The sequence below is a fragment of the Lysobacterales bacterium genome, from assembly GCA_014946745.1.
In the GTDB taxonomy this organism is placed as follows: Bacteria; Pseudomonadota; Gammaproteobacteria; order Xanthomonadales; family Xanthomonadaceae; genus Aquimonas.
On the sequence record JADCRD010000001.1, the window covers coordinates 1,145,955 to 1,261,297 of the forward strand.

Here is a 115,343-nt window from a genome sequence, read left to right on the forward strand (position 1 = left end):
TCCCGCGGGAGTGAGTCCGGATTCGCGACGTCTGATGAACTCCAGGACGGAGGTGTTCGGCCCTTCCCTGGCAGCGCGTCGAAAAACTCTCTTCCGGGGAGTTTTCAAATCTGCGGTCCTGCGCAGGTCCGTACCGCCTCATGACACATCAATCGCTTACGCGCTTGCTTCGTCATCCCGGCCATCCTTGGCCGGGCTGGCAGGCTGGTTTTCGACCGCCTGCTAGACCTCGATCACCGGCGGCGGCGACGGCGGCTCTGCGGCGTTGCTCTCGCTCCCCGCCGGGCGCGCGAACACATCTTTCCAGGCGAGGTAGAGCACGCAGGCGATCAGCGGCGTGAACAGGCTGCCGACGATCAGCGCGCCCAGGTAGAAGGGCAGCCAGCTCAGCAGCAGGGCGAGCGCGGCGCGGGCGAAGAACAGGGTCGCCACCGTCAGCAGGAAGGCGCCCAAGTTGGCGGCTGCTGCCTGGGCACTTTCGCGCATGGCCGGAAACGGGTCGACGCCATCGAACATCACCCGCGGCAGGGCGAAGAACAACAGGGCGGCCGTGGCGATGCCGAGCGGAACCAGCAGCAGCATCAGCATGAACAGGCCGCCGCTGCCGAACAGCGTGACCGGGTCGACCGTACTCGGGTCAACGGCCTTGCCGCCCTCGGCCATCAGCGCGGCCGCACCGGAACTCAGCAGCACCATCACCCCGAGCACGGCCGCCATGATGACGAAGGCCACGCTGGGCAGGCAGAGCGCAATCAGTGGGCCGGCCTTGCCGGGCTGCTTGAAGCCCTCCATCAGCTGGTCGAAATCGGCCTGACCGCCCTCGTTCTGGGTGCGCGCGGCGCTGGCGATGCCGGCGTAAAAGACCGGGCCGACGATCAGCAGGGCCATGGCGCCGAGCAGCGGCACCACCGCGATCGCCGTGATTGCCAGGCCCATCAGCAGAAAGGGCGCTGGATTGGCCAGCAGCAGCTGCACGGCGCCGCGGATCCATTCCACGGCCTGTGCGGGTTCGACGCGCTTGAAGTGCATTCCTTGACTCCGGAGAACTAATGAGGGGCCGATCGAGGCTCAGGCGTGACGCTGGCGCGCATGCCGCACGAAGCGCCGCAGCACTTCACGCGCTCTGGGGGCGGGGCGGACGTCGCGGGCCAGGCCATGTGGGCAGCAGCCCTCGCGGCGCAGGTCCTCGCCGCGGGCGCGGATATAGCCACGCATCATCTGCGCGCTGAACTCGGGATGGAACTGCACGCCCCAGGTCTGCGCGCCGACGCGAAAAGCCTGGCAGTCGTCGCGATCGGACTGCGCCAGCACGACGGCGTCTTTCGGCGGCGCCAGCACGGTCTGCAGGTGGGTCGTGTGCGCCGGCAGCTCGGTGGGCAGGCCACCGAACAGCGGATCGCGCGTCGCTTCGGGCTTCAGCCGCACCGCGACGGTGCCCATCTCGCGACCGCGCGGGTTGTAGCCGACCTCGCCGCCAAAGGCATGCGCCAGCAGCTGGTGCCCGTAGCAGATGCCGAACAGCGGTAGGCCGCGGGCTTCGGCCTCGCGCAGCCACTCGGCGCTGCGCTCGCTCCAGGGCAGACGCTCGGTGACCATCGCCGCCGAGCCGGTGACGAAGACGCCGGCATAGCGCTTCGGATCGGGCAGGTCGGCGCCGTCGAGCACCGCGCAGACGGCGGTCTCCCGCGCGCCCAAGCCCGCGGCCACGCGGATCCAGTGGGTGAAGGGGCCGAGCCGGCGCAGCGAAGGCACCGGGCGACCGGTTTCAAGAATCAGAAAGGGCAGGTGGCTCATGTTTCCGGGGGTAGAACGGTCTGGGCTTCTTCGATGGTGGTGAGGCCCGCGGCGACGTGCGCGGCGGCGGCGCAGCGCAGCGGGCTCATGCCGGACTGCATGGCGGCGTGGGTGAAGTCGCCCAGGTCCATGCCGGGCTTGATCCGCCCCAGCAGCTCAGGCGAGAGCAGCAGCATTTCGTACAGGCCGATGCGGCCCAGATAGCCGGTGTTGCGGCATTCGAGGCAGCCCACCGGCGCGCAGCCCATCGCCGGCTGCGGCAGCGCGTGCTTGCCGACCAGGCCGCGCCAGGCGGCACCGTCGATCGGCGCCTCGCGCTTGCAGTGCGGGCACAGGGTGCGCACCAGCCGCTGCGCGAGCACGCCGTTCAAGGTCGACTGGATCAGGTAGTGCGGCACGCCGAGATCGAGCAGGCGGGTGATCGCCGAACAGGCGTCGTTGGTGTGCAGGGTCGACAGCACCAGATGGCCGGTCAGCGAGGCCTGCACCGCCATCTGCGCGGTTTCGAGGTCGCGGATCTCACCGATCATGATGATGTCGGGGTCCTGCCGCAGCAGGGTGCGGACGCCCGAGGCGAAGTCGAGATCGATGGCCTGGTGCACCTGCATCTGGTTGAACTCGGGCGCGATCATTTCGATCGGGTCCTCGACCGTGCAGACGTTGACGTCCGACGTGGCCAGCCGCTTCAGCGTCGAGTACAGCGTGGTGGTCTTGCCCGAGCCGGTGGGGCCGGTCACCAGCACGATGCCGTGCGGGCGCGTGGTGAGGTCGCTCCAGGCGGTGGCTTCGTCGGCCGAAAAGCCGAGCGCCTCCACAGGTTTAAGCGCAGTGTCGGGGTCGAAGATGCGCATCACGCACTTCTCGCCGAACGCAGTCGGCATGGTCGACAGGCGCATTTCGACCTCGCGCCCACCCGGTGAGCGGGTTTTGATTCGGCCGTCCTGCGGGCGCCGCTTCTCGGCCACGTCCATGCGGCCCAGCACCTTGATGCGGCTGACCACCGCGATCATCACCGGGGTCGGCAGCTCGAACACCTTGTGCAGCACGCCGTCGATGCGGAAGCGCACGCGCGACAGCTCGCGGCGCGGTTCGAGATGGATGTCGGAGGCGCGCTGCTCGTAGGCGTACTGCAGCAGCCAGTCGACGATGTGGACGATGTGGCGGTCGTCGGCGCCGACCTCGCCGCTGGCGCCCAGTTCGACCAGCTGTTCGAAGCTGGGCAGGCCCGCCTGGGGTTGCTCGTCGTTGGCATTCTTGGCCTTGCGCACCGAGCGGGTGACGCCGAAGAACTCCATCGTGTAGCGATGGATATCCAGCGGATTGGACACCCGCAGCTCGATCTCGCGGCGCAGGATGTGGCGGATGTCCTCCAGCCAGCGAGTGTCGCGCGGCTCGCTGGTGGCGATGATCACCCGCTCGGGCGACACCTCGACCGGCAGAATCCGGAAGCGCTGCGCGTAGGCGTGCGAAAACAGGCTGGTCACCGCCGGCACGTCGACCTTGGTGGGGTCGATGCGCAGGTAGGGCACGTGGCTGGCCTCGGCCAGCCAGGTGGTGAGGCGCTCCAGGCTCAGCTCGGTGCCGACCTTTTCGTGGCTGGCCAGCTTCAGGTTGGACAACAGCACCAGCGGATGCACTTCAATCTGCGGCTTGCCCGACTTCGCTGCGCCGCGGGCGCGCAGTGCTTCTTTGGCTTCGATCAGGCCGTCGTCCTGCAGCAGGGGCAGAACGACATCCAGCGAGAGGCGGCCGCTCGGCAGACGCGGGCTGTCGGAGCGCGTTGAAGCGGGGCGGCGGACGTGGCTCATGCGGGCTTGGCTTCCTCGCCAGCGGCCGGAGGGCCGCGAAAATCTGCCCGCTATACTAGCGCGCTTGCCCATGCCGCCCCGGTGAACCATGACGGCCAACGCCGCGAATCTGCTCACATTCCAGGAACTGATCCTGCGCCTCAACGCCTATTGGGCCCAGCAGGGCTGCGTGCTGATCCAGCCGCTGGATCTTGAAGTGGGCGCCGGCACCTTTCATCCGGCCACCTTCCTGCGTGCGCTCGGCCCCGAGCCCTGGAACGCGGCCTATGTGCAGCCCTCGCGCCGCCCCACCGATGGCCGCTACGGCGAGAACCCGAACCGCCTGCAGCATTACTACCAGTACCAGGTGGTGATGAAGCCCAACCCCGACAACATCGTCGAGCTCTACTTCGACTCGCTGAAGGCACTCGGCGTCGACCCGCTGGTGCACGACCTGCGTCTGGTCGAGGACAACTGGGAATCGCCCACCCTGGGCGCCTGGGGCCTGGGCTGGGAGGTCTGGCTGAACGGCATGGAAGTCACCCAGTTCACCTACTTCCAGCAGGCCGGCGGCCTCGAGTGCCGCCCCGTGACCGGCGAGATCACCTACGGGCTTGAGCGCCTGTGCATGTACCTGCAGAACTGCGACAACGTCTACGACCTGATCTGGACCTATGGGCCCGACGGCACGCCGGTGACCTATGGCGACGTTTTCCTGCAGAACGAGCGCGAGCAGAGCGCGTACAACTTCGAGCACGCCAACGTCGAGGAACTCTTCCACCGCTTCGACGCCTGCGAGGCCGAGGCGCTGAAGCTGGTCGAGCTGGGCCTGCCGCTGCCCGCCTATGACCAGGTCTGCAAGGCCAGCCACAGCTTCAACCTGCTGGACGCCCGCCGCGCGATCAGCGTCACCGAGCGCCAGCGCTACATCCTGCGCGTGCGCAATCTGTCCAAGGCGGTGGCCGAGAGCTACCACGCCCAGCGCGAGAAGCTGGGCTTCCCGGTGCTGAAGGATGCAGCCGAGCGCGCGAAGCTCGGGCTCGCGCCCCTGAACACCGACGGCAAGGAGGCCGCGTGATGAGCACTGCATCGCTGTTGATCGAACTCGGCACCGAAGAGCTGCCGGTCAAGGCCCTGCCCGAACTCGCCGCGGCCTTTGCCGACGGCGTGGTCGCAGGCCTCGCCAAGCGCGGCGTGACCCATGGCGCAGCGCGCCGCCTGTACAGCGCGCGTCGCCTCGCGGTGCTGATCGAAGACGTCGCCAGCGAGCAGCCCGAGCAGCGCTCGGAAGTGCTCGGCCCCTACCTCAACATCGGCCTCGATGCCGAAGGCAACCCCACGCCGGCGCTGAAGGGCTTCGCGCAGAAGAACGGCGTCGAATGGAGTGCGCTGGAACGCACCACCGACAGCAAGGGCGAGCGCTTCGTCGCCCGCTCGGTCAAGCCGGGCGCGCGCACGGCCGACCTGTTGAACGATGTGCTGGCCGAAACGCTGAAGGCGATGCCGATCCCCAAGCCGATGCGCTGGGGTGCACACGAGTACGGCTTCGCGCGGCCGGCGCACTGGCTGATCGTGCTGCTCGGCGGCGACATCGTCGAAGCCTCGACGCTGGGGCTCACCTCCGACCGCATGAGCCGCGGCCACCGCTTCCACCACGCCAAGCCGGTCTGGATCGCCAAGCCCGAGGACTACATCGACAGCCTGCGCGCGGCCAAGGTGCTGGTCGATGCCGACGAGCGCCGCGCGCGCATCCGCGCGCTGGTGAACGAGGCGGCACAGGCCGTCGGTGGCGTGGCGCGCATCGACGCCGGCATCCTCGAAGAGGTGCAGTGCCTGAACGAGTGGCCGCAGCCGATCACCTGCAGCTTCGAGCGCGAGTTCCTGCGCGTGCCGCAGGAGGCGCTGATCGCCACCATGGAAGCCAACCAGAAGTTCTTCCCGGTGCTGGACGCCGAAGACCGGCTCACCGAGCACTTCATCGGCATCGCCAATATCGAATCGAAAGATCCGCGCGAGGTCCGCAAGGGCTACGAGCGCGTGATCCGCCCGCGGTTTGCGGATGCCAAGTTCTTCTTCGACGAGGATCTGAAGCAGGGCCTGGCCTCGATGAACGAGGGCCTTCGATCCGTGACCTACCAGCAGAAGCTGGGCAGCTATGCCGACAAGGTCGCGCGCATCGCCGCACTCGCACGCTCGCTGGCCCCGGCCTTCGGCGTCGACGCCGAGCTGGCCGCGCGCGCCGCCGGCTACTGCAAAGCGGATCTGCAGTCACGCATGGTCGGCGAGTTCCCCGAGCTGCAGGGCATCGCAGGCCGCTACTACGCGGCCGCTGCCGGTGAGCCTGTGGAACTGGCGGCCGCGCTGGACGAGGTCTACATGCCGCGCTTCGCCGGCGACGCGATCGCGCAGTCGAAGCTGGGCCAGCTGCTGGCCGTGGCCGAGCGGCTGGACACGCTGGCGGGTGGGTTTGCGGCCGGGCTGAAGCCGACCGGCAACAAGGATCCGTTTGCGCTGCGACGCAATGCGCTGGGCTTGGCGCGGACGTTGATTGAGGGTGGAGTGAACCTCAATGTGGACGACGCGATCGAAGCCAGTCTGGCCGAGGTCGGAGAGCACATCGCTCTGCAGCTGCGCCGCGCCGCGGCTTTGAAGGCGCTGCCAGAGGGTGCGCCGTCGTCCGAGCGCGAGGCCGCGCTGGCTGCGGCGGGCGCGGATTCCGCCGTGTCGCGCGTTATGCCCAAAGCGGACGACATTGCCGAACTCCGCGACTTCATCTTCGACCGCCTCCGCGGCTACTACGCCGACCAGGGCGTGCCGGCCCAGCAGTTCGAAGCCGTGCTGGAGTTGAAGCCCGCCTCGCTGACCGATTTCGACGCGCGGCTCAAGGCCATCGCCGAATTCGCCAAGCTGCCCGAAGCCGCCGCGCTGGCTGCGGCCAACAAGCGCATCCGCAACATTCTGCGCAAGAGCGAGGACGCGTTGCCCGAACAGATCAACCCGGACCTGTTCGAAGGCGATGCCGAAAGCGGCCTGCACGGCGCCATCGAAGCCGCCATCGCCGCCACCGACCCGCTGCTGGCGAACCGCGACTACGTCGGCGTGCTGATGCGCCTCGCCCAGCTGCGGCCTACGGTCGACGGCTTCTTCGAGGCGGTGATGGTGATGGCCGACGACCCCAAGGTCCGCGGCAACCGCCTCGCCCTGCTCAAGCGCCTCTCCGACCGCTTCCTCGCCGTCGCCGACGTCTCCCAGTTGGCGGCGGGGTAGTGCGCGACCCCATAGGGTGGGTCTCGACCCACCGGAGCTCGACGCTCGCCTCAGTCAAGGCGCTGGGCGCTCTTGAGCCCTTCGCCTCCCGGGAGCGGCTCGAAGGCGCACATTGGCTGCCGGTTGCAGCCGATGTCCCCGGGGGCCCAAGCGAAGCCCGTTTCAAGCCCCTCTCCCCTCGGGAGAGGGGTTGGGGTGAGGGCCGGGCGAAGCGCAGGCTCCGAGCTTTGCCAAGCAATGCGACTCGGTTCTCGCCTCAGCTTTTGCGGGCAGGAGCCCGCGCCTTCCCCGGGGCCCCTGGGGAGCGGCAGGAGGCGGTCGATCCGCCCGAAGGGTTGGCCGCAGGGATGCGGCCAAGGTTTTCGACAGGCCATGGATGGCCTGTCCGAAAACCCCGATCGCCTCACGCGAACCCGGAGCGCTGGGATGCGCGTAGGGCGCGGACGAGGGGTGGCCTTCTCTTTGGTTACTTTCTCTTGGCCACTCAAGAGAAAGTGCCTCGGGCAGCCCGCAGGGCTGACCGAAAGCTCTTGCTCTTGGCTTTGAGCGATAGGCTATCGAAATGCCCAGCAGCCAAAGAGCCGAGTAGGCATTCTTGGCAACACTCGGAGCGTGCGCTTCGCCCGGCCCTCACCCCAACCCCTCTCCCATTGGGAGAGGGGCTAGAAGCGCCACCCGACGCGCGTGCCCGGCGCAAAGCCCCATGACCGACCGCCTCCACGACACCCTCAAATCGGTCTTCGGCCACAGTCAGTTCCGTGGCCCGCAGCAGGCCATCGTCGAGCATCTGGTCGCCGGCAACGACTGTCTGGTGCTGATGCCCACCGGCGGCGGAAAGTCGCTGTGCTATCAGCTGCCGGCGCTGTTGCGTGATGGAGTCGGCGTGGTGATCTCGCCGCTGATCGCGCTGATGCAGGATCAGGTCGAAGCTCTGCGCCAGCTTGGCGTGCGCGCGGCCTTTCTGAATTCCAGCCTGGACTCCGAAACCGCCGCCGGCGTCGAGATGGACCTGCTGAACGGCGATCTCGATCTGCTCTACGTCGCCCCCGAGCGCCTGCTCACGGGGCGCTTCTTGAGTTTGCTGTCGCGCGTCAAGGTCGGCCTGTTCGCCATCGACGAGGCGCACTGCGTCTCGCAGTGGGGCCACGATTTCCGCCCCGAGTACCGCGAGCTCAACCTGCTGCACGAGCGCTGGCCGGACGTGCCGCGGATCGCGCTGACCGCGACCGCCGACCCGCCGACCCAGCGCGAGATTGTCGAGCGCCTCGGGCTGACGGAAGCGAAGCAGTTCGTCACCAGCTTCGACCGCGCCAACATCCGCTATCGCATCGCCTACAAGCAGAACGCCAAGCGTCAGCTCAGCGATTTCCTCGATCGCCATCGCGGCGAGACCGGCATCGTCTACGCGATGACCCGCAAGCGCGTAGAGGAAACCGCCGAGGCCCTGCAGCAGCTCGGTCATTCGGCCTTGCCCTATCACGCGGGCATCGACGCATCGATTCGTGCGACGAACCTGCGCCGCTTCCTGCGCGAGGACGGCATCGTGATGGTGGCGACGATCGCCTTCGGCATGGGCATCGACAAACCCGACGTGCGCTTCGTCGCGCACATCGATCTGCCGCGCTCGATGGAGGGCTACTACCAGGAAACCGGTCGCGCCGGCCGCGACGGTGCGCCGGCCGAGGCCTGGCTGCTCTATGGCCTGGGTGACGTGGTCAACCAAGCGCAGATGATCGAGCGCTCGGAGTCGTCGGATGAGCGCAAGCGCGTGGAGCGCCGCAAGCTCGATCAGCTGCTGGGCTTCTGCGAATCGGTGCGCTGCCGGCGGCAGGTGCTGCTGGAGGGCTTCGGCGAGGTCTATCCAAAGCCCTGCGGCAACTGCGACAACTGCCTGGAGCCGGCCGACACCTGGGACGGCACGGTGGCGGTGCAGAAGGCGCTGTCCTGCATCTACCGCACTGGCCAGCGCTTCGGCGTGGTGCATCTGATCGACGTGCTGCGCGGCGCCGACCACGAGCGCATCCGCCAGCATGGCCACGACAAACTCACGGTCTACGGCCTGGGACGCGAGCTGGACGAGTCGACCTGGCGCAGCGTCTATCGGCAGATCCTCGCCGGTGGGCTCGCGGTGATCGATATCGATGGCTATGGCGCCCTGCGCCTGACCGAAGCGAGCCGCGCTGTGCTCAGAGGCGAGCAGCCGGTGCGTCTGCGTCGCGACCCTGAAGTCATCAAGGGCAAGCGCGGGCCGAAGCCGGGTACCGCGCGGCGCAGCGCGGTGGAGTTCGCCGACCCCGACACCGAGGCGCGCTTCCTGGCGCTGCGTGAGCTGCGCTCGCGGCTGGCGCGCGAGCAGAACGTGCCGGCCTATGTGATCTTCCACGACAGCACGCTGGCGGCGATTGCCGAGGCCGATCCGCAGGACCTCGACGAACTCGGCGAGATTGCCGGCCTGGGCGCGCGCAAGCTGGAGCGCTACGGCGAGGCGGTGCTCGACGCGTTGGGGGAGCTGTAGGCGGGCACCTTGTCGCGAGATCGATCCCCCTCTCCCCAACCCCTCTCCCTCCAGGGGAGAGGGGCTTTAGGCTGATGCGGCGGATGCCGACGCCGACGCCGACGCCGACGCCGAGCCTCAGTCTGTCAAGACTTGCGACAGTTCCCATCCCCGATCCCGATCCCGATCCCGATCCCGATCCCGAATCCCGAATCCCGAATCCCGAATCCCGAATCCCGAATCCCGAATCCCGAATCCCGAATCCCGAATCCCGAATCCCCAATCCCCAATCCCCAATCCCCAATCCCATCCCAATCCCCAATCCCCAATCCCCGCTCCAAATGCCCACACTCCACTTTCGATTCGCCGACGAGTCCGACGCCTCCGCCATCGCCGATCTGGTCGAGAGCGGCTATCGCGGCGAGCGTAGTCGCGCCGGCTGGACCACCGAGGCCGACCTGCTGGACGGCCAGCGCATCGATGTCGCGGGCGTGCTGGCGGTGATCCGCGATCCGGCCAGCCGCGTGCTGCTGGCCGAGCGCGACTCGGAGGTCGGCGCAGAGCTGGTCGGCTGTGCGCAGCTCGAACGCAAGCCGGGCTACGTCTACTTCGGCATGTTCTCGGTGCGGCCGGGCCTGCAGAACGGCGGCCTCGGCCGAGCGGTGCTGGCCGAGGCCGAGCGCATCGCGCGCGAGGCCTGGGCACTGCGCGAGGTGCGGATGAGCGTGATCACACAGCGCGGCGAGCTGATCGCGTGGTACGAGCGCCGCGGCTACACGCGCACCGGTGAGTACCTGCCGTTTCCCTACGGCGACGAGCGCTTCGGCAAGCCGAGGCGCGAGGATCTTCGCTTCGAGGTGCTGCGCAAGCGATTGGTCCCGTCGATGGCGTCGGACGCGCCGTGAACAGGGAGTGGCGCCTGCGCGCCGGCTGAGGACGGGCGAAGGCTGAGGACAGGCGAAGGCCGCCGGATCATCCGCGCTGTTCCTCGCTGCGGGGCTGCAGAGGCAAGGCGAGGCGCGTTCGACTATTCCCAGAGTTTGATCTGGCCGGTCAGCAGGCCCTGGTAGCGCTCGGCGGACAGCGCTTCGGCAATGCCTTCGCCGGCGGTGCTGCTGTCGTGCTCGGGGCGATCGGCGATGGGGCGGCCCATGCGATCCAGCAGCAGGCGCACCCGCGGCTTGCCGGGCACCTCGCCGCGGCGATAGACGAGACCGATTTCGCCCTTCTCCAGCCGCACCAGGGCCCCGGGCGGAAACACCCCGATCTCGCGGATCATGCTGGCGGCGAGGCCCTCGTCCACCAGTTTGCCGCGCTCGAGAAAAATGGCGCGCATCGCTTCGGTGGCCGAGACCGCACCGCGGTAAGCGCGCGGGCGGATCAGGGCGCAGTAGATGTCGACCAGGGCGATGATGCGAGCGCCGCGGCTGATGGCGTCCCCCTGCAGGCCCAGCGGGTAGCCAGACCCGTCCATGCGCTCGTGATGCTGGGCGACCGCATCGATCCAGATGGGGTCGTCCACGCCCAGCGCGCGCAGGCTCTGCACGGCGCAGACCGGGTGATCCTGGATGGCCCGGCGCTGTTCATCCGTCAGTTCGGCGCGCTGCTCGTTGAAGACATCGGCGAGCCTGGAGAGCGTGCAGTCGAAGGTAAGGGCCGCGCCGATCAATGAGTTGCGCTCGGCCTCAGCGAGATCCAGCTTGCGCGCCAGCAGGTCGGTGAGGATGGCCGCATGCACCGGCCGCGAGGCCGGGCCGTCCTCGCGGCTGCTGAGCTGCATCACGGCCAGCGCGCAGTCGGGGTCCTGGCCGACGTAGCGCACCAGGCGCGTGCCCAGTTCGTTGAGTTGATCGCCCAAAGCGGGGCCCAGCTCTTCGTCCGGCCGCCCGAGGCTGCGGACGATGCTCGCCAGCTCTTCGCGGACCCGCGCCAGACCCGCCACCGGCTTCTCGGGCCAGGGCGTGGGCGCGCTGCTCTTGCGGATGGCGACCGGCGTGGATTCGATCGGGCGGGCGGCGGCGGCGCCGGCGGCCCGAGTCAATCCCGAGTCATCCATCACGTAGCCGCGAGCGATCAGGGCCGAGCGCGAAGTCTCGGAGCCCACCACGTGGCCCGCTTCCAGCAGCAGCTTGCCGCCGCGGTCGTACACGCGAGCCTGCAGAACCTGACCGACGCTGATCTCGTACTCGCTGAGCGGCCGCATTGGATCTCCGAAGCCGAAGTGTCCCGATCGCAGAAGCAAGTTCTGGGCCGCGAGCCGTGCTAGCGCCCTCCGTTCGTCGCCGGCAGCGCCCTCTCAGCCCGCGCCGAGATCGGGACCTGTGGCGTGCAGAGGCGTTCGCCTGCGACCGGCGATCCACTCTACCCTGATGCTCCGCGATCGCCCCGGAGGCCGACATGAAGAACCCTGGCAGGGTCCTGAGCACCGCCCTGCGCGCGCGAATGTTCCAGCAGCTGGCGACCCTGGAACGCGCCGGCGTGGCGCCGCTGCAGGCCTTCGAATCGCTGGATCTGGGCGCTGGCGCCGCCGCGCGCCTGCACAGCGCACGGGGTTTCCTGAAGCAGGGGCAGAGCCTTTCGAAGGCCGGCCGGCTGGCGGGTTTGTTCACGCCCATGGAGGCCGCCGTGGTGGCGGCGACCAGCGCAGGCGGCAGCCCGGCGCGGGCCTTTCAGCGCCTCGGCGAGCAGGCGGGGCTGCACGCGCAGCAGGCCAAGACCCTGCGGGCACGGCTGCTGTTGCCTGGCTTCGTGGCCTTGGCGGCGCTGCTGATCCTGCCGCTGCCGTCGGTGGTGGCCGGCAGCGTGAGCGTGGCGGCCTACCTGCTGCGGGTGATCCTGAGCCTTGCGGGGGCTGCTGCGGTGTTCGCGCTGGGGCGCGAGCTGCTTCGACGGCAGGCGGTCGCCGAAGATTGGAGCGGACGTGAGGCGGCCGAGTCGGTCGCACTGGGCGTTCCGGTGATGGGACCGCTGCTGGCCCGCGTGCAGGTGCAGCGCTTCATCGAGCACCTCGCGCTTCTGCTCGACTGCGGCCTGCCGGCGGTGGACGCCGTGCAGCACGCCGCCTCGACCCTGCGCGTGCAGCGCATCCGCAGCGATTTCGAGGCCTCGCTGCCGGCACTGCAGAGCGGGCAGAGCCTGCAGGCCGTGGCGGGCGGCTGGCGCTTCGCGGTCGACCCGCTGCTGCCCGGACTGATCGCCAGCGGCGAGGGCAGCGGACGCTTGCCTGAGCTGCTTGATCGCTACGCCCAGGCCGAAGCGATCGCACTGGAGTCACGCATCGACATGCTGGCGACCTGGCTGCCGCGCGCGGTCTACGTGCTGTTGGCGATCGTCCTGGCCTGGCAGCTGATCGGCGGCTTTGCGGCGCTTCTGCGCCGGGATCTGGGGTGACCGAAGCGAACTGATCAAGCCCATCCTGTTGGCGGCGGCCTCTGCACGCGATCTCAGTCGCCGATCCGGGCCAGCAGCATCGCGGCCAGCACCGCCAGCACGAGCAGCGGCACCAGCCAACGCACGGCCCACAGCCACAGCCTGTACGCGGCATCGCCCAGCTGGGGAAGCTCCTCGCGGCTGCTGCGTCCGGGCAGCACCCAGCCGGCGTAGACACAGATCAACAGGCCGCCGATCGGCAGCATCAAATCCGAAGCGACGAAGTTGATGACGCCCATCAGATCGAGCTCGCCCACACGGACGGCGCTCCACACGTTCATGCCCAGCAGGCTGACGAAGCCGAGCGCCCAGACCAGTACGCCCACCGCGATCGCCGCGCGGCGGCGACCGAGCCGGGTGCGCTCCACCAGAAAGGCCGTGGGCGATTCCAGCAGCGAGATCGATGAGGTCCAAGCAGCGAGCAGAAGCAGGACGAAGAAGGCGATGCCATACAGCGCGCCTCCCCACATGTCGGCAAAGGCCAGCGGCAGGGTGGTGAAAATCAGACCTGGGCCGCCGCCGGCGGGATCCAGCGCGAAGTTGAACAGCACCGGGAAAATGGCGAGCCCCGCCAGGATGGCCACGGCGGTGTCGGTGAGCGCGATCGAGACCGAGGCGCGCGGGATCGACACATCGCGAGGCAGGTAGGCGCCGTAGGCCATCATCCCGCAGACGCCGAGGCTCAGCGAGAAGAAGGCCTGGCCCAAGGCTGCCAGCAGGACCGAACCGTCGATCTTGGAAAAGTCGGGCGTGAACAGGAACGCCAGCGCGCGGCCGAAGTGCCCGGTGCTGATGCCATAGCCCACCAGGCCCAGCAGCAGCACGAACAGCGCGGGCATCATCCAGCGCACGGCGCGTTCGAGCCCTTTCTCCACGCCGAGCGCGACCACGGCGATGGTCAGCAGCATGAACACGCTGTGCCACAGCAGCAGGGTCAGGGGATCGGCGAGCAGCGCCTCGAAGCTCGCTTTGGGGTCGGTGATGCCGGCGCCGCCGAACAGCTGTCCGAGGTAGACCGACGCGTAGTGCAGCGTCCAACCTGCCACCACGCTGTAGAAGCTCAGCACCAGCAGGGCGGCGACCAGACCGAGCACGCCAATGCCGGCCCAGCCGCGCGCGTGGCCCTCGCGTGGAGCGAGCGTCAGCAGGCTGTTGATCGGGCTCATGCGGCCGCGTCTTCCGACTAGCACTTCCGCGATCAGCAGCGGCACGCCCATGGCGAAAATGCAGCCCAGGTAGAGCAGCACGAAGGCGCCGCCGCCGTTGTCCGACGCAAGGTAGGGAAACCGCCAGATGTTGCCGAGGCCCACAGCGGAACCGGAGGCAGCCAGCACGAAGGCCAGCCGTGAGGACCACATGCCGTGGATGGAGCGCGTTTCGCTCATGGGGAGATCAAGCCTTGGCAAGGCTGAGGCGGGTGATCTTGTAGCCGGCATAGGCCAGGATGGCCGCCAGCACCGGGCTGATCAGGTTGAAGAACACGTAGGGCAGGTAGTCCAAGGTGCTGACGCCGAGCGTGGCCGCCATGTAGGCGCCGCACGTGTTCCAGGGCACCAGCGGCGAGGTCAGCGTGCCGCCGTCTTCCAGCGCTCGCGAAAGGTTCTCGGGCGCGAGCCCGCGCTTTTCGTACTCGGGCTTGAACAGGCGACCCGGCAGCACGATCGCCATGTACTGGTCGGCAGCGATGAGGTTGCAGCCAAGCGCGGTCGCGATCGTCGCGGTGATCAGGCTGCCGGTACTGCGGGCCATCGAGAGGACGCCTCGCACCAGTCGCTCCAGCAGGCCGACCGCTTCCATCACCGCGCCGAAGGCCATGGCGCAGAGAATCAGCCACACCGTGTTGAGCATGCTCGACATGCCGCCGCGGCTGATCAGCTCGTTGACCGCTTCGTTGCCGGTGTCAGCGCTGTAGCCGGTGGCGAGTGCTTTCCAGACGCCGGACAGCAGGGCCCAGGGGCGAGCGAGCGTGTCCGAGCCCGCCAGCGCGACTACGCGGTCGGGCTGGAACAGCACGGCGAAGACCGCGCCCAGCAGGGCGCCGATCAGGATGGTCGGATACGCCGGGAAGCGCTTCACCGCCAGCGCAAACACCACCAGCAGCGGGATCAGCAGGTGCAGGCCCAGATTGAAGTGGCTGCCCATGAGGCCCGCGAGGTCGCCGAAGTCGGCGCCACCGGAACTCGCGCTGGCGCCGAAGCCGATCACGCTGAAACCGATCATGGCCAGTGCGAAGGCCGGGATCGTCGTCCACGCCATGTGCCGCACGTGAGCAAACAGCTCGCCGCCGGCCGCCGCGGGCGCCAGGTTGGTGGTGTCGGACAGCGGCGACAGCTTGTCACCGAAGTAGGAGCCCGAGATCACCGCGCCGGCGGTGATCGCCGGCGACATGTCGAGACCGGAGGCCACGCCCATAAGCGCCACGCCGAGCGTACCGGCCACGGTCCACGAGCTGCCGATGGCCATCGAGACCACAGCGCAGATCAGGCAGGCGGCCGGATAGAAGAAGCTCGGGTCCATCAGCTGCAGGCCGTAGACGATCAGTGCAGGCACCGTGCCCGAGAGGATCCAGGTGCCGATCAGCGCACCGACCGCGAGCAGTATCAGCAGCGCCGGTGTGGCCAGTGCGATGCCGCGGGTAATCGCCGCTTGGATGTCATCCCAACGGAGGCCGTTGTAGATGCCGATCAGGCCGGCGATCGCACCGGCCAGCAGCAGGGTGATCTGATTCGCGCCGTAGGAGGAATCCGCGCCGTAGAGAGAGACTCCGCTGGCAAGGCCCGCGATCAGAAAGACCAAGGGCAGCAGCGCCTGCAGCAGGCTCGGATCGCGCCGCGGCGCGCTGGCGGTGTCGGACATTCTCATCCCCGTTGTGGTGTTGAATCGGCGGCGTCGCGAAGCATCACGCTGCGGGCGCCCTCTGGGTTCGCATGAGTCTTGCTTCGCCCTATCGAACCCGCCAACCCCACCCCCGTGAGGCGGCGGAGTGTAGCAGCGGGGCGCTGGGCGGCCGGGATTCGGGATTGGGGATTGGGGATTCGGGATTCGGGATTCGCAAGAGCGCGTTGTCGCGACCTGTACAGCTTCGCGGGAACCCAAGTCGAAGCTTCGGATTGAGCCCCTCTCCCACTGGGAGAGGGGTTGGGGAGAGGGTCCGGTCGGAGCGTGGGACTCAACTGCGCAGGAGCGGCAACGTCGCCCTGCCCGCGAACATGCATGGTGAGGACACCCAGCCCTCTCCCCAACCCCTCTCCCAGTGGGAGAGGGGCTCAACAGCAGGTCGCTCGGGTCCGGTCCTTCCGCGAAGTTTTGCGCTTTAGCGGTCTTTCGAACCTTGCAGCCCCAATCTCCAATCCCCAATCCCCAATCCCCAATCCCCAATCCCCAATCCCCAATCCCTAAGGAACCTCTGAACTAAGCCGCCACGCCGCTATCGATCGATTCGAAGCTGTTTTGGATCCCGCGTCGCTGCCTTGATCGTTTGAAGCTGATCGGGTTGCACCCGTCGAACCCCCGATTTCTTGCGACTCGGGGCGAAATCCCCGAGCCGCAGGCGGACTCATCCTGCCGCCGCCAATCGGCGGCGCGCCAGACTCAGGTTCGCCAGCGCAAACAGCACCTGCAGCTGGGTAGCGTTCTTGGCCAGGCCACGGTACCGCACCTTGGTGAATCCGAACTGGCACTTCACCACCCGGAACGGGTGTTCGACGCGCGCCCGCATCTGCGCCTTCAGCTTTTCAAGCTTCTGCGTCGCATCCTTGAGCGCGCCCTCGACCATGCGCTTGAGCGTGCCGCGCTTGGCGGCGACGTGCAGCATGGCCTTGCCCTCCACGTACTTCTCGGCGCCGGTGTAACCGGCGTCGGCATGCACGGTTTTCTCCTCGCCCGTCAGCAGCGCTCCGATCTGGGTGACGTCTGCAGTGTTGGCGGGCGTTGCCACCACCACCCGCACCAGGCCGGACTCGGAGTCCACGCCGATGTGGGCCTTCATGCCGAAGAACCACTGCTTGCCCTTCTTCGTCTGGTGCATCTCCGGATCACGCGTGCCGCTGCTGTTCTTGGTCGAACTCGGCGCGTGGATGATCGTGGCGTCCACGAGCGTGCCGGCGCGCATCTGCATGCCGCGCGCGGCCAGATGCGCGTTCACCGTCTGCAGGATCTTCGGCGCCAGCGCATGCTTCTCAAGAAAGCGCCGGAACTTCAGGATGGTGGTCTCGTCCGGGATCGGATCGACGTTGAGTTGGAGTCCGGCAAAGCGCCTCATCGACTCGATCTCGTACAGCGCATCCTCCATCGCGGGATCGCTCAGCGCGTACCACTGCTGCAGGAAGTGAATTCGCAGCATGGCCTCCGGCGACATCGGCGGCCGGCCTGCCTTGCCACTCTTCGGGTAGTGTTCGGCGATCAGCGCCAGCAGCGGCTGCCACGGCACCACCTGCTCCATCTCGGACAGGAATCGCTCACGCCGCGTCTGCTTCTTCTTCGCGGTGTAGGCAAGGGAGTCAAAGGTCGTCTGCTTCATCGGACGAACAATCTGTGGCGATGCGGAATGGTAGCTGGCTACGGCGGTAAATCAGAGCTTCCCTAATCCCGCTTCTCCTCCCCCCGATACCTCTCAAACCACCCCAGCGTATTCAACACCTGCGCCAGCATCTGGCTGGGCCGCGCGTTGATGCCGTGGCCTGCACCCGGAATGCGCAGCATGGCCGCCGGCACGCCGCGCAGCTTGAGCGCCTGGTAGTACTGTTCGGTCTCGGAGATCGGCGTGCGGTAGTCGTCCTCGCCGGTGACCAGCATCGTTGGCGTCTTGACGTTGCCGACCAGCGACAGCGGCGAGCGCTTCCAGTAGTGCATCGGGTCTTCCCACGGCATCGACGGGAACCAGTACTGCGAGAACAGCGGATAGAAGTCCGCGGTGAGCACGAAGCTCGCCCAGTTGATCACCGGCTTGGCGACCACCGCGGCGCGGAAGCGGTCGGTCTTGCCGATGATCCAGGCGGTGAGCACGCCGCCACCCGAGCCGCCGGTGACGTAGAGCTGATTCGGATCGACGTAGCCGCGGGCGATCACGGCGTCCACCGCGCTGATCAGATCGTCGTAGTCCTGGCTCGGGTAGTTGTGGTGGATGTGGTCGGCGAACGCTTGGCCGTAGCTCGTGCTGCCGCGCGGGTTGGAGTACAGCACCACGTAACCGGCGCTGGCATAGAGCTGGATCTCCGGCGCGAAGCGCGGCCCGTAGTTGGCGTAGGGGCCGCCGTGGATCTCCAGCAGCAGCGGGTACTTCTTCGAGGGGTCGAAGCCCGGCGGCAGAGCGACCCAGCTCTGGATGTCGAGGCCGTCGTGGCTGGATTTCGTCCAGATCTCCTCGATCTGCGCCAGCTCGCGCTGCGGCAGCAGGTCGGCGTTGAGTTCTGTCAGGGTGCGCGCGCGACTGCGCTCGATCAGGCCGACCTCGGCGGGCGCGAGCGCCGTGCCCAGCGTGTAGGCGATGCGCTCACCGGCCGCCGAGAAACTGCCGCCCGGATAGGGTCGGCCCATGGCCGTGCCGCCAAGGTCGCGCGCCAGCACTTCCATGCGCTCGCTGCGCGGGTCGATGCGGGCGATGTAGGTTTCGCCCTGGCGGTCGTAGCTGAAGACGATGCGGTCACGGCCATCCCAACTCGGGTCGCTGATTGCGTGGTCGAGATCGGCCGCCAGTCGACGACTCTCGCCGCTGCTGAGCTCCAGCAGGTAGAGCCCCGTCTGCGTATAGCCGCGGCGCTTGTCGTCAAAGCCGACGTAGGCGATGTGGCGCCCGTCCGGCGACAGCGCCGGCTGCATGTCCGGGCCCTTGCGTGCGGTCAGCGCCGTGGCCGCGCCGGTGGCGAGATCGACGCGGTAGAGCTCGCTTTCCATCGGGTCGAGCGCTGCGTTTTCGGCGTAGTTGGCCGAGACCAGCAGCGTCTCGCCGTCAAGCCAGCGCGGCGTGCCGCGGTGGTTGACCTTGCCTTCCGTGACCTGGCGCGGCGTTCCGCCCTCGGCCGGCAGCACAAAGACGTGGGTGTAGGCCGGCTCGGTGTAGCCGCGACCGTCGGCGCGGTAGCCGATGTCCTCGATCAGCTTGGCGGCCGGCGCCCAGCTCGCGCCTTCGGGCTTGGGCGGCAGCTTGGCGAGCGGCTGGGTCGGCGCGGGCACCGCCATGGTGAAGGCCAGCCAGCGGCCGTCCGGTGACCATGACAGGCCCGAGGGCCCGCGCTCCAGCTGGCTGATCTCCGAAGTTGCGCCGGTGTCCATCCAGCGCACCCAGATCTGCGACTTGCCCTCGCGCGCGCTGACCCAGGCGATGCGATCACCGTTCGGCGACCAGATCGCCGCACCGTCACCGCTGCGGCCGGTGGTGAGAGGGCGGTGGGTGTTGCGCTCCAGATCGAGCAGCCAGAGGTGGCTGCGGCGGCGGTCGTTCTGCTTGTCGAAGTGATTGCGCAGGTAGACCACCTGGCGCGCATCCGGCGACAGCTCGGGCTCGCTGGCCCATTCGAGGTCGAACACATCCGGCGGCAGGAAGGGCGGACGCTCCTTGGCGCAGGCGGGCAGGGCGAGCGCAAGCCCGACGACGCCGCCGACGATCGCGGCGGCGCTGCGGGCGAGCAGGACGACCAGCGGATGGCTGGGCGCGGGCGTGCAGGGCAAGGGGGCGTTGGACATCACAGACTCCGCTACGGCAGCGCTTAGCGTAGGCAGCCGCGCCCCGCGCCGAACGTGCGGATAGTCCTGTCGGCCGGCGCCGGGGCTTCCGCTATTCTCCGGCCGCACGCGGATTGGCAGGCCCGCGGCCACGTGGCCAGTCGCGTTCCGCTTTAGCCGGCGGCACCCCGGCAACGCGCGTGCAGTGATTCCACTGTCCTCATCGCGGAGCAGCATCATGCAGCAGGCCCATGGCATCCACACGCTGGACACCGGTTTCCACCGCCCGAACTTCGATGCGGCGTATCTGCTCGTCGAGAAGGGGCGCGGCGCGTTCGTGGACTGCGGCCTCAATGCTTCGGTGCCGGCGCTGTTGAAGGGCGTGGCCGCCGCCGGGCTCACGCCCGCGGATGTCGACTGGTTGATCCTCACCCACGTGCACCTCGACCACGCCGGCGGCGCCGGCGCGCTGATGCAGGCCCTGCCCAAGGCCAGACTGGTGGTGCATCCGCGCGGCGCCCGCCACATGATCGACCCCAGCCAGCTGATCGCCGGCGCCAGTGCGGTCTATGGCGAAGAAGAAGTGGCCCGCACCTACGGGCGAATCCTCCCGGTCGATGCCACGCGTGTGGTGGAAGCGGAGGACGGCCACCGCATCGATCTTGCCGGCCGCGAGCTGCTGTGTCTGGATGCGCCCGGCCATGCGCGCCACCACATCGTGATCTGGGACGCGAGGAGCCGCAGCTTCTTCACCGGCGACACCTTCGGCCTCAGCTACCGCGAGCTGGACAGCGCGGCCGGGGCCTTCATCCTCCCTACTACTACCCCGGTGCAGTTCGAGCCGGAGGCGCTGAAAGCCTCGATCGCGCGCATGCTCGACTTCGATCCCGCGGGCATGTACCTCACCCACTACGGTCGGGTCGCGCCGCCGGCCGCGCTGGCGCAGGCCTTGTTCGAGCAGATCGATGCGATGGTGGCGATCGCGCGGGCGCATGCCCGACTGGCGGGCGAGGCGCGGCACGCAGCGATGTGCGCCGATCTGGCTGAGCTCTATGCGGCCCGCGCCGCCGCCCACGGCTGTCGACAAAGCCGTGCCGAGGTCATCGATCTGCTCGGCATGGACATCGAGCTGAACGCCCAGGGCCTGGGCGTCTGGATGGATCGCGAGGCGCGCGCATGAGCGGCGTGCTGTATCTGGCTTCGAAGTCACCGCGCCGGCGCGAGCTGCTGGGCCAACTCGGCATCGCCCACGTGGTGCTGGAGATCGAGATTCCGGAAGAAAGGGCACCCGGCGAGCCGGCGCTCGACTACGTGCAGCGCGTTGCCCGCGAGAAAGCCGAAGCCGGCTGGAACCGAGTGGGTCACCAGGCCTTCGCGCGCGTGCTCGCGGCCGATACCGAGGTGATTCTCGACGATGAGGTGTTCGGCAAGCCGCGCGATGCGCTCGACGCCGCCGCCATGCTGCGTCGCCTGTCCGGCCGCCGGCACCAGGCCGTGTCCGCGATCTGCCTCGCCGATGCGCAGGGCAGCCGCGAGGCCCTGTGCATCACCGAAGTCGAGTTCGACACGCTCGACGAGGCGCGAATCGCCGCCTACATCGACAGCGGCGAATGCTTCGGCAAGGCCGGCGCCTACGCCATCCAGGGCCGCGCCGCAGCCTTCATCCGCCGCATCGACGGCAGCTACAGCGGGGTGATGGGGCTGCCGCTGTACGAGTTGGCCAGGATGGTTTGAGAGCGGGGATTGGGGATTGGGGATTGGGGATTCGAAGCTCGCACGAGCCAAGGGCAACGTGATCAACGAGTTCGCGCCGCTCCGGCTGGGCGCCGGACAGCCCCAGACCTCAGGCTCCGCGTCGCAGGCTTTGAATCCCCAATCCCCAATCCCCAATCCCCAATCCCTATTCCCGGCTCAAATCCACCCACACCAGCCGGTGATCGCTCGCCGTCACCCAGTCACTGCCCGGTGCGCCGCGCTTCGGCCAGAACACGCCCGCGTCCAGCACCTTGAAGCCTTTCGAGGGCAGCACGTAGTCAACGCGCATGGTCCCGCGTCTGGGGCTGAACTGCGCGGTCTCGGTGTTGGGGTCGCCCTGCTGGGCCAGCTCGGCGCCGTTGCCGGGTTGGAAGGTGAGCGAGGCCTCCAGGCTGCCCTCGCTGCGTGGCGCGGGCTCCGACTGAACGCGCGGGTGTTCGAGCAGGCCTTGGATGGCGCCCGGCAGGCTGTCGCCTTCGACCGGGTCCGCGTTGAGATCGCCTGCGATCACGAACTGTGCATCCGCCGCCAGCGGTCCGCGCCGGCCCTGGTCATCGACCATCCAGTCGGCGCCATCGAGGTAGTCGCGCCACAGCTTCAGCTCGTCGTGATTGCGCACCTTGTTGCGGCTTTCGGGGCCATCGAAGGCGGGCGGGGTGGGGTGGGCGGCGAGCAGGTGCAGGCGGCCCAGCGGCGTATCGATGGGCAGGTCCCAGTGCGACTTCGAGGACAGGCGCAATTGCGCCCAGATGTCGGCCGGATACCACGGTTCCTTGGCATCGGGCAACTGCGGCTGCAGAGCGCCCGGTAGATCCGCCCAGCGCAGCTTCTGGAAGGTGCGCGCTGCTTCCAGGTCGATCGGAAAGCGCGACAGCACGAGCATGCCGTACTGCCCCGGATGACGGCCGAAGCCCCAGGCATCGCCGGGGTCGCCAAGCTGGCCGTTCTGGTCGAGGTCAAGACCGCTCGGCTCGCCGGTGTTGACCGGCGCGTGGAATGCGTAGGGATAGTCCAGAGGTTCAAGCCCGAACTGACCGACAGCGAGGTAGCGCTCGCGGAACAGCCGCGCTGCCTCGCCCGCCTCGTCGCGGTCGAGTTCGTTGAGCAGCAGGATGTCCGGCCGCACCGACTGGATCACCGCGGCCAGCTGGCGCGCCTGTGCGTCCTCCCCGCGCAGGCGTTCAAGCACGGCGCCGGGCTGGTCCTCCGTGAGGGCGAGGTTGTAGGTGGCGACGCGAATCTTCACGGCAGGGCGCTCTTCGGCCGCGGGGGCCACGGCGGTGGCGGCGAGGCCGAGCAGCAGGGCGCCGGTTCTGAGCAGGGCGTGCATGCGGGTGTCCGCCGATGGAGGACGCGCAGGATAGCCGAGTCGCTTCCGCGTCGAAGCTGTCCTCACGGCCGCGTGCTAGCATTCGGCCGCCACGCGGGAGAGACCTGCCGGCCTTCGGGTCGGTCGGCGCCGAAGGAGCAACCGCCCCGGAAACTCTCAGGCAAAAGGACCGGGTGGCCCGGCTGACGCGTCTGCGACTGCAGGCACGCGCCGTGCGCAGCACGCATCTGGAGAGAGACCCGGCGCCTTCTGCATTGCGCCTCGGGTCCGCCGACGGGATAACGCTCTCAGGCGAACAGACAGATGGGGCGCCCACGCCGGACGGGTTGTCGTCCGGTTGCCGAGCGCCGCCCCGTGTCCAGAATCCGCACACCCATCACGCTCGATTGCTCGCGCCCAGCGCGCGGCGGCGTTTGCGTGTCCGTGTGCCTGCGACGCGCGACGCCGCTGATCGATTGCCCCTCGCCCCAGGTGCCCGCGCCATGAGCTCTACCTCCCATCTGCGTCAGCCCCACGTCGCCCGCGAATTCGCCGATCGCCACATCGGCCCCTCGCCCCAGGAAATCCGCGAAATGCTGCAGGCGGTCGGCTGCGACAGCCTGGAGCAGCTGATGGCCGAGACCCTGCCGGCTTCGATCCGCCAGCAGCAGCCCCTGCGCGGCATGGAGCCGGCGATGTCCGAGGTCGAGGCGCTGGCCCGCCTGCGGCAGATCGCTGGCCGCAACCAGGTGTTCACCTCGCTGATCGGGCAGGGCTACCACGGCACGCTGACCCCGCCGGTCATCCTGCGCAATATTCTTGAGAACCCCGCCTGGTACACGGCCTACACGCCCTACCAGCCCGAGATCAGCCAGGGCCGGCTGGAAGCCCTGCTGAACTTCCAGACCCTGATCACCGAGCTGACCGGGCTCGACGTCGCCAACGCCTCACTGCTGGACGAAGCCACCGCCGCCGCCGAGGCCATGGCCGTGGCCCAGCGCGTGTCGAAGTCGAAGTCCAAGGCGTTCTTCGTGGACGCGAACTGCCACCCGCAGAGCATCGCGGTGATGCGCACCCGCGCCGAGCCGCTGGGCTGGCAGCTGATCGTCGGCAACCCCGAAACCGACCTCGACGCCAGCGCGGTCTTCGGTGCGATCCTGCAGTACCCCGACACCTACGGCGCCCTGCGCGACCCGCGCGCGGTGATCGCGAAGCTGCACGCCGCCGGCGCCATCGCCGTGATGGCGGCCGACCCGCTGGCGCTGACCCTACTGACGCCGCCGGGCGAGCTTGGTGCCGATATCGCCATCGGCAGCACCCAGCGCTTCGGCGTGCCGATGGGCTACGGCGGTCCGCACGCCGCCTATATGGCGGTGCGCGACGCGATCAAGCGTTCGATCCCGGGGCGTCTGATCGGCGTGTCTGTCGACTCGCGCGGCGCGCCGGCCTATCGCCTGGCCCTGCAGACCCGCGAGCAGCACATCCGTCGCGACAAGGCGACCTCGAACATCTGCACCGCCCAAGTGCTGCTGGCGGTGGTGGCGTCCATGTATGCCGTCTACCACGGCCCGGAAGGCCTGCAGCGCATCGCGCACCAGGTGCACCGCCGCACCGCGACCCTGGCCGAGGGCCTGCGTCGTCTGGGCTTCAAGCCCGAGCAGGAGGCCTTCTTCGATGCGATCTCGGTCGACGTCGGCAGCCAGCGCGCGGCCGTCGTCGAGCACGCGCTGGCCGCACAGATCAACCTGCGCCTGATCGGCAACACCCGGCTCGGCATCGCGCTGGACGAGACCACCACGCCGGAGACTGTTGAGAAGGTCTGGACCGTGTTTGGCCGCAGCCTGAACTATGCCGCCATCGAAGAGAACGCGGCCTCCGCGATTCCCGACGCCCTGCAGCGCCGCGGTGCGTGCCTGAAGCACCCGGTGTTCAGCAAGTACCGCTCGGAGACCGAGATCCTGCGCTACATGCGCAAGCTTTCCGACCGCGATCTGGCGCTGGACCGCGCCATGATTCCGCTCGGCAGCTGCACCATGAAGCTCAACGCCACCGCCGAGATGATTCCGGTCACCTGGCCCGAGTTCGGCGCCCTGCACCCGTTCGCGCCGGCCGAGCAGGCGCACGGCTACCGCGAGCTGTTCGAAGATCTGAAGCGCTGGCTGGTCGAGATCACCGGCTACGACGCCATCAGCCTGCAGCCGAACTCCGGCGCCCAGGGCGAATACGCCGGCCTGCTGGCGATCCGCGGCTACCACCTGTCGCGCGGCGACACGCACCGTACCGTCTGCCTGATTCCCTCGTCCGCGCACGGCACCAACCCGGCCTCGGCGCAGATGGTCGGCATGGACGTGGTGGTGGTCGAGTGCGATCGCGAGGGCAATGTCGACGTCGACGATTTGCGCGCCAAGGCCGAGAAGCACAGCGCCAATCTGGCCGCGCTGATGGTCACGTATCCGTCCACCCACGGCGTGTTCGAAGAGCGCATCCGCGAGATCTGCGAAATTGTTCATGCGCATGGCGGCCAGGTCTATCTGGACGGCGCCAACATGAATGCGCAGGTCGGGCTGTCGCGTCCGGGTGACTACGGCGCCGACGTCAGCCATCTCAATCTGCACAAGACCTTCTGCATCCCGCACGGCGGCGGCGGCCCGGGCATGGGGCCGATCGGCGTCAAGGCGCATCTGATTCCCTTCCTGCCGGGGCATCCGGAGCTCGATGGCGGCAAGGCGCCCGTGGGGCCGGTCTCGGCCGCGCCGTTTGGTTCCTCCTCGATCCTGCCGATCAGCTACGCCTACATCCTGATGATGGGCGGCGAGGGCCTGAAGAAAGCCACCGAGGTCGCAATCCTCTCGGCCAACTACATCGCCGATCGCCTGCAGCCGCATTTCCCGACCCTGTACCGCAACCACAACGGCCGCGTCGCGCACGAGTGCATCATCGATCCGCGTCCGCTCAAGGACCTCTGCGGCGTCAGCGTCGACGACATCGCCAAGCGCCTGATCGACTACGGCTTCCACGCGCCGACCATGAGCTTCCCGGTGGCTGGCACGCTGATGATCGAGCCGACCGAGTCCGAGGCGAAGGCCGAGATCGATCGCTTCTGCGAGGCCATGATCGCCATCCGCCGCGAGATCGCCGAGGTCGAGGCGGGTCGTTTCGCCATTGAACAGAGCCCGCTGCGCCACGCGCCGCATACCGTGCACGACCTGGTCGACGCCGACTGGAACCGCGCCTACAGCCGCGAGGAAGCCGTGTTCCCGGCCGGGGTCGCCCGCACCGACAAATACTGGTGCCCGGTCGGCCGCGTCGACAACGTCTACGGCGACCGCAACCTGATGTGCACCTGCCCGAGCCCGGAGGAGTATCGGGACGAGGCGGCTTGAGGCACTGAGCAACCCGCGCCCCCGGTCGAAGGGGCGCGGATACAGACCGCGTTGGATTCGGAGCACCGACGGGGCCTTGGTACAGGCCGAACGTCGGCGTTCTACCTGTCGACCACTGGCGTTTCCTGCGGTGCGGCGCTTGCTTGGAGGTGTACCTCCGGTTCCCGGCACCGCCCCCGGGCAGACTGTCGTGACCGCGGAGGCGCAGCGGAACTCGCAATGGCCCCTTGATCGCGGACCCGGCTGCCGACGCTCGTACGGGGTCGATGCCGGCGCTGCTGCGCGGTGCGGTCTTGCGCCAGCGATCAGCGAGAATCGGGTGTAGTCCACTCGCCGCAGGGCAGGGCGCGCGCCGCTCGAAACGCAGGGATCACGTGCCCGTGTCGGCTGTTTGGATTTCCTTTACTGCTCAGGCGCTCCGTCGTGGAGTCTCGATGCATGCGTCGATCCACCGGATTCTTCCTCCTCGTCGGCGGGCTCTTCGCGATGCTCGGGGCCGGCGCGTGCTGGGGTGACGTTGTCCGGGTGCAGGTGCTCGATGCCTCGGGACAGCCGCTGCCCGAGGCGGTGGTCAGCGTGGCTGGCCTTGGCGCAAGTGCGCCCCCGGCGGACGTCACCCTGGATCAGCGCAAGCTGCGTTTCGAGCTGAGGGTGCTTGCCGTTGGTCGCGAGGGCAACGTGCGCTTTCTCAACGGTGACCGCGTCAATCATCACGTCTATTCGTTTTCGCCGGTGCAGCGCTTCGACCTTCGTGCGAAGCGCGGCGAGGACGGTCATTCGATCCGTTTCGATACGGCGGGCACGGTGGTGGTCGGCTGCAACATTCACGACTGGATGCTGGGCTTCATCCGAGTGGTCGACAGTGAGCACTTCGCCGTCACGGACGCCAACGGTGAGGCGACGCTTGACGTGCCCACGCCGTGGCCCGAGGCCGTGCTGATGACGTCCCGACCGTTCAAGCCGGAACTCTGGCTAGAGTCGCCGGACTATCGCTGAGGCATCGACCGTCTCGCGCCTCGGCTGTTCCTGCTTTCGGTGGGTCGCTGGAGAGGGTGATTGGATTTCCGGCTCTTCGCGGGCCGTTGCGCGCAGCTTGCCGGGATACTACGCCAGCCTGCGCCAGCACTAAACCACCGCGCCGCGGACGGCGCGGATGCTGGACTTCGACGGGCTGAACGCAGTGATCGGCACCCCGAGCTGCTGGCGCAAGGGCGGCGGCACGAAGGTTCCTAGGTGAACACCACCGACATCGATCCCAGCGGGTGGACGGTGTCCCAGTGCCCAGTGGCCAAGTTGATGGCCCGGACCGGGCGGCGCCGGATTCTTTCCAGCGACATGAAGGATTGGAGTTGCTTGGACGACTGGCCCAGGTAGCAGATCAGGCTGGAGCCGGTCGGCGGCTGCGGAGCGCCGTTCTGATAGTAGGTCAGCACCATGTAGGTGTCGAAGTTCGCCGGGAACATCATCGGCAGGGTGTAGGTCTGGTTCGGGTCGGAGATGGTCAACACGTCCGTGTTCAGCCCGTCGGTTTTGCCGTTCGGCCCTGGTACCGTGAACTGGAACTGCGCGCCGATCGGCATGTTCGTGCACTTCACCCCGACCTGAGCGATGCCGGGACTGGGCGGGCCGGCGATGGGAAACTTTTTCTGCCAGGTCGGCAGCGTTCTCTGAACCGCCTGCGTGTTGCGCCAACCGAACCAGTCGTTCGTGAGGATGAAGGTGACCAGGTCGTTGAAGCTCTGGAAGTTGCCGGGGTCGGGTTGCCAGGGCGGCGAATCCTGCGGGTTTTCCGCCATCGAGATCAGGCAGTAGTGGTTGCCGTCAGTCAGCACGGGCGGCGACCACAGAAAGGGCTGCTTCGTCGTCATCAGCTGCCCCGCAGTGGCGTTGTTGTAGATGATATTGGTCGAGTCCTGGTAGTTCTGCCCCACGGTGCCCACGGTGATCTTGTCCGTCATCCACTGGTTCGGCCACAGCACGATGTTGCTGACCGCGTAAGCCAACCAGAAGCGTGGATCGACATCCGGCGGCGGGTTGAACGATGAGGCGTTGTTCAGGCCGCGCAAGTACACGTAGTTCACCTGCCCCTGGCTGACCGCGTTGCCGAAGTCCTTGGCGTACCCCAGGTCGGTGATTAGCGTGGTGGGGTCGAGCAGCGCCGGCCTGTTCTGCGCGTCCACCGACAGCACGATGTCGGGGCAGGCGGAGAACGTGCCGCCGTTGTGGCCGGGTGTGTCGCCCGGCTGGTGCCGGATGAAGACGCCCTTTTGCTGCGGGCCCGTCGCCAGCGCCCTGAACAGCCGGGTCGCGCGGGCGGCCCTCGGCATCGGCCGCACCTGCCCGGCGACCGTGAGCCGGCCGGAGCCGGTGGCGACGAACAGGCGCGACTGGTCGCCCGACACCGCGATGCCCATGGGCAGCGACAGGCTGGTCGGCCAGGTGATGGTCTGCAGGAAGCGCAGCGACAAGGTGTCGATCACCCGCACGGAGCCATTGGTCTGGTCGGTGGCGAACAGCCGCGTGCCGTCGGGCGAGATCGCCATCGACTGGATCGACACGGTCGACACGGGTTCGGTCAGCGGGAAGGCCTGGATTGCCTTCGCCGCGGTGTCGATGACGTAGAAGACCGTGTTGGCGCCTTGCTGCACCGCGAGATAGGCCTTGCGCCCGTCGCCGGCCATGACGAAGCCCTGAGCGATCTGCCCGGGCGCCGCCAGCGGCGACGGATTGACCGACACATTGCCGGCTCCGTCGCGGGTGGCGACCCAAACCTGCCCGTTGGTGCTGTCGTACACGTACGCGGCCGACCCGTCGGGCGCGGCCACCAGCGGGACGCTCAAGGCGTTGAAGCTGGCGGTGTACAGCGGCACGTCGGCCGTCACCTGCCAGCTGCCGCCCGCCTGCGCCTGGATGACCACGAGGCTGTAGGCGTTGTCACCGTCGCGGCTGACGGTGAAAACCGTCTGGCCGTCGGCCGAACTGGCCAGCCCCAGGGGCTGGCGCATCGCCACGCCGCCCTTGGGCGGCATGGCCACCGGGTCGCCCAGCTGCAGGCCCACGCAGTCCAGCGGGTAGCAGCCGCTCTGTCCCAGAATCGACAGGAACCCGGTGTTGAAGCTGGGCAGGGTCGGCACCGTGAGGCCGATGATCTTGCGGTCCTTGAAGACCGGCGTGACGGTTTGCGACTGCACGCCATACACCTGCAGGCCCACGGCCGGCTGGATGTGCGAATGCGAAACCGACGCATCCGCCCATGCGAAGACCCGCTGCAAGTCGGGGCTGGCCACGGCGTTGCTGATCAGGCCGTTGCAGTTGGCGCTCGCCGGCTGGCCCAGGTAAGTCTGCAAGGAGACCACGCTCAGGCTTGGGCCGCCGACCAGAGCGATCATGCCGTCCGGGCTGATGCTGATATCGGTCGAGCCTGCCGCGACCGTGACGGGCGCGCCGATCAAGGCGCGCTTGGCCAGGCTGATCATGGCGATCCGGCCGTTGGCCGTGTCCAGCGCGAAGGCGTAGGTGCCCGACGGGTCCAGCGCGACAGCCGTCGGCTTTCCGCCTACGTTCACCACCGCCTGGTTGGCGACCGTCGGCATGGTCGCATCGAGGATGCGCACGGTGCCGTCGCCGCAGCCCACCACGAGGCTGTTGGCGTCGGGGGTGACCGCGAGGCCCGCCGCGCCGGGCAGGTTGGCGATCGTCTGGATGGCCTGGTAGCTGCCGTCGATCGCGCGCCCGAACTGCGACACCGTGCCGTCGGCGGTGTTGCTCACGAAAACCTGCGCGCCCGAGGGCAGCGCGGCGACCCCGCTCGTGCCGGTCCCGGCCGCCACACGCGTCACCGTTCCCGCCACCGTGTCGATCGCTGCCAGCCATCCGGGGCTGGCGCCATTCGCCACAGCGGCATACAGCATGCCGCCGGGCGCCATGGCCAGCTGGCCCGGTGTACCGCCCACCGCGAAGCTGGTGCCTGCCTCGAACGACCAGGGCGGTGTGTCGGTGGTGGTGGTGACGGCCACGGCGACCACCGCCCCGCCCGCAGCGTCCGCGGCATAGAAGGCGCTGCCGTCGGGCGCGAACGCGATGGACTTGGGCTGGCCGCCCACCGTGACGCTGGCGATTTCCTGGTAGCTGGCCGTGCTGCGGATGGACACGCGGCCGCCCGCCATGCCGGCGGCGACATAGCTGGCGCCCGGCGCGGCGACCGGCCCGGCCATGGCCTGGCCGACCGCGGCGACCTTCTGCTGCAGCTGGAAGGCGGGCACGTAGCATTTCCAGCGCTGCAGCGGATCGAGCTGGCCCGTGATCGACAGCGTGTACATCTGCGGCTCGGTGATGTTCGCGTCGGTCGAGGCCAGGGCGCTGAAGTTCTGCCCGATCACCCCCGTCTCGCTGCTCTCTAGCTGCAGGGCCGTGCCGGCGCCCGCGTTGAGCGCCCAGCTCAGGTTCACCGTGGCGCTGCCGCTGCTAAAGTCGTCGGCGGCGATAGCGCCCGGCGTGGCGGTGAGCCGGTTGAGCACCGGCACCACCATGGCCTTGGTGCTGGCGATCGCGCTGTTGTTGCGCGCCGGACCGCCGGCACCATAGGCAGTGAGCGAGAAGGTGGTGGTCCTGTCGATGGTCGTGGGAAAGCTGGTCAGGCCCGTCACGTTGTGGTTGCCGGGCTGCAATTCCAGGCTGGTGGCGTCGGCCGTTGTCCAGTTCAGCGTCACGGCCGCGCTGCCGCCGGTCAGCTCGCTGAGCGGGGGCGTGACGTGGAAGTCGATGATCTGCACGTGGGGCTGCTTCTGCAGCGTGAACGAGAAGGTGCCGTCCTTGTAGCCCGGCACGCCGGAATAGCTCAAGAGAACCAGCGTCGGCCCCGGCCGCAGGCTGCTCACCAGCGGCGAGAAGTCGAAAGCCACCGGCTGGCCGCCCGCCGAAGGGATGGCCTGGCCTTCGGGCAGCGTGAAGTTCCAGCTGCGGCCGGCGGTGCCCGCGACGTTGCTGATGGACCATTGCGTGCCCTGGGGCTGGGGGATGGAGATGGCGCTGCCCTGCTCGGGCGTCATCAACGCGCCGTAGCCGACCGCGTCGGCCGCGTACACCACCGACAGGTTGAACACGGTCTGCGCCCCGGCGTTGACCGTCGGCTGGCCATCCTTCGGTGCAAGGATCAGCTGTAGCTGATTCGCGACCGGCGGGTAGCTGGGCGTGCTCAGGTTCACGGTGTCCGGTGAAATCCGGAACTCCAGCACGTCGTGCAGGTCCTGCTTGCCGCTGGCCGGGTAGGCGAGCGCCACGCTCGTCGAATACATTGCCGCGTACGGTCCCGTGGCGATGCCCGGCACGTGGAAGATGTCGAGGTTGATCGCCACCGTCGGCGTGCCGGGGCTGTCCGGCAGGACGAAGCCCGTGAGCGCGAACGAGACCGTCTGGCCGGCCGCCACCTCAACGGTGGAGACAGGCGTGATCGCGACCATGTTGTCCTGCGCATAGGCCGCGGAGGTCCAGCCCTCGGCGGTCAGAAGCAGGGCCTGCAGGGTGGCGGCGTCCAGCTGCAGCGCGGTGAGGTCCAGGTAGATCAGTGTTTGCGCCGACGCGCCCGCGCTCTCGTAAGGCACCAGCGTTCCCGGCGTCAGGGTGGTGGCCGCACCGAACGTGACCGACAGCGTGGCCTGGTTGTCGGCGGGGTCGCTGCTGATGTAGAGCGTGTTGGACGCCCCGGGATTGCCGAGCTCGAAGCTTGTCGGGACGTTGAGTGCGGCGATCATGAGGTTCTCCTGGTGACGACCTGGTGTTGCGGCTGGTTGATCGTGATGGACGTGCGGGCGACTCCATCGTTGACGCCCTGCACGGCGTAGTAGTCGATGGCTATGTGCGCCTGGCTGGCGCTGGCAGAGGCCTTGACCCCCGTCAAGGCGACCGTGATCGTCGATGCCTGCGTGGCCTCTGCGCCCCCGCCATCGCGCAGCGCTGCCAACGTGACCGGCTGCGCGCAGGTCACCGCCACATAGGAGCCGTAGATCGGGTCGGCATAGGGAGTGAAGGTCCAGCCGGGGGCCGCGAAGGCGATCGCCGGCCAGTCGGCGTCATCCACGAGTTGCCCGAGGTGGATGTAGAAGATTGACCCCAGGGGGCTGTGCGATTCGGCCACCGGCCCGCCCGGCTGGAAGGTGATGGCCGTGGGCGCCCGGTTGACGATGGACAGCTGCAGGCCCTGCACCGCGCCGCCCTGCGCGATGGGCTGCCCGCCGGCCGTGGCCAGCGCGACGGTCAGCACCGAGGGGTTGAAGCGAAGCCAGCCTTCCGTCAGCGATTGAGGTGTGTAGCTCCAGACGGCAGTGGCCACCGGCGCGGCGATTTCCGGCAGGGTGACCCATGCGCGGCCATCGCCCTGCACCCGCTGTTCTAGGTAGGCGACTTCCAGGCCCGGCTCGCTGGGCAACGGCAGTGCCAGCCCACCCGCAGCCCGCAGCAAGGGCATCACGGCGAACGAGAATTCGAGAATGCCGATGGCCGCGCTGGCCTGGTCGGCCGGGATCACCAGCTCCTGCGTCGGCAGGATGCCGGTGACCGCGTGGACCGGGGCTCGCGGGTCCACGAGCATGAGCACGTCCTGCTCTTCATGCGGGCTGTGGCCGGCCTGGTCCGGCAGGCGCGGCGTGGCGTTGAGCAGCAGCGTCTGCGGCCCGGGCCGCGCCACCGCGCCGCTGCTGGCCGCCGCGGCGTCGCTGTAGAACGTGTCGAGGTCGTAGGCGCCGGCGCCGGCTTGCTTGAAGAAGCCGACCAGCCCGTCGTCCAGCCGGTCCAGCTTGCCCAGGGCGACGGGGAAGTCCACCTCGTTGAGGCCGGCGCTGGTGTCGGTCCAGCCGCCGGCGCCCAGGCACGCGCTGTTCTGCGAAAGCGAGGGCGGGCCCAGCAGTTCCAGGCGCAGGCGGGCCTGGACCAGTGCGACCGGCCGCCCGATCAGCACGGCCAGGTCGGAGTTGCTCGCCGGGTCGCCCGGGTTGACCGACTCGCACGCCGTGTCCACGCACCGGTAGTACGCCTCGAAGTCGGTCACGCTGGTGTTGAGGCCCAGCTGCAAGGCCACCGCCCGCAGGCGCGGGTCGGCCGCCGCGAGCACCGGATCGGCATCGATGGCGAGGTCGATGTCGGCGTCGTTGCCGGGAGCGCCTTGCCATACCACCCGTGTGCGCGCGCCCGTGTCGTCACCGCCCACGAACAGCGATCCGAGCGGGCGGCCGGCGGCGTCGTACAGAAAGAAGCCCTGGGTCAGGTGGTTGGGCAGCAGCCAGCCGCAGATGGGGCTGGTGGAGGGGTGGTTGCCGGGTTCGCAGGTGCCGCCGCTCGCGGCCGACAGCCACTGGAACGCCACGCGCGCCGGCTGCGCCAGGCGCGGCGCCGCGTAGGCGAAGCCGGGCGCTGGTTGTTGTGCGGGCCCCGTCGCCGCCATCGACGCGGCGATGGCCGGCTGCGGCGCCAGCAGCACCGGGCGGCGCTGGCCGAACGCATCGACTGCCTGCAGCTGGAAGCCCGGTGAGCCGACTTGCAGAAAGCCGGCCCGGATCGGGTTGAAGGGCCGGTCGAATTCGGGCGTGACATCCCACACCACCGGCAGGCGCCCGGTCTGCAGCACGCTGCTCGCGAACTGCGTGAGGGTCCGCGCCGCGGGTCCCGCCTGGGGCGGGCTCACCACCGCCACCTGCATCAGCGCCACCATGTTCAGCAGCGCGTGGTCGAAGCCCGCGAGCGGCTGCACCAGGAAGCCGCCTTGGTCCAGCTGGCCGAGGATGGCGGCCAGCGTGGGGTCAGGGGTGTGGGGCGGCAGCTTTTCGATCAGCGTGCGGAAGTTCTCCGCCGGCTTGCCCGACAGCAGCGTGTGGCCCCGGTAACGCCCCGAGTAGTCGGCGGCCTGCGGGTCGATGCGTCCCGGACCGGGGCCGTAGCTCACGAAGCTGCCGGCGCCGGGGTCGACTTGGAAGCGGCTGGTGAAGAAGTCGGGCGTGTACGGCGTCAGGCCGCCGCCTGTGTCGGCAACCGGCGCGAACGCGACGTCCCAGGTCAGGAAAATGGGCAGCCAAGGGTTGTCGTTCCACCGGGTGATGGCGACCGGCGAGGGCGGCGTGCCCTGCGTGACCTGCCAGGGGTTGCCGGCTTGCTGCCCCGCCAGCAGCGCCGATAAGCCGTCCTCCAGCGCGTTGCGCGCCGCGCCCGACCAAGCCGCTGCGCAATCGACGTTCAGCAGGCAGGCCTCGGCGATCAGCGCCGACAGGTCCGCGCCGTGCGGCAGGTGCGCCGCCCCCAGCGCGGCGGCCGCGGCGAAATCGGCAGAGGCGCGCGACGTGCCGTTGATCTTCAGCGCGGACACGATGTCGCCGGTGGCGCGGCAGGCGAGCTTGCCGTCCGCGCGGTGGTTGCCGTCGCCGCCGTAGCGCGCGGGCTTGGCCAGCTCGGCGGCGTTGAGCAACAGGACCGGCTCGTTGGCCTGGAAGAAGCGGCGCCCTGGCACCTTGCGCACCGACAGGTCCTTGCGCGCGGCGATGGCGTCGTGAAGGCCGCTGAGCTGCCGGTCGTGGTCGGCCTGCGCGTCGGCGAGCCGCGCCTGCAGGCCGCCGGGCGTCCACAGGGGCGCGAGCTGCTGCAGCAGATGGGTGAACACGGCCGCCTGGTTGAGCGGAGGCGTCAGGAAGTAGCGGTACCAGTCGGCGAACACCCGCCAGCGGAAGGCGTCTACCTCGGTTTTGGCCTCGAACAGCAAGGCGGCCGCTGCATTCAGCGCATCGAGTTGGTTGGCGATGCCCTGCGGCAACTGGATGGCCTCGGCCTCGCGGTCGCTCTGGAACACCGTGTAGGCAACTTGCGCTTCCAGCGTGCGGAACTGGTTGTCGTGCAATTCCTCGGCCAGGCGCGCCAGCATCGCCGGTTGCGGCTGGCTCAGCTTGGGCCACAGGCCCTGCTGGAACGCCGTCAGCAGCTGTTCGACTTCGGGCGTGCCCAGCTTCAGCGCCTGCGTGAAGAACGCAGCCAGCGCTTCGGCGGGCGAATTGCCGAGGGCCGCCGCCGCGGTGACGGGCGGCGGATCGGCCGGCACGTAATTGCGCCCCGAGTCCCAGGTGATTTCGCTGACGCTGCCGCTGTAGAGCGTGTAGGCGGGTTCGGGATCGCCGGCCGCTGTCCAGTTGTGGTTGCGGCCCAGCCACTCGGCGCGCGAGCTGTTGGCGGCCGCGGCATGGCTCACAGGGTCATTGACGCCGCCTTCGTACCAGCCGCTCACCACATAGGCCAGCCGCGCCCCGGCCGGCACGCCTTCGAGCCGGTCCCACAGGCCGAAGCTGTTGCGGCTTTCCGGGTAGTACGACGCGAAAGACGGCACGCCATTGGAAACGGCGCTGAGGGCGAAGCCCGTGCCCTCGGCCAGCGAGCGCCCCGTCAAGGCCTGCGGATAGTCCGCCAGGGGCCAGCTTTGCCCCAGGTAGTGAAAGTCGGGCAGTCCGGCGTTTCCAGCCGCCTGCGCTTGGGCGGGCTTGACCGGCACGCGCATGGCGGTGGGGCTGGGCGCGTGCTCATTGAGCTGGTCGCTGGCCACGACGAATGATGTGGCTGTGAATGCGCCGCCCTGCAGCACCAGCCGGGTGACCAGCCAGCGGTTGGGCGCCGCCGGGAAATCCAGGCCCTGCCCGCTGTCGGTGGCGCGCGTGATGGCATCTGGCAGGGCCCAATGCAGATGGACACCCGGCCCCAGCGGGATCAGTGCGTCATTGCCCAGGCCGCGGCTGGCATTGCCGCCGAGAAACGCCTGGGGGTTCTGCGCGGTCAGCGACGAATAGTCGATGGTGGTGCCGGCGAAGTTGCCGGTGCGTTCCGCGTCGATCGTGCCGACGCAGAACGCCACCACGTCCACCGGAACCACCCAGCCCGTGTTGCCGGCCGTGCTGGCTTTCATGCTGTCTCCCCGACGAGGTACTCGACCCGGACCACGCCCTTGACCATCTGAAGCGCGAACTCGTTGGCGCTCATGCGGGCCAACGACTGGCCGAACCAGGTGTTGAGCTGCGTGCGGATCGCCTCGCCGCCGGCCGCGGCACGGATGGTCAGCGCGTCGGAGCGCATCGCGATCCGCGCCGTGCCGTGGGGCTGCACGGGGTACTGCAGCCCGGCGTGGTCGCCGGCCACGGCGCGCAAGGTCGTGCTCGCACTGCCGTCGGTGGCGAGCTCGACGCCCGAATGCAGCTGTTCGGGCGGCTGGTGGATGGCGATCATCCGCACCGGCCCGTCGAACAGGCACAGCAGAACGTCCTGCGAGAGGTTGGTCATGCTTAGTTTGGCCACGTCCGGCGGGTGGCTGTCATCCGTGTCGCTGTAGCCGTCGATCTGCAGCTGGGGCCAGTTGCGTATCGCCTGCGAGCGGATCAGCAGCCCCGTCACCGCCAGCTGCGACGAACTCGCGCCGGCCTTGAGTTGCGCGAGGTGCGGCCGGTCGTTGCGCCGCCGGCCCCGCGCCGCCTGGATGGACAGCGGCCGTATCGCGCGCGCCAGGCCCGCGTCCCGCGCCGCCTGGGCCTGCGACGACCGGCCGATGCTGAACGCGCCGTCCACCAGCGCTTCCATCCACGCCGGATCGAGGCTGAACATGCGCAAGGACTCCGGCGGCAGCATCTGCTCGTTGGGCACAAGGTAACCAAATGGCACGCCTCGCAGCAGCCGCAGGGCGCCGATGAAGTCCGCGATCACCTGGGCAGGCTGCGGATCGCCTAGGCCGTTGGCGCGCAGCCGGTTTGTGAAACTCGGAAGCGCGGTGGCGTTGCCCTCGGTCAGCCTCGCCATGAAGGCCGATGCCTCGCCGGCGATGGCCGCCGACCGGGCGGACTGGTGCTTCCATTGCAGCAGCGCCAACGAGAAGCTGCGGCTTTGCAGCGCCATCAGCTGGCCCAGCTGCCAGGCCGCGGCATACGACGTGTCGAACATGCCCAGCGTGGGGTCGTAACGCAGCAAGGCGTCGGGGCCTGAGACGGCGGGTGGCGGCGCCGGTGCCGCCATGCCGTACGGCAGCAAGGGGCCTCGGTACCAGGAGACGGTCTTGCCGGCTTCGCGCAGGTGATGGTCCATCGGCACATACCCGGCGGCCAGGGCATTCGCGACCAGCGCGTCGGCGTCGGCGTCGCCGATGCCCGTGGGCTGCGCCGCGGTGGCGGCCTGCACCCGCGCGGCGTCGACGGCGGCGCCGGGCATGCGCACCGTGGCGATACCGCTGCTGTTCAAGTGGGTCAGCAAGTGCTCCAGCGTCGCGCCCCCGTCGGTCACCGTGAATGGCCAGCTGTTGAGGACGACCAGCCGGATGGTGGTCGCGCCGCCGAAGGCAGCGCTGGGGTTGCCCTGCTCGTCGGGGAGGTAGGAGCCCAGGTTCTCCAGCGACACCAGCAGCGCGAGGGCCTTGCCGCCCACGCGGCCGGCCCGGTTGCCCAGCACGATGGCGCGCGTCAGCTGCGTGTCGGTGTTGTCGACGCTGTCGTGCGTGTCGGTGGTGCGGACATTGGCCAGCAGAGCCAGGTCGGCGGCGGTGGGCGCGATGCGGCTGAACAGCGGTACGGCCAGGTCGACCACGTTGACCGGGTCCGCCGCGCTTTCGCCGTAGTCCAGCAGCGAAAGGCCCGGCGTTGCGACCGTGCCCGGCGGCATCGCACCGACCCCGCTGGATGCGCCGGCCGCCTGGCCTGCCACGCTGATCGGCGTGCCCTGGGGCACTAGGTCGGCGGCCGTCTTCGCGGTCACGGCGGGTGCGGGCAACGCCGCCAGTTCGTCCTGCTGAAGCGTGAGCACGGCCAGCCACGGGACATTGGCGTTGCCGGCGCCGGCGACGCTGGTGCGTTGCCAGGGCAGCGTGGGCCGCGCCAGCACCACATGCGGTAGCACGCCGCCGAACTCGCCGGTGGCCAGCGCCGGCGGAAACACCGACACGAGGTCGTCGCCGCCCAGCCGGAAGCGCAGCCCGGCCACGGCGAAACGCGCGTCCGCCGTGAAGCTGATGGGCGGGCCTTTGGGCCCCCCCGCGCTGAGTTCGGCGTGCAACCCGTACACGCCGGACTTCAGCTTGGGTTCCTTGAACTCGGTGAAGGTCACCGCTTTGTCGACGCTTGCCATGTCAGCGTGCCTCCACCAGGTAGCGCAGCGCCGGCTGCGCCAGCAACGATCCCGACCGCGGATCGGCCAGAGACGACACATCCACGCTGGTACCGACTCCGAAGCCGGCGCGGGTTGCGGCGGCGATCACGGCCGCTCGGTTGGCGGCAGGCACCGGCTGCGTGATGGTGGCGTGCACTGTCTCGCCGGAGAACGGGTCCACCGTGAACACCGACGCGTCGCTGGCCGGCAATGGGATGCGAGGGCCGTCCTCGGTGTAGCGCAAGTACTGGATGTCGACCGGCAGGGTTTTCTGCCCGGCCGGGACCTCGGGGATGATGGTGAGCCCGGTCAAAGCATCGGGGATGACCGTGTCCGCCAGGGGATCGATGCCGGTGGGGATGCCGTGCGCATCGAGCTGGCGCAGGTTCCACAGCGCGCGCGGCACCGCGCCGATGGTGCGCGTGGCGAAGAACGTCGTGTCCTCCGGCGAATCCGCCGTCACTGTGAGTGTCGAGGTGAACTGGCCGGGCGCGATGTCGCTGGGGCCGACGGCGATGTGCGTCTCCCAGGTGCTCGTGTCGTGAGGGTCCGCGGCCAGAGTGGCGTTGCGTGACCCTTGGAGCACGGGCGTGACGACCGGAATGCTGCTGGCGATGGCCAGCTCGATCGTGTCACCGTCCACCAGCCAGTCCAGCGGGAAGGCGGCGCCGGCCACAGGAGGCAGCGTGCGCAGGATGCCGGTCACGCCGTTGATCTGCACCACCGGCGGCTTGGCGGTGTCGGCCTTGCCCGACAGGGCCTGGGGCTTCGCGCTCGCCTGACGGCTGGGGAGCACCTGCCGCACGAAATCCGGCCATTCGATCGACTGGGGCACGACTTCATCGGCGCCGAAGCCGATGGTGAAGGACACGATGTCCAGGTCCACGTGCACGCGGCCGCCGAAGGGCGGGCCCCAGATTTCGCCATCTACGCCCAGGTGCACGGTGATGGTAAACGAGGTGAACCACAGGTCGATGTGCACCGACGCGCCAAGTTCGATCGACACGCTGATGAAGTAGTGCAGCGGCTTGAACAGCAGCAGGAAGTCCGCTTCGACGACGAACCATGCGCGGATGGACCCGCTGGACCACACGGCGCGCAGCCCACCGCCGGCCATCACCGCGCTGGCCGTGAGGGCGAAGTACTCGTCGCCGCTGATGCTGAGCTGGTCCGTCACCTGCCAGTTCAGCCCCAGCCGCGGCACATCAGGGTAGTGGGAAGGCTTGTTGAAGCGTGGGCTGTAGCCGCCCAGCGTGAGCACGAACTCGCCCGGGTGGTCCTTGCCGTACCACATGTAAAAGGCGAAGCCGCCCGTCAGGTGGCATTGCCGCGACAGCAGGAACGAGCGTGGCGTCAGCTGGCCCGACACGGCGATGAGGCCGTGCGCCGGCTGGAACGACGCCTCCAGCGCCAGCTCGGCCAGCGCGATCGGGTTGATGATGTCATCCGGCGGCAGGGACAGCGACGACAGGCCCAGCAGGTCGATCTCGAATTCGTTGCCGAACTTCACCACCAGCAGCGCGAAGCTGTCGATCAGCTGGAACGAGCTGAAGCGGATGCCGGCCGCGAGCCAGTACTCGCCGATGGACGGCGCTACCACGCCGCTGCTGGCCAGCCGCTGCATCGCGTCCTGCACCTTGCCGCCGGTGTCGCCGCCCGAGGTGGAGTTGGGGCCGCCGCCCTTGGCCCATGCGATCAGCGGGAAATCGCCCAGTGAGCCGACCGGAGGCACCACCAGCTCCCGGTTGAGGCCGAACCCGGCCGCCAGGCCCGTGACGAAGAAGAAGGGCGGGCCGCCCAGCTCCGCATTGAGCACCGCGTACAGAAAGCAGCTCGGGTGCCCCTGGTAATTCGCATAGGCGCCCAGCGCGCCGATGGAGAAGCTGGGCAGCGACAGGCCCAGCTCGCCATACAGGTCCACCGGGTCGATCTTTCCGACCAGTGCGCCGCTGAAACCCATGGGCCCGGCATTGACGCTGATGGTCACACCATCGACAGTGAACCGAGGTTTGAGGCTGTCCAAGGGTGAGCCCACGCCGAGGCCGATGAGACCCAGTTGCACGGGGCCCGCTTCGAGCGAGGCATTCATCAGGCCCCAGATCGTGCTGTCGGCGTAGCGCAGGCCGATTTTCTGGATCGACACCGGACCGATGCTCTTTTGCACGTCGAACCAGCTCGTGGTGCCACCAGTGTCGGCCGACGCTAGGCCGATGAGCGCGAGCTGGGGCGCGCCGCCGCCGCCCAGCGGAATGCTCACCGGGCGGGGCGAGCTGCCCGACACGTCCAGCTCGGCAGCCAGCAGGATGCGCTGGGCCAGTCCCGCCAGCGGGATGCGGGGAAAGACGCTGTCCGGGTCGGCCGCGGCGATCTGCGTGTTGAGCAGGTTCGCTGCCGTGCCGGCCAGCGGCGCCGGGAACGCAATCGCGGCCTGGATCTTTTCCAGCGCTACCTCACCGATCTTGGCCAGCTCGGGGCCGACCAGCGGCAGCTGCGCCAGGCTGAGCGTGCGGTTGGCCGCGAGGACGAAAACATGCTGGCGGGCGGCTCCAGCCTGGCCCGCCTGGGTGATGTAGCTGACCTTGCCGTAGTTGGGATTGGCCGACGCCGCGCCGACGAACAATGAGCTGGCCTGGCCTTTGGGCGCGTCATAGCGCAGGGTGATCTGCATGAGGTCGAGATTGAGCCCCTGCGGAACTGGCGGCAGCTCGAAGCCGAAGACTTTGGCGATGTCGCCGAAGCCCAGCGGCCGGGTGGACTTGAAGCTGGCCAGAAACCAGGTGTCGGCCGGCGCCCTACTGAACACCACGTCGAATTCCAGCGACGTGTTCGCATCCGGCTTGAGCGTTAGCACGCCCGTGAACAGCGCCGACCAAGCCTTTTTGACCTCGTCGTAGGTGATGGTGACGCGAATCTTCAGCCCCGCCGTCGCACCCGCGACGGTGGTGGTGGCGTCGCAGGAAAAGTCGAAGGTGTCGGTGGCGCTCTGCCCGGTGGTGCGCGTGAAGTCCAGCTCGATCAGCGTGATCTGCAGGTTGGCGATGGGCGCCGGGATCGCGCTAGCGGCGATGCCGAACTTCTTGAGCAGCGCCGCGATCAGGTCGCCCGCGGGCAGGCTGCCGGCTTTGGCCGACAGCGACAGCGCGCCGCCGCTGTCGTAGGCGCCGATAAGCTCCAGGCTGACCCCGTGGCGCGCGTCTACCGGGATCGAGAACACCGCGAGCAGTTCGCCGTGGCCGGTGATGCCGCCCTGGTAGGAAATGCCCAGGTTGAAGTGGAACTTGTCCAGCTCGACGCCATGCGCGATCTCGAACGGTTTGTCGATCGCCAGCGCGAAGTCGACGTGCTGGGCCGAGACGTAGTAGCCCAGCGAAAGCACCGAAAGCCCGATGTCCGGGAAGTTGTGCGGTAGCGTGACGCCAAAGGCGGTGAAGGCGTCGCCCACCGACAGCCGGGTGTCCGGCTCGAGATAGACGGTGATCGCCTGGTCGGTGGACGACCCCGACACATCGAACTGCACGGAGGCGTCGACGTGGGCCGGGCCGATCTGGGTCTTCGCGGTGGCCACGGCCTGGAAGCTCGTTTCGCCGTCAAAGTGGCCGACAAAATCGAACTCGAAGCCGGTGAACGCGAAGTGGTTGCCGAAGGGCTTCCACGGCGGGTCGGGGTTGAAGGCGAGGCCCAGCTTCAATCCAGAGCATTTGCCCGCGCCCGGGCTGAAGGCGATCTCGAACGCGCTCAGCGTCAAGTGCTCCAGCGGAAAGCTGGAAGCCGGCAGCAGCGACAACGCCTGTGTGCCGCCGCTCAGCGCCGTCATCAGCTCGGTGCTGAAGGGCTGCGAGGTGTTTTCCGAGACGGTGAGCGTCCAGTCCGCGCCCGGAACGGCGGGCAGCGTGAGCAGGGCGTCGAACTCGGTCCCGTCGGCGAACAGGATGGCGCCGAAGGCCAGCGTCACCGCGCCGGCGCCCGGATCCGCGGTCACCTGCGCGACGAGGTTGCCCAGCGACAAGCTGGTGAACGCCGGCAGGGGCTGCCACCGGTAGCTCTTGGGACGGGCCACGGCCAGGCCGAGGATCAGCGCGTCGTCGACGTCCTCGAAACTGAAGGTGAGCACGCAGGTCTCGCCCAACACAGTTGCCGTGCCCGTCAGCCGGGCGGCGTTCAGGTCCACGGCGATGCTCGACAGCGCGAAGTCGCCGGGGTGCGCGATCACCTGGAACACCTGCTGGACGATGGCGGGGCCGAACAGCCCGGGCCCGATGGCGGCGGCGCCGCCGGCCGGCAGGCCGCTGAGCCAGGCCTTGGCCTGGTCGAGCGTGGTGATTGGGGAGGGTGCGGCGGTCATGGCGGGTCCCTAGGCAATGCCGTGGCCGATGGCGGCGAAGGCGGTGGCGGCGTAGGCGCCGCCCAGTGCAGCCTGGTTGCCGAGGCGGACATTGCCCGGGTTGGCGCCGGCGTTGAACGCCGCGCCTTCTGCCGTGCCGGTTTCGGTTGGCGCGGTCCAGCCGGCGGCCTGGTAGTTGGCGACGGCGCCCGCCACCGGGAAGCCATAGGCGTGGTTGCCCGTCGCCGGGTTGATGCCGTACGAGTAGGCGATGTAGCCGCTGGCCGCGCCGCCCGGAATGGCGGGCAGGTTGGCGCTGGCGCCGTGAGCGATGGAGCCGTGGTGCACGGCGCCGATGCCCGTCAGCCCGGCACGCGCGGCCAGGGGCAGGTAGACGAAGTTGCCGTCGCCCGTCAGAAGGAACTGCGAGGCCGCGCCCGCCGCGACATCGACCGGAACGCGCAGGGCCAGGCCCGAATTGTTGATGAGGATGCCGCCGAAAGCGCCGCCCGGCGGCACGTACTTGTAGAGCGTGTACGAAAAGGCGTTGGGCGTGCCGGCGCCGTAATTCAGCACCTGCGGCGGCGTTCCCGCTGGCACTTGCGCCTGTGCGCCGGCGATCTGGTGGTTGATGAAGTTCTGCGCCGTGGGGCTCATGGGCTGCTGCGGATACACCCAATTGCACGCGGCCAAGGTGCTGCCGCCGAAGGCCGGCGCCGCGCCCAGGCGCCAATGGTCCCAGTCCCAGTGCGACAGGATGATGGGCACGCCGCCGGCGGCGTTGTTGTAAATGGGACCGGTGAACGTGCCCAGGTCGCGCCGCATGTTGGCCGGCAGCGTGCCGCGGAAGAAGCCGAGAGGGTAGCCGGTGTCGTAGTAGAAAACGGGCTCCATGGCGCGGTTGAACAGCAGGTTGCAGCCGCCCTGACCGACGTTCATCACGCCGAGTGCGCCGGACGACGGCGGCGGCAGCACCACCAAGGCCGGGGCGAGCTTGAGGCGCTTGGTGGGCGGCCCCGTGACCGCGCCGCCCAGGGGCAGACCGTTCATGTCGGTGAACGAGCGCTTCTTGCCGCGCGTACGGTCGCCGTCCAGCTGAAGGGGCCCGGCCGCGTTCTGCCTGGACGGCCGCACGAGCACGACTTCGGGGCCCTGCACAGCGGGTATCCACAGCAGGTTCCAATCGGCGATTTGCCAATAGCCGTAGCGCGGCGTCCACACGTCGCCCTTGCCGGCGGTGAACTCGTCGGCCGGGGGGTACAGCTCGCCCAACAGCACCTGCTTGGGGTCGCCCCCTTCCACCAGGAACAGCGAATACCACGAGCCCTCGATGGGGCCGTCGGTGCCGGCCTTCAGCACATTGCTCACCACGCTGTCCGCGCTGCCCGTCACATGCAGCAGGATGGTGGGCAGCAGGGGCCAGCGCCGCGGCGGCTTCCTCAGCGCAAGCAGCGCGTATTCGACCGGGATCATGTCGAACAGCAGGTACCAGCTCTTGTCCACCGGGTTCTGGTCCACCTTGGTCAGGCAGGCCAGATACTCGTTATGCGCCGACTTGGGGTCGTCGAACGAGGGCTGTGTCAGCTGGTGCTGAACGTTGAACGCTACCGCATCCCATGGATCACTCAAAGCGCTCCCTCCGCTGGTTAAACGGAAACCCATTGGCCCTGCACGGCGGAAGCAATATGCGGGGATGTAACATTTCAGTCGACGTTTTGCTAAGCCATATTGAATCACCGGCGACCGATATAGCGCGACCTGTCAGAACTGACAGAGCAGGCCAGTGCAATCGTGCCGCTTTCCCACCGCAGCACTGGCTTGCAAGAGCGCGGGAGTCGCGTTGTCAGAACTGACAGGTTGTCAGCCGCTTGCCCCAGCTGCGGCGCTCGCCGCATGGCGGAGTCGGCGCGGCATGTGGTGAAGAAGGTGTTCGGCCCGCGGTCGGTGCGGCACTGGGGCTGAGTGTTCCGTAGCCCTTGCGTTTCCTGTTCTCCAGGAAGCCCAACGCCGTCAGCCCGGTGCTGGGCATCTTGCAGCGCGTGATCGCCGGTTGGCTTGCCGATCAGGCCGGCGTGCCGCGGGATAGGCGCCGTTCTGTTCGTCCTCGATCCTCCCCATCGGCTACGCCTGCATTCTGATGATGGGCGGCGAGGGCCTGAAGAAGGCCACCGAGGTCGCGATCCTGTCGGCCAACTACATCACCGATCGCCTGCAGCCGCATTTCCCGACCCTGTACCGCAACCGCAACGGCCGCGTCGCGCGCGAGTGCATCATCGATCCGCGCCCGCTGAAGGACAGCTGCGGCGTCAGCGTGGACGACATCGCCAAGCGCCTGATCGACTACGGCTTCCATGCGCCTACCATGAGCTTCCCGGTGGTGGGCACATTGATGATCCAGCCGACCGAGTCCGAGGCCAAGGTCGAGATCGACCGCTTCTGCGTCGCAATGATCGCGATCCGCCGTGAGATCGCCGAAGTCGAGGCCGGCCGCTTCAGCATCGAGCAGAGCCCGCTGCGTCATGCGCCGCACACCGTGCACGATCTGGTGGATGCCGACTGGAACCGCGCCTGCAGCCGCGAGGAGGCGGTGTTCCCTGCCGGCGTCGCCCGCACCGACAAATACTGGTGCCCGGTCGGCCGCGTCGACAACGTGTTCGGCGATCGCAACCTGATCTGCACCTGCCCGACGCCGGATGCGTATCGGGACGAGGCGGCGTGAAGCACTGAACAACCTGCGCCCCGGACCGAAGGGGCGCAGGCAGTTTCCGCGCTTCTGCGTCCTGCATCTTCACGGCCACCGTCATCTTCACGGCCACCGTGCTTGCCTCGCATCGACGGAAGTCTGGAGCGTGCAGCGCGAGTGGGCACCTGCAGCGAAGGAATTGGAGCGCGGAAGGCGATTGGCTTGAGCAACGGCAGCTCCAGCGAACTCGGTCCGCTTGGAGGGTCGCTCAGGCCGGGCTGGCCGCAGACGTGTTGGTGACTGCGCTGTGGGCGTGGAACGTCCACCGCGCCAACAATCGGGCCGCGCTGATCGGGAGCATCGACAGCCCGTTGAGGGCGGAACTTACCGGCGGCGGGCGCGCAGCTATGCGCCGTCTACGACACCCACCTGGCCACTGACTGCCCGACTCAGTCAGCAGCGCCTGCAGCCGCGAACGACTCGATGAGCTGATCGGAGCTGACCAGCCCCTGCATTCTGCTGAGTACTTGGCCATCCGGCGCAAACAGCAGCAGCTGCGTGGAACTCGCCTGATGCTCACGCATGAACTGCTGCCCCTCAGGTCGGCCGACATCCGCGATCAGGAAATGCAGGGCATCGCCAAGGCTTTCCCGCGCCGCGTCCAGTTCCCGGGTCTGCTGGTTGCTGACCAGCAGGTTCGGATCGTAGACGAACACCACAGCGGGCTTGCCTGCACCGATCTTGCTCAGATCCGTATCGAACCCGCGCGGCAGGTTCATCAGCACCAGCCCCAGCATCGCGACAAGGAAGGCCGTGATCGCGATGCGCTGCCAGGCCTTGCTGCGTCTTTCGGTGCCCTGAGTGGGGTCTTGCATGGGGAACTCCTTGCAGGTGCTCAGAAGGTGGAAACGGGGAGCAGCCGAACCAACGCGCAGCGTCTGCCTTGAGTGCCCCCAGGCGGCCTCTGGAGCCGCCGAAGTCACGGCATGCGGCGCTCGTCGAACTCCTCCAGAACACGGCGTATCGCTATCGACCCACAGCGCAAACGGAGACGGGCGATCCGCATGGCCGGCAGTGAACGGTTCGGTCTTCCGTCGAGCGGCTGGGCCCTCGGAACGCGGTCGCAGTCTACCGAGCCAATCCACCCGAGTTTAGATTCGTTCCGCCCTGCGCCCCGTGGGCTTGTAGCGCTTCGGTCCGCGACATCGCGCTCGCGAAAGGCCCGGCCGATGTGTGGATGGCGTGGACACGTCTGTGGTCCGCCTGCAAGCGCATCAGCGACCGCCATGCACGCAAGGTGATCGGCGCAGTGCCGGTCACTGCAAGTCGCCACATCGGTTCAGGACATCGCGTGGTGGACGTTCAGCGAAACCAGCCGCAGCGCTGCCACGGGCTGCGCGGGTTGCGCAGCAGCTCCTCGACGATCCGGACCATGCCTTCGAAGTCGGGTTCGTCGACGCCGCCCCAGAGCGCCCGCCCCAGCAGATAGCTGGTTGCGAACTCGCGCCAGGACTTGAACGTCCGCTGGGACACGAAGGCCGCCATCCGGATCATCGTCATGGCCTCGGCGCGGTTGAAGTAGCCCGCGCCAAAGGCGACGCGGCTGACCACCACCGCCCGGCCGAGGTCATAGGCGCGCGTGCCGCGCTCCACATCGGCCTGGGTGACCAGGTAGCCGAGGGCCTCAAGGCGCGCAATCGCTTCGGGATGATGGGCGATGAATTCCGCCAGCTCCGGGTTGTGCTCCAGGTCGTCGACGAAGACCTGCTCCAGATGCTCGCGGCTGACGTCGGGATCGCCCTCGCTGGCCGCGTCGATAAGCAGGTCGAAGGTCGCCGAATGGCCTTCCATGAGCAGCGACTGCACGCACTCCCGCGCCTGCGCCGCGTTTCGGGTGTTCCAGAAGTCGGCCAGCCACGTGCGCATCTCGGCGCGCGGCTTGTGCGGGTCCAGCGTATTGACGGGAAACGCGTTGTTCACTCCGAGTACCGCTCCCACCGCGAGCTCGCGCGTGAGCTCCGGGTTCTCCGGCACGTCGGGTGCCTCGGGAAACCAGGCCCTCCAGCGTTCATCCGAGCGCTGCCAGCGTCGCTTGGCCAGCCAGGCCGAGCTGGCCGCGAGCGCGAGACCGACACCGGTGCCGGCGAGGATCTGCAGCAGCTGCGTGTCTTCCATGCCATGGGTCCGTGCTTGGCGATGAGTCGAGCGATGAGCGTTTCCAGTATCGACGATCTGTGTTTTCCGCGGAGGGGCTGGCCTGAGCCGCCGCGACACGCAAGCCGGCCCGCGGCGCGTGGCGTTCGGATTTCGAGCGCCACCCCAAGTCCGCGGGACCACGATCGCGTGGGAGGCGCGATCAGGTTCGATCCTCAGCAGCTCCGACCGGAGACGGGCTGGGCCGAGGAGCGCGTGCAGCTGCTAGCATTCGCCACCCTTCACGCGCGGATCACTTGGATGCTCTCTCACCGCAGCCTGACCTTCTGGATCCTCGTGGCCCTGGTGCTGGGCATCGTGGCCGGCTTCGCCGTCAACCAGACGGTGGCCGATCCGAGTTCGATCATCGCCCATCTCGGTCTGGTCACCACGGTCTTCTTGCGCCTCATCAAGATGATCATCGCGCCGCTGGTGCTCGCCACGCTGGTGGTGGGCATCGCCAAGATGGGCGATGGGGCAGCGGTGGGGCGGGTCGGCATCAAGGCGGTGAGCTGGTTCGTGCTGGCCTCGGCGGCGTCGCTCAGCCTGGGGCTGCTGATGGTCAACCTGCTGGCGCCGGGCGTCGGGCTGGACGTTCCGCTGCCGGAGGCGGGTGCTGCGACCGGCATTTCCGCTACCGCGATGTCGCTGCAGGACTTCGTCACCCATCTGGTGCCGACCAGCATTTTCGACGGCTTGGCGAATAACGAGATCCTGCAGATCGTGGTGTTCTCGGTGCTGTTCGGCGCCGCCTGTGCGGCCATCGGCGAGAAGGGCAAGGCCCTGGTCGATGCGCTGGAAGGCCTGTCCTACGCCATGCTCAAGCTGACCATGTACGTGATGTGGTTCGCGCCGCTGGCGGTGTTCGCGGCGGTGGCCTCCACGGTGGCCAAGAGTGGCTTCGGCATCCTCGGCAAGTATGTGGAGTTCATGCTGGGCTTCTATCTGTCGATCCTGCTGCTGTGGCTGCTGCTGTTCGGCGCGGCTTTCCTCGTCATCGGCCGCCGCGCCGTGCGGCTGTTCGGCATCGTGCGCGAGCCGGTGATGCTGGCCTTTGCCACCGCGTCCAGCGAGGCCGCGTATCCGCGTACCTTGGCCCAGCTGGAAAAGTTCGGCTGCAGCAACCGCGTGGCCTCGTTCGTGCTGCCGCTCGGCTACTCGTTCAACCTCGATGGTTCGATGATGTACTGCACCTTCGCGGTGATGTTCATCGCCCAGGCCTACGGCATCGAGCTGACGTGGGCGCAGCAGCTGACCATGCTGCTGATCCTGATGGTGACCTCGAAGGGCATGGCCGGCGTTCCGCGCGCCTCGCTGGTGGTGATCGCGGCGACGCTCGCGCAGTTCGACCTGCCCGAGGCCGGCCTGCTGCTGCTGCTCGGCATTGACCACTTCCTCGATATGGGGCGTTCCGCCACCAACGTGATCGGCAACAGCGTCGCCACCGCCGTGGTGTCGAAGTGGGAAGGTCAGCTGCGCGCCGAGGGCGAGGCGGCGCCTGAGCTGATCGCCGCAACGGCCGACACCGGTGGGTCAGGGACGCCTCGCGCCTGATTGGCATACCGTGCGGTACGCCGCTTGCAGAGCGGGCTTACGGCAAGCCTGGGCACGCGATCTCCACTATCATTCGCGGCTCTTGAATGGCTCCGCCCCCAGAGCCAAGAACCTCCGCCATGTCGACTGCCGATCGCACCCTGCTGGACCCCATTCTTGAAGCCCTGAACGGGAGGCTGCCGGCGCCCCGGCAGGGCGATGCCGCCGCCTTCGCCCGCCGCTTCTTCGGGCGCATGGCGGCGGATGAACTGGCCGCGCGCGCGCCCGAGCTGTGGGCCGCGCTGATCGTCGAACTGCTGGAGTTCCTGCGCGAGCGCCGTCCCGGCACGCCCAAGCTGCGCATCTTCAATACGCAGGCGAGCGAGGGCTGGGACAGCGCGCATACGATCATCCAGATCGTCAACGACGACATGCCCTTCCTGGTCGATTCGGTGAGCATGGCCGTCGCCAACTGCGACCTGCAGCTGCACGCCATCATCCATCCGGTGCTGCCGGTGCAGCGCGACCCTGGTGGCCATGTGCTTTCGCTGGGTGAGCGCGGCGCCGACGAATCGGTCATGCATCTTGAGATCGACCGTCTCGCCGAGCCCGAGGACCTGCGTCGCGTGCAGGAGACCATTCTCAACGCGCTCGCCGACGTGCGCAGCTGCGTGCGCGACTGGTCGCCGATGCGCGAGCGCATGCTGACGGTCATCGCCTCGATGGACGAGCGGCCCATGCCGATCGGCGAAGAGGGCCGTCGCGAGGCGCAGGAGTTCCTGCGCTGGGCCGCCGACGACCACTTCACCTTCCTTGGCTATCGCGAGTACCGTCGCGACAACTCGAACGGCGAGGATCTGCTCTACGCCGTGCAGGGCACCGGGCTTGGCATCCTCTCCGGGCGCGACGCCACCGCCAAGCCGCGGCCGCTGAAGACCCTCGCCGCCAGCCATATGCCGCAGTCGGGCGCCGTGGGCGCCTTGATCCTCACCAAGACCAATGCGCGTAGCTCGGTGCATCGTCCGGGCTACATGGACTACATCGGCGTGCTGGTCTTCGATGACACCGGTCGCGCCGTTGCCGAGCACCGCTTCCTTGGCCTCTACACGTCCAGCGCCTATGCGTCGCGGCCCTGGACCATTCCGCTGGTGCGTCGCCGCTACGAGCACGTGATGCACGAGTCCGGCCTCGCGCCGAACAGCCACAGCGGCAAGTCGCTGCGCCACATCCTGGAAAGCCTGCCGCGCGATGAACTTTTCCAAGCGGGTGAGGACGAGCTGTACCAGACCTCGATGGGTATCCTCGCCCTGCAGGAGCGCTCGCGCACCCGCCTGTTCCTGCGCCGCGATCGCTACGGCCGCTTCTACTCCGTGCTGCTGTACATCCCGCGCGACCGCTACAACACCGAGGTGCGTCTGCGCGCTGAAGCCCTGCTGCGCGAGGCGCTGAACGGCGAGCGCCTCGACACCAATGTGCAAATGGGCGATTCGCCCTTGGCCCAGCTGCACATGATCGTGCGCCCGCGCAGCGGCGAGTCGATCGAAGTCGACGTCCCCGCGATCGAGGCCAAGCTGGCGCAGATCGTGCGCAACTGGCACGACGAACTGCGCGACCTGCTGGTGCAGCGCCTTGGCGAAGAGCGCGGGCTGAAGCTCACCCAGCGCTACGGCAAGGCCCTGCCGGTCGGCTATATCGAGCAGGCCACGCCGGAGGTCGCCGCCAAGGACGTCGAACAGGCCGCCGCCCTGCATGGCCCGGAAGACCTGCGCCTGCGCCTGTACCGCAGCAGCCGCGAGTCGGGCTCGCGCCTGCGCTTCAAGCTGTTCCGCTACGGCAGCCCGATCGTGCTGTCGGATGCGCTGCCGATGATGGAGAACATGGGCCTGCGCATCCTCTCCGAGCATCCCTTCGAGATGGTGGTCGGTGCCGAGTCGATCTTCATCCAGGATTTCGAAGTCGTCAGCTCGCAGGAGCAGGTCGGCTTCGGCAGCATCGATGTCGAAGCTCTGCGCGGCCGCTTCGAGGACGCCTTCGAGCACATCTGGCGCGGCCAGGCCGAGAGCGACGGCTTCAACGCGTTGATCCTCACCGCCGGCCTCGACTGGCGGCAGGTGGCGATGCTGCGCGGCTACTGCAAGTACCTGCTGCAGGCGCAGGCGCCGTTCTCGCAGCCCTACATGGAAGCCACGCTCAACCGCTATCCGCTGATCGCGCGGGTGCTGGTGGAGTACTTCCACGGCCTGTTCGACCCGAGCCGCCTGCGCGAGTCCGAGGCCGCACGCGCGGCCGGCGCGGCAGCGCTGCGCGCGAACCTGCTGGCGGTGGCCGGCGCCGAACCGGGCGAAGCCGTGTTGGCCCAGATCGAAGCGGTGGCGCAGGCTCGCGGGCTGGATTCCGGCGCGCTGGTCGATGCCGGGGACGATGCCCTCAGCGTGCTGCTGGAGGGCGTGTCCAGCCTGGATGAAGACCGCATCCTGCGCAGCTTCCTGGGGGTGATGCAGGCGACCCTGCGCACCAGCTACTTCCAGCGCCCGAGCGGCAAGCACCGCGACTACATCAGCTTCAAGTTCGACCCGAGCGCCGTGCCCGAGCTGCCGAAGCCGCGGCCTTACCGCGAGATCTTCGTTTACGGCCCGCGCGTCGAAGGCGTGCACCTGCGCTACGGCCCGGTCGCCCGCGGCGGCCTGCGCTGGTCGGATCGCCGCGAAGACTTCCGCACCGAGGTGCTGGGCCTGGTCAAGGCGCAGATGGTCAAGAACACGGTCATCGTGCCGGTCGGCGCCAAGGGCGGCTTCTATGCCAAGCGCCCGCCGATCGGCGGCGATCGCGACGCGATTCTGGCCGAGGGCATCGCCTGCTATCGCCTGTTCATCAACGGCCTGCTCGACATCACCGACAACCTCGGCGAGCAGGGCGTGATCCATCCGCAGGACGTGGTGCGTCGCGATGGCGATGACCCCTACCTGGTGGTGGCCGCTGACAAGGGCACGGCGACGTTCTCCGACATCGCCAACGCGATCTCGCTGGAGCACGGCTTCTGGCTGGGCGATGCCTTCGCCTCGGGCGGCTCGGTGGGCTACGACCACAAGGGCATGGGCATCACGGCCAAGGGCGGCTGGGAGTCGGTCAAGCGCCACTTCCGCGCCATGGGCCGCGACTCGCAGAGCGCCGATTTCACCTGCGTCGGCATCGGCGACATGTCGGGCGACGTGTTCGGCAACGGCATGCTGCTGTCGAAGCACATCCGCCTGCTGGCGGCATTCGATCACCGCCACATCTTCCTCGATCCCAACCCCGATGCAGCGCGCAGCTTCGTCGAGCGCGAGCGCATGTTCGCCCTGCCGCGCTCGTCCTGGGATGACTACGACAAGTCCCTGATCAGCGCGGGCGGCGGCATCTATCCGCGCAGCTTGAAGTCCATTCCAGTCAGCCCGCAGGTGCGCGAGGTGCTGGGCATCGCCGAGGGCGTGGCCGCACTGTCGCCGAACGAGCTGCTGACCGCGATCCTGAAGGCGCCGGTCGACCTGCTCTGGAACGGCGGCATTGGCACCTACGTCAAGGCCGGCAGCGAAACCCATGCCGATGTGGGCGACCGCGCCAACAACGCGATCCGCGTCAACGGCAGCGAGCTGCGCTGCCGCGTGGTGGGCGAGGGCGGCAACCTCGGCATGACCCAGAAGGGCCGCATCGAGGCGGCGCTGAACGGCGTGCTGCTCAACACCGACTTCATCGACAACTCGGCGGGCGTCGACACCTCGGACCACGAGGTCAACATCAAGATTCTGCTGAACGACGCGGTGGGTCGCGCCGAGCTCAGCACGCCGGACCGCAATGCGTTGCTGGCGGCGATGACCGACGACGTCGCGCAGCTGGTGCTGAACGACAACTACCGCCAGAACCAGGCGATCAGCCTGATGGAGCGGATGAGCGTCTACCGGCTGGGCTCGAAGCAGCACTTCATCCGCACGCTGGAGAGCCAGGGCCTGCTGGATCGCCAGCTGGAGTTCCTGCCGTCCGACACCGAGTTCGCCGAGCGCAAGGCGCGCGGGCTGGGCCTGACCCGACCGGAGCTGTCGATCCTGCTGTCGTACTCGAAGATCGTCGCCTTCCAGCAGCTGCTGGAGTCCGACGTGCCGGAAGATCCGTACCTCTCGAAGGAGCTGGTGCGCTACTTCCCGCAGGCGCTGCAGGAGCGCTACGCCGAGCACATGCAGCGCCATCGCCTGCGCCGCGAGATCATCGCCACCGCGGTGACCAACTCGATGGTCAACCGCATGGGCTCGACCTTCTTGATGCGCATGCAGGAGGACACCGGCCGCAGCCCTGCGCAGATCGCCAAGGCCTACAGCATCGCCCGCGAAGTGCTCAACGCTCGCGCGCTGTGGGCCGACATCGACGCCCTCGACCTGAAGGTGCTGGAGTCGGCGCAGATCGACGCGCTGCTGGAGATCTGGAGCTTGCTGCGCACCATGACGCGCTGGCTGCTGAACCGCCCCGGCGATCGTTTCGACATCGCCGACGCGGTGGCCCGCTACCAGCCGGGCATCGAAGCGCTCCGCGCGGCGCTGCCCGAGATCCTCTCCGAGGGCGATCGCACGCGCTTTGCCGATGCGCGCGCGGGCTGGCTCGACGCCGGTCTGCCGCAGGGCCTGTCGCAGCAGCTGGCAACCCTGTCGATGCTGTACTCGGCGCTGGATGTGGTCGAGGTCGCCAGCGTGCATCAGCTGCCGGTCACCGATGTCGCCCGCGTCTTCTCCGGCCTCGGCGAAGCCCTGCACCTGCAGTGGCTGCTGCAGAAGATCGAAGAGCTTCCGGTCGACGGCCGCTGGCATGCGCTGGCGCGTGGCTCGATGCGCGACGAGATGCAGCAGCAGCAGGGCGCGCTGGTGGCCCAGGTGCTGCGCCACGGCAAGGGCGATGTCGGCAAGCGTCTGTCGGCCTGGCTGGGCCGCGACGACACCGCGCTCAAGTTCACCCTGAACATGTTCGCCGACATGCGCACCCAGCTGGCCATGGACTACCCCACGGTGTCGGTGGCGGTGCGTCGACTGGCCCAGCTGGCCGCCGCTGGCAGCGCCTGAGCTCCGCTCGCGTCGAGGAATGAACGGGCGGCCCGTGCGGACTATCCACACGGGCCGGCCTGCACGCGCACGGCGCGCTGTGGCATGGTGAGGCTCGCACTCGGCTTCTTCGGGCCGGGTTTGCCTTGACTCCCTTCTGCACCCCGATCGGACAGGATCTCGCCATGCGCATCGCCGTGCTCGCCAGCCGCACCCCTGAAGCACAGGCCGCCCGCGCCGAGCTGGAAGCCCTGCATCCGGCGGTCGAGCTGGACCAGTGCGAGGCGGTGGTCGCCATCGGCGGCGATGGCTTCATGCTGCAGACCCTGCACCGCACGCAGTCCTTCGGCGTGCCGGTGTTCGGCATGAAGACCGGCAGCGTCGGCTTTCTGATGAACGCCTGGCGCGCCGATGGACTGGTCGAGCGCATCCAGGCGGCCGAGGCGGCGGTGCTGCGTCCTCTCGAGATGCTGGCGATTTCCGAATCCGGCAGCAGCAGCGGCGCGCTGGCCTTCAATGAAGTGTCGCTGCTGCGTCAGACCAAGCAGGCGGCCAAGATCCGCATCCGCCTGAACAACGCGGTGCGCCTCGATGAGCTGGTCTGCGACGGCATCATGGTCGCCACGCCGGCCGGCTCCACGGCCTACAACCTGTCCGCGCACGGGCCGATCCTGCCGCTCGACAGCTCGGTGCTGGCGCTGACCCCGATCAGCCCGTTCCGCCCCAGGCGCTGGCGTGGCGCCATCCTGCGCTCCGATGCGGAGGTCAGCTTCGAGATCCTCGATCACTACAAGCGGCCGGTGAGCGCGACCGCCGATTCCACCGAGATCCGCGATGTGGTCGAGGTGCGCGTGCGGCAGAGCCCCGAGCGCACCGTGCGCCTGCTGTTCGACCCCGAGCACAACCTCGAAGAGCGCATCCTCGCCGAGCAGTTCGAAGCCTGAGGCGCAGCGTCGAGTTCGGCGCCCGGCCTGTACGCGGCGCCGCCAGTGGCGCAGCCCACGCGGCGCGCCGGGCGATGATGCGGCGCGCGATGCGCGGCGCGTGCTCATCGTTCACTCTCGGCCGTCGCGGCACTGTGTCGCGGTGATCTCCGCAGGGGGCGGAAACCATGGGCAACAACCTGATCTTCAGCGCCGGACTGCCGATCGCGCTCGCGATCGTGATGATCGGCCTGGGCCTGCATCTCGGCGTCGCCGACTTCAAGCGCGTGGCGACCGCGCCGCGTGCCGTGGTGGTGGCGCTGGCCGTGCAGACCGGCGTGTTGCCGGCGGTGGCTTTCGGTCTCGTCTTCGCCTTTGCTCTACCGCCTGAACTTGGATTGGGCCTGGTGCTGCTGGCTGCTTCGCCCGGCGGCGTCACCGCCAACCTGTTTTCGCATCTGGCGCGCGGGGATGTGGCGCTGAACATCACGCTCACCGCCATCAACAGCGCGCTGTGCCTCATCACTCTGCCGCTATGGACCGCGCTGGGTCTCGCCTGGCTGATTGGCAGCGAGCAGGCGGTGCCGCCGCCGACGCAGAAGATCATCGAGGTCGGCCTGCTGGTGCTGCTGCCGGTGCTGATCGGCATGGGCCTGCGCGCCTGGAAGCCGGCGCTGGCGGAGCGCCTGGACAAGCCCGTGCGCATCCTTTCGACCCTGATCCTGGTGCTGCTGATCGCGGCCGCCGTGGTGATCGAGCGCAAGACGCTCGCCACCCACGCGCTGGCGCTCGGCGGCGTGGTGCTGCTGTTCAATCTGGCCAGCCTGCTCTCGGGCTACTGGGCCGGTCGCCTCGCGCGGCTCGGCGTGCCGCAGGCCACCGCGATCGCTTTCGAAATCGGCATCCACAACGGCACCCTGGCGATTTTCGTGGCCCTCAGCGTGCTGCAGATGCCCGCAGCCTCGGTCGCGCCGGCGCTGTATTCGCTGGTGATGTACGTCACCGGCGGCGTGTTCGCCTGGTGGATCCTCCGCCGGCAGCGACAGACGGGCGCGCCGAAGTAGGCAGGGTCGCAGCCTGACACGTCGCAGCGCGCGGGCGTGTGGCTGTGCCGAAGGCTTGAATACGTATGTCGTGTGCCCCGCAGCCCGGCGTTTGCGCATAGCTTCGCAGCCACCCCCGCTGCCCGGATCCGGCCCATGCGCGCGCTTGTCTCGACGCTACACCGCTGCCTGTCCACGCCTCTCATACTCGCGCTGGTCGCGCTCGCCGTGAGCGCCTCTGTGGCGCCCGCTGCGGCCGAATCCACGGCCAAGGGCGACGACGCCCGGCTCGACCCGGTCAACACCGTCGAGGTCCGCTCGCCGGATGGCCGCACCCGCTTCGTGCTGAGCACCGCCGAGGGCAGGCTGCGCTACAGCGTGCACCGCGGGGCGATGACGGTGATCGAACCCTCTGCGCTCGGCTTCGTGTTCCGCGAGACCGCCGACTTCGGCGCGGGCTTCCGCATCCTTGGCAGCGAGCAGGCCGAGCACGACAGCCGCTGGGAGCAGCCCTGGGGCGAGCGCCGCGTCGTGCGCGACCACCACCGCGCGCTGCGCGTCGAGCTGGAGCGCAGCGCGCCTCCGCACCATCGCCTCGACATCGAGGTGCGCGTGTTCAATGACGGTCTGGGCTTCCGCTACCGCGTGCCCGCGCAGCACGGCCTGGCCGAGCTGCATCTGCTCGATGAACTCACCGAGTTCCGCCTTCCCAAGCCGGAAACCCTCGACACCTGGTGGATCCCCGGCCGCAGCTGGAACCGCTACGAATACCTCTACCGCAGCACCAAGCTGCCGGAGATGGATCGCGCGCACACGCCGATGACCCTGCGCACGCCCGCCGGCCTGCACATCGCCATCCACGAGGCCGCGCTGATCGACTACGCCGCGATGGTGCTCGACCAGCAGCGCGACGGCGTGCTGAAGGCCGACCTCACGCCCTGGCACGACGGCGTGCGCGTGCGCACCCGCGCCGGCTTCGTCACGCCCTGGCGCACCCTGCATATCGCCGACAGCGCCAGCGGCCTGATCGACTCCGATCTCATCCTCAACTTGAACGCGCCGAACGCACTGGGCGACGTGAGCTGGGTCGAGCCGGGCAAGTACGTCGGCATCTGGTGGGGCATGCATCTGGGCGTGGAAACCTGGGCCAGCGGGCCCAAGCACGGCGCGACCACAGCGAACGCGAAGCGCTACATCGACTTCGCTGCCGACAACGGGTTCAGCGGCGTGCTGGTGGAAGGCTGGAACCTCGGCTGGGACGGCGACTGGTTCCACAACGGCGAGATCTTCAACTTCACCACCGCCTACCCGGACTTCGACATCGACGCCGTGGCCGCGTATGCGCGCGAGCGCGGCGTGCGCCTGGTCGGCCACCACGAGACCTCGGGCCACGTCAGCAACTACGCCACGCAGATGGATGCCGCCTTCGACCTCTACGAGCGCCTCGGCGTGCGCCAGGTCAAGACCGGCTACGTCGCCGATGGCGGCGGCATCAAACGCATCGACGAGCACGGCGTGCTGCGGCGCGAGTGGCACGACGGCCAGTTCATGGTCAACGAGCACCAGCGCACCCTGATCGAAGCCAGCGAACGCCGCATCAGCATCAACACCCACGAACCGATCAAGGACACCGGCCTGCGCCGCACCTACCCGAACTGGATCACCCGCGAAGGCGCGCGCGGGCAGGAGTACAACGCCTGGGGCAACCCGCCCAACCCGCCCGAGCACGTCGCCCTGCTGCCGTTCACGCGCATGCTCTCCGGCCCGATGGACTACACGCCCGGCATCTTCAACCTGGCCTACGAAGGCCTCGATGCGGTGAACCGCGTGCAGCACACACTGGCCAAGGAGCTGAGCCTCTACGTGGTGCTGTACAGCCCCATCCAGATGGTGGCCGACCTGCCGGAGCACTACGCCGCGCACCCGCAGGCCTTCCAGTTCATTCGCGACGTGCCCACCGACTGGGAAGACAGCCGCGCGCTGGCCGGCGAAGTCGGCGACTACATCGCCATCGCCCGCCAGCAGCGCGGCAGCCGCGACTGGTACCTGGGCGCGCTCACCGACGAACACCCACGCACGCTGACCCTGCCGCTGGACTTTCTGGAGGCAGACGAACGCTACTGCGCCCATCTGTATCTGGACGGCGAGGGCGCGAACTGGCGCAGCAATCCGTATGCGATGCGCACCGAGAAGCGCTGGGTGGAGGCGCCTGAGAACTGAGTGCAATGCGTACCTACTCCCGCGGACTCCACGGTTCATCCCGCCCCTCTTCTTCGGCGCTTGCCGCGAACAATCGCGTCAGCGAGTGGAAAAGATGTTGTAGCCTCGTCAAGCCGACATTGTGGGGGATGCAGGTATGCACGGCACGCCAATAACCTTCGTGTCGCCCTTCGAAGGGGCGAAGTTTCGATATGCCGAAGGCTTCGCATACGCAGTTCCCGAGCACCTTGCTCCCGTTCTTGGGCTCAAGTGGTTGGATCGAAGACGGGCCGGCGCGACGGTCAAAGTGCTGGTTGATACGGGCCAGCCGGAAGTCACGGATGGGTGCATCTTCTACGATCACGCAGCTGGCTATGAGCTTCACTGGGGTGAGGCACTGAAGAGTCTGCGGACCATCCTGCAGGTGAGCAGTGGCAGCCCAAGTTCTGGTGCATACGGAGGCGGTACGGTCGTATTTCGTGTAATGGACATCGTCACTGGCCAAGTACGGCAGCGACTCGAGGCACCGCGCGAGCTTACGCAAGTGCAGTTTCGCGAGGTCCTCAAGCTGGGACTCAGCGCGATGGGCTCGATTGAGTTGAGCGAGGCAGCGTCATGAACTACAACTCAGCTGCGAACGCGAAGCGGAACATCACCGAGGCAATTGGTCTGATGCGCGGCGTAATGGCTGACGGCAACGTCAACAAGGCTGAAGCCGAGTTCATGCTGGGTTGGATTCTTTCGCAGGACAAGCTGAGCAGCGACCCGATTCTCCGCCCTTTGCTCACGCTTTTGCATCGTGCGTGTGAGTCCGATGGTGCGTTCTCCGACAACGAAGGCGCGCTCCTTGGCGAACTGCTCTCCTTGGTTGGAGGGACCGAGCTGGTCCCGGCAGGTACGACCTCTCTTTCCTCTACCCACTTCTTTACTTCGCCACCTCCAACGGTTCGGCACAAGGCAACGTTCGTGCTTACGGGAACGTTCCGCCTTGGGCCTCGCTCGAAGGTCGAAATGACCATTTCTGCCTTGGGTGGCCTCGTCGCGAGCAACATCACGCAGAGCACTGACTTCCTGATCGTCGGTGAGAAGGCTTCCCCGGATTGGGCGAATCCTTCCTTCGGTCGGAAGATAGAAGCGGCTCATGCGTTGGTCGGCCTGGGATTTCCGATCGCAATCATCAGCGAGACTCATTGGGTGCGCGGCTTGCCCGCTGATCGCGGCACTCGGTAGAACTCCTGCTGTCTCCATTCGATGGACTCGGTCGGCGCGTCGTACTGAACAGCCTCTGGCACCTCGATCTCCGACCCGCTTGCTCCGAACACCCCCTCCCGCGCCGGCGTCAACTGCATTCGCATCGCACCCAGCCAAGCTTCAAGCCCGTCCGGACCCAGCTGCACGCGCATCCGCCCCAGACGTTCGCTCTCGAACTCGCCCACGTAGGCCTGCAGTTCCTCGCGCGTTGGCTTCCACGCCCAGCCACCCCAGCTCGGATCGGCGCGGGCGCTCGCCACGGCTTCGCGTCGCGATTCAACGAGCCGGGCCAGTCGGCCGGGATAAGCGTCCACCGCCTGCCGCAGTCGCGCGAGTTCAGAGTCATCGCCGTGGGCCAGGCCGATGAAGGCCTTCATCAGCTCCAGCGCAAAGCCTTCGATGGCGCTATCGCTGTTGACCGCGAAGGACAGGCCGGCGCCGAGATCGGGCAACAGCAGGCTGACGCTGACTGCGCCGCGGTAGCTGCCCGGGTGCATCAGCACGCGGTGGCCGCGGTAGCCGCAGGCGTACCAGCCCAGGCTGTAGCCGTCGCAGACGAACTCGCTGTCCGCGAGGTTCGCCTCCACCACGGGCCGCTGCGCGCGCTCGAAGCTCGCGCGTGAGGGCCGTCCGCTGGGTGAGCGCAGGCGCAGGTTCGCGCGCAGCCAGCGCGCCATGTCAGCCGAGGAGGCATACAGCCCCCCGGCGGCGTGCATCAGCGCATCGGCTTTGGGCGGCGTGCTCAGCCAGCGCTCGCCGTCCCACTGGTGGTTCCAGGCGAGAACCTTCGCGGGCACTTCGGAGCTGCGCGCATGCACATAGCGCAGCTGCAGCGGCTGCAGCACGTGCTTCCTCAAGTGCGTCTGCCAAGGTGTGCCGGTGCGCGCTTCCAGCGCGGCGCCGTAGACCAGGTAGCCGAGGTTGGCGTAGCGGAAGCCCGGCTCCCGCGCCTGCGTGTGGTCCGCCAGCAGGGCGGGGTAGTCGGCGGCCGGGACCTCGCGCACGTAGGCGGTCAACAGGTTCAGCGTGTCGGTGCGCAGCGGCGCCTGGTGCGAGAGCAGATCGGTGAGCGTGATGCGCGCGGGCTCGGCGGGCGAGGGCAGGCGCAGATCGGGCCAGACCTCGGCCAGCGTGGTCGACAGCGGCAGCACGCCCTGTGCATCCAGCTCCACCGCCAGCAGGCCGACGAAGGACTTGGTCTGCGAGGCGATGTAGAAGCGCGCGTTGGCATCGGCCGCGTCGCCGTGTCCCGCGCGCAGCGCCCCTTGCGCCAGCAGCAGCGGCGTTTCTTCGCCGCTCACCACGACGGCCGATGCGGCGGGAAAGGCGCCGGGCATGCGCTGCACTTCACGCACTGCGTCGCTGATGGCTGCGGCGGCGGCTTCGATGCCTGCGTTCTGCGGAGCCTCCGGCTCAGCACGTGTCGACTGCGCGGATAGCGCGAGTACGAGGACGAGCAGCGCACAGAGTGCAGCCAGGGCGGGGTGTCTGTGTGAGGTGGGCATCGTCGCCATCCGCGGAGGCCAGGGTGGGAGGCGCGTCGGGGACGCGCCGCTTCAACCTGGATGGAGACGGTCAGTGCCCGCCTGGTTGCAGGCGAGGGAGGTGAGAACGCAGCTTTGGACTCGCCCGGCGCCATCGCGTGTTGCCGTTATGCCCGCTTCAGTTCGTCGCCACAGATCGGGTCTTGCGTGGCTTCGTGGTTCCTGCGAGCTTCAGCGTCGACAGTCGCACGACTACCATTGGCTTGAGCTCCGAACGTATGGACCCGAATCCCTACACGCCGCCGCAGGCGCCGCTTGCTGACCACTCGACGCGATCGCCGCTGGCCGCGGTGGTGGTGGGAGCTGCGGTTGGCTACGGGTTCGCTTACGTGGCGCTGGTGCTCATCAGCTTCGGGTACTTCTGGATGCTCACGCTGCAGGGGGTGCCGCAGGAGGAGCTCTACTACCGTGCGCTGGGTTCGACAGCGTTCCTGCTGTTTGGCCACGTCGCGGTGTGCCCCTGCATGATGGCGGGGGGCTACTGGAGCGCGCGCTTGAGCCCTGGAGGCGCGGTCGGGGCCGCACTGTCGTCGGCCGCGCTGGTGGCGGCGCTTGCTCTGTTGGATATGTTTGCGCCTTTCGTTCTGCCGATCCCGTCGTGGTCGCGGGGTCTGTCCCTTCTGCTGCCGTTTCCAGCTTTCTGGCTGGGAGCTCTGCTATGGCGCCGACACCGCCATGCGTGGGCGTCGAGCAGGGCAGAGGCATGAAGATGGGCGGGTGACGGCAGCGGGGGCATGCGTCATGCACTGCCGGCGGCGTGGTCCCCTGGCGTCACGACACTGCGCTTCTCCGGCGGCGGCCAGGCCTCAAGTGTCACTCGACTTTCCTCACGCGAAGAACTGAGCACCTCTGTCATGAGCCATCCCTTCCTGCTGCCCATGGCCGCGCACGTCGCGCTCGCCGCCCTGCTGTACGCGGCGCTGACGGTCGCGCGCGCGCCGAAGGTCTGGGGCATCGGCCGTCGCGCGGATGGGGCGAATCCGTTTGCTGCGATCGAGCCGCGATTGAGCGCGAACTTGTCGAACCAGTTCGAGTGGCCGCTGTTCTTCCACGTCGCCTGTCTGCTGATGCCGAGCGCATCGGACACCGCGCTCGTGCTCGCCTGGGCCTTCATCGCTGGCCGCGTGCTGCACAGCGCCGTGCAGGTGTTTACCGCCAACGTTCGCCTCCGCGGGCTGGTGTTCATGCTGAACTTCGTGGCGGTGCTGGGGCTGTGGGCGCTGCTGGTGGCAGCGGCGTTGCGCTGAGTTCTGCCCCTTTCAGGCGGCATCCCCGCTGCGCCGAGAGACCACCATGGCGAACACCCTGCAGTGCGGCACCCACGGCGAGCGCGAGGCGCGCTTCGTCTGCGATCACCTGTTCCAGAACCTCCGTGCGGCGAGCCCACAGCGCCTGATCTACTACGCGCCGGAACACGCACCGCACGAGCCGACGCCAGCGATCTGGTGCGAAGGCTGCGAGGCGGTCATCCAAGCCGAGGGCGAGATCAACGCTGCAGCGCTGGCCGTGGCGAACTTCCATGGGATCTGCGATTTCTGCTTCCAGCGCTACCTGGACGCAGGTGAGCCCGCGACCGTCGAGGCCTGAGACCTCAGCTGCAGCGGTGTTCGCGTCGCGACAGATCGACCTGCGGTCATCCATGGGCTGGCGGTCGATCGGCGCTTTCCGGGCGACTTCACCAAGGCCCTGGCCGTGATCCCCCAAAGGCCCTTGCGTCCGAGCAGAACTGAGCCCTCGGGCGCGCTGCGCAGCGTGGCATGGGTGGCCGGGCTGCGCTCGCGCGCGGACTGTTCCGGAGGCTCACTTGTTTCCGTCGCGTTCGCATGGGAATCTCTGGCCCGGCCGTGTTCCCAGCGATCGGGCAGCGCGGCCGCTTCCTGTAATCACCAAGGATTGACACCCATGAAGACCTCGATTCTCGCCGCCATTCTCTCGATCTGCTTCTCCACTGCCGCGTTCTCCGCTCAGCCTGCGGCGGAGAGTGCACCGGGCTTCCAGTTCGCCACCGCGTCTGAGCTGAAATCCAACAGCCTGGTCGCCGTGGAAGCCCAAACCACCGGCGTGGAGGTGTGCTGGGCGACGTACACCGCGTGCATGCTGTCCTGCGGCTACTACGATCCGGCGCAGTTCCCGGTGGACGCCTGTTCCGAAGCCTGCTTCAACGAGTATCTGAGCTGCGCAGGCTTTTGAATGCGGCGGGGGCGGCCCTGATCGTTCAGGGCCGCCCTGACTCGCTGGAAGACGGGCGCCCGCGTGAGGCGTCTGCCTGCGACGCTGCCACCGCACCGCCACTCAGGAATCGCAGCTCGGCGCTGTCTTCAAGCGTGCGGTCTCCCTCGCGCAGCAGCGCTACCACGCGCTCGGCCATCACGCCGGCTTCGGCCTGATACAGCCCCCAGCCGTTGCGGCCCTCGCGCTTGACCCGGTACAGCGCCCGGTCGGCCAGATCCAGCAGATGCTCCCACTGCAGGGTCTGGTCGGCGCTTGGCAGCAGGGGATAGGGGCACAGGCCGATCGAGCAGGTCAGCCGCAGGGGTTCGGCGGCGCCGATGTCGAAGGGAAAGGCCGCGACTGCCGAGCGCAGGCGTTCGCCCAGCACCGGAAGAAAGGCCAAAGGCATGGGGCGGAACACCAGGACGAACTCCTCGCCGCCCCAGCGCGCCACGTAGTCGCCGGTGCGGACCTGGCCCAGCAATACGTCGGCGAACTGCTGCAGCACGCGGTCGCCCACCGCATGCCCGTAGGTGTCGTTGATCTGCTTGAAGTGATCGATATCGGCCAGCGCGAAGACCAGCGCTCGCGGCTGGGGTGCGGGGCCGGCGAGCTCACGCGCATAGAAGGCGATGTCCTTCGGGATCTGTGCGCCCAGGTAGCGTCGGTTGCGCAATCCTGTCAGCGGATCGGTCTGCGTGGCCTCGTGCAGACGCTGGTTGGCGCTGGCCAGATCCAGGGTGCGCTGCTGGACCAGCGCTTCCAGCTGCCGCGCGCGCTGATGGTAGCGATGCTGCTGCAGCCGATAGCCGGCGAAGCCGAGCAGAGCGATCCCGATCACGATCAGGGCGATGAACGCGCGGGTCTCGCTGAAGCTGGGTTCGATGCGGAATTCGAGCATCGCCGCCGGGCTCCAGTGGCCGCTGGACGTCGAAGCCTGCACCTCGAAGCGGTAGTCGCCTCCCGGCAGATTGGTGTAGCTGGTGACGCGCTGGCCGGCCTCGTCGGTTTCGCGCCAGTCTTCGCTGTAGCCGAGCAGGCGGTAGCGGAAGCCGATGCTGCGCGGCTCGTAGAAGCTGATGGCGGTGTACTCGAAGGCCACATCACGCACCTCCGCGGACAGATTCAGCGACTGCGTGGCGCTGACTGATTGCCAGTCGCTGTCGATGCGGATGCGTTCGATCAGGGTCGTGGGTGGGGCGTCGGGCAGTCGGGCGTCCTGGGTGTCCAGTACGACCAGGCCATCGCGGCTGGGCGCCCACAGTTCGCGGCCGCGCTGAAGGCCTTTGCTGTTGCCGGCGCCGTTGCAGCAATAGCCTTTCTGGCCACCGCGACGGTCGCCGCGTTCGTTCAGCAGCATTTCGCCGCGGACGCGGTCGCTGCGGCCGCTGGCCAGCGCCTGCAGGTCGCTGAGCGGCACCCGGCCGATGCCGCGGATGCCGGCGACCCACAGGTAGGTCGCGTCGTGAGCGAGAAAGAACGGCGTGTTGCTGGGCATGCCCTGCGCTTTGCCCAGCAGGTGCCAGCGGCCACCGCTGAACAGGTAGATCCGCTCTGCCAGTGAACCGGCCACCAGGTCGCCGTTGGCCAGCTCGTGGAGCACGGTGACGTCGAGCCCGGCCGGCATGCCGAGGTCGGGGGCAAACGGATGGGCGCGATCTTCGCGAATCTCGAAGATGCCGGACTGGGTGCTGACCAGCAGGCGGCCGTCCCGGGCCGGCAACACGAAGCGTACGCGCGGATCGCTCAAGCCTTCCGCTTCGCCAAGCCGTCGAACTTGCTGGCCGTCATCGTGGAACAGGCCGCCGTTGGTGGCCAGCCACAGTCGCCCCTGCGCATCGCGAACGATGCCGTTGATCTGCAGCGCGGCCAGCGCCTCGAACCGACTCGGCGTGTTGATCACCCCGTCTTCGAGCACGGCAAGCCCGAAGCGCGTGCCGATCCAGACCCGCGCCTCTTCGGCGCGCAGCGAATAGGCGCTCGGGTGGGGCAGGGCGGTGCCCTCTACGACCTGTTCGAAGCGGCCGTTCTCGAAGCGTGCGAGGCCGGAGTCGCTGCCGACCCAGAGCGCGCCATCGGGCGCTTCGGCGATCGACCACAGCAGCGGTGTCTGCAGGCCCTGGCGCTCGCTGTAGCGACGCGTCCAGCCGTTGCGCAGGCGGGTGACCCCGCTCCAGTGGCTGCCCAGCCAGAGATTGGCCTCGCGATCCTCGAACAGCGAGCGGATCGACAGCCCCGCGCCCTCGCGCACCACGCGCTCGAAGCTGCCGTCGGCGCGCAGGCGGGTGAGATGGGCCAGCTCGGCAATCCAGTGATTGCCATCGCGATCCAGCAGCATGGCCTCGATCGGCGTGTGGGACAGGCCGACCGCGCCGGTGTGGCGCTGCCATCGGTCGTCTCTCAGCACCATCAGGCCGTCGCTGGTGCCCGCCCAGAGTTGGCCGTTGGCACGCAGCAGCGCACGCGTGGCGGCGGTGCGGGCGTCGTCGGGGAATGCAAGAAAGCGCAGGTCGCCGGTGGCCGCACGCAGGTGCACGCCGCCGACGCTGCCGATCCAGAGATCCGGGCCTTCCGGTAGCAGCGCGCGCGCCGGCAGCTGCAGCTGCGCCAGCGGCTCCAGAGCATCGTCGCGGATCACGTACACCGCGTTGCCGGCAGCGGCCAGCACCTCGCCCTGGGCGGTACGTGCGAGCGCATGGACGTTGAGCCCCGCCGCGGGATCGTCGGCGAGTGGCACCGGGAAGAAACGGCCCTCACGCCAACCGGCCAATCCCTTGTAGGTGCCGATCCACACCGTGCCCTGCGCATCGGCAAGCAGGGCGTTGATGTAGGTTCCCGGCAGGGCGGGCGCCGTCTCCGGCGTGAAGGCGGTGAAGCGGCGTCCATCGAAGCGCGCGACGCCCGCCTGCGTACCCACCCAGAGGTAGCCCTGGGCGTCCTGGGTCAAGGCCAGCGCGCTGATCTGCGGCAGCCCTTCCTCGATGCTCCAGGTGTTGCTGACGAAGTTGTGGAACTCCTTGGCGCTGTCCAGCGCCAGGGCCCCGGGCCCCAGCAGCGGGCCGATCAAGAGCAGGGCCGCTGCCCACAGCCAGGCGAACGCGGCGCGGCGCTTCATGGGCCACGGCTCCCACCACGATCGACTCCGGCGGTTCTCGGGCGGCCCGATGTCTGATGGCTGGTCGAGGTCGATCAAGGTCGGGAGTCTGGCAGCGTTGCGAGCACGCATGCAGGTCATGTGCCTGTCGCAGGCGCCGGACCTTCTTGGCTGACTGACTGCCGGAAGAACGGAGTTGAGCGGCGGCCGCAGCATCCGTCGCCGTGGCCATTCGGCGCGCTCGCTGCGGCCGTTCCGCGTGCGGGGTCGGCCTCGCGATGCCCTGCTTCGCCCGGTCGCGAGCGCCTAGCGCCAGCGTCTACGAGGCGGCCCAGCCGCCCAGCCGCCCAGCCGCCCAGCCGCGCCGTCGCCCGCTGCGCGGCGACGCCTTCGCTTCGCTCGGTCACGCTGGATCAAGCACGTGCGTGTTCGATCCGCGGGCCCCCCCGTGGCGCGCCGGTAGCTCCGATCCGTCAGAGCTTCCTCGATGCAGAACTCGCTGGCCTTGCGGGGGATTCCGAAAGGCTGAGCTGCCGCAGGCCGTGGCGAACGGTCCGGTCAGCGACGGCGACTCCGCGCTGCCGCGCGCGCGGGGTTGCCGTGGCTGCGCTGTCAGGGGGTCTTGACGACGGTGCCCGACTTCATCACGAACTTCACGTCGCGCATCGTGCTGATGCTCTCGATGGGGTTGCCCGCCACGGCCACCACGTCGGCGAACTTGCCGACCTCGAGGCTGCCCAGGCTTTCCCATTCGCCGAGCAGTTCGGCCGCATTCTTCGTTGCGCTCTGCAGGGCGAAGTTGGCGGGCATGCCGGCCTCGACCATCAGCTCGAACTCGCGCGCGTTGTCGCCGTGCGGGAACACGCCGGCATCGGTGCCGAAGGCGATCTTGACGCCAGCGGCATGGGCGCGGCCCGCGGTGCCCTGGATCAGCGCGCCGATGCGCTGTGCTTTCGGGCGGACGATCTCCGGGTAGTAGCCGGCTTCGCGGGCCTTCTCGCTGACGAACACGCCGGCCGAGATCGTTGGCACATACCAGGTGCCCTTTTCGCGCATCAGCTTGAAGATCTCTTCGTCCATGTAGGTGCCGTGCTCGATCGAATCGACCCCGGCCGCCACGGCGCGGCGCATGCCTTCTTTGCCGTGCGCGTGGGCGGCGACGCGGAAGCCGTAGTCGCGCGCGGTCTCGACGATGGCGCGGATCTCGTCCTCCATGAACTGCGGGTTGTCGGCGCTCTTGGCGAAGCTCAGCACCCCGCCCGTGGCGGTGAGCTTGATCACGTCGGAGCCTTCCTTGTAGCGCTGGCGCACCGCGCGGCGGGATTCGTAGGGGCCTGCGACCACGCCTTCCTCTGGGCCTGGCCAGCCCAGCGACTCGGAGAGCTCGCGGTTGATGCCGTTGCGCGGGTCGGCGTGGCCGCCGGTGGTGGCGATGCTCTTGCCGGCGGCGAAAATGCGCGGGCCAAGAATGCGGCCTTCGTTGATGGCGTTGCGCAGGGCGATCGTCTGCAGGCCGCCCAGATCGCGCACCGTGGTGAAACCGGCCTTGAGCGTGGTTTCGGCATAGCCCACCGAGCGCAGGGCGTAGTCCTCGGGGTTCAGGCGGAAGCCTTCGGAATAGGCCGCCGGGCTGGTCTGCGAGCCCAGGTGCACATGCATGTCGATCAGGCCGGGCAGGCAGGTGTGGGCGGACAGATCGATGGCGGTGGCGTCAGCGCCGAGGCTGGCGGCGTCGATCTTGCCGGCGCGAACCTCGGTGATGCGGCCGTCGTTGACCACCAGGCTGTGCTCGCCCAGCAGTCGCGCGGAGTTCGCATCGAAGACCTGCCCACAGTGCAGCACCTGCGGTGCAGCCTGGGCGGCGAGCGCAGCAGTGAGCGAAACGGTGAGCAGCCCGAGCTGGGCGCGGCGGTGGCGTGCGTGCATGGTGTTCCCCTTGAGTGATGACGCGAGCGCGCCGCAGGCCGGCGCGCATCCCCGCAGCCGATGGTAGGCGAGGGCAGGGCAGGTCGTGCCTGTCGGAAGTCGGGGGTACCGCCTGGGCAAGCCATCGATCTGGGGGCATCGCTTGGGCGAAGGTCCGCGTCACTTGCAGGCAGGCTCCCAGGTGGCGCGGTGGCAGTCCGTGGCCACGTCCGATGTGCGGCTTCGTGTCTGCTGCTCTTCGCCTGCAGGAGAAGCCCCACGCCTTGGCTGTCTGGCAAGCCCGAACCTGCCGGCGGTACACGAATCCCGAATCCCGAATCCCCAATCCCCAATCCCCAATCCCCAATCCCCAATCCCCAATCCCCAATCCCCAATCCCCGCTGTTCCGCTCCACAGCACGTTGATGCCTGCGAAGGGCGCGGGCGGCTACAATTCGCGGCTTCCAACCACCGATCGGCCGCCCCCATGCCCCTGAACGCCTCCGACCTGTTCGATGTCCGCTCGCTGCTCACCGACGAAGAGCGCGCCGTGCAGGACACCGTGGCCCGCTTCACCGACGAGCGCGTGCTGCCGATCATTGGCGATTGTTTCGATCAGGGGCGCTTTCCGAAGGAGCTGGTGCCGGAGATCGCGAGCCTGGGTCTGCTCGGCTCCTCGCTGCCCGAAGAGTACGGCTGCGCGGGCTTGAACGCGGTCAGCTACGGCCTGATCTGCCAGGAACTCGAGCGCGGCGATTCCGGCCTGCGCAGCTTCGTGTCGGTGCAGAGTTCGCTGTGCATGTATCCGATCTACGCCTACGGCACCGAAGAGCAGCGCCGCCAGTACCTGCCCGGCATGGCGCGCGGCGAGATCATCGGCTGCTTCGGCCTGACCGAGCCGCACGGCGGTTCGGACCCGGCCAACATGAAGACCCACGCCAAGCGCGACGGCGATGACTGGGTCATCAATGGCGCGAAGATGTGGATCACCAACGGCAACCTTGCCCAGATCGCGATCGTCTGGGCGATGACCGAAGACGGCATCCAGGGCTTCATTGTGCCGACCGACAGCAAGGGCTTCGCGGCCCAGGAGATCCACCGCAAGATGAGCCTGCGCGCCTCGGTCACCAGCGCGCTGTTCTTCGACAACGTCCGCGTCAACGATCGCCAGCGCCTGCCCAACGTCAAGGGCTTGAAGGGCCCGCTCGGCTGCCTGACCCAGGCGCGCTACGGCATCACCTGGGGCCCGATCGGTGCGGCGATCGCCTGCTTTACCGAGGCCAACGAGTACGCCAAGCAGCGCATCCTGTTCAACCGCCCGATCGCGGCCACCCAGGCGGTGCAGATCAAGCTGGCTGAGATGGCCCGTCGCATCACCCTGGCGCAGCTGCTGGTGCTGCAGCTCGGTCGCCTGAAGGACGCCGGCCAGATGCAGCCGACCCAGGTCAGCCTGGCCAAGTGGAACAACTGCCGCATCGCGCTGGACATCGCCCGCGAGGCGCGCGACATCCTCGGGGGCTCAGGCATCACCACGGAGTACTGTCCGATCCGCCACGCGCTGAACCTGGAATCGGTGATCACCTACGAAGGCACCGAGACCGTCCACCAGCTGGTGGTGGGACGCGAGGTGACCGGGATCAATGCGTTCTGAACCCGCGCAGGTCGGTCGGCGCCTGCCGGCGCTGGCCGCGACGGTGGCGAAGCGATGGATTGCTCGCCTCGGCGTACGGCCCGCCGTACTTGCGCTTTGCGCGGGCGTGCTGTGGTCTCCCCTGGCACTGCAGGCCCAGTCACAGCGTCCGCCGCAGTGGCCCGATGGCGACCCGGCGCTGGTCCTGGATGGCCCGGCCACACGGGCCGATGCGGCTGGGCAGCGTGGTCTCGCGCCGGCGCTTCGAGCGTCTCGTGGTCCCAGCCGTGGTGCAGCTGCCGGACTTGAGCAGGGCGCCCTTGAGCGCTTGAGTATTGAGGCGCGGCCCGGTGTGAACCTGGGCTTCTACGACCTCGGGCCGAACTGCGACCGCGAGCCCTTCGGCGTGCTCGCCAACCTGCACAAGCCCGGCGTGCGCCAGCGCGTCACCGAGATCCTGGTTGAGATGCGCGCGCGCGGCAGCGAGGCGATCGCGGTCGGCATCTACCACTTCCGAGCGCCTGGGCCGGCCGATTCTGACGGCGTGTGGGCGGGTACGCCCATCCTCGATTCCACCGGCGGCAACCTGCATCCGCGGATGCGCCAGAACCTCGCCGATCTGTTGGCTGACATTCGAGCGGCGGGTTTTTCGCAGCTGCTGGTGCGCTACCACCCGCAGGGCGGCAACGACGTCGCCCAGTGGAGCCGCTACGACGAGGGCGTTTTCGAAGAAAACTGGAACCTCATCGTCAACCTGATGCCGATCATCCAGCGCTCCGGCCTCGACTACCGCGTCGACCTGATGACCGAGGGCATGCCGCGCGCGCGCTTCGTCAACGTGCTTGGGCAGACCCTGTTCTTTCCGAACGAGCCCGACAACGAGCCCTGGAGCCGCTACGCGAACAGGCTCTGGCAGAACTACGTCAGCCGCTTCGATCCGCAGCGCAGCGTGGGCTTCTCGTCGATCTCGGACCCCGACCCGGACCGGCTGCGCGCGCGTCTGGAGCACACCAGCTACGTCTATCGTCTGGCCGGCGGCGAACGCGTCTACCCGGGCGCGTTCGCGTTCTCGATCTATCGCTGGCCCGGCGCCGATGAGGGCGATCTCTACGCGCGCATCGTCGATCGCCTGCGGCGGATCGGCCTCGGCGAGGTGCCGCTCATTGTTGCCGAGTCCTACTACAACGACCGCGAAGGCATGGCCCGGCTGGCGGCGGTTGCGCGCGAACAGCAGGCGCCGCCGCTGTACGTGCTGCACTGGCCGGTCGATCGCAGCAACACGGCCTGCTCCTCGCACGTCAACGTGGCCTTTCCGGTCGAGATCGATCAGGCCCTGCGCTTCGGGTTCTGAACCGGTGCGCCCGAGTCGGCGCCACGCGAGACTTTTTCACGCAAGTCCAACGCGGTAACGTGTCGCGTCACAGCGCCGCAGTGTTTCGCGTCTGCGGCCGTGCCGCCGAAGGTCGTGGGGACCCTCGGCCCCATCCATGCCCACCTCGGGCCGCAGCTGGAGCAGCCATGTTCGGTCGCCTGATGAATGTCGTGCGCGGTTTCTTTTCCCTGTTCATCAAGGGCATCGAGAAGCGCAACCCCGAAGCCCTGCTCGAGCTGGAGCAGGAGAATCTGCGCAAGCAGATCGGCAACTACAACCAGAGTCTGGCGGCCCACGCCGGTCTGGTCGAGCGTCTGATCTCGCAGGTGCGCAAGCTGGAGCGCGAAGAGTCCGAACTGCGCGCCAGCACCACGGCGCACCTGCGTGCCGGTAACCAGCAGGCGGCGGCGCAGTACGCCCTGCGCCTGCAGACGGTGACCCGCGAGCTGGCCGAGAACCGCAGCCAGATGTCGTCCGCGGACGAGACCTACCAGAACCTGATCAAGGCCCGCGACGTCGCCGTGCAGGCGGCGCGCGCCAAGATCGATTCGCTGAAGGGCGCGATCAACGATATGCGCATGAAGTCGGCGGTGGCCGAAATGAACGAGATGGCGGCCGGCATGATCGGCAGCATCGGTGGCTCGGGTGACACCCTGAACCGTCTGCACGAGATGGTCGAAGAAGAGCGCAATCGCGCCGCCGGCCGCGCCCGCGTGGCCAAGGATTCGCTCGACATGACCGAGGTCAACGTCAAGCAGGCCGAAATGGATGCGCTGGCGTCGCAGGCCTTGGCTGACTTTGCCGCTGCCGAAGGCATCAGCCTGCCCGGGCAGGCGGCGCCGGTCGCACAGCCGGCGACGCGCAGCATGGGGACGAGTGCGGCGCCGCAGGCGGAGGGGCAGTAAGGGCGGGGATTGGGGATTCGGGATTGGGCGCGACTGGGGCGGCGTGGTGATCGCGCTTCGTGCGGCAGTCAGCGCGCGAGTCCATAGGGTGGGTCTTGACCCACCGGAGCTGGACCCTCGCCGCGGTCACTGGCTGTCACGCTTGGGCGTGCGTGGCTCACGGGAAGCGATCGAATGCAATGCTTCGCTTCGTACAGCCCCTCTCCCCCGGCCCCTCTCCCGTGGGGAGAGGGGTGCGTCGCGCGGCCTTCAGCCAGGCGAGTCCATAGGGTGGGTCTTGACCCACCGGCGCTGGACCCTCGCCTCGGTCGCCGGCTGTCCCGCCTGAACGTGGGTGGCTCGCGGGAAGCGATCAAATGCCATCGCTCCGCCCACACGCAGCAACTACCGGAAGACCTCGACCTTGAGCACGCAGACGACCGTTCTTCCGCCCTGGGCCCAGGCCCTCAAGCTCGCCTACGAAAGCGGCGCCCACGGCCAGTTCATCCTGCACGGCAACGTAGCAGATCGCTTCGTGCTGAACGGTCGCCTGGTCGGCGTGGTCGAGTACCTCGATGCGCGCCTTCTGCAGGGTTTTCCGCTGGTGTTCGTGTTCGACCCGGGCAACGGCCTGTCGGCGCTGCGCAGCAGCGAGGGCTTCCAGGCCTGGCCGGGGGCCGCGCAGCTGTCCAGCGTAGGGCACGATCCGCGCGCAGCGGTCGAGCTGATCAGCCGCTATCTGCGCTACCGCGGCAACCTGCGCGCACTGGGACGCGGCGAGGCCGAGCCCGTGGCGGTGCTGGTACGCGGCGCCGACCAGTTTCTTCCAGCCAATCGCGCGGGGGATTTCGAGACCGCCAGTCTGGCGAGCCTCGTCCGCGACTGGGCCAGCGAATCGCCCTTCACCGAGCTGCCCTTTGTCAGCCTTCTGATCGCCGACAATCTGCACGACCTGCATCCGCTGGTGGCCAACAACCCGCGAGTCGAGCGCGTGCAGCTGCCGCTGCCGCAGAAGCCGGAGATCGAGCAGGCGCTCGCCCAGCTTCGCGTGGATCACGCCAGTGCGTTCGATGCCGCGCAGGGCAGCGAGATCGCCGACCAGCTGGCCGGTGTGTCGCTGAGCGCCCTGCAGTCGCTGGTGCGCCGGCGCGCGCATGCGGGCCAGCAGCTGGCCGAGGCCGACTGGATCAACGTGCGCAAGGGCATGATCGAGAGCGATGCCGCCGGCCTGATCGAGTTCATCCGCAGCGAGCGCACGCTCAACGACTACCACTCGCCCGAGGCGCTGAAGGCCTGGCTGCGTCAGGACATGGCGCTGTGGCGCAAGTCCGACCTGCGTGCTCTGCCGATGGGCTACATCTTCTGTGGGCCGGTCGGCACGGGCAAGACCTACCTGGTCGAGTGCCTGGCCGGCGAGGCCAGCGTGCCGGTGGTGAAGCTCAAGAACTTCCGCGACCGCTGGGTCGGCTCCAGCGAGGGCAATCTGGAGAAGATCTTCCGTCTGATCCGCGCGCTCGGCCGCTGCATCGTTTTCGTCGATGAAGCCGACCAGACGCTCGGCAAGCGCGACTCCGGCAGCGGCGACAGCGGGCTGTCGGGCCGGCTGTATTCGATGATCGCGCAGGAGATGAGCGACGGTAAGAATCGCGGCCGGGTGATGTGGATCCTCGCCAGCTCGCGGCCCGATCTCATCGAAGTGGATCTCAAGCGCCCTGGCCGCATCGACGTCAAGATCCCCCTGCTGCCGACCAGCACCGAACACGAGAGTGCAGGGCTGCTGCACGCGCTGCTGAAGCGGCTGGAGGTCAGCCCTGGCGTTGATGCGCTCGCCGCACTCGATCTGCCGCTGCTGCTGACGCCGGGTGCCGCCGAAGCGCTGGCGGTGAAGGTGTACCGGCGCGTGCGCACGCTGGAAGAGTCCACGGTCGACGCCGTGCGCGCCTGTCTGGTCGGCTATCAGCCGCCGGTGCCGCTGGATGTGCTGGAGTTCCAGATGCGCATCGCCATTCGCGAGGCCACCGACATGCAGTTCGTACCCGAGCGGCTGCGGCCCTACGGAGCCACGCCGGCATGAAGTACGTCTGGCGCGCCTTCAACGCCCGCCCGCTGGGCATGCCGATCCCGCCGAACTGGATCGGGCTGCTCGCCTTCGGCTTGCTCGGTGCGTTCCTGAGCCCGGGCTTCTGGATGCTGGGTGCGGGGCTGGAAGTCGCCTACCTGTGGGCAACCTCCAGCAGCACGCGCTTTCGCGCGACCGTTGACGCGGAGCGCCTCGCGCCGGGCCACAGCGAGCGCATCGAAGAGTCTGCGGAGGACGCGCGCTATCGCACGCTGCTCGCACAGCTGGGCGCGGCGGAAGTCGCGCAGCACCAGCAGATCGAAGCACGTGCGCGGGAGATCGTTGGCCGCCTGCGCAGCTCCAGCCTGATGGCCACGCATGCCGACAGCGTCGAGCAGCTGGTCTGGCTGCACCTGCGCCTGCTCGCCGCGCGCATGGCGATCGGCCATGTCGTGCAGACCGCACGGGCCGACAGTGCGCGTCTGCAGCAGCAGGAGGACACGCTGCGTGCGCGTCTGGAGGACGCCAGCCTCGGCGCTGACCTGCGCCGCAGCCTGGAGCAGCAGGTGTCGGTGATCGACCAGCGTCAGGCCGCGCACGCGGCTGCCGGCGAGCGCCTGGAGCACGTCGATGCCGAACTCGCGCGCATCGATCAGCAGATCGCGCTGATCCGCGAGCAGAGCCTGCTCGCCACCGATGCCGATGGCGTCGTGCATTCGCTCAATGCCTTGGCCAACTCTTTCGACGAAGCCAACCGTTGGCTGGAGCGACAGCGCGATCTCGCTGGCATCCTCGAAGGGCCGGAGCCGGTGCGTCTGCCCAAACGCGTGCTGCAGGGCCCGCCGCCCGTGCCGCAGCGCGGGCGGGCGTCGGAGCGATCGTGATGGGGCAGCGCCCTGTCCTGAACTGAACACCCACGCTGTACCGCCACCCGCACTCAAGGAGTGCCCGCATGAACCGACTGACACGCCAATCCGGCAGCGCCGCCGGCAAGTTTCTCTCCGTGCTGCTGGTGCTCGGCCTCCTCGCCCTTGGCGGCTGGCTGGTGATGCAGGACATGGGCAAGGACGCACCCCGCGAGAGCACGAGTGCCGACAGCGGCTCGCGTTCCGAGGCGGCCGAGGCTTCGAGGGCCGATCCGATCGAGCCTCTGACCGCACCGCCGGTGCTGGATCGTGCAGCGCCGTACCAGATGAAGGACGGCATCCTTGATGTCGACCTCAGCGCGTACGCGGGCTATGCCGGCCTGATCGTTGCCAACGGCGGCTTGCAGCCGAACCCGGATTCCTTCTTCGCCCGCGAATACGGCTTCCAGCTGCGCATCACCCTGAGCGAGGAAGAGAGCTGGTCCAAGCTCAACAACGGCAAGGTCGCGGCCAGCGTGACCACGGCGGATGTGCTGGCCGTGCTCGGCCGCCAGTTCGACATCGTGGTGCCGGCGCAGATGGCGTTTTCCCGCGGCGCCAACATGATCGTGGTCGACAGCGGCGTGACCGGCGTCAATGCGCTGCGCGGCAAGGTGTTGGCCGGCACGCAGTTCAACGAGAGCGAGTTCTTCCTGCGCTATCTGGCCTCGGAGTCGGGTGCGGCAGTGAACGTGCTGCGCGATCTGGATGCCGCGCCGCGCGCTGACGCCATCAACCTCGTGTTCTACGACGATGCCACCGTGGCCTGCGAAGCCTATGCCGAGCAGCTTGAGGCCCAGCGCCCGCGATTGAACGGCTGTATCGGCTGGTCGCCGAGCACGGATGCGACGATCGACGGCAGCGGCGGTCGCGCCAAGATGCTGGTGTCGAACCGCAACCTGCTGGTGATCGCCGACCTGCTGCTGGTCAACGGAGAGTTCGCGCGCGCCCATGCCGACAAGGTGCAGGCCCTGGTGCACGGCGTGCTGGAGGGCAACCGTCAGCTGCGCGATGCGCCTGAGAGCCAGCTTGGCGTGGTCGGCCGCGCCTTCGGTTGGAGCGCCGATGAAACCCGCGCCGAGCTCGCCAAGGTGCACTTCTCCAATCTGCCGGAAAACCTCGCCTTCTTCGAGGGCACCATCGATGCGGCCGGCAGCTATCAGGGCATTTTCCAGAGTGCGCTGCTGGCCTACGGCGGGATCATCCGCAACCCGGCGGACCCGGCGCGCTACATCGACTTGGCTGCGCTGCAGGCGCTCAAGGCCAAGCCCGAGTTCGCTGCGCAGACGGTGGCGATCGCGCCGATCCGCACCCAGGGCGCGGTCAACCTCGAAGGTGATGCGCTGCTGAGCCGCGATATCCGCTTCTTCTACAAGGCCAATTCCGCTGAACTCGACGCGAGCTCGAAGGAGAACCAGGAGTACCTGGAGATCATTCGCGGTTTCCTGCAGGTCAGCCCCGGCTCGATCGTGGTGCTGCGTGGCCACGTCGACAATGCTCGGGTCGGCGAGTTCGAGCAGCAGGGTGGCCAGGCCCTGGTCCGCAGCATGGCGCTGAAGGCCATGGAGCTGTCGCGCCAGCGCGCCGAGTCGGTGCGCAACGCCCTGCTCGCCAAGTATCCGAACATCGACGCCAGCCGACTGGAGCTGGTCGGCCGCGGCTGGGAAGAGCCCGCGGGCCCCGACAGCGATCTCAATCGTCGCGTCGAGGTGCAGTGGTTTACCTTGGAGTAGCCGGGATTGGGGATTCGGGATTCGCAGTGACCATGGCTTTGGAGTCTGGTCTACGCGCCCAGCGACTCGCGTCGGTTTCAGCCCTGCTGGTGGCTTGGGCGCGGCGCGGTTCCCGGTGGTTCTGGCGATGCGCACTTAGGTCAGCGTGCTCCCGTGGCGTACATGCCTGCGTGCGCGGCCAGAGGTAGCTCGCCTACACTGGCCGCTACTGCACTTGCATACCGCTGCCATGCTTGAAGCTGTCCACCCGGAAGTGACGCGCCGTGCCGATGCCCACGGCCAGGAGTTCCAGCAGGCCCGTCCCTTCCGCCACGTGCAGATCGAGGGCTTCTTCCAGCCCGAGTTTCTCGAACGCCTGCGCGCCGAGTTCCCCGACTTCGACCCGCGTTTCGCCAAGAACGAGCAGGGCGAGATCGGCAACAAGGCGGTGGTCGAGCGCATCCGCGGGATCGGGCCGGCCTATGCGGCGCTCGACGATCTGATCCAGTCGAAGCGGTTTCTCGATCTGGTCTCACAGTTGACCGGTATCCCCGACCTGCTCTACGACCCCTGGTACTTCGGCGGCGGCACGCACGAGAACCGGCATGGCCAGGACCTCGATGCGCATGTGGACTTCAACCGCCACCCGATCACCGGCTGGCATCGGCGCCTGAACCTGATCGTTTATCTCAACCCCGAGTGGGACGAGGCCTGGGGCGGATGTCTGGATCTGCATCGCGATCCGCGCGCAGCGGACGATGAGGTGGTGCGCATCGCGCCGCTCGACAACCGCTGCGTGATCTTCGAAACCAACGAGATCAGCTGGCACGGCTTCGAGCGCATTGCTCTGCCGGAGGCGCGCCGTGAGCTGTCGCGGCGTTCGATCGCCCTGTACTTCTACACGCTGGAGCGGCCTGCCGAGGAGTTGGCTGACTCGCATTCGACCATCTATGTCGACCGTCCGCTGCCGGATCGCTTCGCCGCTGGACACACGCTGAGCGAGGCCGATGCGCAGGAGCTGAGCCAGCTGATAGCGCGACGCGATCAGCACATTCAGCGCCTTTATCGCGATGTTGGCCGCATCACCACCGAGCTGGATGAAGCGCGCGCCCTGCTGGCGAGTTCGCGTCTGGGCCGTGCCATCGGCCTGGCTCGCAGGGCCTGGGTGCGCTTCAAGCGCTGACCGCGTTCTGCTGTGATCCCAGCCGCGTGGGTTCCCGCCCGGGCGCGAATGCCCCCGAGCCTGGATTCGCGGAGGCGCCTGCTACAGCTTGAAGCGGGCCACCGAATCGGCCAGCTGATTCGCCTGCTCTTCGAGCGTGCGCGCGGCAGCGGTGGCTTCTTCGACGAGCGCGGCGTTCTGCTGGGTCGCGTCGTCCATTGCAGTGACGGTGGCGCTGACCTGTTCGATGCCCGAGGTCTGCTCGGCGGACGCCGCGCTGATCTCGCCCATGATGTCGGTGACGCGCTTCACCGCCGACAGAATCTCGGCCATGGTGGCGCCGGCGGAGTCGACCAGCTGGCTGCCGGTGCCCACGCGCTGCACGGTCTCGGAGATGAGGCCCTTGATCTCGCGGGCGGCGGCCGCCGAGCGCTGCGCCAGCGTGCGCACTTCGCCTGCGACCACGGCGAATCCGCGGCCCTGTTCGCCGGCGCGCGCAGCTTCGACCGCGGCGTTCAAGGCGAGGATGTTGGTCTGGAAAGCGATGCCGTCGATGACGCCGATGATGTCCTCGATCTTGCGCGACTGCGCGTTGATTTGGCCCATGGTGTCGACCACCTGACGCACGACTTGTCCCCCGCGCTCGGCGACATCGCCGGCCCCGATCGCGAGCTGGTTCGCGCTGCGCGCGTTCTCGGCATTGCCGCGCACGGTGGAGGTGAGTTCTTCCATGCTGGCGGCGGTTTCTTCCAGCGAGGCGGCCTGTTGCTCCGTGCGCACCGACAGATCGGCGTTGCCGGCGGAGATTTCGCCCGCGGCGCGGCGGATGGTCTGGCTGGCGGCATGGATGCCGCCGATCGTTTCCGCCATCGCCTGCGCCGCGCTGTTGGCATCGCTGGCGAGGCGCGCGTAGGTGCCCTCGTACTGGCCGCGCATGCGCTCGCGCAGATCGCCGCGGGCAAGGCCTTGCATCATCCGGCCGGCATCGTCCAGCACATCGCCGAACAGCTGGACGAGCCCGTTGATGCCTTCAGCAAGCTCGAGCTGAAAACCCTGCATCTTTGAGACATCGATGCGATGGGCGGTGTCGCCATGGCGGGCCGCAGCCAGCGCCCCGTCCTGCATCTGAATGAAGTTGCGCAGGCTGTGGCGCAGGCTGTTGATGCTGTCGCGCAGCACCTGGAAGCGCCCCTCTGCGTGCATGTCGAGGCTGGCGCCCAGATCGCCAGTCGCCAGCAGCTTCGCTGCGCGGGTGGTGGCTCCGAGGACGTCGTCGAGCTGTTGGCAGGAGCTGTTGATCGAGTGTGCGATCTGCAGATAGCGGCCGCGCTTTTCGGCCGTCTCGACGCGCCCGCTGAAATCACCTTGGGCAATGCTGCCCATCACCTCGTCGACCTGGCCAAGAGACGTCTCGATGGCCACGGCGCTGCGCATCACGGCGTCGGCGATGCTGCCTTCAGGGACTTTGCCCAAGCTGCGCAGATCGGCCGGTTCGCCGTCTGCCAAGCGACGCGCCACCGAGATCAGACGGGCCGGGTTCGCGCCCACCATCTGCACCTCCTTCTGCAGGTAGCGCGCCATGATCACCAGCACGATGGTCTCCGCGACCACGAACAGCGCATGGATGACGACGATGATGAAGCCGGTATCGGCTGCAAACACCCACACCGGCAGGCCCTGGCGCTGCATGAAGTCGAACGCCAGGTGGTGCACGGCGATCACCGCCGCGGCAAACACGATCGGAATCCAGTCGCGGTAGTACAGAAGCAGGGCCAGCAGCACGAAGATGCTGAAGTGCATCTCGATCATGCCTTGGGTCTGATGGATGGTCAGACCGGACAGCGCCATGAAGGCCGCGGCGATGGTGAGGCGCGTCGACAGCGCGCCGCTGTTGAGCAGTACCTGGGCGGCGCAGACGCCGGCCGTGGGCACGCCGATCAGCAGGAAGCTGCCCCAGGTGCCCGTGCCCATGGCCAAGCCCAGCGACAGCAGGGTCATGACCCCGACCAGCGCCAGCATGACGCGATCGGCATCGCGACGCAGTTCGTCCAGATAGTTCAGCGGTGTGGTGCTCATGGGAATCCGTCGGGGGCTCAGGTAGTGAGGTAGCGGCCGTCGCAGGCGCAGGGTTCGTCGATCACCGCCGCCCACAGCGGCGGGCTGTCTTCGCCCGCATGGGCAAGCACCATTTCGACCAGACTGCGGCCATCGCTGCAGTGCAGGGGGGATTCGAGGGGGCCTGCAAACAGCAGTCGGCCCTGTGCGTTGAACAGAGCGGCCCCGGCGCCGGGCGGCAACAGCGAGGGTGAGGTTCTGCCGGCGACGATGACCTCGGCCGCTGAATCACGCGTTGCCGCCAGCGCCATGAGCCGCTGGGTCAGCGCGGCATGGGTGGCGCAGTCACAGGCGGAGGGCAGCAGGATCAGCAGCGGGCGGGCAATGCGCCCAGCGCCTTGCGCCGCGCCCCAGGCTTCGATGGACTCCAGCCGCTGCGGGTCCGAGGCGAGCTGCGCTCGTGCGTAGGCGTCGCGACCCTCGACCAGCCAGAACGCCCAAGCCATGCTCAACAACCAAGCGCCGAGCAGGGCGTAGCCGAGCGCGTGCCTGATCACGTCGGCAGAGGGCAGCTGTCTCGAAAGCACGGGGGCCACGCGGCAAAGAAGGCGCCTCTCCGCTGCAACCCTTGTGCCCGCAGGCTCGGCACTTATCTGACAGCCTGCTGCCTGCTCGGCGTTCGCCGCGGCCCGCGCGGGCCGTCGTTCACGCCGTGGCGTGAGGGGGCACGCGTCGAACGTAGGCCGGGATCGTCCAATGTCGCGGTCGCAGGCTGCGTCTCGGAGTCGATGTCCGCGACGTTCCGCTCCGCTGGAGCCCTTGGCCGGCGCCGAGTGTCGCGACCGGCGTCCGAGCGCGGTCGCAGGCGAAGCGCTCGACCAGTCCGTTGCGGGGCGAGCCTTGGCCGCGCCGCGGGCTGCGGGCCGCGGGCTGCCCGATCAGTCTCATGCCTCAGCCGGCCGCCGCCGCGAGCCTCAGCCAACCTGCGCTGGCAGGGCGGGCCTCGCCGGTGGCTCCCGGCAAAGCGTGAGGCTTCGACCGTGCGCGCCGATTCGAGCCAGAGTGCCCGCCCTTGCTAGCGTCCGGTTGCGAATGGCAGAACCAACGGGCGAGGGGTCCGCAGACATTTTCAGCGCGGTCCGCGAGGTCCTTTGGGTGTGCCCTGCGGGCCGCGTCCACCCGGCCCATGCCCCTTGGGACCATGGCCGCCCGGACGCGGGCCGCCCGGCTTGCCGGACGGCTTTCCGCCCGGTGCGCCACCCGGGCGACCGCCCGGTTTGCCGAACTTGCCGCCGGGCGCACCCTGCGGGCCCGCAGCGCCAGGACGGCCGGGTGCCCCCGGGCGTCCGACTGCCGCAGGACCGCCAGGACGACCCGGTCCGCCGGGGCGGCCGGCAGGCCGGTTCTGCGGACGCGCTGACGGGCTGGTGGTTGTCACGCCATCGGGCACATACCAGCTGCGGAATTCGCCGCTGGCGCTGGCGCCACCGGCAGCGCTGCTGTTGCCGCTGCGCACGCGCGGACCGCCGCGGCCGCGGGCTTCGCCGCCGGGTGCGGTCAGGCTGTTGCCGTAGTTGTCGGGGCGCTTGGCTGCGCCGCGCGGGCCGCCGGGCGCGCCGGGGCCGGACTTGAACCCGCCCGGCTTGCCGCCGGGCTTGCGCTTGCCGCCGGGGCCGCCGGGGGCTCCCGGGCCGCCGCGACCCGGGCCGCGCCCGCGGCCGCGCGGGGCGTCTTCGCGGATGTTGTCGAAGGCGCGCAGTTCGCGGCCTTCATCGCCGTAGGCGCCCTGGGTCCAGGCTTTCTGCTCGCGCGCGGCCGGGCGGTACTCGCTGGTCTTGGCGCGGCGCTGGCCGATCACCGGCTGCAGGGTAAGGGTCGCTTCCGGCGGCGGCAGGCTGAGGCTGGCGCGCAGAGCGTCGACCTGCTCGGCCGGCAGCGGCTCGCTCATGCCGCGCTTCAACAGACGCGGCAACTCGACGCTGCCGTAGCGCACGCGCTTCAGGCGGCTGACGGTGAAGCCCACGGCTTCCCACATGCGGCGCACCTCGCGGTTGCGGCCCTCGCGCAGCACGACGCGGAACCAGGCGTGGCTGTCGCTGGAGCCGATCGCTTCAATCACGTCGAACTTGGCTTCGCCATCCTCCAGCTGTACGCCCCGCTGCAGCTGACGGATGACGTCCTCGCTGACTTCGCCGTGGATGCGGCAGACGTACTCGCGCTCGACTTCGGTGCTCGGATGCATCAGCGCATTGGCAAGCTCACCGTCGGTGGTCAGCAGCAGCAGGCCGGTGGTGTTGATGTCGAGGCGACCGACCGCGATCCAGCGCGCGTTCTTCAGCTTGGGCAACTTTTCGAAGACCGTCGCGCGGCCTTCGGGGTCGTCGCGCGTGGTCAGCTCGCCCTCGGGCTTGTTGTAGAGCAGCACTTGCACCGGCTCGCTCTGGTTGCTGGCGACGAACGCGCGGCCGTCCAGTTCGACGCGGTCGCCAGAGGCGATGCTGCTGCCGGTCGCAGCGACTTCGCCGTTGACCTTCACCTCGCCGCGGGCGATGCGCTCTTCCAGCGCGCGCCGCGAGCCGAGCCCGGCGGTGGCCAGCACCTTGTGCAGGCGCTCTTCGATGCGGGCGGTGCTGGCGCCTTCGCGCTTCAGCGAGAGGACGCGGCGGGGTGTCTCACTCATGGAATCTGCTCCGGCGAAGTCTCGGACTCGCCCGTAGGGTCGGTGGTGTCTGCGGTGTCGACCGCCACCCGCTCCTCATCGAGGCGCGTGGCGGTGTCGAGGTCGTTCTCGTAGGCATCGGCGTGCTGGGCGCCGTCGATGCTGTCGGGGTCGGCAAGGCCTGGCTGGGCCTCGTCGTGTTCAGCGGATGCGACTTCGTCGGTCGCGATCAAGGCGGCTGGCGATGCGGCGGCGTCGAAGTCGCCTGCCGTTGAGCTCAGCTCCGGGTCGGCCTGCGCCTGCGCATCGGAAAGCAGGGGGGCGTCGGGCTTGGCGTCGGTGGCGACAGCTTCGGAGTCCGCCGCCCCCAGGTCTTCAGCATCGCCTGCGTTGGCAGCGCCGGCCGGCAGGGCGGCCTTGGCCCGGGCGCCGTCGAAGTCCAGCTCGGGTTCGATGTCCGGCAGCTCCTGCAGCGCCGACAGCGGCGGCAGCTGGTCGAGGCTCTTCAGATTGAAATAGTCGAGGAAGGCGCGGGTGGTGCCGAACAGCGCGGGCTTGCCGGGCACATCGCGATGGCCCACCACGCGGATCCATTCGCGCTCTTCCAGCGTGCGGATGATCTGGCTGTTCACCGCGACGCCGCGAATGGCCTCGATCTCGCCGCGGGTGATCGGCTGACGGTAGGCGATCAACGCCAGAGTTTCGAGCAGTGCGCGTGAATAGCGCGCGGGCTTCTCGGCCCAGAGGCGCGCGATGTGCGGGTAGATCTCGGCGCGCACCTGATAGCGAAAGCCCGAGGCGACCTCGATCAGCTCGACGCCGCGGTTGGCGCTGTCGTCCTGCAGGGCCAGCAGCGCGCGGCGAATATCATCGGCGGGCGGCGCTTCGCCTTCGCCGAACAGATCGGTGAGCTGAGCCACCGTCAGCGGCTGCGGCGCCGCGAGCAGGGCGGCTTCGAGAATGCGCTTCAGCAGGTCGAAGTCCATGCGTGGGCTAGGGCTCCCCGGTGCGGTGATTGGCGGATGCAGCGGGCTGCCCAGCCGCGTCGCCGTTCGTGGCTTCGGCGGCCGCCGCGGCGAGACCGGCCGGCGCTGGCAGCGCGGGCGCGTCCTCCGCGAACACCCCTTCGCCGGCCTCATCGAAATCGCCGCCGTCGCTGCCCGGCAAGCGCTCATCAAGCGCGCCCTCGGCACCCTCGCTCGACGCGGCCAGCGCGCGCACGAAGATCGGCGCCAGCGGCGCCTCCTGCACGATCTCGATCAGCATTTCCTTGGCCAGTTCGAGCATGGCCAGAAAGCTGACCACCACGCCCAAGCGGCCTTCCTCGGCGCGGAACAGCTCGACGAAAGACACGAAGCGTCCGTGCGACAGGCGCTCCAGGTGCTCGCCCATGCGCGCCCGCACGCTCAGCGCCTCGCGACGGATGTTGTGGTGGCTGAACAGCTCGGCGCGTTTGAGCACATCGCGCAGCGCCAGCAGCATCTCGCGCAGGTCGACCGGCGGCGGCAAACGCACGGTGCTGCGGTCCCCGGTCTGGGCGTGCACCACCTGGGTGTCGCGTTCGATGCGGGGCAGGGCGTCGATATCCTGCGCGGCCTGGCGGAAGCGCTCGTATTCCTGCAGACGGCGCACCAGCTCGGCGCGCGGGTCTTCCTCTTCGCCTTCGGCAGTGGGCGGGCGCGGCAGCAGCAGGCGCGATTTGATCTCGGCCAGGATCGCGGCCATCACCAGATACTCGGCCGCCAGCTCCAGCTTGATGTCCTGCATCAGGCCGATGTAGTCGATGTACTGGCGGGTGATCTCGGCGACCGGGATATCCAGGATGTCCAGGTTCTGCCGGCGGATCAGGTACAGCAGCAGGTCGAGCGGGCCTTCGAAGGCATCAAGGATGACTTCCAGCGCGTCGGGTGGGATGTAGAGATCCTGCGGAATCTGCAGCACCGGCTGGCCACGCACCATCGCCAGCGGCATTTCCTGCTGCTGGGGTGGGCCGCTGTGCGACGGGTTGGCGCTGGTGTCGGCGGCAGCCGCCGATGCAACGGACATCTTCGCGATGGATCCTGATCACTGCATGGCGCGCTACGCGCCTTGAATGGTCGTCCTGGCCGGGCCTTGCAGGCCGAGCGGACTTGGGAGCGGGCGGCTCGCGATCGCCAGGACGCAGCGGGCCCGCCTAAGGTGCTTGTGGCGGCAGCTGCCGCCCGCGGCCGTCCCCTCGGCCGCCGGAGGCTCAACGTCCTCCAAGGGTGCCACCTGCCTGCTCAAGGCGCTGAATCACCGGTGTGTGGCCGGCCCCATCGCCGGGCGGGACAGTTCAGCTGTCCAGAAAATCCACCGGGCCGGCGCCTTCGCGAACCAGCACCGGAGCGTCGCCCGACAAATCCACAACGCTGGTCGGTCCGGGCGGGCAATCCCCGGAATCCAGCATCAAGTCGACATGGCGCAGGGCGTGCTCTGCAACCTCGAAGGCGTCCTGACGGTCGGGCGACTCGTCCGCCGCTTCCGGCGCGAGCTCCAGACTGGTCGAGAGCAGGGGCGAGCCCCAAGCTTCGAGCAAGACTTGCAGCACCGGATGGTCCGGAATGCGGCAACCGATGACCTTGCGCTTAGCCTGCTTGAACCGCCGTGGCAGTTCCGCAGACACCGGGAGGATGAAGGTGTAGGGCCCGGGAACCAGGGGCTTGACGATGCGGAAGGCACTGTCGTCGAGCTTGGCCATCCGGCCGACTTCGCTCAGGCGGGCGCAGAGTAAGGTGAAAGGATGCTTGCTGTCCAGCCCGCGGAGCTTCTGCACGCGCTCCTCCGCGCGCACGGCGTCGATCGCCCATGCGAACAGGTAGCCGGCGTCCGAGGGCGCGACCAGCAGGCTGCCGCGATTCAGCGCATCCACGGCGCGCTGGATCAGGCGCGGCTGCGGGCTGACGGGATGGATGTCGATGCGATCGCCCATGGGGCTCCAGTTGAACAGCGCGCCCGCGAACGGCACCCCGCGCAGAGCGGGGCGTTTGAGGGGGCTTGGGTGAGCGCATATGATGCGCGGTCCATACCGGGGCCGGATAGCCCCGCGATTCCTGCGCTCCTCGGGCCGCCTGCGCGTGCGCTCGCAGGGGCTCGCCCCGCCCGACTTCCCTGCATCGCGAGGACCGCGCCATGTGGTACCTGATCATCGGCTGTGACGCGCCCGAATCACTCGCCAAGCGTCTCGAAGCGCGGCCCTCGCACCTCGCCCGCCTGCATGCCCTGCGCGACGAGGGGCGGCTCAAGCTGGCTGGCCCGCTGCCGGCAATCGACGCCGAAGACCCGGGCGAGGCCGGCTTCGTCGGCTCGGCCATCGTGGCCGAGTTCGAAGATTTCGCCGCCGCTCGCGACTGGGCGCAGTCCGATCCCTACTTCGAGGCGGGCGTCTACGAATCCGTGCAGGTGCTGCCCTTCCGCCCGGTGCTGCCGTGAGCGCACGCGTCGAAGCGATCCGCGCGGCCCTGGCCGTGCTGCAGCCCAGCCTGCTGGAAGTGCATGACGACAGCCACAAGCACGCGGGCCACGAGGGCGCGCGCGACGGCCGTGGACACTTCTCGCTGCTGATCGTCAGTCCGAAGTTCTCGGGCCTGAACGCCATCGCCCGCCATCGCGCGGTGTATGAAGCCGTCGGCAGCCTGATGCAGACCGATATCCACGCGCTGTCCATGCGCGCCTATGCCCCCGAGGAGTTCCAGGGATGACATTCGTACCCGTCCGTCCGATTGCCGCCGCTCTCGCCTGTTTGCTACTCGCGGCCTGCGGCGGCGGCAAGGTTGCCGACGACAGCGGCAAAACCCAGGTACTGCAGGGCGCCCCGCAGGGTGCAATGGTTGCGGTCGTCAACGGCGAGAGCGTGACCCAGCCGGTGTTCGAGACCTTCGCGAAAGGCCTGGGGCTGGACATCGCCCAGCCCGAGCAGCGCCAGCAGGCGCTGGATCGCCTGATCGAAACCTTGCTGCTGGCGCAGACGGGCCTGACAGGGAGCGAGGCGGGCGCGGATTCGCTGCAGGCCGAGCTGGCACTGGGTCGAATGCAGGTGCTGGCGGCCCATCAGCTGAACGCGCTGCGCGGCGAGGTGCAGATCGGCGAACAGGAGCTCCGCGACTACTACGCGCGCGAAGTGGAGCGCGCCGGGGCGCTCGAGTATCAGGCTCAGCACATCCTGTACGCCGACGAAGCGACGGCCGCAGCCGCACTTGCTGAGGCCCTGGCGCCGGATGCCGATTTCGAGGCGCTGATTCAGAAGCACGCGGCGACCGCGCTGCAGGCCCGTGACCTCGGCTGGGCCAACCTGACCCAGACGCCGCCCGAGTTCGCCGAGCTGCTCGGCCAGCTGTCCGATGGCGAAGTCGCACCGGTCGTGGTGCAGACACGCTTCGGCTATCACGTGCTGCGCCGTGCCGGCAGCCGTCCCTACCAGCCCCCGGCGTTCGAGGAGGTTCGACCCGGCATCGAGCAGCAGCTGCAGCAGCAGGCCGTTGCCGAGCGCGTGCGCGCGCTGCGCGCGGCGGCCCAGATCACCGCGCCGGGCGCCAGTACGCCCACGCCGCCGGCCAAGTAAGGCCACGCTCAGAGGAACGCACCGGATGCGTCTGTCCACGATCAAGCTGGCGGGCTTCAAGAGCTTCGTCGATCCCACCACCCTGCACCTGCCCACCAACATGACCGGTGTGGTGGGGCCGAACGGCTGCGGCAAGTCGAACATCATCGACGCCGTGCGCTGGGTGATGGGCGAGAGCTCGGCCAGCCGCCTGCGTGGCGACAATCTGACCGACGTGATCTTCTCAGGCTCCTCGGGCCGCAAGCCGGTGGGCACCGCCACGGTCGAGCTGATCTTCGACAACAGCGACCACACCATCGTTGGCGAGTACGCGCAGTACAACGAGATCTCGGTCAAGCGCATGGTCAGCCGCGATGGCGCCAGTGCGTACTACCTGAACGGCACGCGCTGCCGTCGGCGCGACATCACCGATCTCTTTCTCGGAACGGGCTTGGGCCCGCGCAGCTACTCGATCATCGAGCAGGGCATGATCAGCCAGATCATCGAGGCCCGCCCCGAAGATCTGCGCGTCTATCTGGAGGAAGCCGCCGGCATCTCCAAGTACAAGGAGCGCCGCAAGGAAACCGAGACGCGCATGCGGCACACGCGCGAGAACCTCGACCGCTTGAACGACCTGCGCGAGGAAGTCGACAAGCAGCTCGAGCACCTGAAGCGCCAGGCCCGCCAGGCCGAGCTCTACCAGCAGCTGCGCGCCGAGCAGCGCGAGCGCGATGCGCAGCTGAAGGCCATGCTGTTTGGCGCGGTCGAACGCCAGCTCAGCGAACTGCGCGCGGGGCTCAGCGAAGAGGATCTGCAGCTCGAAGCCACGATCACCGAGCAGCGCCATGTCGAGGCGCAGATCGAGTTGACCCGCGTGCAGCAGGGCGAGGCCGGCGAGGCCCTGTCGAAGGTGCAGGCCGAGAGCTACCGCCTGAGCAGCGATATCGCCCGCGTCGAGCAGCAGATCCGCCACCAGGGCGAGCTGAGCCAGCGCCTGCGCCAAAGCAAGGCCGAAGCCGACGCCTCGCACGCCGAAGTGCTGGCGCATATCGAAGAGGACGCATCGAAGCTGGCCGATCTCGATGCGGTGGTGCAGGAACTCGAACCCGCGGCCAGCGAGGTCGGCGAGCAGCTGGCCGAACGCGCCGATGGCCTGCAGGCGGCCGAGCGCGCGCTCAGCGACTGGCAGCGCAATTCCGACGCGCAGCGGCAGGCGCAGTCCGAGGCCGCGCGCGCAGCCGAAGTCGAGCGCACCCGCATCGACTACCTCGACCGCCAGATGCTCGAACTCGCTCGCCGTCGCGAGACCCTGGCCGGCGAGCTGCAGGGCCTGGATGTGTCGGCGATCGAGGCCGCCCTGGACGACGCAGAGGAGCAGGCTGAAACGCAGCGCGCCCAGGTCGACGCGCTCACCCAAGGCCTCGACGCGCGCAAGCAGGCCGTGCTGGCGGTGCAGGAAAGACAGCGGCTCAGCCAGGCCCAGTTGGCCGAAGTGCGCAAGGAAATCCAGAGCCAACGCGGTCGCCTGGGCTCGCTGGAGGCCCTGCAGGCGGCAGCGCTCGGCCAGGAGAAGGGCGCCGTGCTCGACTGGCTGCGCGCGCAGGGGCTGGAGCAGCAGCCGCGCGCCGGCAGCGTGCTGAAAGTTCAGCCGGGCTGGGAAACCGCGGTCGAAACCGTGCTCGGCAGCCTGATCGAAGGCGTAATGGTCGAGACGCCTGCCCAGCATGCCGAAGCGCTCGCTGCACTGCGCGCCGGCCGGCTCTCGCTGCTGGCCGACGTCGATGAGCTGCTGGTCGCGCCGGCCGATTCGCTGGCCGCTCGCGTGGAAGGCCCTGCGGCTTTGCGTCGACTCCTGATCGATGTGCACGCGGTCGACTCGATCGAATCGGCGCGTGCGCGCCTGCCGGCATTCGCCGACGGTGCGAGCCTGATTACCCGCGAGGGCGAGTGGTTGTCGGCGAGCTTCGCCCGCGTGCTGCGCTCGGGCGAAGCCCAGCAGGGTGCGCTGGCGCGCGAGCGCGAGCTGCAGAACCTGCGCGCCGAACTCCAGAACCAGGGGCTGCGTGAGCAGGCGCTGGTCGAGCAGTTGAACGAACTGCGCGACGCCCTGCAGCAGGCCGAGATCGAGCGCGAGGACGCGCAGCGCAGTCTGTACCTCGCGCACCGCAGCGTGGCCGAACTCTCGGGTCAGCTGCAGAGCCTCACCGGCAAGCTTGACCAGGCGCAGGCGCGCCGCCAGCGCATCGAGGCCGAACTGGCGCAGCTGTCCACGACCATCGAGGACGCTCAGGAGCAGGCCGGCGATTCGCGCGCGCGCCTTGAGCACGCCATGGAGCGCATGGGCGAGCAGGAGGATCTGCGGCTCTCCCTTGAGGGTGAGCGCGAGCGCCTGTTCGCTGCCCGCGAGGCCGCACAGTCGGCCGTGCGCGAGCTGCGCGAGCGCGGCCATCACCTGGCCCTGCAGCTGGAGTCGAAGCGCAGCCAGCGCGCCGGCCTGGAGCAGGGCCTGGCGCGCATGAAAAACCAGCTGCAGCAGCTGGCCCAGCGCCGCGCCGAACTCGCCGAGCAGCTGTCGGTGGGCGATGCGCCGATTGAAGCGCTGAAGAACGAGCTGCAGGTCTACCTCGACAGCCGCATCGATGTGGAGAAGCGGCTGTCGGCAGCGCGTTCGGCGGTCGACGGGATCGAGGGCGAGCTGCGCAACTACGAGCAGCGCCGCCAGCAGCTCGATCAGCGCGCCCTGCTGCTGCGCGAGCGGCTCTCGCGCAAGCGCCTGGACGAGCAGGCGCTGGCTTTGAAGGCGCAGGGCCTGCTGGAGGCGATCACCGCTGCCGAGCTGGAGCCGCAGGCGCTGCTCGACAACCTGCCTGAGAACGCCACGCCCGAGGCCTGGAAGAAGACCCTCGACGAGCTCGAAACCCGCATCAAGCGACTGGAGCCGGTGAACCTCGCGGCGATCCAGGAGTATGGCGAGCAGTCGCAGCGCAAGGACTATCTCGACAGCCAGCACCTGGATCTGAGCCAGGCGCTGGAAACGCTCGAGAACGCAATCCGCAAGATCGACAAGGAAACCCGCGGCCGCTTCAAGGACACCTTCGATCGCGTCAACACCGGCATGCAGGCCCTGTATCCGCGATTGTTCGGCGGCGGCCACGCCTACCTGGAGCTGACCGGCGAGGATCTGCTCGACACCGGCGTGGCGATCATGGCGCGGCCGCCGGGCAAGCGCGTGTCGAACATCTCGCTGCTGTCCGGCGGCGAGAAGGCGCTGACCGCCGTGGCGCTCGTGTTCGCGATCTTCCAGCTGAACCCCGCGCCCTTCTGCCTGCTCGACGAAGTCGATGCGCCGCTCGACGAGGCCAATGTCGGCCGCTTCTCATCGATGGTCACCGAGATGAGCGAGAAGGTGCAGTTCCTGTTCGTCACCCACAACAAATCGACCATGGAGGCCGCCCGCCAGCTGGCCGGCGTGACCATGCGCGAGCCCGGCGTGTCGCGTCTGGTCTCAGTCGATATCGACGAGGCCAGCCGCATGGTCGGCGCGGCCTGAGATCCACCCCATGTCGAACCAGAGCTTGAGCGCACGTGCCGCCGAACTGCGCGCGCAGATCGAGGACGCGAACTACCGCTACCACGTGCTCGATGCGCCGAGCATTCCCGACGCCGAGTACGACCGGCTGCTGCGCGAGCTGGAGGCGTTGGAGTTCGCGCATCCGGAGCTGCGCACCGCGGATTCGCCGACGCTCCGCGTGGGCGCGCGCTCCGACAGCGCTTTCGCAGAAGTCACCCATGCGATTCCGATGCTCTCGCTCGGCAATGCCTTCGACGAAGTCGAGCAGGACGCGCCGGCGCTGCGTCACCGCGAAGTGGCCGAGTTCGTGCGTCGCATTGTCGAGGAGACGGGAGAGGTCGAGCCCGAATTCTCGGTCGAGCCCAAGCTTGACGGCCTGGCCATCAGCTTGCGCTACGAGCAGGGCGTGCTGCTGCAGGGCGCGACCCGTGGTGACGGTGCAACGGGCGAAGACGTCACCGCCAACCTGCGCACGATCCGCGCGATTCCGCTGCGCTTGCGTGGTGACGCACCCGCGCTGCTGGAAGTGCGCGGTGAGGTCTACATGCCGCGGGCCGGCTTCCTGGCCTTCAACCAGCGTGCGCTGGAGCGCGGCGAGAAGACGCTGGCAAATCCGCGCAATGGCGCGGCCGGCTCGCTCCGCCAGCTTGATCCCACGGTCACCGCGCAGCGACCGTTGGCGTTCTATGCCTACGGGATCGGCGCGCAGGAGGGATTCGACGTGCCGCCCACGCACTCGCAGACGCTGCAGCAGCTCGCGGTCTTGGGCTTGCCCATCAGCCCCGAGGTCGACACCGCCTGCGGCTTCGACGGTCTGATCGCGTACTACCGCCGCATCGGCGCCAGGCGCGATGCGCTCGCCTATGACATCGACGGCGTGGTCTACAAGCTGAACCGCTTCGATCAGCAGCGCGCCATGGGCTTCGTTGCCCGTGCGCCGCGCTGGGCGATCGCTCACAAGTTCCCGGCGCAGGAGGAAATGACCGAGGTCGAGGCCATCGACGTGCAGGTCGGGCGCACCGGCGCGATCACGCCGGTGGCGCGACTGAAGCCTGTGCAGGTCGCCGGCGTGGTGGTCACCAATGCCACCCTGCACAACGCCGACCAGATCGCCCGGCTCGACGTGCGCGTCGGCGACACGGTGATCGTGCGCCGCGCGGGCGATGTCATCCCCGAGGTGCTGGCCATGGTCTCCGAGCGTCGCCCTGAGGGCACCGCGCCGTGGTTGCTGCCGAGCGAGTGTCCGGCCTGCGGTTCGGCGGTCGTCCGCCCCGAGGGCGAGGCCGTCGCGCGCTGCAGCGGCGGCCTGTTTTGCCCAGCCCAGCGCAAGCAGGCGCTGATCCATTTCGCCTCACGACGCGCCATCGATGTCGAAGGCCTGGGCGAGCGCATGGTCGAGGATCTGGTCGATCTTGGCCTGGTGCAGAGCGTGGCCGACCTGTACCGGCTCACACTCGACGACCTGCTGGAGATGAAGCGCCGCGCCGATCTGCGCGACGGCAGCACGCCGGAGACGGTCAAGGCCGGCAAGGTCGCGACGCGCTGGGCCGAGAACCTGATCGAGGCTATCGAGCGCAGCCGCCGGCCGAGCCTGGAGCGCCTGCTGTTCGGGCTCGGCATCCTGCAGATCGGCGAGGAGACCGCGAAGGCGCTGGCGCGCAGCTTCGGCAGCCTTGAAGCCATTCGCCGGGCCGACCCGATTGTGCTGCTGGCCGTGCCCGATGTCGGGCCCAAGGTGGCGGCGTCGATCGCCAGCTTCTTCGCGCAGCCGCACAACAATGAAGTCATCGATGCGCTGCTCGCCAACGGCGTGGAGCCCCAGCAGGCGGGTCAGCCCTCGGCCTCGTTGGCGACGCGGCTGGATCTCGGCCATCTGCTGCGCGCGGCCAAAGCGCTCGGCGCACCGCTGGGGCGCTTGGGCGACACCTCGATCAGTCGCATCGGCGAAACCCGTCGCGATCTGGCCGCGCTGACCGCGGCAGGCGAGGGCGGGCTGACCTCGCTGGGCGTCAGCGCCGACGCGGCCGCTGCGCTGTTCGTCATGCTCGCCGATCCGCACTGGGGAGCGCGCCTGCGCACGGTGGATGCAGCCATGGCCGCCCTGCGCGCGGCCGCTCCGCACGAGGTCGAGGGCGGCGTGCTGGCCGGCAAGACGGTGGTTCTGACCGGCTCGCTGTCCGCCCTGACCCGCGATGAGGCTGGGGCAAGGCTCGAAGCGCTGGGCGCCAAGGTGGCCGGCAGCGTGTCGAAAAAGACCAGCTTCGTGGTGGCTGGCGAGGCGGCGGGCAGCAAGCTGGCCAAGGCGAACGAGCTGGGTGTGCCGGTGTGGGACGAGGCGCGACTCCTGGCCTTTCTGGCGGAACACTCGGCGTGAGCTGCCCCCGGGCTCCAGCTTCTGCTTGCGCCCCATCGCCGGCTTGGCGACCATTGGGGCATTGCTGGTCCGCATTCCTTCGAAGAGGCAACCCATGAAACTCGGTACCCGTCAGCGCGGCATCACCCTTCTTGGCTTCATCGTGGTGCTGGCCGTGGTTGGCTTTTTCGCCTTTCTGGCGATGCGGCTGTTTCCGGTGTACTCGGAGTACTACTCGGTGGTGTCGGCCATGAAGGGCCTGCAGACCGAACCCGGCATCGCCACGCAGACGCCGGAGAGGATCCGCGACCTGCTCAATCGTCGCTTCTACATCTCCTACGTCGAGTCCGTGAAGCCCAGCCACGTCAAGATCGCGCGCTCGGGCAACGGCTACAACCTCACGATCAAGTACGAGGTGCGCAAGCCCTTGGCGTACAACATCGACTTCGTGGCGAAGTTCGACAGAACGGTCGAACTGTCGCGCCAGGGCGCCGTTGATTGATCCAGTGTCGCACCCCATGAGCGCGGCGCTGGGTCATACCTTCGCCGATCCGGCCCTGCTGCAGCAGGCGCTGACTCATCGCAGCGCCGGCGGACGCAACAACGAGCGCTTCGAATTTCTCGGCGACGCCGTGCTCAGCGTGGTGGTCGCCGAGGCCCTGTTCCACCGTTTCCCGAAGGCCGACGAGGGCGCGCTCACCCGCGCGCGCTCGCAGCTGGTGCGCGAGCCGCAGCTGGCCGAACTGGCGCGTCAGCACAAGCTCGGCGACCGCCTCATCCTCGGGCAGGGCGAGCTGAAGAGCGGCGGCTTCCGGCGCGAGTCGATCCTCGCCGACGTCGTCGAGGCGATCATCGGGGCCATCCATCTCGATGCCGGTTTCGAGGTGTGTCGCGCCCGCGTGGTGGCGCTGTTCGAGCCGCTGATCGAGGCCCTGCCGCCGGGGCTCAAGGCCGAAAAGGACCCCAAGACTCGCCTGCAGGAATGGCTGCAGGCGAGACAGCTGGGCTTGCCCGAGTATCGATTGATCGAAGCCCGCGGCGATGACCACGACAAGCAGTTCGTAGTCGTCTGCCGCGTCGACAGCCATGCCATCGAAGCGACCGCCACTGCCGGTGCGCGCCGCGAAGCCGAACAGCAGGCCGCCGCCGAAGTGCTGGCCGCCCTGCTTGTTGCATCCACCAAGGAATCTGCATGAACACCCCTGACAGCCCCGCCGCCGGCGGCTTCCGCGTCGGCCACGTGGCCGTGGTCGGCCGCCCGAACGTCGGCAAGTCCACCCTCATCAACGCCCTGGTCGGGTTCCGCGTCAGCATCGTCTCGCGGCGTCCGCAGACCACCCGCCATCGCATCCTCGGCATCAGCACGGTCGAGGGTGGGCAGATCGTCTACGTCGACACGCCCGGCCTGCACGGCAAGGAGCCGCGCGCGATCAACCGCTACATGAACCGCGCCGCCCGCGGTGCGCTGGCCGACGTGCAGATCGGCGTGCTGGTGATCGAAGCCGGCGCCTGGCGCGAGGACGACGAGCGTGCCTACAAGGCCCTGGTCGAGGCGCAGGTGCCGCGCGTGCTGGTGATCAACAAGGTCGACAAGCTGAAGGACAAGGGCGCGCTGCTGCCCTTCATCCAGCAGGTCATGAAGGACCACGATTTCATCGAGGTGGTGCCGCTGTCAGCACAGAAGCGCAAGGGGCTGGAGGTGCTGCAGAAGGTCCTGCTGAAGCACCTGCCCGAGGGCGAGGCGCTGTTCGAGGAAGACCAGGTCACCGACCGCAGCGAGCGCTTCCTCTGCGCCGAGCTGATCCGCGAGCAGCTGATGCGCAAGCTGGGCGACGAGCTGCCCTATGCCACCAGCGTCGAGATCGAGAACTGGGAAGAGGACGGCCGCATGTCGCGGATCGCGGCGGTGATCTGGGTCGAACGCGACGGTCAGAAGGCCATCGTGATCGGCGCTGGCGGCGAGCAGCTGCGGCAGATCGGCATGGATGCGCGCATCGCCATGGAGCGACTGCTCGACCGCAAGGTCTTCCTGCAGCTGTGGTGCAAGGTCCGCGAGGGCTGGAGCGACGACGAGCAGGTGCTGCAGCGCTTCGGCTACACCGAGTAATCGCGTGTCGCGCAGCGGTAGCCCCGGCCCGCGCGTTGAAGGCGAGCCCGCCTACGTGCTGCATGCGCGGCCGTTCCGCGAAACCAGCCAGCTGCTGGAGGTGTTCAGCGCTGGCCACGGCCGCATGGGTCTGTTGGCGCGTGGCGCCAAGGGCGGCAAGGGCGGCGGTCGCGCGGCCCTGCTGCAGCCCTTCACTCCGCTGATCCTCGCCTGGCAGGGCCGCGGCGAGCTGCCGCAGCTGATCGAGGTCGAGCCCGCGGGGCTTGCGCCCCGTCTGCAGGGCGATGCGCTGATGGCGGGTTTCTACGCCAACGAGCTGCTGGTGCAGCTGCTGAACCGCGGCGAGGGGCAGTCGGCGCTGTTCGCCCGCTACGCCCTGCTGCTTTCGCAGTTGGCGGCGGGTGATCTGGCCTGGCCGCTGCGCTGCTTCGAGCGCGATCTGCTGCTGGCGATCGGCTTCGAGCTGCCGCTGGACGCCGATCACGCGGGCCAAGCCATCGAGCCTGAAGCGCGCTATCGCTGGCTGGGCGAGGCGGGCGCGCTGCGCTTGGGCATCGCGGAGCAGGCGGGCATCGAGGGCGCCGCACTGATTGGACTGCGCGGCGAGCAGGCACCGCCCGACGCCCTGCTGCCGCCCTTGCGACGCCTGCTGCGCGAAGAGCTGAAGCGCCATCTGCATGGCCGCAGCCTGCGCAGCTGGGGCCTGCTTGCCGAGTTCGAAGCCTTGCGCGGCTGAGCGACGCCGGGAAACCTCCGTCGACTGCGGGCGCGCTGCAGGGGGGCAAGCTCTCGGGGGCTCCGTCGCGGTCTATCAGCCCGAGGGAATGCCCTCACGGAGCAGACGTTCGATCTCTGCGAACAGCGGCCCCAGTGCGCTTGCGCGCTGCGCTGCGGCCAGTGGATCACCCAACTGGCTGCGTGCACTCTCGATGTGTGCCGCCAGCGCCATCGCCCCGGTAAGCCGCGCCGAGCCCAGCAGCTTGTGCAGCAGGGCATCCAGCGCCTCGAACTCAGGCGGGGACGCGGCAGCGGCGCGCTGCAGTTCGGCCCGCTGCGCCGGCAGCTCGCCCAGCATCAGCTGGCGCAGCGCGCGCGCAATCGATGCATGGCCGTTGGCGGCGGCCAGCGCGCGCCCTTCGTCCCAGCTGGGCGGCGCCAAGCCCAGCGCATGCAGCGCATGCAGCAGGGCGTCGGCAGCGATGGGCTTGCGCAAGCGCGCATCGAACTGCGCGGCCCCGCTGTCCGGCCGCGGCCTGGGATCGAGATCGGCGCTGAGCGCCAGCGCCGGGGCGCACACGCCGCCCGCGCGCAGCCGCGCCAGCAGCCCTTCACCGCTGCCGTCGGGCAGACGCTGGTCCAGCAGCAGCCCGTCGAACGCCTTGACTTCGGCCACGGCCAGCGCCTGCTGGCAGTCGCCAGCGTGCTCGACCGCGTAGCCCCAGCCACCCAACAGATGGCGCAGCCAGTGCGCGCCGATCGGGTCGTCTTCCACCAGCAGCAGGTGCAGAGCAGGCGGTTCCATCGTGGCGGGCTCTCCAGAGGGTATGGGGGTGGATCGGAAACGGCGGGCGCATCCGGCGCGTCAGTTCGAGATGCTTTGCACTGGGTTCTCTGCGCCCTCTGCGCCCTCTGCGCGTTCGCCGAGCCGCGAACGCTGCAGCGGTGGCCGCAGTGGGCGCTGCGGTCTGAGCTGCGCCAACGGCAGTGGCGAAGACTGCAGCGCTGCCGTGCGCTCTGGGGTGCGCGCTCGCGACCCCTGATCACGTCGAGGTGGAACCTGATCAGTGTCGCCCCAAGAGGGCGCAGTGCAACCCTGGCCTGTTCACCCTTGCCGTATCCTGCCGAGCATGCGGAGATCGACTTCCCGGCTCAAGCCCTGCGCGCAGCGCCTCGGCCTGCTTGCAGTGCTGGCTCTCATTTCGCTTTCTGCCGCGGCGCGTGAGCTGAGGGTGCGCGCGGATGCGGTCCAGCATGAGGGGATCAGCGCACGCGGCCTGATGCTTAGCCTGCAGTCACCGGACGCAGGCGACGCCGGGCTGCAGCTGCGGCTGCAGATCAAGGCGCTGACGATCGCGCCGCTGGGCTACCAGTTCGATGCAGTCGACTGGCGCTGTGAGCTGCGTCGCCGCGACTCGGGCGTCTGGGACTGCGCGGGGCCGCTCAGCAGCGCCCGTGCGGCGGCGGGCGATTTGGTCCTGGAGATCGACCGCGGCGCCCTGCAGCTCGCCCTGGTGCGCGGGCGCACCCGCCTGCAGATCGGTCTGCCAGGCGACGGGCAGCCCATCGCGCTCAAGGTCGAGCGTCTGCCGGCGGCCTGGCTGCAGCCGATGATCGCGTCGGTCTGGCCGCAGCTGCGGCTGACCGCGGGACAGCTCGGTGCCGAGCTGTCGCTCAAGCTCGCCGACACGGCGCCGCAGCTGAGCGGCGAGCTGCGGGCCGAGGGCTTGGGCCTGGACACTGAAGATGGCCAGCTGGCCGCCGCCGATCTGAAAATTCGCGGGGAGCTGTCCCTGACCCTGGCCGAGCGCACGCAGCTGGCGCTGGAGCTGGCGCTGAGCGGCGGTGAGCTGCTGGCTGGGCCCTTGTACGCGCGCCTGCCGACGCAGCCGGTGCAGCTGCAGCTGTCGGCGCAGGGGCAGGGCGCGCGCTGGTCGCTCGAAGCGCTGCGCTGGAGCGATCCCGAAGCGCTGCAGCTGGACGCTCGCGCCGAGCTGAGCTTCGACGACGCCCAGCCACTTCGCCAGGCGATGCTCTCTGCCCGCAGCCCGCGCGTCGACGTGCTGGTCGCGCGCTATCTCGACACCGCACTCGCCACGGCCGGCCTGCCGGGCTTGCAGGCCGAGGGCTTAATGGCGCTGCAGATCGAACTGGACGCCGGGCGCATCGAGTCCCTGAACTTCGAGGCCGAAGCGTTGGCCCTGCACGATGCCAAGGGCCGGTTCGCCGCTGAGGGCGTCACCGGCGCGCTGGGCTTCGTCCGCGGCGCGAGCCCGCGCAGCGACCAGCTGCGCGTCGAGCACCTCGCCCTGTATGGCGCCCAGTTCGCGCCCGCAGCCCTCGACTGGGTCAGCAGCGGCGGCGAGTGGCGGCTGCAGCGGCCGCTTGCGCTGCAGGTGCTGGGCGGTGAGCTTCGACTCGATGCCTTGCGCTGGAACAGCGCTGCCGAACCGGGCAGCGAGAATCGCTTTGCCGCCTCGGCGTCGGTGCGTGCTATCGACCTGCGCCAGCTGTCGGCACAGCTCGGCTGGCCGCCTTTCGAGGGCGAGCTGTCCGGTGACATTCCCGGCGTGCGCTACGGCGGAGGCGTGCTGGCGCTCGACGGCGCGCTGCGCATGCGCGTTTTCGATGGCGAGATCGAGGTGGCCGGGCTGGCGCTGGAGCGCCCCTTCGGGGTGGCGCCGACGCTGGCGGCGGACATCGAGCTTCGCGGTCTCGATCTGCAGCCGCTCACCGCCGCTTTCGGTTTTGGTGAGATCACCGGCCGCCTCGGCGGCTACATCCGCGGGCTGCGTCTGCTTGACTGGTCCCCCGTCGCTTTCGACGCCCGCTTTGTCACCGACGAGAACGCCAAGGGATCGCGCCGGATCAGCCAGCGCGCCGTGCGCGATCTCTCTTCCGTCGGCGGCATGGGGCCGGCGGCGGCGCTGCAGCAGGGCGTGCTGCGCGCTTTCGAGACCTTTCCCTATGCGCGTATCGGCATCGCCTGCCGTTTGCACAACAACGTCTGCGAGATGGATGGGCTCGCCCGCAGTGCGCGAGGCGATACCCTGGTCGAGGGTTCCGGGCTGCCGCGGATCAGCGTCAACGGCATGCAGCGCGAAGTCGATTGGCCGGTGCTGGTGGAGCGCTTGCGCGCGGTCAGCGCAGGGCAGACGCCGACCTTCGATTGAGACAGAACGCGCGGAGCGATGGCGCATCCGGCGCTGTCGCGCGCATCCCGCCGTCTTTGCCCACACATGAGGAGTGTTCCATGTCATTGCTTTGCATCGTTACCGGCGCCAGTCGGGGCCTGGGTGCGGCGCTGGCCCGCGGGCTGCTGGCCCGCGGTGCCGAGCTGCTGTGTCTGTCGCGCGGCCTGGATGCGACGCTGCAGTCCGACGCCAATGCTGCGGGGCGCAGGCTTGAGCAATGGCGGGTGGATCTGGCGGATGCACAGCCCGTGGCTGCGCGCGTTGAGGGCTGGCTGGAAGCGCGTGGTCCGGCGGGCCTGAGTGGCCTGCTGCTGATCAACAACGCCGCGGTTCTGGAAACCCCGGGTCCGTTCGAGTCGCAGGCAGGTGCGGACATCGTGCGCGCGCTGCGCGTCGGGCTGGAGGCGCCCCTGCTGCTGAGCCGCGCTGTGCTGCGGGCGAGTGCGCACTGGCCGCTCGATCGACGCATTCTCAACATCTCATCGGGCCTCGGCCGACGACCGCTGGCCGGCTTAGCGACCTACTGCGCGATCAAGGCCGGGCTCGATCACTTCAGCCGCACGCTCGCCGCGGAGCAGGCCGAAGCGACGCGGCCTGCGCGGGTATGTGCGCTGGCGCCGGGCATCATCGACACCGGTATGCAGGTGCAGCTGCGCGGCGCCGATCCCCAAGCCTTTGCGGCGCGGCAGGTGTTCGAAGGCTTTCTTTCCCAGGGTGCGCTGGACACGCCTGAGCAGGCGGCGTCCAAGGTGATCGAACTGCTGCTGTCGGCCCGCTTCGGTGCCGATGCAGTCGCCGATGTGCGCGAGTAGGTCGAACGCCGCCAGAGCGTCTGCGATTGGCGTAAGCAAGGCGTGCCGCTGCCAGCAGGCGCACAGCGAGGCAGCTGCAGAGCGGGTGTGTGCCGTGCGGACGCTTGGCGTTCAGCCGCCCGCGAAACGGCGGTTGACCGCGTTCCAGTTGACGATCGGCCACCAGCCGCGCACGTAGTCGGCGCGCAGGTTCTGATGCTGCAGGTAATGGGCGTGCTCCCACAGGTCGAGGGCCAGCAGGGGCTCGCCGTTGGGGCTCACCACATCCATCAGCGGGTTGTCCTCGTTGGGCGTGGTGGTGATCGCCAGCTCGCCCGACTCGGTGCGGATCAGCCAGGCCCAGCCCGCGCCGAAGACCGACAGTGAGGCGTTCTCGAACTCGCGCTTGAAGGCCTCCAGCGAGCCGAACCTGGCATTGATGGCCTCAATCAGTTCGGGGCTGGGCTCGCCGCCCTGGCCTGCCGGGGCCAGCAGGCTCCAGAACAGGCTGTGGTTGTAGTGGCCGCCGCCGTTGTTGCGAACCGCCATGCTGTATTCGGAAACGCCGCGAAGAATCTGCTCCAGGGTCATGCCTTCGAGGCGCGGATCCTGCTGTACCGCGGCGTTGAGAGTGCTGACAAAGGCCTGATGATGTCGGCCGTGGTGGATGCGCACGGTCTTCGCGTCCATGTGCGGTTCGAGTGCGTCCGCCGCGTAGGGCAGTGCCGGCAACGCGAAAGCCTGGGCGAGGGCGGCGCTGGTAGCGCACGACAGAAGAGCGCCGAGGCAAAAACGCAGGATGGCGATCACAGCAGGGAGTCCTCCGGGCTAGAACCTGGGCGCAGAGTAGCTCTGTCGACGTGCATGCGGGATAGCGGAGGCTATGCGCCGGTGCGTTCTGCAGGGCGCGCGAGTCACTCACAGCGCCGCGCGCGCGCATTGACGGCCGCGTGCGAAGGGGACTAGCGTTGCCAAAGCGTTAAGCCAACGGCCCCGGCCCGCGCCATGCAGCGGGGTCTTTCGTCGCATCCACGCCGCAGGAGATCCGCGCTCATGTCCAACCCCAAGCACTCCACGCTTGCCCTCACCATCGCTCTTGTGCTGGCAGCGCCACTGCCCGCCGTCGCGCAGTCGGAGGGCGCGCAGGACGAGGCCCGCGAACTGGATCAGGTCGTCGTCACCGGCACACGCGTGGCGGGACGCTCCGCCACCGACACCGCGGTGCCGCTGGATGTCGTGGATGTCGCTCAGCTTGAACGCACCGGCTCGCCGGAACTCAATCAGGCGCTGTCGGTCACCCTGCCGTCCTTCAACTTCCCGCGTCCGGGCCTCACCGACGGCACCGACACGGTGCGTCCGGCCACCCTGCGCGGCCTCTCGCCCGACCAGAGCCTGGTGCTGGTCAACTCGAAGCGCCGCCACTCGGCCGCACTCGTCAACGTCAACGGCTCGGTGGGTCGCGGCGCCGCCGCGGTCGATCTGAACACCATTCCCACCGCCGCCGTGCAGGGCATCGAAGTGCTGCGCGATGGCGCCTCCGCGCAGTACGGCTCGGACGCCATCTCCGGCGTCATCAATGTGCTGCTGCGCGATGCCAGCGAAGGCGGCAACGCCAGCGTCTCCTACGGCGTGCGCGAAACCAGCTACACCACGCCGGTGACCCCCGGCCCGGCCAACGCCAACTGGCCCACGCCCTCCACCATCAGCCGCGACCGCACCGACGGCGACACCGTCACCGTGTCCGGCTGGAAGGGCTTCGGCTTGGGCGAGGACGGCTACGTCACCCTGTCTGCCGAGTACAAGGACCAGCAGCGCACCGAGCGCGGCGGCTATGACCACCGCCAGCAGTACCCGCTGGTCAACGGCCAGTTCGATCCGCGCGAAGCCAACATCGATCGCTTCAACGCCTGGTACGGGGAGCCCGATCTGCAGCAGCTCACGCTGTTCGGCAACGCCGGCGTCAACCTGGCCGATGGCGGCAGGCTCTACGCCTGGGCCAGCTACCAGGGTCGAGAAGCCGACTCGGCGGGCTTCTTCCGCCGCGCGCTCGACGACCGCAATGTCATCCAGATCTACCCGAACGGCTTCCTGCCGATCATCTCGCCCAACGTCGATGACTACAGCTTTGCCTTCGGCTACGAGTGGACCCGCGGCGAATGGGATCTCGATGCCTCGCTGGGCTGGGGTCGCAACGAGATGGCCTTCACCATCAACAACACCCTGAACCGCTCGCTCGGGCCGTCCAGCAAGACCTCCTTCAACGCCGGCGGCTACGACTACGACCAGCTGGTGCTGAACCTGTCGGGCGTGCGTTCTGCCGATGTCGCGGCCTTCAGCTCGCCGCTCAACATCGCCCTGGGCGCCGAAACCCGCCGCGAGAGCTATTCGATCTTCGCGGGCGAGCCCGATTCCTACCGCAACGGCGGCATCCTGCTGCCGAACGGCACGCCTACCGCTTCGGGTGCGCAGGTCTTCCCCGGCTTCCGTCCGTCCAACGAGGTCGACGAGAGTCGCCAGGCCGTCGGCGTCTATCTCGACCTTGAAGCGAACCTCACCGAGAAGCTGCTGGGCTCGGCGGCCGTGCGCTTCGAGAACTACTCCGACTTCGGCTCCAACAGCACCGGCAAGCTGGCCCTGCGCTATGACTTCAGCGAGGCCTTCGCTTTGCGCGGTTCAGCGCAGACCGGCTTCCGCGCGCCCAGCGTGCAGCAGCAGTACTTCACCGCGACCTCGACCAATTTCATCAACGGCGTACCCTTCGACATCACCACCTTCCCGGTGGCCTCAGCGGAGGCGCGGGCGCTCGGCGCGCAGCCGCTGGAGGCCGAGGAGTCGGTCAACTTCTCCCTGGGAGCGGTGCTCAGCCTCGGCAGCGTGTCGCTCACCGTCGACGCTTACCGCATCGACATCGACGATCGCATCGTGCTGAGCGAAAACCTGACCGCTGCCAACGTGCGCCAGTACCTGACTTCGCAGGGCTTCATCGGCATCGGCGGCGGCCGCTTCTTCATCAACGGCGTCGACACCGAAACCCAAGGCGTGGACGTGGTGCTGAACTGGCCGCTGGAGACCGACGCTGCCGGCCGCTTCGACTTCACCCTGCTCGGCAACTACAACGAAACCAAGGTCACCCGCGTGCCGAGCACCTCGCAGCTGTCCTCGCTGACGCCGCCGCCGGTGCTGTTCGATCGCATCAACGTGCTGACCTTCGAGCGCGGCACCCCGAAGGACAAGTACGCCGCCAACGTCGACTGGACCTACGACCGCTTCGGCGCCACCTTCCGCGCCACCCGCTACGGCGAGGTGCTGACGCCCGGCACCACGGCGGCGAACGACTTCCTGCTCGGCCCGAAGGTGCTGCTGGATCTGGAAGCCCGTGTCGACGTCACCGAGCAGTGGCGCGTGGCAGTCGGCGCGGAAAACCTGACCGACGAGTATCCCGATGCCTTCACCATCAACCTCAACACCACCGGCAACACGCCCTACTCGAACTACTCGCCCTTCGGCCGCAGCGGACGCCTGCTGTACGCGCGGGTGAGCTACGACTTCTGAGTTCGCGCCGTAGGATCTCGCAGGCTGAGAGGCCGCCCTTGGGCGGCCTCTCAGCATTCGCCGTCCACACTCCCTGTCGACCAGCGCCGAGGATCAGCGCGCAGGAAGCAGCGGTCGACCTTCGCCCTCGAGACCATCCGCAAACACGCTGTCGAAGCGTTCGAACTCGCGGCAGCCCGGCGCTTCCGCCGCCGCGCGCAGCTCGACGAACAGTGCCTCGTAGTCCGAGATCAGTCGCGTGTTGATGCCGGGCAGCCCGCGCACCATGAACACGCCGAACAGCCCTGCCTCGAAGTCGATCCAGGGCATGAAGCCGAAGGCGCCCAGGCTGTGGATGAGCGGGGGACGCGTGGCCGGACGCTGCGGCAGGAACCAGCTGCCGAGTCCATAGCGGATGGGGGGCTCGGCGGTGGGCGGCGGATCGATCACGGGAAGATCGGCGACGCGATCGCGCCACAGCTCGAACACGCTGTCGCGCGACAGCAGGCGGGCGCCCGAGGCGGCGACACCCTCGTTGGTCAGCAGGTGCAGAACGGCAGCGTAGTCCCGGAGATTGGAGCGGGCGCCACCCGCGATCATGTAGTTGGTGGTCGCGCCAAACGCCTGCCAATCGATGCTGGTGATGCCAAGTGGCGCGCCCAGGGCCTGCTGCCAGCCCTGCTGCCAGTCCTGGCCGCTGGCGACTTCGGCCGCGCGGCCGCCGATGTGCATCGACACTCCACCGTAGGCGAACTGCCCGCCGACGCGGTAGCCCGCCGGAAAGTCGCGGCAGCAGGCGATCTGCTGCACCGCTTGAGCCAGGCTGATGCTGCGGTCGGTGATCTCGGGCGCGCCCGAGTCGTTGCCGTATCCCGAGGTGTGCGAGAACAGCTGGTCGAGCGTCATGCCCGCCTTGTCGCCGCTGAACTCCGGCAGCAGCGGGCCGATTGGTGCGTCCAGGTCGAGCACGCCGCGATCGCTGAGCTGCAGGATGCGCACCGCGCTCAGCAGCTTGCTGGCCGAGGCGATCGCGACCACGGTCTGGGCGCTGTAGCTGCCGGCGTAGTGCTCAACCAGCAGGCCCTGGCGGTTGCCGAGGAGCAGGGCCGCGCCCGGCAGCCCTTCACGCTGACGCATCGACTCGAAGCGCTGCAGGCTGGGGCCGAAATCGCAGCCCGGCCCCTGCTGCGCATCCGCCTGCGGCAGCAGCCCGAGCAGCAGGGCGGCGAAGACCCATGACGCGACCGCGAGGCGAGGGCGTTGAGTCGCTCTGCCGACGCTGGCACGAGCCCGCTGGGGCCGCGGAGAAACGAGGAGGGCACAGGGATCAGCAGAGGCTTCGGGTGTCGCGGGGCGGGTGTGCATGCGCAGGGCCGGTGAGAGTTCCGAACTCCCTCAACGCAGCGGGCGCGTCAAGGTTGACGCGCCCGTGTCTTCACTGCCGGCGGAAGTCTAACGTCGCGCCGTCGACTCAGGTCGTTGCGCTGTCCCGCAGTTCTCGCCGCAGGATCTTGCCGACATTGGTTTTCGGCAGCTCGGTGCGGAACTCGATGTAGCGCGGCTGCTTGTAGCCGGTCAGCTCGTGGCGGCAGTGGTTCTTGATGTCGTCAGCGGTGAGGTTGGGGTCCTTCTTGACGATCACCACCTTCACCGCCTCGCCGGACTTCTCGTCAGGCACGCCGACCGCTGCGACTTCGAGCACGCCCGGGTGGGTCGCGATCACGTCTTCGATCTCGTTCGGATACACGTTGAAGCCGGACACCAAGATCATGTCCTTCTTGCGATCGACGATGTAGCAGTAGCCGTTCGCGTCCATCTTGGCCATGTCGCCCGTCTTGAGCCAGCCGTCGGCGGTCAGCACCTTGGCGGTCTCTTCCGGCCGCTGCCAGTAGCCGGCCATCACCTGCGGGCCGCGGATGCACAGCTCGCCCACTTCGCCGATTGGCAGGATCTGGCCGCTCTCGTCCTGGACCGAGGCTTCAGTGCTGGGCACCGGCAGGCCGATGGCGCCGTTGAAGTCCTTGAGATCCATCGGGTTGATGCAGGCGGCGGGCGAGGTTTCGGTCAGGCCATAGGCTTCGACCAGGGTCACGCCGGTCACCTTCTTCCAGCGCTCGGCCACAGCGCGCTGCACGGCCATACCGCCGCCCAAGGTCAGATGCAGGCGGGAGAAATCGAGCTTGTCGAAGCCCGGAGTGTTGAGCAGACCGTTGAACAGCGTGTTGACGCCGGTGATCGCGGTGAAGCGGATACCCGACAGCGTCTTGACGAAGCCCGGCATGTCGCGCGGGTTGGTGATCAGATGGTTCAGCCCGCCGAACTTGATGAAGACCAGACAGTTCGCCGTCAGCGCAAAGATGTGGTAGAGCGGCAGGGCGGTGATGATCTCTTCCTCACCCAGCTTGACGTTGGTGCCGAGCCAAGCCGAGGACTGCTGCATGTTCGCCACCAGGTTGCGGTGGGTCAGCATGGCGCCCTTGGACACGCCGGTGGTGCCGCCGGTGTACTGCAGGAAGGCGATGTCGGACGGCGCGATGTCGATCGTGGGCAGCTTCTTGCCTGCACCGGCGTTCACCGCGTCGACGAAGTTCACCGCCCCCGGCAGGCTATAGTCAGGCACCGCTTTGCGCACGTACTTCAGCACGAAGTTGACGATGTAGCGCTTGGGGAAGCCCAACATGTCGCCCACGCCGGTGGTGAAGACGTGTTTGACCTGGGTGTCCTTGACGACTTCCTGCACGACGTTGGCGAAGTTCTCGACCACGACGATGGCGACAGCGCCGGAATCATTGAGCTGATGCTTCAGCTCGCGCGGCGTGTAGAGCGGGTTGGTGTTGACCACCGTCAGCCCCGCGCGCAGCACGCCGAAGATCGCCACCGGGTACTGCAGCAGGTTCGGCATCATCAGCGCGACGCGATCGCCCTTCTTGAGCTTGAGATCCAGCAGCAGGTGACAGGCGAACTGGTAGCTCAGGCGATCCAGCTCGTCATAGCTGATCGTCTTGCCCATGTTCTCGAAGGCGGGCTTGCTGCGGTACCGGTCGCAGCTGTCCTCCAGTACCGACACGATGTTGCGGTACTGCTCGAGATCGATCTCGGCGGGGACACCTTTCGGGTAGTGGGCCAGCCACGGGCGCGAGGCGCTCATTCAGTTCTTCCTCCCTGTCGCACCTCGGTGGGTGCGGTTCGAATGCGCCGCGGGCCAGGGTATGCCTGCACCGTGCCCCGCGGTATGTTTTGCCGGATTGGAGCATAGGCCCTCCGGGCAGGCAAGGCGGCCCATGAAGCCTGCAAACCACGAAAAAACCTGCGTAGGAGTGCGTATGCGAACGGTGAGGGAAACCCCTGCGGTACTCGGCTCGGCGGCTCGCTACCAGCGCATACGACGCAGCGCGACACGATGGGCCGGGAGTCTCGTGCTGCTGCTGATCCTCGCCGCCTGCAGCCGCGCGCCGGCAGAGCAGCGCCTGCGCGAGGCGATGGCCGGTCTGCAGGCCGCGATCGAGGCGCGCGATGTCGGTGACGCCATGGCCTTTGTCGGCGACGACTTCATCGGCACCGGCAGCCTCGACCGCGAGGGCGCGCGCAATCTGCTGCGCGTGATGGTGCTGCGCCACCAGACCCTGGGCCTGAGCCTCGGCCCGGCCGAGATCGAACTGTTCGATGGTCGCGCCAGCGTGCGCTTCACTGCGGTTGCGACGGGCGGGCAGGGGGCGCTTCTGCCGCAGTCGGCGCGGGTGTGGAATGTCGAGACCGCCTGGCGCGAAGACGGCGACGATTGGCAGCTGATCTCGGCGGACTGGAAGTAGGCCGCGCGCTGCATTGCGGCATGCTGCCCGGCGCGCCGATAATCGCGGGCCATTCACCTGGCCTGACCCGCGGGATCTCCCATGCTCGACCCACAGCTGCTGCGCGCCCACCTGCTCGACACCGCCGAGCGCCTCAAGAGCACCCGCGGCTTCGAACTCGACGTCGAGCGCCTGCAGGCCCTGGAGGCTGAGCGCAAGCAGATCCAGACGCGCACGCAGGAGCTGCAGAGCCTGCGCAACTCGAAGTCAAAGGAGATCGGCGCGCTGATGGGCCAGATCGCGCGTCTTGGCGCCGGCGACGCCGCCCAGGCGGAATCGGTCAAGGCCAAGGTCGATGAGCTCAAGCGCGAGGTCGCCTCCTTCGCGGAAGAGCTGACTAACGGCGAACAGCGCCTGGAGCAGATCCGACTCTCCATCGACATGATCAGCCTGGGCGTGCCCAACCTGCCGGGCGAGGACGTGCCGCTGGGCGGCAGCGAGGCCGACAACGTCGAGCAGCACCGCTGGGGCACGCCGCGCGCCTTCGACTTCGCGGTCAAGGACCATGTCGAGCTGGGCGCGCACAAGGGCTGGCTGGACGGCGACGCCGGCGCAAAGCTGTCGGGCGCGCGCTTCACCGTGCTGCGCGGCGAGCTGGCCCGCCTGCATCGCGCGCTGGCCCAGTACATGCTCGACTTGCACACGCTGCAGCACGGGTACGTCGAGCACAACATACCTTTGCTCGTTAATGGGGCAACCCTCGTCGGCACCGGCCAGCTGCCGAAGTTCGAAGAAGACCTATTCGCGACCTTTCACAGGTTCGACTCCGAGTCTGGCCGAAGAATCGTCGGCTCGTTCGAGAGCGTCCTTGCGCTGAAGAGGTCGTTTGAAAAGGTGCAGGAAGGGGGTGTGGATGCTCTCGGTCACGCTCTCGACACACTGCAGGCTTATCAGAACCACCTCGTCGATCGCTACCTGATCCCCACCTCGGAAGTGCCGCTGACCAACCTGGTCCGCGACAGCATCGTCGAAGACGCCGAGCTGCCGATGAAGCTCACGGCGCACTCCATGTGCTTCCGTGCGGAAGCCGGAAGCTATGGCCGCGACGTGCGCGGCATGATCCGCCAGCACCAGTTCGAGAAGGTCGAGCTGGTCGCCATCGCGCGTCCGTCCGAGAGCGAGGCCGTACACCAGGCGATGGTGCGCCACGCCGAGACCGTGCTGGAGACCCTCGGCCTGCCGTATCGCAAGGTGCTGCTGTGCACCGGCGACATGGGATTCTCCGCGCGCAAGACCTACGACCTCGAAGTCTGGCTGCCGGCGCAGAACGCGTACCGCGAAATCAGCTCGATCAGCAACTGCGGCGACTTCCAGGCCCGCCGCATGCAGGCCCGCTGGCGCAACCCCGAAACCGGCAAGCCCGAGCCCCTGCACACGCTCAACGGCTCTGGCGTCGCCGTGGGCCGCGCCCTGATCGCGGTGATGGAGAACTATCAGAACGCCGACGGCTCGATCACCGTGCCCGAGGCGCTGCGTGCGTACATGGGTGGCGCCGAGCGGATTGCCTGAAAGTGGCGCTTTCGCTCTTGGGACATACCTATGCGCAAATTCATGTTTCTCGATGGTGGCAAGGAGATTGGCTGGTCCGAGCTTGAGCTTGGAGATCCGCCGATGGGCGTCGCTTTGGGGCGGTTCCACCCCTCCGAGCACTATTCGCCGCCGCATACCGCCATCGAGGTTCGTACGCCTAGCGGTCTTGAAGTGAAGGCTTCAGGTGGCGTTTGTATCCTTGATGACTCCGCTGCTCTGGGCCCTGAAGCGATCGAAGTCTGAGTGTTGGGGATCGTGTTTCCCGCATATGGCTCTCTCTTTCCTGAGCACGTAGCCGCCTACGAGTCCCGATTTCGGGACGGGCTTTAGCTCTTGGGGTGGGTCCTGACCCACCGGAACTCGATGCTCGCCTCGGTCATGCAGCGCGTCGCTTGCCGCTGTCATCGCTCCGTGCGACTTGTCGGCTCATGCAGGGCGTGCCGCTTCACGCCGCGCGGCGCGCACTCGATGCTGCGGTGGCCTCACCCATCAGGTGCCCGTACAGATCCTTCGGATCGGCAAGCCCCGGAATCAGGCCAATGGTCTCGCCCAGGCCCAACTCGGCCGCGCGATCGCGCAAGAGGCGCAGGGCGCTGTAGTCCTCCAGCGCGAAGCCGACCGAGTCGAAGACGGTGATTTCGGAATCGTTGCGACGGCCTTCGGCATCGCCGCACAGCACGCGCCACAGTTCGGTGACACCGAAGTCCGCGGGCATCTGCTGCAGGTCGCCCTCGATGCGCGTTTGCGGCTCGAACTCGACGAAGACTGAAGCGCGCCGCAGCACGTCGGCGGCCAGCTCGGTCTTGCCGGGGCAGTCGCCGCCGACGCCGTTGATGTGCATGCCGGGCTCCAGCATGTCGGCGCTGAGGATGATGGCGTTGGTCTTGTCGGCGGTGACCGTGGTGATGATGTCGGCGCCGCGAACCGCCTCGCGCGTATCCGCGCAGACCACCACGCGCAGGCCGCGGACGGACTGCAGATGCGCCAGCAGCTTGGCGGTCGCCGCCGGATCGACATCGAACAGACGCACTTCTTCGATGCCCATGAGGTAGTGAAACGCCAGCGCCTGGAATTCACTCTGCGCGCCGTTGCCGATCAGCGCCATCACCTTCGCGTTCTTGCGCGCCAGGTGCTTTGCCGCCATCACCGAGGTCGCCGCAGTGCGCATGGCGGTGGTGAGCGTCAGCTCGGAGAGCAGGGTGGGGCGGCCGGTGTCGACGTCGGCCAGCACGCCAAAGGCCATCACCGTGGGCAAGCCTTCGCGGGTGTTCTTGGGGTGCCCGTTGACGTACTTGAAGCTGTACTCCTTGGCGTCGGTCACCGGCATCAGCTCGATCACGCCGACGTCGGAGTGCGAGGCCAGACGCGCGCACTTTTCGAATTCGTTCCAGCGGCGGAAGTCGGCCTCCAGGTACTCGACCATCTGCGCCAGCACCTGCGGCAGACCCAGGCGGGCAACCAGGCGGGAGACATCGAGGGTGGTGAGCAGGGTGGTCATGGCGGGCTCCGGCGAAGGGTTCGGTGCCTGCGCATTGTCCGGAGCCTGGCGGCAGCGCGAAACGGCAGAAGTGTCAGCGTTTCGCCATTGTGCTGGCGAAATGACAGATAGAGATGGCAATCTGCACACATGGACGAACTCGACCAGCAGCTGATCGCGCGCCTGCGCGCCAATGCCCGCGCCTCCGTGGCCGAACTCGCGGCGGCGCTGAAGGTGTCGCGCGGTACCGTCACCAACCGCATGGCCAAGCTGGAGCGCGAGGGCGTGATCAGCGGCTATACACTGCGGCTGCGCCCCGACGCCGCCCGCGAGGAAGTGCGGGCCTGGACGTCGATCGCGGTGGAAGGCAACCAGCTCAAGGTGGTGCATGCCCTGCTCGGCGAGCCCGGCGTCGCGGCCCTGCACGACACCAACGGACGCTGGGATCTGCTGGCCGAGCTGCGCGTACGCGATCTGACCGAACTGTCGGCCGCGCTGGAGCGTATCCGCGCGATGCCGGGCGTGAGCGCGACCGAGACCAGCCTGCATCTGAAGAGTTGGCGGGCGTGAGAGCCGCGACTGACTTGAAGCTGGGCTTCGGGGTGGGGACTGGCGATTCGGGATGCAAAGCAGCTTGGTCGCAGGGGCCAGGCCATCGGACATCGGACCTTGGACTGCCCCGTCTCTGTAGGAGCCTGCTTGCAGGCGACCGCCGGCTGCGCTCCGCCCAAGTGTATGGGTCGCGAGCAAGCTCGCTCCTACAACAGCCGGGACGTGTCGCGAGCAAGCTCGCTCCTTCAACGGCCGAGTCGTGTCGCACGCAAGCTCGCTCGTACAGGATGCGCACACGCACCGATTAGCGCGCGGAGCATCCCTACGGGCGCCCCGCTGCTGAGGGCTGACTGTCGCGGCGGCTGCGCCGAAGTTGTTGCCCTTTGCTGTCCCGTGACACACCGGCTTGCCCTAAGGCAAGGGCGATCAAGTCCCTCCTGAACTTGATCAGCGGTTGCGCCCTGCTTGGCGTGCGGCAACGCAGAGTTCTCAAGCGCTGCCCTCGATCTGTCGCTGCCCCGGCGGCCGGCCCTTCATGAACTGCCGGTACAGCACCGGCACCACGAACAGAGTGAGCACGCTGGAAAAGGCCAGACCCCAGACGATCGCCGAGGCCACCGGGCCCCACAGCAGGCTTTCGCCGGCAAAACCCATGGCCAGCGAGAACAGGCCGGCGATGGTGGTACCGGTGGTCATGGCGATCGCGATGACGCGGCGGCGGGCGGCGTAGATCGCCGCGTGCAGGGTCCGCATGCCGGCAGCGCGGCGGCTGTTGGCCGCATCGATCAGCACGATCGCACCGTTCACCGAAATGCCGATCAGGGCGATCCCTCCGTAAAGGGTGTACAGCGAGACCGGGTTGCCCGAGACGACCACGCCCAGGGTCACGCCGACCAGGGCCAAGGGCACGGTGACGAGGATGAGCAAGGGCTGCCAGTAGCTGCGGAACTGTGCGGCCAGGATCAGATAGATCAGGCCGATGCCCAGCAGGCCCAGCGGCCCCATCGCCGCCAGCGATTCGTTGATGTCGTCGAGCTGGCCGGAGAAGTCGAGGTCGGCGTTCGGATAGTCCGCGCGCACGGTCTCCCAGCGCTCGCGCAGGGTCTGCGCCGCCGCCACCGCATTTTTCACGTCGAGATCGAGATCGGCCTCGACGGTGATCGCGCGGCGGAAGTTCCAGTGCTTGATCAGGTCGGCACTGGTGCGCGTCTCGGCCTTCACCAGGGCGCCCAGCACGGTGCTGCCTCCGCCGCTCGAGGCCCGCGTTCGATGGGCGCAGACCGGCCTCAGCGCGCCGCGCGCTGGCTGACCGCGACGCTGCCGAGGATCAGCACGCCCGCTAGCAGCATCGGCAGGGTCACCGGCTCGTCGAGCAGCCACCAGGCCCAGCTGACGGCGAACAGCGGGATCAGGTAGGTCACCGTCGAGGCGCGGCTGGCACCCACCCGCGCAATCAGCCGGTAGTACATGACCATGGCGATCCCGGTGCACAGCACGCCCAAGCCCAGCGCCGAGCCCCAGGCCAGCAGCGGTGGATTGACCGCCGGCCAGTAGGCAATCGCGAAGGGCAGCACCAGCAGTGAGGAGCAGAGCAGATTGGCCGCGGCCACAGCACCCGCAGGCAGGTGCGACAGGTGCCTGCGCACCAGATTGATGCCGATGCCGTAGAGGAAGGCCGCCAGCGTGCCGGCTGCCGCGGCAAGCCCCACGCTGGCACCGGCGCTGCGTCCGCTGGCCAACACCACCACGCCGACGAAGCCGATCGCCAGCGCCATCGCCCGCCGCTGGCCGATCTTCTCGCCGAAGAACAGGAAGCCGACCAGGGCGGTGAAGGGCACGGTCATCGCATTGGTGATCGCGCCGATGCCGGCCGGCGCGCGCTCGGCGGCCCAGGCGAACAGGGTGAAGGGCACCGCGGAGTTGATCGCCGCCACCAGCACCAGCAGCGGCCACAGCCGCCACGGGAACCGCGCGCGGGCCAGCCACAGGAAGGGCAGCAGGATCAGCGCGCCGAAGGCCAGCCGCAGCTCGACCAGGGGCAGGGCGCCGAAATGCGGGGCAGCGATGCGCATGAACAGGAAGGAGGCCCCCCAGATCGCGCCGAGCACGGCGAGTTCGATCGGCGTGAGCCAGCGCGCAGCGAGGCCGGGCTGCGGAAGGGGAAGCGTGGAAGCGGGTGCGGACATGGGGCGAACTCGTGGGGGAGGGAGAGCCGCGAATCTGCTGCGAGGCACAAGTCTGGTCATCCGCTGAAACCGGCGCTGGCCGTTTCCGGACCGCGCAGACCAAAGTCCTGCAGCGCAGCGAATTGTCCGCGCAGGCGTCGCCTTCACAAGCGACTTATGCTTGCGCGAGCCACAAGTATCATTTGAGTCGAACATGGCCCTGCACAGCGATTGGCTCTCCGCCCTGGCCGCCTTCGAGGCCGCCGCGCGCCATCAGAACTTCGCCCACGCCGGCGAGGAGCTGCATCTCACTGCGAGCGCGGTCAGCCACCACGTGCGCCGGCTGGAGGCACGGCTCGGCCTGCCGCTGTTCCGTCGCCACGCCCGAGGCGTGCAGCTCACTGCGGAAGGTCGTTTGCTGGCGGATGCGGCGTCCGGCGCCATAGCCGACATCGACGCGGTGATGCGCGGCCTGCGCGGCAGCCGCGAGCGCGAGCCGCCGGTGCGCATCACCACCCTGCATTCCTTCGCGTCGAGCTGGCTGATCCCGCGCCTGCCGGACTTTGCGCGCGCGCATCCGCAGATCCGCCTGAATGTCGATACCGGCAGCGCGCTGACCCGCTTCGACGACAGCGGGCCGGATCTGGGTATTCGTTACGGGCCGGGACGATGGCCGGGCTTGACCGCCGCGCCTCTGCTGGAGGATCGCCTGTTCGCAGTCGCCGCACCGCGGCTCGCGCGCGGCATCGGCAGCGCCGAAGAGGTGCTGCAGCTGCCGCTGATCGCCGACCTCGCGGTGCAGGGCTGGCGCGACTGGTGCCGCATGGCCGGGCTGCGGGTTGGCGTGCCCGACGAGCGCTATGTGTTCAGCGACAGCACCGACATGCTGGCCGCCGCCGAGCAGGGCCTCGGTGCCGCGCTGGCGCGCTCCTCGATCGTGCAGCCCTGGCTGGACGCGGGCACCCTGGAACAGCTGCCAGGCCCCGAATTGCCGGGGCGCTACAGCTACCACGTGGTCTGGCCCGAGCACCGACGCCTGAAGCCGGCCGCGCGCAGCGTGGTGGACTGGCTGCTGGCGCAGGCGGGGCAGGGTTGAGGGCATTGCCTGTGCGTTGTCCAGTCCGCTGAAGCTGCGAGCGCAGATCCGCTACGCCCGCAGGGGCTGCCCCAGGACAACGCAGAAAAATTCAGCGTTGTCGCGCGCCGTGGAGGGCGCGCTCGCGGATCGAGCACGCCAGTGCACGATCCAGCGTGACCGAGCGAAGCGAAGGTGTCGCCGCGTCGCGGCCGAGCGAGTCCGGACCTGCGCCGGACTCGCGACCACGGATCAAGGCCGGGAGGGACTTGATCCGTGTTGCCTTACTCGGGCAGGAGATCCACCGCCACGTCGACCGCTGAGCGAGCCTGCTCGCCAAGTCGTGCCGCGCGTTCGCAGACCGTGCTGGCCTCGGCGCTGCCGCGCACCCAGCTCAGCTCGCAACGCTGGGCGTATTGGGCTGCTTCGGCCAGCGCGCTGAGCGCCACGTCCTCGCGATCGCGCAGGTCGCGGTCCTCGCTGCCGGCCATTTCGCGGCGACGCAGGTCGACCGCTTCGAGCAGGGTTTGCTCGAGTTCGACCAGCTTCAGCGAAGGCTGTAGCAGGCGCAGCAGGGCCTGGATGCTGCGCAGAGCCAGCACTGGGCCGCCATTGCGCTGGCCGGCGAGGCTGGCGCTCTCCAGCGCGAAGATCGCCGAGTTCCAGTGCGAGTTCTGCTGTGCCGCCTTGAAGTCGCTCGGCCCACGGCAGTTGGCGCCGCAGAAGGGCCGCGGAATCAGGTTGCCGTTGTTGTCGATCCAGCGGAAATCGTCCGCCTGATAGACGAAGAAGGACTCGAAGTCGGAGTTGGGCCAGGCCACCGGCACGCCGTCGACGCTGATGTCGATACCGCTGCCGCTGCAGCCCGGCAGGTCGCGCAGGCGGATCACGATCGGGTCCTGCGTGCTGATGTTGGCGGTACCGAAGTGCTGGCCGAACTGGGTGACCCACTGGGTGTTTTCCGAGCCCTGCAGGCGGATGCCGCAGGCCCCTGCCTTGGGCGCGATGGCGTCGTGCCACTGGCTGTTGATCGTGACCTGGCCGGGCTGGATGAAATCATTGCCGCCGAAGTGGATGTAGTAATCGTGGCTGGACGCGGCCTGGGCGGTATGGGCGAGGGTGCCGGCGAGCAGCAGCGCGCAGCTGCCGGCGAGAGTGCGGAGGGTGTTCATGGCGTCGTTCCTTGGGGATGGCCGCGACGGGTGTCGCCGGGCTCATCGACGGACACGCGATTGCGAGGGCGAAACGACAGGGTCAGCTACCAGCCGCTGAGCACGGGCGGTGCCAGGTCAAGTCGAGTTCGAGCGTCTGGGCCGTATCGAGGGCCCAGGCAGCCCGTGCGAGCTGGGTCGATTCGGCGATGTCGGGCGGTTGAACAAGCCGAACCGTGGGGGCGTTGATGCGTGCGGCGGGCCAGTGCCCACCCTATGCATGGCAGCAGTCGCTGCCCGGCGATCG

Annotated in this window: 77 protein-coding genes, 1 pseudogene and 2 riboswitches; of the genes and pseudogenes, 45 read left to right on the forward strand and 33 right to left on the reverse strand. The window is 68.4% G+C overall.

What is annotated here, in order from left to right; genetic code table 11:
* Positions 1-222: 222 nt before the first annotated feature.
* Genes H4O13_04685 through H4O13_04695 form a run of 3 tightly spaced genes read right to left on the reverse strand, consistent with a single transcriptional unit; the run spans position 223 to position 3,602 of the window.
* Positions 223-1,029, reverse strand: a complete 807-nt coding sequence (locus H4O13_04685) for a hypothetical protein (protein ID MBE5314682.1) — start codon at positions 1,027-1,029, stop codon at positions 223-225.
* A 39-nt stretch (positions 1,030-1,068) separates the two neighbouring features.
* The gene (locus H4O13_04690; GenBank protein ID MBE5314683.1) at positions 1,069-1,794 is read right to left on the reverse strand and encodes a glutamine amidotransferase; all 726 of its coding nucleotides are present in this window, start codon (positions 1,792-1,794) and stop codon (positions 1,069-1,071) included.
* A complete protein-coding gene (locus tag H4O13_04695; protein MBE5314684.1) occupies positions 1,791-3,602 on the reverse strand; it encodes a type II/IV secretion system protein in 1,812 nt (603 codons plus the stop codon). Before H4O13_04695 ends, H4O13_04690 begins: the two co-directional genes overlap by 4 nt.
* Before the next feature lie 88 nt (positions 3,603-3,690).
* Here H4O13_04695 and glyQ point away from each other — a divergent pair, with 88 nt between their 5' ends.
* From glyQ to H4O13_04715, 4 genes are all read left to right on the forward strand, one after another.
* Positions 3,691-4,659, forward strand: a complete 969-nt coding sequence (glyQ, locus tag H4O13_04700; GenBank protein ID MBE5314685.1) for a glycine--tRNA ligase subunit alpha — start codon at positions 3,691-3,693, stop codon at positions 4,657-4,659.
* Positions 4,659-6,848: a glycine--tRNA ligase subunit beta gene (locus H4O13_04705; protein MBE5314686.1), complete on the forward strand. Its 2,190-nt coding sequence runs from the start codon at positions 4,659-4,661 to the stop codon at positions 6,846-6,848. Before glyQ ends, H4O13_04705 begins: the two co-directional genes overlap by 1 nt.
* A 703-nt stretch (positions 6,849-7,551) precedes the next feature.
* On the forward strand, positions 7,552-9,363 hold the full coding sequence (recQ, locus tag H4O13_04710; GenBank protein MBE5314687.1) for a DNA helicase RecQ: 1,812 nt from the start codon (positions 7,552-7,554) through the stop codon (positions 9,361-9,363).
* Positions 9,364-9,683: 320 nt separating this feature from the next.
* The gene (locus tag H4O13_04715; protein MBE5314688.1) at positions 9,684-10,247 is read left to right on the forward strand and encodes a GNAT family N-acetyltransferase; all 564 of its coding nucleotides are present in this window, start codon (positions 9,684-9,686) and stop codon (positions 10,245-10,247) included.
* A gap of 122 nt (positions 10,248-10,369) precedes the next feature.
* On the opposite strand, the gene H4O13_04720 is transcribed toward H4O13_04715, so the two are convergent.
* Positions 10,370-11,545 carry a hypothetical protein gene (locus H4O13_04720; protein MBE5314689.1) on the reverse strand — a complete coding sequence of 392 codons (1,176 nt, stop codon included), beginning with the start codon at positions 11,543-11,545 and terminating at the stop codon, positions 10,370-10,372.
* A 194-nt stretch (positions 11,546-11,739) separates the two neighbouring features.
* Here H4O13_04720 and H4O13_04725 point away from each other — a divergent pair, with 194 nt between their 5' ends.
* A complete protein-coding gene (locus H4O13_04725) occupies positions 11,740-12,732 on the forward strand; it encodes a type II secretion system F family protein (protein MBE5314690.1) in 993 nt (330 codons plus the stop codon).
* 53 nt (positions 12,733-12,785) lie between these two features.
* Here H4O13_04725 and H4O13_04730 read toward each other — a convergent pair whose 3' ends face one another.
* The 4 genes from H4O13_04730 to H4O13_04745 all read right to left on the reverse strand — a co-directional run bounded on the left by H4O13_04730 (position 12,786) and on the right by H4O13_04745 (position 19,452).
* A complete protein-coding gene (locus tag H4O13_04730; GenBank protein MBE5314691.1) occupies positions 12,786-14,156 on the reverse strand; it encodes a sodium-dependent transporter in 1,371 nt (456 codons plus the stop codon).
* 7 nt (positions 14,157-14,163) lie between these two features.
* Positions 14,164-15,627: a Na+/H+ antiporter NhaC gene (gene nhaC, locus H4O13_04735; protein MBE5314692.1), complete on the reverse strand. Its 1,464-nt coding sequence runs from the start codon at positions 15,625-15,627 to the stop codon at positions 14,164-14,166.
* A gap of 700 nt (positions 15,628-16,327) precedes the next feature.
* The gene (locus H4O13_04740; protein ID MBE5314693.1) at positions 16,328-17,290 is read right to left on the reverse strand and encodes an IS5 family transposase; all 963 of its coding nucleotides are present in this window, start codon (positions 17,288-17,290) and stop codon (positions 16,328-16,330) included.
* Positions 17,291-17,352: 62 nt separating this feature from the next.
* On the reverse strand, positions 17,353-19,452 hold the full coding sequence (locus H4O13_04745; GenBank protein ID MBE5314694.1) for a S9 family peptidase: 2,100 nt from the start codon (positions 19,450-19,452) through the stop codon (positions 17,353-17,355).
* Positions 19,453-19,564: 112 nt separating this feature from the next.
* Here H4O13_04745 and H4O13_04750 point away from each other — a divergent pair, with 112 nt between their 5' ends.
* Positions 19,565-20,611: an MBL fold metallo-hydrolase gene (locus tag H4O13_04750; protein ID MBE5314695.1), complete on the forward strand. Its 1,047-nt coding sequence runs from the start codon at positions 19,565-19,567 to the stop codon at positions 20,609-20,611.
* A gap of 5 nt (positions 20,612-20,616) precedes the next feature.
* Positions 20,617-21,165 carry a septum formation inhibitor Maf gene (gene maf / locus H4O13_04755; protein MBE5314696.1) on the forward strand — a complete coding sequence of 183 codons (549 nt, stop codon included), beginning with the start codon at positions 20,617-20,619 and terminating at the stop codon, positions 21,163-21,165.
* A 166-nt stretch (positions 21,166-21,331) separates the two neighbouring features.
* On the opposite strand, the gene H4O13_04760 is transcribed toward maf, so the two are convergent.
* Entirely contained in the window at positions 21,332-22,516 is a 1,185-nt protein-coding gene (locus tag H4O13_04760; protein MBE5314697.1) for an endonuclease/exonuclease/phosphatase family protein, read from the reverse strand.
* A gap of 84 nt (positions 22,517-22,600) precedes the next feature.
* Positions 22,601-22,698, forward strand: a riboswitch (glycine riboswitch).
* 35 nt (positions 22,699-22,733) lie between these two features.
* Positions 22,734-22,829, forward strand: a riboswitch (glycine riboswitch).
* Between the two features lie 169 nt (positions 22,830-22,998).
* Between H4O13_04760 and gcvP the strand changes: the two genes are divergently transcribed.
* Positions 22,999-25,878: an aminomethyl-transferring glycine dehydrogenase gene (gene gcvP, locus H4O13_04765; GenBank protein MBE5314698.1), complete on the forward strand. Its 2,880-nt coding sequence runs from the start codon at positions 22,999-23,001 to the stop codon at positions 25,876-25,878.
* Positions 25,879-26,316: 438 nt separating this feature from the next.
* Positions 26,317-26,874, forward strand: coding sequence for a methylamine utilization protein (locus H4O13_04770; GenBank protein MBE5314699.1), 558 nt, complete (start codon positions 26,317-26,319; stop codon positions 26,872-26,874).
* A 233-nt stretch (positions 26,875-27,107) separates the two neighbouring features.
* Here H4O13_04770 and H4O13_04775 read toward each other — a convergent pair whose 3' ends face one another.
* Genes H4O13_04775 through H4O13_04795 form a run of 5 tightly spaced genes read right to left on the reverse strand, consistent with a single transcriptional unit; the run spans position 27,108 to position 43,969 of the window.
* Positions 27,108-31,628 (reverse strand): hypothetical protein, encoded by a 4,521-nt coding sequence (locus H4O13_04775; protein MBE5314700.1) that lies wholly within the window; start codon positions 31,626-31,628, stop codon positions 27,108-27,110.
* Entirely contained in the window at positions 31,625-35,803 is a 4,179-nt protein-coding gene (locus tag H4O13_04780) for a hypothetical protein (protein MBE5314701.1), read from the reverse strand. The genes H4O13_04775 and H4O13_04780 overlap by 4 nt, the downstream gene beginning before the upstream one ends.
* Positions 35,800-37,998: a hypothetical protein gene (locus tag H4O13_04785; GenBank protein MBE5314702.1), complete on the reverse strand. Its 2,199-nt coding sequence runs from the start codon at positions 37,996-37,998 to the stop codon at positions 35,800-35,802. Before H4O13_04785 ends, H4O13_04780 begins: the two co-directional genes overlap by 4 nt.
* Before the next feature lies 1 nt (position 37,999).
* A complete protein-coding gene (locus H4O13_04790; GenBank protein MBE5314703.1) occupies positions 38,000-42,361 on the reverse strand; it encodes a hypothetical protein in 4,362 nt (1,453 codons plus the stop codon).
* A gap of 9 nt (positions 42,362-42,370) precedes the next feature.
* Entirely contained in the window at positions 42,371-43,969 is a 1,599-nt protein-coding gene (locus H4O13_04795) for a hypothetical protein (GenBank protein MBE5314704.1), read from the reverse strand.
* A gap of 445 nt (positions 43,970-44,414) precedes the next feature.
* Here H4O13_04795 and H4O13_04800 point away from each other — a divergent pair.
* A pseudogene (locus H4O13_04800) lies at positions 44,415-45,059 on the forward strand (glycine dehydrogenase (aminomethyl-transferring)).
* Between the two features lie 413 nt (positions 45,060-45,472).
* On the opposite strand, the gene H4O13_04805 reads toward H4O13_04800, so the two are convergent.
* The gene (locus tag H4O13_04805; GenBank protein ID MBE5314705.1) at positions 45,473-46,006 is read right to left on the reverse strand and encodes a hypothetical protein; all 534 of its coding nucleotides are present in this window, start codon (positions 46,004-46,006) and stop codon (positions 45,473-45,475) included.
* 379 nt (positions 46,007-46,385) lie between these two features.
* Positions 46,386-47,297, reverse strand: coding sequence for a DUF1266 domain-containing protein (locus tag H4O13_04810; GenBank protein ID MBE5314706.1), 912 nt, complete (start codon positions 47,295-47,297; stop codon positions 46,386-46,388).
* 180 nt (positions 47,298-47,477) lie between these two features.
* Here H4O13_04810 and H4O13_04815 point away from each other — a divergent pair, with 180 nt between their 5' ends.
* The 7 genes from H4O13_04815 (at position 47,478) to H4O13_04845 (ending at position 59,204) form a co-directional block, all read left to right on the forward strand.
* Complete coding sequence (locus H4O13_04815) at positions 47,478-48,770, forward strand: dicarboxylate/amino acid:cation symporter (GenBank protein ID MBE5314707.1); 1,293 nt, start codon at positions 47,478-47,480, stop codon at positions 48,768-48,770.
* Positions 48,771-48,856: 86 nt separating this feature from the next.
* Positions 48,857-53,830, forward strand: a complete 4,974-nt coding sequence (locus tag H4O13_04820; protein MBE5314708.1) for an NAD-glutamate dehydrogenase — start codon at positions 48,857-48,859, stop codon at positions 53,828-53,830.
* A gap of 164 nt (positions 53,831-53,994) precedes the next feature.
* A complete protein-coding gene (locus H4O13_04825) occupies positions 53,995-54,753 on the forward strand; it encodes an NAD kinase (protein MBE5314709.1) in 759 nt (252 codons plus the stop codon).
* A gap of 167 nt (positions 54,754-54,920) precedes the next feature.
* Positions 54,921-55,796, forward strand: coding sequence for a bile acid:sodium symporter family protein (locus H4O13_04830; GenBank protein ID MBE5314710.1), 876 nt, complete (start codon positions 54,921-54,923; stop codon positions 55,794-55,796).
* 135 nt (positions 55,797-55,931) lie between these two features.
* Positions 55,932-57,995: a glycoside hydrolase family 97 protein gene (locus H4O13_04835; protein ID MBE5314711.1), complete on the forward strand. Its 2,064-nt coding sequence runs from the start codon at positions 55,932-55,934 to the stop codon at positions 57,993-57,995.
* Between the two features lie 136 nt (positions 57,996-58,131).
* Positions 58,132-58,593, forward strand: coding sequence for a hypothetical protein (locus H4O13_04840; GenBank protein ID MBE5314712.1), 462 nt, complete (start codon positions 58,132-58,134; stop codon positions 58,591-58,593).
* A complete protein-coding gene (locus H4O13_04845) occupies positions 58,590-59,204 on the forward strand; it encodes a BRCT domain-containing protein (GenBank protein ID MBE5314713.1) in 615 nt (204 codons plus the stop codon). The genes H4O13_04840 and H4O13_04845 overlap by 4 nt, the downstream gene beginning before the upstream one ends.
* On the opposite strand, the gene H4O13_04850 is transcribed toward H4O13_04845, so the two are convergent.
* Complete coding sequence (locus H4O13_04850; protein MBE5314714.1) at positions 59,162-60,730, reverse strand: beta-lactamase family protein; 1,569 nt, start codon at positions 60,728-60,730, stop codon at positions 59,162-59,164. The genes H4O13_04845 and H4O13_04850 overlap by 43 nt on opposite strands.
* A 242-nt stretch (positions 60,731-60,972) precedes the next feature.
* Here H4O13_04850 and H4O13_04855 point away from each other — a divergent pair, with 242 nt between their 5' ends.
* The 4 genes from H4O13_04855 to H4O13_04870 all read left to right on the forward strand — a co-directional run bounded on the left by H4O13_04855 (position 60,973) and on the right by H4O13_04870 (position 62,959).
* On the forward strand, positions 60,973-61,476 hold the full coding sequence (locus tag H4O13_04855) for a hypothetical protein (protein ID MBE5314715.1): 504 nt from the start codon (positions 60,973-60,975) through the stop codon (positions 61,474-61,476).
* A gap of 147 nt (positions 61,477-61,623) precedes the next feature.
* Positions 61,624-62,016, forward strand: a complete 393-nt coding sequence (locus H4O13_04860; GenBank protein MBE5314716.1) for an MAPEG family protein — start codon at positions 61,624-61,626, stop codon at positions 62,014-62,016.
* Positions 62,017-62,062: 46 nt separating this feature from the next.
* A complete protein-coding gene (locus tag H4O13_04865; protein MBE5314717.1) occupies positions 62,063-62,356 on the forward strand; it encodes a hypothetical protein in 294 nt (97 codons plus the stop codon).
* Between the two features lie 315 nt (positions 62,357-62,671).
* Positions 62,672-62,959, forward strand: a complete 288-nt coding sequence (locus H4O13_04870; GenBank protein ID MBE5314718.1) for a hypothetical protein — start codon at positions 62,672-62,674, stop codon at positions 62,957-62,959.
* 25 nt (positions 62,960-62,984) lie between these two features.
* On the opposite strand, the gene H4O13_04875 is transcribed toward H4O13_04870, so the two are convergent.
* Positions 62,985-66,095: a diguanylate cyclase gene (locus tag H4O13_04875; protein MBE5314719.1), complete on the reverse strand. Its 3,111-nt coding sequence runs from the start codon at positions 66,093-66,095 to the stop codon at positions 62,985-62,987.
* Between the two features lie 591 nt (positions 66,096-66,686).
* Positions 66,687-68,000, reverse strand: a complete 1,314-nt coding sequence (locus H4O13_04880) for an amidohydrolase family protein (protein MBE5314720.1) — start codon at positions 67,998-68,000, stop codon at positions 66,687-66,689.
* Between the two features lie 465 nt (positions 68,001-68,465).
* On the opposite strand from H4O13_04880, the gene H4O13_04885 reads away from it, so the two are divergent.
* The 7 genes from H4O13_04885 (at position 68,466) to H4O13_04915 (ending at position 77,723) form a co-directional block, all read left to right on the forward strand.
* The gene (locus H4O13_04885) at positions 68,466-69,629 is read left to right on the forward strand and encodes an acyl-CoA dehydrogenase family protein (protein MBE5314721.1); all 1,164 of its coding nucleotides are present in this window, start codon (positions 68,466-68,468) and stop codon (positions 69,627-69,629) included.
* Complete coding sequence (locus tag H4O13_04890; protein ID MBE5314722.1) at positions 69,619-70,959, forward strand: hypothetical protein; 1,341 nt, start codon at positions 69,619-69,621, stop codon at positions 70,957-70,959. Before H4O13_04885 ends, H4O13_04890 begins: the two co-directional genes overlap by 11 nt.
* A gap of 167 nt (positions 70,960-71,126) precedes the next feature.
* Positions 71,127-71,885, forward strand: coding sequence for a PspA/IM30 family protein (locus H4O13_04895; protein ID MBE5314723.1), 759 nt, complete (start codon positions 71,127-71,129; stop codon positions 71,883-71,885).
* Between the two features lie 403 nt (positions 71,886-72,288).
* Positions 72,289-73,938, forward strand: a complete 1,650-nt coding sequence (locus tag H4O13_04900) for an AAA family ATPase (GenBank protein ID MBE5314724.1) — start codon at positions 72,289-72,291, stop codon at positions 73,936-73,938.
* Positions 73,935-74,807 carry a hypothetical protein gene (locus H4O13_04905; protein ID MBE5314725.1) on the forward strand — a complete coding sequence of 291 codons (873 nt, stop codon included), beginning with the start codon at positions 73,935-73,937 and terminating at the stop codon, positions 74,805-74,807. The genes H4O13_04900 and H4O13_04905 overlap by 4 nt, the downstream gene beginning before the upstream one ends.
* 68 nt (positions 74,808-74,875) lie before the next feature.
* Positions 74,876-76,561: an OmpA family protein gene (locus tag H4O13_04910; GenBank protein ID MBE5314726.1), complete on the forward strand. Its 1,686-nt coding sequence runs from the start codon at positions 74,876-74,878 to the stop codon at positions 76,559-76,561.
* A gap of 229 nt (positions 76,562-76,790) precedes the next feature.
* The gene (locus tag H4O13_04915) at positions 76,791-77,723 is read left to right on the forward strand and encodes a 2OG-Fe(II) oxygenase (GenBank protein ID MBE5314727.1); all 933 of its coding nucleotides are present in this window, start codon (positions 76,791-76,793) and stop codon (positions 77,721-77,723) included.
* Between the two features lie 81 nt (positions 77,724-77,804).
* Here the strand turns inward: H4O13_04915 and H4O13_04920 are convergent, their stop codons facing one another.
* From H4O13_04920 to H4O13_04945, 6 genes are all read right to left on the reverse strand, one after another.
* Positions 77,805-79,283: a hypothetical protein gene (locus H4O13_04920; GenBank protein ID MBE5314728.1), complete on the reverse strand. Its 1,479-nt coding sequence runs from the start codon at positions 79,281-79,283 to the stop codon at positions 77,805-77,807.
* 512 nt (positions 79,284-79,795) lie between these two features.
* Positions 79,796-80,344 carry a hypothetical protein gene (locus H4O13_04925; GenBank protein ID MBE5314729.1) on the reverse strand — a complete coding sequence of 183 codons (549 nt, stop codon included), beginning with the start codon at positions 80,342-80,344 and terminating at the stop codon, positions 79,796-79,798.
* A 542-nt stretch (positions 80,345-80,886) separates the two neighbouring features.
* Positions 80,887-82,437, reverse strand: a complete 1,551-nt coding sequence (locus H4O13_04930) for a pseudouridine synthase (GenBank protein ID MBE5314730.1) — start codon at positions 82,435-82,437, stop codon at positions 80,887-80,889.
* Positions 82,434-83,402 carry an SMC-Scp complex subunit ScpB gene (scpB, locus tag H4O13_04935; GenBank protein MBE5314731.1) on the reverse strand — a complete coding sequence of 323 codons (969 nt, stop codon included), beginning with the start codon at positions 83,400-83,402 and terminating at the stop codon, positions 82,434-82,436. Before scpB ends, H4O13_04930 begins: the two co-directional genes overlap by 4 nt.
* Positions 83,403-83,409: 7 nt before the next feature.
* Positions 83,410-84,462, reverse strand: coding sequence for a segregation/condensation protein A (locus tag H4O13_04940; GenBank protein ID MBE5314732.1), 1,053 nt, complete (start codon positions 84,460-84,462; stop codon positions 83,410-83,412).
* Between the two features lie 268 nt (positions 84,463-84,730).
* Positions 84,731-85,366 carry a threonylcarbamoyl-AMP synthase gene (locus H4O13_04945; protein MBE5314733.1) on the reverse strand — a complete coding sequence of 212 codons (636 nt, stop codon included), beginning with the start codon at positions 85,364-85,366 and terminating at the stop codon, positions 84,731-84,733.
* Positions 85,367-85,566: 200 nt separating this feature from the next.
* Here H4O13_04945 and H4O13_04950 point away from each other — a divergent pair, with 200 nt between their 5' ends.
* The 9 genes from H4O13_04950 (at position 85,567) to recO (ending at position 95,741) form a co-directional block, all read left to right on the forward strand.
* The gene (locus H4O13_04950; protein MBE5314734.1) at positions 85,567-85,866 is read left to right on the forward strand and encodes a YciI family protein; all 300 of its coding nucleotides are present in this window, start codon (positions 85,567-85,569) and stop codon (positions 85,864-85,866) included.
* Positions 85,867-85,883: 17 nt separating this feature from the next.
* A complete protein-coding gene (locus H4O13_04955; GenBank protein MBE5314735.1) occupies positions 85,884-86,135 on the forward strand; it encodes a BolA family transcriptional regulator in 252 nt (83 codons plus the stop codon).
* The gene (locus H4O13_04960; GenBank protein MBE5314736.1) at positions 86,132-86,995 is read left to right on the forward strand and encodes a peptidyl-prolyl cis-trans isomerase; all 864 of its coding nucleotides are present in this window, start codon (positions 86,132-86,134) and stop codon (positions 86,993-86,995) included. Before H4O13_04955 ends, H4O13_04960 begins: the two co-directional genes overlap by 4 nt.
* Before the next feature lie 25 nt (positions 86,996-87,020).
* Complete coding sequence (gene smc / locus H4O13_04965) at positions 87,021-90,524, forward strand: chromosome segregation protein SMC (protein MBE5314737.1); 3,504 nt, start codon at positions 87,021-87,023, stop codon at positions 90,522-90,524.
* Positions 90,525-90,534: 10 nt separating this feature from the next.
* Positions 90,535-92,919 (forward strand): NAD-dependent DNA ligase LigA, encoded by a 2,385-nt coding sequence (gene ligA, locus H4O13_04970; protein ID MBE5314738.1) that lies wholly within the window; start codon positions 90,535-90,537, stop codon positions 92,917-92,919.
* A 94-nt stretch (positions 92,920-93,013) separates the two neighbouring features.
* On the forward strand, positions 93,014-93,400 hold the full coding sequence (locus tag H4O13_04975) for a DUF4845 domain-containing protein (protein MBE5314739.1): 387 nt from the start codon (positions 93,014-93,016) through the stop codon (positions 93,398-93,400).
* A gap of 16 nt (positions 93,401-93,416) precedes the next feature.
* Positions 93,417-94,094: a ribonuclease III gene (rnc, locus tag H4O13_04980; protein MBE5314740.1), complete on the forward strand. Its 678-nt coding sequence runs from the start codon at positions 93,417-93,419 to the stop codon at positions 94,092-94,094.
* Positions 94,091-95,005 (forward strand): GTPase Era, encoded by a 915-nt coding sequence (era, locus tag H4O13_04985; protein ID MBE5314741.1) that lies wholly within the window; start codon positions 94,091-94,093, stop codon positions 95,003-95,005. The genes rnc and era overlap by 4 nt, the downstream gene beginning before the upstream one ends.
* Before the next feature lie 4 nt (positions 95,006-95,009).
* Positions 95,010-95,741, forward strand: coding sequence for a DNA repair protein RecO (recO, locus tag H4O13_04990; protein ID MBE5314742.1), 732 nt, complete (start codon positions 95,010-95,012; stop codon positions 95,739-95,741).
* Between the two features lie 75 nt (positions 95,742-95,816).
* Here recO and H4O13_04995 read toward each other — a convergent pair whose 3' ends face one another.
* Positions 95,817-96,527 carry a response regulator gene (locus H4O13_04995; GenBank protein MBE5314743.1) on the reverse strand — a complete coding sequence of 237 codons (711 nt, stop codon included), beginning with the start codon at positions 96,525-96,527 and terminating at the stop codon, positions 95,817-95,819.
* 475 nt (positions 96,528-97,002) lie between these two features.
* Here H4O13_04995 and H4O13_05000 point away from each other — a divergent pair, with 475 nt between their 5' ends.
* Positions 97,003-98,895 (forward strand): hypothetical protein, encoded by a 1,893-nt coding sequence (locus tag H4O13_05000; GenBank protein MBE5314744.1) that lies wholly within the window; start codon positions 97,003-97,005, stop codon positions 98,893-98,895.
* Between the two features lie 80 nt (positions 98,896-98,975).
* A complete protein-coding gene (locus H4O13_05005) occupies positions 98,976-99,728 on the forward strand; it encodes an SDR family NAD(P)-dependent oxidoreductase (GenBank protein ID MBE5314745.1) in 753 nt (250 codons plus the stop codon).
* Between the two features lie 111 nt (positions 99,729-99,839).
* Here the strand turns inward: H4O13_05005 and H4O13_05010 are convergent, their stop codons facing one another.
* A complete protein-coding gene (locus H4O13_05010) occupies positions 99,840-100,517 on the reverse strand; it encodes a superoxide dismutase (GenBank protein MBE5314746.1) in 678 nt (225 codons plus the stop codon).
* A gap of 243 nt (positions 100,518-100,760) precedes the next feature.
* On the opposite strand from H4O13_05010, the gene H4O13_05015 reads away from it, so the two are divergent.
* Entirely contained in the window at positions 100,761-103,259 is a 2,499-nt protein-coding gene (locus H4O13_05015) for a TonB-dependent receptor (protein MBE5314747.1), read from the forward strand.
* Positions 103,260-103,352: 93 nt separating this feature from the next.
* Here the strand turns inward: H4O13_05015 and H4O13_05020 are convergent, their stop codons facing one another.
* Both H4O13_05020 and H4O13_05025 read right to left on the reverse strand, forming a co-directional pair.
* Entirely contained in the window at positions 103,353-104,603 is a 1,251-nt protein-coding gene (locus H4O13_05020) for a beta-lactamase family protein (GenBank protein MBE5314748.1), read from the reverse strand.
* Positions 104,604-104,709: 106 nt separating this feature from the next.
* A complete protein-coding gene (locus H4O13_05025) occupies positions 104,710-106,386 on the reverse strand; it encodes a long-chain-fatty-acid--CoA ligase (protein ID MBE5314749.1) in 1,677 nt (558 codons plus the stop codon).
* Positions 106,387-106,654: 268 nt separating this feature from the next.
* On the opposite strand from H4O13_05025, the gene H4O13_05030 reads away from it, so the two are divergent.
* The 3 genes from H4O13_05030 to H4O13_05040 all read left to right on the forward strand — a co-directional run bounded on the left by H4O13_05030 (position 106,655) and on the right by H4O13_05040 (position 108,859).
* The gene (locus tag H4O13_05030; protein MBE5314750.1) at positions 106,655-107,047 is read left to right on the forward strand and encodes a nuclear transport factor 2 family protein; all 393 of its coding nucleotides are present in this window, start codon (positions 106,655-106,657) and stop codon (positions 107,045-107,047) included.
* A gap of 81 nt (positions 107,048-107,128) precedes the next feature.
* Positions 107,129-108,595: a serine--tRNA ligase gene (gene serS, locus H4O13_05035; GenBank protein ID MBE5314751.1), complete on the forward strand. Its 1,467-nt coding sequence runs from the start codon at positions 107,129-107,131 to the stop codon at positions 108,593-108,595.
* 30 nt (positions 108,596-108,625) lie between these two features.
* Positions 108,626-108,859, forward strand: coding sequence for a hypothetical protein (locus tag H4O13_05040; GenBank protein ID MBE5314752.1), 234 nt, complete (start codon positions 108,626-108,628; stop codon positions 108,857-108,859).
* Between the two features lie 202 nt (positions 108,860-109,061).
* Here the strand turns inward: H4O13_05040 and H4O13_05045 are convergent, their stop codons facing one another.
* Positions 109,062-110,114, reverse strand: a complete 1,053-nt coding sequence (locus H4O13_05045) for an ornithine cyclodeaminase (GenBank protein MBE5314753.1) — start codon at positions 110,112-110,114, stop codon at positions 109,062-109,064.
* Positions 110,115-110,243: 129 nt separating this feature from the next.
* Between H4O13_05045 and H4O13_05050 the strand changes: the two genes are divergently transcribed.
* Positions 110,244-110,663 (forward strand): Lrp/AsnC family transcriptional regulator, encoded by a 420-nt coding sequence (locus H4O13_05050; GenBank protein MBE5314754.1) that lies wholly within the window; start codon positions 110,244-110,246, stop codon positions 110,661-110,663.
* Positions 110,664-111,134: 471 nt separating this feature from the next.
* On the opposite strand, the gene H4O13_05055 is transcribed toward H4O13_05050, so the two are convergent.
* A complete protein-coding gene (locus H4O13_05055; GenBank protein ID MBE5314755.1) occupies positions 111,135-112,034 on the reverse strand; it encodes an efflux RND transporter permease subunit in 900 nt (299 codons plus the stop codon).
* Positions 111,932-112,831, reverse strand: a complete 900-nt coding sequence (locus H4O13_05060) for a DMT family transporter (GenBank protein ID MBE5314756.1) — start codon at positions 112,829-112,831, stop codon at positions 111,932-111,934. Before H4O13_05060 ends, H4O13_05055 begins: the two co-directional genes overlap by 103 nt.
* Positions 112,832-113,024: 193 nt before the next feature.
* Between H4O13_05060 and H4O13_05065 the strand changes: the two genes are divergently transcribed.
* Positions 113,025-113,906: a LysR family transcriptional regulator gene (locus H4O13_05065; protein MBE5314757.1), complete on the forward strand. Its 882-nt coding sequence runs from the start codon at positions 113,025-113,027 to the stop codon at positions 113,904-113,906.
* 263 nt (positions 113,907-114,169) lie between these two features.
* Here the strand turns inward: H4O13_05065 and H4O13_05070 are convergent, their stop codons facing one another.
* Entirely contained in the window at positions 114,170-115,057 is an 888-nt protein-coding gene (locus H4O13_05070) for a hypothetical protein (GenBank protein MBE5314758.1), read from the reverse strand.
* Between the last annotated feature and the right edge of the window lie 286 nt (positions 115,058-115,343).

What these genes read in the sequence shown, in the direction of transcription:
- H4O13_04995 (MBE5314743.1), bottom strand. Translation starts at nt 96,527, where the DNA reads ATGGAACCGCCTGCTCTGCACCTGCTGCTGGTGGAAGACGACCCGATC.
- H4O13_04730 (MBE5314691.1), bottom strand. Translation starts at nt 14,156, where the DNA reads ATGAGCGAAACGCGCTCCATCCACGGCATGTGGTCCTCACGGCTGGCC.
- smc (MBE5314737.1), top strand. Translation starts at nt 87,021, where the DNA reads ATGCGTCTGTCCACGATCAAGCTGGCGGGCTTCAAGAGCTTCGTCGAT.
- H4O13_05065 (MBE5314757.1), top strand. Translation starts at nt 113,025, where the DNA reads ATGGCCCTGCACAGCGATTGGCTCTCCGCCCTGGCCGCCTTCGAGGCC.
- H4O13_04945 (MBE5314733.1), bottom strand. Translation starts at nt 85,366, where the DNA reads ATGGGCGATCGCATCGACATCCATCCCGTCAGCCCGCAGCCGCGCCTG.
- H4O13_05020 (MBE5314748.1), bottom strand. Translation starts at nt 104,603, where the DNA reads ATGCACACCCGCCCCGCGACACCCGAAGCCTCTGCTGATCCCTGTGCC.
- nhaC (MBE5314692.1), bottom strand. Translation starts at nt 15,627, where the DNA reads ATGTCCGACACCGCCAGCGCGCCGCGGCGCGATCCGAGCCTGCTGCAG.
- H4O13_05025 (MBE5314749.1), bottom strand. Translation starts at nt 106,386, where the DNA reads ATGAGCGCCTCGCGCCCGTGGCTGGCCCACTACCCGAAAGGTGTCCCC.
- serS (MBE5314751.1), top strand. Translation starts at nt 107,129, where the DNA reads ATGCTCGACCCACAGCTGCTGCGCGCCCACCTGCTCGACACCGCCGAG.
- H4O13_04940 (MBE5314732.1), bottom strand. Translation starts at nt 84,462, where the DNA reads ATGTCCGTTGCATCGGCGGCTGCCGCCGACACCAGCGCCAACCCGTCG.
- H4O13_04950 (MBE5314734.1), top strand. Translation starts at nt 85,567, where the DNA reads ATGTGGTACCTGATCATCGGCTGTGACGCGCCCGAATCACTCGCCAAG.
- H4O13_05070 (MBE5314758.1), bottom strand. Translation starts at nt 115,057, where the DNA reads ATGAACACCCTCCGCACTCTCGCCGGCAGCTGCGCGCTGCTGCTCGCC.
- H4O13_04875 (MBE5314719.1), bottom strand. Translation starts at nt 66,095, where the DNA reads ATGAAGCGCCGCGCCGCGTTCGCCTGGCTGTGGGCAGCGGCCCTGCTC.
- H4O13_04870 (MBE5314718.1), top strand. Translation starts at nt 62,672, where the DNA reads ATGAAGACCTCGATTCTCGCCGCCATTCTCTCGATCTGCTTCTCCACT.
- H4O13_04860 (MBE5314716.1), top strand. Translation starts at nt 61,624, where the DNA reads ATGAGCCATCCCTTCCTGCTGCCCATGGCCGCGCACGTCGCGCTCGCC.
- H4O13_04975 (MBE5314739.1), top strand. Translation starts at nt 93,014, where the DNA reads ATGAAACTCGGTACCCGTCAGCGCGGCATCACCCTTCTTGGCTTCATC.
- H4O13_05000 (MBE5314744.1), top strand. Translation starts at nt 97,003, where the DNA reads ATGCTTAGCCTGCAGTCACCGGACGCAGGCGACGCCGGGCTGCAGCTG.
- H4O13_04690 (MBE5314683.1), bottom strand. Translation starts at nt 1,794, where the DNA reads ATGAGCCACCTGCCCTTTCTGATTCTTGAAACCGGTCGCCCGGTGCCT.
- H4O13_04890 (MBE5314722.1), top strand. Translation starts at nt 69,619, where the DNA reads ATGCGTTCTGAACCCGCGCAGGTCGGTCGGCGCCTGCCGGCGCTGGCC.
- H4O13_05040 (MBE5314752.1), top strand. Translation starts at nt 108,626, where the DNA reads ATGCGCAAATTCATGTTTCTCGATGGTGGCAAGGAGATTGGCTGGTCC.
- H4O13_04960 (MBE5314736.1), top strand. Translation starts at nt 86,132, where the DNA reads ATGACATTCGTACCCGTCCGTCCGATTGCCGCCGCTCTCGCCTGTTTG.
- H4O13_04915 (MBE5314727.1), top strand. Translation starts at nt 76,791, where the DNA reads ATGCTTGAAGCTGTCCACCCGGAAGTGACGCGCCGTGCCGATGCCCAC.
- H4O13_04685 (MBE5314682.1), bottom strand. Translation starts at nt 1,029, where the DNA reads ATGCACTTCAAGCGCGTCGAACCCGCACAGGCCGTGGAATGGATCCGC.
- H4O13_04835 (MBE5314711.1), top strand. Translation starts at nt 55,932, where the DNA reads ATGCGCGCGCTTGTCTCGACGCTACACCGCTGCCTGTCCACGCCTCTC.
- H4O13_04840 (MBE5314712.1), top strand. Translation starts at nt 58,132, where the DNA reads ATGCACGGCACGCCAATAACCTTCGTGTCGCCCTTCGAAGGGGCGAAG.
- H4O13_04745 (MBE5314694.1), bottom strand. Translation starts at nt 19,452, where the DNA reads ATGTCCAACGCCCCCTTGCCCTGCACGCCCGCGCCCAGCCATCCGCTG.
- H4O13_04715 (MBE5314688.1), top strand. Translation starts at nt 9,684, where the DNA reads ATGCCCACACTCCACTTTCGATTCGCCGACGAGTCCGACGCCTCCGCC.
- H4O13_04910 (MBE5314726.1), top strand. Translation starts at nt 74,876, where the DNA reads ATGAACCGACTGACACGCCAATCCGGCAGCGCCGCCGGCAAGTTTCTC.
- H4O13_04865 (MBE5314717.1), top strand. Translation starts at nt 62,063, where the DNA reads ATGGCGAACACCCTGCAGTGCGGCACCCACGGCGAGCGCGAGGCGCGC.
- H4O13_04705 (MBE5314686.1), top strand. Translation starts at nt 4,659, where the DNA reads ATGAGCACTGCATCGCTGTTGATCGAACTCGGCACCGAAGAGCTGCCG.
- era (MBE5314741.1), top strand. Translation starts at nt 94,091, where the DNA reads ATGAACACCCCTGACAGCCCCGCCGCCGGCGGCTTCCGCGTCGGCCAC.
- H4O13_04720 (MBE5314689.1), bottom strand. Translation starts at nt 11,545, where the DNA reads ATGCGGCCGCTCAGCGAGTACGAGATCAGCGTCGGTCAGGTTCTGCAG.
- H4O13_05060 (MBE5314756.1), bottom strand. Translation starts at nt 112,831, where the DNA reads ATGTCCGCACCCGCTTCCACGCTTCCCCTTCCGCAGCCCGGCCTCGCT.
- H4O13_05045 (MBE5314753.1), bottom strand. Translation starts at nt 110,114, where the DNA reads ATGACCACCCTGCTCACCACCCTCGATGTCTCCCGCCTGGTTGCCCGC.
- H4O13_04790 (MBE5314703.1), bottom strand. Translation starts at nt 42,361, where the DNA reads ATGACCGCCGCACCCTCCCCAATCACCACGCTCGACCAGGCCAAGGCC.
- H4O13_04885 (MBE5314721.1), top strand. Translation starts at nt 68,466, where the DNA reads ATGCCCCTGAACGCCTCCGACCTGTTCGATGTCCGCTCGCTGCTCACC.
- H4O13_05050 (MBE5314754.1), top strand. Translation starts at nt 110,244, where the DNA reads ATGGACGAACTCGACCAGCAGCTGATCGCGCGCCTGCGCGCCAATGCC.
- H4O13_05005 (MBE5314745.1), top strand. Translation starts at nt 98,976, where the DNA reads ATGTCATTGCTTTGCATCGTTACCGGCGCCAGTCGGGGCCTGGGTGCG.
- H4O13_04820 (MBE5314708.1), top strand. Translation starts at nt 48,857, where the DNA reads ATGGCTCCGCCCCCAGAGCCAAGAACCTCCGCCATGTCGACTGCCGAT.
- H4O13_04845 (MBE5314713.1), top strand. Translation starts at nt 58,590, where the DNA reads ATGAACTACAACTCAGCTGCGAACGCGAAGCGGAACATCACCGAGGCA.
- H4O13_04880 (MBE5314720.1), bottom strand. Translation starts at nt 68,000, where the DNA reads ATGCACGCACGCCACCGCCGCGCCCAGCTCGGGCTGCTCACCGTTTCG.
- scpB (MBE5314731.1), bottom strand. Translation starts at nt 83,402, where the DNA reads ATGGACTTCGACCTGCTGAAGCGCATTCTCGAAGCCGCCCTGCTCGCG.
- H4O13_04770 (MBE5314699.1), top strand. Translation starts at nt 26,317, where the DNA reads ATGCGTCGATCCACCGGATTCTTCCTCCTCGTCGGCGGGCTCTTCGCG.
- H4O13_04780 (MBE5314701.1), bottom strand. Translation starts at nt 35,803, where the DNA reads ATGAAAGCCAGCACGGCCGGCAACACGGGCTGGGTGGTTCCGGTGGAC.
- H4O13_04695 (MBE5314684.1), bottom strand. Translation starts at nt 3,602, where the DNA reads ATGAGCCACGTCCGCCGCCCCGCTTCAACGCGCTCCGACAGCCCGCGT.
- H4O13_04920 (MBE5314728.1), bottom strand. Translation starts at nt 79,283, where the DNA reads ATGGCGCGCTACCTGCAGAAGGAGGTGCAGATGGTGGGCGCGAACCCG.
- H4O13_04815 (MBE5314707.1), top strand. Translation starts at nt 47,478, where the DNA reads ATGCTCTCTCACCGCAGCCTGACCTTCTGGATCCTCGTGGCCCTGGTG.
- H4O13_04740 (MBE5314693.1), bottom strand. Translation starts at nt 17,290, where the DNA reads ATGAAGCAGACGACCTTTGACTCCCTTGCCTACACCGCGAAGAAGAAG.
- H4O13_04830 (MBE5314710.1), top strand. Translation starts at nt 54,921, where the DNA reads ATGGGCAACAACCTGATCTTCAGCGCCGGACTGCCGATCGCGCTCGCG.
- H4O13_04775 (MBE5314700.1), bottom strand. Translation starts at nt 31,628, where the DNA reads ATGATCGCCGCACTCAACGTCCCGACAAGCTTCGAGCTCGGCAATCCC.
- gcvP (MBE5314698.1), top strand. Translation starts at nt 22,999, where the DNA reads ATGAGCTCTACCTCCCATCTGCGTCAGCCCCACGTCGCCCGCGAATTC.
- H4O13_04785 (MBE5314702.1), bottom strand. Translation starts at nt 37,998, where the DNA reads ATGGCAAGCGTCGACAAAGCGGTGACCTTCACCGAGTTCAAGGAACCC.
- rnc (MBE5314740.1), top strand. Translation starts at nt 93,417, where the DNA reads ATGAGCGCGGCGCTGGGTCATACCTTCGCCGATCCGGCCCTGCTGCAG.
- H4O13_04725 (MBE5314690.1), top strand. Translation starts at nt 11,740, where the DNA reads ATGAAGAACCCTGGCAGGGTCCTGAGCACCGCCCTGCGCGCGCGAATG.
- recQ (MBE5314687.1), top strand. Translation starts at nt 7,552, where the DNA reads ATGACCGACCGCCTCCACGACACCCTCAAATCGGTCTTCGGCCACAGT.
- glyQ (MBE5314685.1), top strand. Translation starts at nt 3,691, where the DNA reads ATGACGGCCAACGCCGCGAATCTGCTCACATTCCAGGAACTGATCCTG.
- H4O13_04760 (MBE5314697.1), bottom strand. Translation starts at nt 22,516, where the DNA reads ATGCACGCCCTGCTCAGAACCGGCGCCCTGCTGCTCGGCCTCGCCGCC.
- H4O13_04895 (MBE5314723.1), top strand. Translation starts at nt 71,127, where the DNA reads ATGTTCGGTCGCCTGATGAATGTCGTGCGCGGTTTCTTTTCCCTGTTC.
- H4O13_04825 (MBE5314709.1), top strand. Translation starts at nt 53,995, where the DNA reads ATGCGCATCGCCGTGCTCGCCAGCCGCACCCCTGAAGCACAGGCCGCC.
- H4O13_04905 (MBE5314725.1), top strand. Translation starts at nt 73,935, where the DNA reads ATGAAGTACGTCTGGCGCGCCTTCAACGCCCGCCCGCTGGGCATGCCG.
- ligA (MBE5314738.1), top strand. Translation starts at nt 90,535, where the DNA reads ATGTCGAACCAGAGCTTGAGCGCACGTGCCGCCGAACTGCGCGCGCAG.
- H4O13_05015 (MBE5314747.1), top strand. Translation starts at nt 100,761, where the DNA reads ATGTCCAACCCCAAGCACTCCACGCTTGCCCTCACCATCGCTCTTGTG.
- H4O13_04850 (MBE5314714.1), bottom strand. Translation starts at nt 60,730, where the DNA reads ATGCCCACCTCACACAGACACCCCGCCCTGGCTGCACTCTGTGCGCTG.
- H4O13_04930 (MBE5314730.1), bottom strand. Translation starts at nt 82,437, where the DNA reads ATGAGTGAGACACCCCGCCGCGTCCTCTCGCTGAAGCGCGAAGGCGCC.